Below are 115,343 nucleotides of genomic sequence, written 5' to 3' on the forward strand. Positions count from 1 at the left end.
TTCCCCCACTTCGTGGCGACGACGACGTCCGCCCGCCGCTTCCCGAGCGCCTGCCCGAGCACCCGCTCACTGTGCCCCGTCCCGTACACGTCCGCCGTGTCGAAGAAAGTGACCCCGAGGTCAAGTGCCGTACGTACGGCCCTGATCGACTCGGCGTCGTCCACCTTCCCCCACCCCAGCGGCAGCCCGTCCGGCCGCGTCCACTCCCCGCCGATGGCCCAGCACCCGAACCCGAGTGCGCTGACCTGGATCCCGGACCGTCCCAACACCCTTGTCGTCTCCATGAGTCGGGACGCTAGGTGTTGAAGTGCACTCCAAGGCAAGGGAGTTCATGCCTGCCTGATTCATGCCGACCCAGTTCATGCCTGCCCGGTACGGAGGCCAGGGCCCCCGCCCTCGCACCGCCCTCGTACCCCCACCACCCGAACGGCGTACCCCGCAGGTATCCCCCTCACCCCGATGCGACCGTAGAGCTACCCGCCGTCACCCAGGGAGCCACCGTGACCTGCTGCACCACACGCCGTCGAGACGTCGGCCTCCTTCTGCTCCGGCTCGGTACGGGCGGGGTGCTGGCCGCGCACGGGGCGCAGAAGCTGTTCGGCTGGTTCGGGGGGCACGGGATCGAGGCGACCGGGCAGTACATGGAGTCCGTGGGGTACACCCCCGGCAAGGCGAGCGCCACAGCCGCAGGGCTCGCGGAGACGGGCGGCGGCGCGCTTCTCGCCCTGGGCCTCGCCACCCCCGCCGCAGGTGCCGCAGCCGCTGGCGCGATGGTGGGCGCGGCTGCCGTCCATGCCCCGAACGGCTTCTTCGCCCAGTCCGGCGGCTACGAGTACGCCGCGTTCCTCGCCCTCGCCGCCACCGGCCTGGCCGTCACGGGCCCCGGCCGGCTCTCCCTGGACCACGCCCTAGGCCATGTGACGAACCGCGCGTGGATGGTCCCGGCGGCCCTGGGTATGACAGCGGCGGCTACCTCCGTGGTCGTAGGTCTCAGGTATTGCCGCGTACGCGATCTCGGTGCGAGGGACGACGTACAGGAGGCGCTGTTCGAGGAGTAGGGGGCGTGCGGGTACCCCCTGCGTAGGGGGCGTACGGGTCACCCGTTCGGCCGATACACTCCTTGAGTGTTCAACCGGCCCCCGACCTCCATGAGCGGCCCCACCAGGGCTGTCTCTGTGGTGTTGGGGCTGCTGCTGGCGCTGGCCACGGTGCTGGGCTGTGTGATGCATCCCGGCGAGGCGGAGGCGGCGGCGGTCCGGCAGCTCGCCGCCGTCGCGTACAGCCCGCAGATCCCGGCGAAGGAACACGTGTGCCCGGTGCCGGGGCACGACCGGTGTCACGGCGCGGGCGGGGTGATCGCGCGGACGACGGCCCCCACCCCGCACCCGGCGCCGCAGGCGCTCCCGACGCGGGTGGACGCGCGCCCGGCGGTGGCCCCCCGCACCGTACGGGCCGACCCGGCCGCGCCGCGCCCTCCCGACCTGCACGTCCTGCAAGTGCTGCGGACCTAGAACGGACGTCTCCTTTCCGTCCGTTCACCGGCGTACCCGCCGACTCCCGCAGCACGAAAGGCACTTCGTCATGTCCACCGGCAACTCCAAGAAGACGCCGACCGGTTCGAAGCCCAAGGCGAGCACGAACGCTCCCGCCACGCCCAAGAAGCGCCCCGGCAACAAGCCGTCGGCCGGCGAGAAGGCGGCCACCCGCCGCGCACGCATAGAGGAGCAGCGCAAGGCGGAACGCGCGCGGGAGCGCCGTAGCCGCATTCTGACGATCTCCGCGTCGGCGGCGATCGTGCTCGCGCTCGTCGCGGGCGGCGCCTGGCTGGTCAACGACGCGAACGAGAAGGAGGCCGCGCAGGCGGCCCCGGTCTCCGGCGAGAAGACGTGGAAGGACCTCAAGCAGAACCACGTCGAGGGCACCGTCAAGTACCCGATGATCCCGCCGGTCGGCGGCGACCACAACGGCGTCTGGCAGAACTGCGACGCGCAGGTCTACACGCAGCAGCTCCAGAACGAGAACGCCGTGCACTCCCTGGAGCACGGCGCGGTGTGGGTGACGTACAGCACCAAGGCCCCCGAGGCGGACGTCAAGTCGCTGACGGAGAAGGTGAAGAAGACGTCGTACACGATGATGAGCCCGTACGACGCGCAGTCCTCGCCGATCACGCTCTCCGCGTGGGGGCACCAGCTGAACGTCACCGAGGCGTCCGACCCCCGGGTGAACGAGTTCTTCGACAAGTACGTGCAGGGTGCGCAGACTCCGGAGCCGGGTGCGGCGTGCTCGGGCGGGAAGGCGACGGCGTGAGTGCGAGCGAATTGACGGCGAGGTCTTCAACTCGCCTGTCCCGGGCGCTCATCGGCGGCGCCCTCATCACGCTGCTCGCGGCGGTGGCTCTCACTGTCACCCTGTTGCGTCCGGCGCAGGCCAACTCCCCTGCGGGGCCGGTCGATTCGGGGTTCGCCCGCGACATGGCCGTCCATCATCAGCAGGCCGTGGAGATGTCGTTCATCGTCCGCGACCGCACCACCGACGAGGACGTACGCCGTCTCGCCTACGACATCATCAACACCCAGGCCAACCAACGCGGCATGCTCCTGGGCTGGTTGGACACCTGGAACGAGCCCAAGTCCTCCCAGGCGGCCCCCATGTCCTGGATGGACCACTCGATGCCGTACAAGCCCCACGACGGCTCCCTGATGCCCGGCATGGCCACCAACACCGAGCTGAACAAGCTGCGTTCACTCTCCGGCAAGCAGGCGGAGGTCTACTACCTCGACCTCATGACCGCCCACCACAAGGGCGGCATCGAGATGGCGGAGGGGGCGGCGCAGGAGGGCGAGACCGAGCAGGTGCGGCGGTTGGCCCAGGGGATGGCGAACGGCCAGCGGGCCGAAATCTCCTTGATGGCCGACATGCTGAAGAAGCGGTCCTGAACGTCGGGTGGCCTGCCCGGTCCAACGGTTCAACGGGCAGGCCACCGACGGCGGTTCAGAGCAGGTGCTGCACGAATGCCGCCAGGCTCCGCGTCGCCGTGTTCTTCGATGTCTCCGCGAACAGCGGGTCCAGGTGGTTCATGCCCGTGTCCGTCTGGGACGTCATGGAGGGGATGCGGGACTGGGCTGCCAGTTTCTGGGCCGCTGTGACCGCCGTGCCCTTGTAGGCGCTCGTCTGGAAGGCGAAGAGGGGGACGTCTATGGCGGTGGTGTGGTGGAGGCGGAGGTCGAGGGAGCGGGTTACGTCCGTGTCGGCGTAGAGGTCCACTGCCGTGAGGTCGGTGGTGAGGCGGGCGGGCCAGTACCACTGCCAGACCGTCGGGGCGGGGCCCGCGTAGGCCGTGGCTACGCGGGCGATGGGGGTGATGCCCGTGTCCGTCCAGTCGCCGGACGCCGAGAAGGTGCCCGAGTGGACGCTGATGTCGTTGGGCCAACCGAAGCTCTGGTCGACCAGGAGGCCCAACAGGGCCGCGTTCGTTATGGGGTTGGACGGGCGCAGCGCGTCCGGGAGGCGGGGCTGGAGGACCGACTTGGCGTGGGGGTCCAAGTGGGCGTACCAGCCTGCCAGTTGGTACCAGATCTGGGTGCTCTCGGAGCGGGTGCCGACGCCTACGGCGGCCAGCGACATGTCCAGGACCGCGCCGCCCGCGATCGCCGCGAGGCGCTCCCTGACCTTCTCCGGGGAGTTGTCGAACGCCTCGCCTCCGCCGTCGAACGCGCCGAGGACGCCGCCGTCGATGAACGCCAGGCCCGCGAGGTCGCGGTAGCCCGGGTGACCGTCGAAGTCCCAGGCGGCGTACGCGGCTGCGGTGGTCGCACCCCAGGAGTGGCCGCCGAGGATCACCTTGCGTCGGCCGCCGCACGAGGCCGCCTCGATCACCGTGCGGAGGTCCGACATGCCTTGCGGAAGGCCCCAGTTGGCGAAGTAGCCGGAGGACGCGGGGTCCTGGGTGCGGTAGTGGCCGTCCAGGTAGTACGCGACGGGGTCGGCCGTCGCGAATCCGGCGCGGTCCGCGAGGCTCTCCTCGCGGCGGTCGAACGCCCAGACCTGTACGCCGGGTACGGCCGCGACGAGGTCGCGGGCGAGGAGGCGGAAGTCGTTCGCCGCGCCGAACTGGCCGGGGACCAGAACGAGTACGGTTCCCGCTGCGGGGTCACCGATCTGGAGCGCGTGCACCCGGTCCGACCCTGCCGGGCCGCCGCCCGGTGCCACCGGGAACGCGACGTACGGCTCCGCCGCCGCCCCAACTCCCTTGGCTGCCCAGGCGTTTCCCCCGAGTACGGTGCCTGCCGCCACCCCCGCCGCCATCCCGCCCAGCAGGGTCCTGCGTGTCACGAACCTCGTCATGTCCGGTCGCCTCCTTGAAAGTTGGAGAACATGACTACGGGGGTAGCTTGCTGCATGGGGATCGCGCGGTGATCACCGGCCCCCACACTCACGGGTAACCCGCTCCCCCGGTGACAGAATTTAGGCATGTTGTGAACACCCTTGTGAAATCCGGAGTTTCGAATTCGATCGATAAAGATGATTGACTGGATTCACCGGATGGTGGTGTGATGAGGGTCCTTTTGGTGCGGTCATGAATGAGGCCTCGTGAACGTATTCGAGACGACCAAGAAAAGGCGGGCCGGGAGATTACTCCGGGGGGAACTCCGGACGGCCGAGGCGTTGTTGAGGGAGGCTGCGGAGCGGGAAGAGGCTCGGGACGAGGAGGTTCGGGAGCTGCGGCGGCGGTTGCAGCAGGCCGAGGAGCGGGAGTTCGAACAGCTCGTCGAGAATGAGCAGTTGTACGAGGCTCTTCAGGGTGCCAACAGCAAAGTCCGCTTTCTCCAGCGACAGTTGGACAATTCCGCCCACCCCACGGCCCTCGCACCCCCGAGGCCCCGCCCCGCCACTTTCGCCGAACTCCTCGATCGCCTTCCCGAGTTCCCCCACCTCCGCTTCACCGGAAACCCCAAGCGGACGAAAGAACTGGACGCGCACACCATCACCAACTGGGTCTCCGTCGCGTGGGACGCGCTCGAAGCACTCGACGAGTACGCCGCGCACGGCACCGGCGTCGACTTCCGCCAGTGGTGCGACAGCCTCCCCGAGACCTGCCAACACCCCTTCCCCGCAGGCAAAGTGACGATGCGTGAGTCGGAGACCGTGGCCCATCACCACGAATGGCGCCGCCAACGCACCTTCCCTGTACCGGGTGGACGCCTCTTCATGCAGTCCCACCTGCGCATCGGCAGCGGCAACACGGTCTCGCCCCGCCTGTACTTCCACGACGACACGGCCAACTCAGGTCTGGTGTACGTGGGTTACCTCGGCGCACACCTGGACAACACGCACACCTGACCCGTCCCGACCGGCAGGCGTCACGGCGACGACGCGAGCGCGTACTCCGCCCACACCGTCTTCCCCGGCCCGTCCGTCCGCAGGTGCCAGTCCCAGCGCGACGCGAGGCCCGCGACCAGGACGAGGCCCCGGCCGTCCAGCGAGACGTACGGGTCCCTGCCGACGACGACACCGGCCGGCCTCGGCGGCAGCCGCTCGCCCCGCGTGTCCGTGACGTCCACCCGTGCCGTCTCCAGACGCGGCGACACCTGGAGCCTCAAGTGGAAGTCCCGGCCCGGGACATGGCCGTGCCGCACCGCGTTGGACGTCAGCTCCGCGACGATCACCACGATCGCGTCGTGCGCGTCCGTGCCGTACGGGATGCCCCACTCGTGCAGGCGCACGGCGGCGAAGTGGCGGGCGAGGCGGGCGCCGCGCCGGGTCGACGTGAACCTCATCTCGAAGTACTGCTCGGCGGGCGGCGTGAGGGTGCCGCCGGGGCTCAAGTGGTCCGTGGGAGCGGTGTGTTGCGTGGGGCCGGTGGGGATACCGGGTTCGTTCGTCATGCCCCCTACGGTCCCCTTCGTGGCGTACCGTCACCAGTGGTGACGCACCGACGCTGAACGGCTTGTACGCGCGGTGTAGGACCGTGTACGAGACGCGCGGCGTGACCAGCGTTCCCCCTGGGAAGTTGGTCCGGAGAGGCGGTGATCCCATGACGGAGCGTACGAGGACGAAGGTCGGGGTGGAAGAGCCCCGGAACAACGAAGACGACACCGGTTCCCTGTTCTTCGGGGACGACGACGAGGCCGGGCTCCAGCCCGACGCGACGAGCAAGGCCCTCGTCATCACGTTCGGCCAGAACGTGAAAACCCTGCGCGAGCGGGAGGGGTTGGACCGGGAGACCTTCGGCGCGCGCATCGGTTACTCGGCCGCAACGGTCGCATCGTTCGAGCAGGGTCGGCGCATCATGAACGGCAAGACGATCGACAAGGCGGACGAAGTCCTGCGCGCGAACGGGTTGTTGAGCGCGTGGAAGGAGCAGATGGAGCGGGCGCAGTATCCGGCGACGTTCCAGGGGATGGCGGCTCTGGAGAAGCTGGCCATGGAGCTGCTCAAGTACGACACGCTTGTGATCCCCGGCCTGCTGCAAACCCCGGACTACATGCGGGCGTTGATGACGATGCGCCGCCCGCTCCTGGACGACGACACCATCGAGCAGCGCGTGGCCGCCCGGCTGGTCCGGCAGGAGATCTTCGACCGCTGGCCTGCGCCCTACTTGAGTTTCATCATCAACGAGGCGGTTCTGCTGCAACCTTACGGCGGCAAGGACGTGCTGCGGGGGCAGTTGGAGCACGTGCTGCTGGTCGGCCAGAAGCGCCACGTCGAGATTCAGATCATGCCGCTCGACTGCGAGGAGAACGCGGGCTTCAGCGGCCCGTTCACGGTGCTGACGCGGCGCAAGGACGGCAAGCTGTTCCTGTACAGCGAGGTAGCGGGGGTCACTTCCCTCCAAACCGAGCCCGAACAGACGACTCAGGCGCACGCCCGTTATGGGATCATGCGATCGCAGGCTCTCCCGTCCCGGGAGTCGATGAAGAAGATCGAAGGGATTCTGGAATCGCTATGAACAACGCCGAGCCCTCAACCACCGCTTCCGGCCTCGCCTGGTTCAAGAGCAGCTACAGCGACGCCGAAGGCAACGACTGCGTGGAAGTCGCCTGGCGCAAGAGCAGCTACAGCGACACCGAGGGCAACGACTGCGTTGAGTTCGCGGCCTGCACCACCGCCGTCCACATCCGCGACTCCAAGAACACCGACGGCCCCCAACTCGCCCTCGCGCCGACCGCCTGGGCCGAGTTCACAGCGACCCTGTAAGTCACCCGGCCAGTCAAGGTCCCCGGTCGCCCCGAGGAGAACGCGGCGGCGATCCGGGGACGAGTGGTGTCGGGCTACTCGGGCGTCAGAGGCAGCAACCGTACGGGGCGGCCCTTCCACTCCTCAGGTGTCACCGTCGCAACCACCGCCCCTCGGGGGCGCTCGACCGACGGGCGGGCGATGTGCTGGGTGTGCGGCAGGCCCCAACCGGAGTCACCGGTCAGGGCGAGGGCCGCGGACAGGTCCAGGGGAACGATGTCCACAGCGGGCAGTTGCGCTACGTGCTCGGCGAGTCCCGGGTACGACCGGTCCGCCTCCACCAACGCGCACGCCGACGCGTACAGATACGTCCCCACGCCGTTCGTGGCCTGGTAGACGAGGCGGGAGACGAGCGGGTTGCCGCGCAGGGCGGTCAGCGCGCCGGCGTCCAGCACGATGTGCAGGTCGTTCACGCGGCGTCGGCCTCCGCGATCCGGCGAGCCAGCAGCGCATCGGCCTCGGGATCGGAGACCGCCGGGTCGTAACCACTCCACTCCAGCAGAATCCGCCGGGTCCTCTCCGCCTCCTGCGCCCGCTCTTCGGGCGTCCTGACGGTCTCCGCCAGTCGGTCGAGCCATGCCCTCAGACTCAGCCCTTCGGCATCCGCGACAGCGGCGAGTCTGTCCCTGGTCTCGGCTTGGGCACGGATGGTGACGTCTGCCATGCGATCAGCTCCGTTCTGTCGACGTGGGACGGCCGGCAGGCCGCGTCCTGTTTCCACCGTACCCCAAAACGCATACGTATACGTACACGTATACGCCGCCGAGTTCACGGCGACTCCGCGACCGCTATCCCCCAACCGTGCGGCGGGAGTTCGCCCCCATCACCGGTGAACTCCGCGCCGCCTGCTGCCAGTTGCCACGCGGCGACAGGCAGTGTGAAGCGGGCGGCGCGGTCGGAGAGGTTCAGGGCCACCGCCAGCCCGCATGAACCCGACCTCGCCGTGTAGGCGATCGTCTCATTCGTCAGGGTCGTGATCGTCGTGCGGGCCCGCGTCAGCCAGGGGTTGCGGCGGCGCAGGCCGATCAGGAGTTGGTGCAGGTGGAAGAACTCGGTTCCGTACGGGGCCAGTTGAGTCGGCGTCGTGGGGAACTCGGGGCGGATTTCGTCGTCGCCCCCTTCCCTGTCCTCCTTCACTCCCCTGAACGCCTGTTCGTCGCCCGCGTAGATCGACGGGATGCCTCCGGTCGTGAGGAGGATGACCAACGCGTGTTCCAGGTGGCGTTCGTCCGTGAGGCGGCTCGCCAGGCGGGTCACGTCGTGGTTGCCCAGGAAGGTTTGCGGGGTGAAGGTGTCGAGGAGGGTGTTGTGGCGGGTCAACGTCCATGCCAGTTCATGGAAGTTGTGGTCGTTGAGGGAGCTCCAGACCGCCTTCCACAGTTCGTACTGTGTCGCCGAGTCCAGGCCGGAGCGCGTGACGTACGACGCGTAGTCGCCGTGGATCAGTTCGGCCGTGAACCACGCGTCGGGGTGGCGTTCGCGGACACGTGAGGTGACCGTGCGCCAGAACGCGGGCGGTACAGCGTACGCCGCGTCCAGGCGCCAGCCGGAGATGCCCCGGTCGAGCCAGTGGAGCATGACGTCGGTGACGTGGTCGGCGACCCTGGGGTTCGTGTGGTCGAGGGTGACGAGGTGGTCGTGGCCCTCGAAGACGCGGTAGGTGCCGTCGGGCTCGCGGGCGGCGAGGTCGGGGAGCCCGGGGAAGGTGCGGGCGACGTGGTTGAAGACGCCGTCCAGGAGGACCCGTACACCGCGCGACCTGGCCTCCTTCACCAGGGCGCGGAGGTCCGCCTCCGTGCCGAGGCGGGGGTCGACCGTGAAATGGTCGGTCGTGTCGTAGCCGTGGGTTTCCGAGGCGAAGACGGGGCCGAGGGCCAGGCCGTTGCAGCCGAGGTCGACCAGGTAGTCCAGCCAGGGGTTCAGGCGGGCGAGGCGGGGTACGGGCGCGGTCCCGGGAGGCGGCGCCGTACGGTCGGCTCCGGTGAAGCCGAGGGGGTAGACGTGCCACCAGATGGCGTGGGTCGACCAGTGCATCATGACCTCATCACTAAGGTGTCACTTAACATCTGACAAGCGGTCCATCAAGCGCGCGGCCAGCAGCAGGACCTCGCGTTCCGTGTCCGTGCACTCCCCCATCGCCCGCGCGAGCCACTCGTCCCGCTCGGCCACCTCGCCGCGCAGCGCTTCCCGGCCCGCGTCCGTCAGGGACAGGAGGGACTGGCGGCCGTCGCCCTCCGCGCGGGTCCTGGCGATCAGCCCCTCCGCCTCCAGTTCCGCGAAGACCCTGGTCAGAGACTGGGGGCGCTGGTGTTCCGCCGCCGCCAGGTCGCCGGGCGTCTGCGGGCCGCCCCGGTAGAGCCGGCCCAGGACGCCGAGTTTGTTGTTACTGAGGGCTCCCGGGGTGCGGACCGCGCGCAGGCGCCGGGCCAGGCGAGTCACGCCCTGTCTGATTTCCGCTGCTTCCTCGACATTCACGTTCGTACGCTATCACTTACTATCGAGGGCATGGTGAAGACCGTATGGGGTTCGCTGACCGTCATGGCCGCCGTCCTCGCGAGCTATGGGTCCGCCCTGTGGCTGGAGGGCGCGGCGCATCTGCACGTCGACATCGTCATCCAGGCCGTCGCGCTGACCTGGACCCTCGCGTGGACCCAGCGGGAGGCGGATCTCGTCGAGCGGGGGATCGGGTTCGTCGTGCTACCCGCCGTCGCGATGTGCGCGGCGTGGACGGACCGGGTGATGACCGAGTCCGCCGTCCGGGGGGATCTCCTGTTCGCTCTCTTCGTCGCCTTCGCCATCTGGGTGCGGCGGTTCGGGGCGCGGGCGACCCGGGCGGGCACGCTCGCCGCGCTGCCGTTCGTCGCGACGCTCGTCGTCCAGGGGCCGATCGCGCTGCCGCCCCGGGCGCGGGACGGGCACGTACTGTGGATGGGGCTCGTCGCGCTGATCTGCGCCGGGTACGTGCTCGTCGTCCAAGTCGGCGCCGGGTGGCTGGGGTTGACGCCACGGGTGCGGGTACGCCGGTCCACCGGACCCCTCGTCCCGCCCCGGCCCGCCGCGTCCCGGCCGCTGCCGAGTACGCGGATGGCGTTGCAGATGGGGGTCTCGCTCGGGGGCGCGTTCCTCGCCGGGCACTGGCTGTTCCCCGATCACTGGACGTGGGTCGTGCTGACCGCGTTCATCGTGTGCAGCGGGGCCCGGGGGCGGGCCGACGTGCTGTACAAGGGGGTGACGCGGGCGCTGGGCGCCGCGTTCGGGACGGCCGTCGCCACGGCGATCGTCGGCGCGTTCGGGCCGGGTGACCCCTGGGCCGTCGTCCTCCTCTTCGTCGTCCTCGCGCTCGCGACGTGGCTGCGCCCGCTGAACTATGCCTACTGGGCCGCGTGCGTCACCGCCGCGTTCTCTCTGCTGTACGGGTACTTCGGCGAGACCACGGTCCACGTCCTCACGCAGCGACTCCAGGCGATCCTCGTCGGGGCGGCCTTGGGTATCGCCGTTTCGTGGCTCCTCGCGCCGGTTCGGACCGTGGACGTGGTGCGGCGGCGGGTCGCCGATGCGCTGGCGGTACTGGCGGATGCGCTGCGCGCGCACGACGCCGCCGAACTCCGCGCGCATCAGGGGCGGTTCGAGGAGGCGGTCGAGCTGTTGGAGCAAGTGGCTCCGCCGTTGCGGGCGTTGCGGGGGGTGGAGGGGTGGGTGCGAAGGCGGCGGGGGGTGAGGGGAGAGCGGGTGCATCTCGCGGACGCGATCGACGCGGTACGCGCTTGCGCCGAGCCGGTACGGGAGTTGGCCGGGGCCTCCTCCCGTGCCGACGGCACCCCCGACGCCGCTCCCACCCTCGCCCCCGACCCCGTTCCCGACCGCGCCCCCGACCTCGCCCCCAGCCCCGCTCCCGTCCCCGCCCCCGACCTCGCTTCCGTCCTCGCCAACATCGCCGCCGTACGCCTCGCCATCGGGCGGGTGCCGGGGCCCTCGTACCAGGGCCAGGCAGCGGGAGTTGGGAGTCTCGGGGCGATCGACAAGGCGGTGGGTGAGGTCGCTCGCGTCTTCCCGGCGACAGCGCCCGTCACAGCTTCAGGAAGAACTCCCGCACATCAGCCTCCGCCCCGCTGAACGCCTCGTGGCGGTTGGGGTAGTCGTAGTACTCGCGCCACGTCACCGGGTGGCCCCAGGACTTCAGGAGGTCGCGGACCGATTCGCCTATGAAGAGGGGGACGATCCAGTCGTAGCGGCCCTGGCCGATCCAGACCGGGAGCGTGGGGTGCGCGGTGGTGAGGGGGACGGCTGCGGGGAGGTAGGGGTCGTAGAGGACCAGGCCGCCCAGGCGGTGGGGGTGGCGGAGGGCCGTGATCAGGGCCATGCAGGCGCCCTGGGAGAAGCCCGCGAGGATCACGCGGTCGGGGCCGACCGCCTCGGATTCGGCGGCGATCAGGGCGTGCAGGGTGCGTTCGGTGGCGAGCAGCATCGGGACGTCCGCGTGGTCGAGGGCGAAGATCCGCTGGTGGAACCAGGCGCGCGCAGGGGTGTCCCCCGTCAGCCCGGGGGACTGACGGGGGGCGTCGGGAAAGACGTGGCGGATGCCGAGGGACGCGTCGGTGAGGCCCGCGCGCCGGACGAACGGCCGCAGGGCGGCGCCGTCCTGGCCCAGCCCGTGGAGCCAGATCACGGTGAGGCCGGTCATAGGCGGGGGGCGGCGGGGCGGTGGAAGACCATCGAGGCGTACTGGCCGCCGAAGCCGAAGGAATTCTTCAGAACGGTGCGAACCGGCCGTTCGACCGGTGTCAGGGACGTCTTCACGCCGCACTTGGGGTCCGGTTCCGTACAGGTGACGACGGGCGGGATCACTCCCCGGCACAGGGTGAGCGCGGCGACCACCGACTCGACCACGCCGGAGGCGGCGGAGCCGTGCCCGGTAAGGGACTTGACCGCGCTGACGTCGATCTCCGCCATACGCTCACCGAACACCCGGTGCAGGGCGCGCGCCTCGGTGATGTCGTTGAGGCGGGTGGACGTGCCGTGCGCGTTGATGGTGTCGATGCCGTCGGGGGTCAGCTCCGAGTGTTTCAGGGCGTCCCTGACGACCCGTTCGACCGCGTCGATCCGGGGTGCGGTGACGTGGGTGATGTCGACGGCCGTCCCCCAGCCGCCGACGACGGCGTGCACCGCCTCGACGCCCCGCGCCCGCGCGTGCTCGGCGGTCTCCAGGACGAGCGCCCCGGCGGACTCGTTGATGACCATCCCGGTGCGGCGCCGGTCGAACGGCATGGACGCCTGCTCGGCGGGCCCCTTCCAGCGGGAGAGCGCCATGAGCTGGCCGTACTGGGAGAGGACGTACTGCGTGTTGCGGGACACGCACGCGGCGACGATGACCAGGCCGACCCGCCCCGTGCGCAGCAGCCTCGCCGCTTCGGCGACGGCACGCAGGCCGCCCGCGCAGGTCGCCTCCAGGCCCATCGGGATCAGGGGGGTGTCGAGGCGGCGGGAGAGTTCGGTGGGGAAGGCGGAGAGGTCGGAGATCCGCACCATGGACTCCTCGCCGCGCATCCGGTCGAGGGCCGCGCGGCGGTCGTTGCCGACGGCCTTGTAGCGGGCGGCGATGTTCCTCATGTACGCGAGGTAGTCGTCCGGGAAGGAGCCGCTGGGGCCCGGCCAGATCCGGGACCACATCAGCCCGGCCGGCCGGTCCAACGGGCCCTCGACACCGGCATCCTGGAGCGCCTCGTCCACCGTGGCGTGCAGGAGCGTGTCCACCCAGGTGCGGCCGGGTGCGCCCGCCCTCTCCTCCACCGACTTCTTGATGTCGTCGGGGATGATCCCGGCGACCCAGCCGCAGGGCAGGGCCGACAGATCCATCCGTTTCTCGTACGACAGCCCGGAGCGTCCGGTGAGGTTGGCCTCCCAGAACGACTCCACCGAACCGGCGTTGGGGGTGACGACCCCCATGCCGGTGATCACGACCTCGTGGTCCGTCATCGCGGTGTCCCCTTGACGATCATGGCGGCGCCCGCTGTCGTGGCGTGCGGGCCGGGGCTGAAACTGGTCACCAACGCCCTCGTGGCGCCGGGGAGTTGACGGGGCGTGCCCTGTACGACGGCCAACTCGGCCAGTTCCGGGTCGAGTTCGCTCAGCAGGCCGACCGGGGGAACGACTCCCCGGTCCAGGGCCTCGGCGGCCAGCGTCAGGTCGATCAGCGCGGCGCACTCGAACGCGTTGCCGACGGTCCCCTTGCTCGCGGTGACGGGGCAGCCTGGGACCAGCGGGGAGACGGCGCGGCACTCGTCGTCGTCCCCCGCCCTGGTCGCGCCGCCGTGCGCCCACCACACGTCCGGCGGCTCGGTCAGGACCGAAGTCGCGGCTGTGCGCAGGGCGGTCGTCCGCTCCTGGGCGCACACCGTCTCGCAGGCCGCGACCCCCGCGACGACGTGCGCGCCGCGTCGGCGTGCGGTGTCGGGGCGCTCCAGCATGACCGCCGCCGCGCCCTCGCCGATCAGGGTGCCGTCGCGGCGCCGGTCGAAGGGGCCAGCTCCGGTGCCGAAGGGCTCGCTCCGGTCGAGGGCGGCCAACACGGTCGTGGACATGGGGGGTTGGACGCCGACGACGAGGACGCGGTCCAGCTCGCCGCTCTCCAGCAGCCGCAGGGCGACGGAGAGCGCGCCGAGGCCGCCGGCGCCGGACTCGCCGTACACCGCCACGTTCGAGCCGAGGAAACCAGCGGCCATGCACACGAACTGGCCCACCTGGGACGGGATTCCGCGCAGGTAGGAGTAGTCGGGGACCTCGTCGTAGAGGAGTTTGGCGAGCGGGCGCGGGTCCGTCTCGGCGAGCACCGCCAACTTCGGGATGACCTCGTTGAGTTCGTCGCCGCCGCTGATGCCGGCCGCGAGGACGGTGCCGCAGCGCAGGCCCTCGTCCGGGCCGACGGGGCCGCCGGAGTCGTCCACGGCCAGCCGGGCGGCGGCAACGGCCGCGTGCGCTACGGCACTCGCGTACTTCTGGTTGTTGACCCAGGGCTCGCCGGCCGGCCAGGGGATCTCCGGCAGGCGCATGTCCGCGACCGGCCAGGGCAGCCAACTCGGCTGGGTTAAAAGGGACTTGCCGTCGAGCATCGCGTCGAGAATTGGTGCCGGGCCGTGTCCGGCGGCGGTGATGACGCCGGTACCGGTGACGACCGCGCCGGTCATGAGGGCACCTTTCCCGTGTGCCGCATGCCGGTGTTGCCCCACAGGCGGTAGCCGCCGTCCACGGTGATCGTCTGCCCGGCGATCCAGCTCGCCTCGTCCAGGCAGAGCATCGCGACGACGTCCGCGCTGTTCTCCGGCGTCGTCATCTGCCCCTCCGGCCACGGCGTGACGGCCATCTCGTGCCGGACGCCGCCCGCGAAGTCCGGCCGGACATTGAAGACGTCCGTCTGCACCAGGCCGGGGCGTACGCAGTTGGCGACGATGCCGTACGGGGCCAGCTCGTAGCTCAGGTAGTCGGTCAGGGTCTCCAGCGCCGCCTTCGCCGCGCCGAACAGGCCCGCGCGCGGGACGATGCGCTGGGTCGTCGAGTTGGTGATCGTGATGAACCGCGCGCCGGGGCGCTCCCGCATCAGGGGGACGGCGTGCTTGGCGAGCAGCCAGGTGGCGCGGGCGTTGGTGTCCTGGACGAACTGCCACTGCTCCGGCGTCGCGTCCTCCAGGGCGACGAACTTCGTCGCGGCGGCGTTCTGGACGAGGATGTGCAGGTCGCCGTGGGTCTCGCCGACCTGCTCCAACAGCTTCGCGGGGCCGTCCGGTTCGGAGAGGTCGGCGCGGTGCAGGGAGACCTTGGTGCCCTTCTCCTCCAGTTCGGCGGCGATGCGGCGGGCGGGGCCGACGCGGTCGACGTAGTTGACGGCGAGGGTGCAGCCCCAGGCGGCGAGCTTGCGGGTGATGCCGGCGCCGATGCCCCGGGAACCGCCGGTGACGAGGGCCACGCGGCCGTCGAGGGGACGGTAGGCGTCCATGGTGCTCATGACTCCCCCTGCTTCTTCTGGCCCTGCTTCTTCTGGCCCTGCTTCTCCTGGCCCTGCTTCTTCTGGTACGAGCCCGGCCGGTACGAGCGGCGGAGCATGACGACGTTCATGCGGCCGATGGCGTACGCGCGGCCGTCGGCGTCGTGGACGCGGCGGACCGTCTTCAGCAGGCCGCTGCGGTCGTCGATGGGTTCGGTGTGGTCCGTCTCGGTGGTGAACCAGAACGGGGTGTCCGGGTAGAGCGGGCGGACGAAGTCCCAGTGCATCGCGCGCATGCCGATGATCGCGCCGGGGCGGCCGTGCTGGACGACCCAGCCGGAGGTGATGGCGTGGATGAAGCCGCCGGGGACGATCCGGCGGCGCCGGTCGACCTGTGCGGCGAAGGCCCCGCTGTCGTGGATGGGGTGTTTCTCGCCGAGCAGGTCCAGCAGCGTGTCGAGCAGCTCGCCGGTGAAGACGACCGGGCCGTAGTGGCGCGGGGCCGCGTCGACGAGGTCCTCCCAGTACATGAGGGGGCGGCGCGTCGTCTCCGTCATGATTTCGGTGTCCTCTCCTATTCCGGTCACGTGCCGCTCCGGGAACCGCGCGGGCGCATGACCAGCCGGCCGCCGTCGACCGTGAACGTCTGCCCCTGGATGTAGGAGGATTCCTCTCCGGCGAGAAATGCGACCAGCCCGGAAATGTCCTCGGGGAGTCCCCATCCGGTGCCTTCGGGGGTGACTCCGAGGCGGCCGGCGAGATCCGCCGTCATATCGGTCCTGATCGCTCCTGGGGCCACGGTGTTGACCCTTATCCCTTTGTGTCCGACTTCCGCCGCCAGACCCCGGGTGAGCGCTTCGAGGCCCCCTTTCGAGGCGGCGTACGAGGTCTGTCCGGGACCGGGCTGGCGCACGGAATTGGAGGAGATGTTGACGATGCGTCCCCAGGACTGTTCGAGCATCACCGGGACGACGGCACGGCACATCAGGAACGGCCCGGTGAGATTGGTGCGCAGCACCCTCTCCCACTGAGCGGTGCGGGTCAGGGCGAGGAGCCGGTCGTCGATCACGCCGGCGTTGTTGACGAGGACGTGCACGCCGCAGTCGTCCGCCACGACCGTGTCGACGAGGCGTCGGACCTGCCCCTCGTCCGAGACGTCCGCCTTGTGCCGCACAGCCCTGCCGCCGGCCGCCGTGATCTCCTTGACGACGCGTTCGGCCGCGTCGTCCGCGTCCTTGTAGGCGAGGTGGACGGTGAGGCCGTCGGCGGCCAGGCGGCGGCAGATCGCGGCGCCGATGCCCCGCGAGCCGCCGGTGACCAGGGCGACGCGGGGGCTCACACGCCGGCCGTCTCGTCGAGGTGGAGCAGGATGGAGCCGACCGACCTGTGGTGGGTGTCGGCCGCCTCCTCCCACTCCTCCAGGTCGAAGGTTCCGCCGAGGTCGCGGTTCACCTTCCTGGCGAGCTGGAGTATGTCGAGCGAGTCGAGTCCGAGATCCTCCACGAGGGATTGTCCGGGGGTGATCTCGGAATCGCTCAGACTGGGCTTCACATCACGGATCAAGGCCACCAGTACGTCGAATTTCGCTGAGCTGGATTCGGTCATCGCGGGCCTCCGCTCGGGCGGTTCGATCTGACGTGGGACATGTCACCAGAGCGCGCGAGCCAGCCGCAAGGTCCGAACTTTTCGAAGTGCCGGACAGAATTTTCCCAAGAATTAACGGACCCACCTCTGGCGCTCTCCTGTGCTGCATCGCCGGATACGGGTGATGCGGGAGAAGTTTCACTTACGGTGATTGTTTCCGCCGGATTCCGGACAGTCGTGAATCAACCGCGAATCGGCCATCGGCCTTCTGTAATCTCAGGGCCCGAGCTGCCCATTTCATGGAGGGGAATGCCATGGGGCGACGGAAGGTGCCTCTGACCGATTCGGCTCCGTACTACGAACTCGCGTACTGGCTGCGCTCGCTGCGGCGCGGCGCCGGACTGACCTACCGCGAGATGGCCCGCCGGGTGGAGCGGCCGGGCTGCTCGGCGGTGACGCTCTCGCGGGCCGACAGCGGGAGGGTGCTGCCCCGGCGGTGCGTGGTGGAGGCGTACGCCACGGTGTGCGGGGCGTCGGAGCAGCAGACTCGGGCCATGTGGGAGTGGTCGCTGACGGTGGCCGGGGAGCGGGCGCATCCGGTGCCCGGGGCGGGGCCGGCTCCCCGGCGCGGGCGGCGCCTCGACCTCGTCTACGAACCGGCCCACCTCCTGGAGGTCATGCACCGCCTGCGCCAGGACGCCGGGCGCCCCTCCCTGCGCCAGCTGGAGGACCGCGCCCGCGTCCACGGCTACGGTCCGCTGCCGCGCAGCACCCTCGCGGATGTCCTGTCGGGGCTGCGGCTGCCTTCCGAGGCGCTGCTCGTGTCGTACGCGCTGGCCTGTGGGCGGCCTCAGGACCAGGTGCATGCGTGGCGGGCGGCTTGGGGGCGGGCTACGCAGGGGGCGCAGGCCGCCGCGTGATCACCGCGTGCCCTTCGCGGGGAGCGGGTGGGCCCGGCGAAGGGTGTGCGCCATCTGCTCCGCGCCGCCGAAACGGCCCTTGCCGCACACGTAGCCGTCCGGGCGCACCAGTACGAAGTGTCCCGCGCGGGCACCGAGGTCCGTGGCCGGCAGGTTGCCCGGGTCGGGGAGGGGGTGGAGGGCGTCGGGCGGGGGCGCGGAGCGGCCGTACACCGTCCGGACCGACACGGCGGTGCCGTAGCTGTCGTCCAGCCGTTCCAGGTCCTCGCGCAGGCCAGCCGTACGGGCGGGACGTGCCGCAGGCCGGTTGTCTGGTGATCGTGGCCGCGAGGGGGCCGGGCCGACGACCTCGCCGGGCGGCTCGCCCGCTATCTCGACGCCGGGGTCCGGCAGCTGGTGCTGGCTCCCTTCGGTGGCGGCTGGCGCACGCAGTACGAGCTGCTCGCCGAGGCCCGCAGGGCGCTCGTCGGCCGAGTTCAGCCGAGTTCGGCCCATTTCAGCCGAGTTCGGCCGACGAGCGTTCGGTGCGGGGGTGCCCCACCGGGGCCGGGGAGGAGTCCTCCTCGGTCTTCCGGTACCGCTGCTCGCGGATGACCAGGGCCACCAGACCGGCCAGCAGGGAGACGGCGCCGGAGACCACGAACACCACGTTGGTGGCGTCGATGAAGACGCCGACGGCCGAGTGGTACTGCTCCGCCGGGAGTTTCGCCAGCGCGCTGACGTCCAGGTCGCCGTTGACGTCGGCCGCTCCGGCGGCGCTGCTGAGGTGGGAGTCGAGGTAGCGCGCCACGATGGTGCTGTAGAGCGCGAACCCGGCGGTGGCACCGAGTTGCTGGCAGAACCGCAGGGAGCTGGTGGCGACGCCGAGGTCCTCCTTGGACACCGAGCTCTGCATGTACTGGAGTCCGAGGCCGAGGGACTGCCCCATGCCGATGCCGAGGACGAAGCAGCCCGCGCCGACCAGCCAGTAGCTGGTGTCGGGGCCGAGCCGGCCGAAGAGGACCAGGACCACGGCCTGGAACACGCCCGCGGCGACGAGCAGGTACTTGAACTTGCCGAACAGCGTGACGATGAGCTTGGCCACCGGGATCGACGCGAGGATGCCGACGGCCATGCAGACGATCAGGAGTCCGGACCGTGCCGTGCTCAGGCCGCGCCCCACCTGGAGGTAGCCGCTGACGTAGAGCAGACCGCCGGCCACGCCGACGCCGGCGATGAGCGACATCGGCATCATGGCCCGGAACACCGAGTTGCGCATCAGGGCCAGCGACACCAGCGGTTCGGGCGCGGTGAGCTGGCGCCGGACGAAGGCCGCGAGCAGGACGCCCGCGCCGACGGCGAGCGCGACGATCGTGGCGGAACCCCAGGCGTACCGGGTGCCGCCCCACTCCGCCACGAGCAGCGCGCAGGCGCCGAAGCCGCCGAGCAGGGCGGCGCCGAGGAAGTCCACCTTGCGCCGTACCGGGTTGGTGGGCATCTTCAGCACGAAGACGATGACGAGGAAGGCCGCGACCAGGATCGGCAGGTTCAGGAGGAAGACCCAGCGCCAGTTCAGGCTGTCGGAGACGAGGCCGCCGAGGGTCGGGCCCAGCGCCAGGCCGAGGCCGAACATCACCGAGGCGCCGATGCCGACCGCGTTGGACGGTTTGATGGGCCCCTCCGCGTCCTCCTCCTGGTCGTTGAAGAGGATGCCGGTGACCACGAGCGTGATGGCGGTGAGTCCGCCCGCGCCGAGCCCCTGGACGGTGCGGAACACGATCAGCTCGGTCATGTTCTGCGCGAGTCCGCAGAGCAACGAGCCGAGGGTGAAGACGCCGAGGCCGAAGACCATGAGCGGCTTGGTGCCGTACTCGTCGGCGAGCTTTCCGTACAGCGGTACGACGATGCAGTCCGCCAGGGCGTAGCACGAGGTCAGCCAGGGGAGCCGGCTGATCCCGTGCACCGGGTCGAGATCGTCCACCATCTTCCACGCCACGGCGGACACGATGTTGATGTCGAGGATGGCCAGCAGCAGGACGACGATGCACGAGGCGGCGACCAGCTTGACCTTGGTCGTGGACATGAGCAGATCCGGGCCGTCGTACACGGGTGCGTACATGCCCTGGGCGGTATCAGTCATGGAAATTACACTAGGAGTACTTTTACGTCCGGACAAGTTTTACAGGTGTCGTAATTATGCTCCCGGAGGAAGGCGCTTGTTAGGATCTGGTCATGACGGATCAGCTGGGACTCCGGGAGCGCAAGAAGCTGCGGACGGCGGAGCACATCGCGAGCACGGCACTCGCCCTCTTCCTGGAGCGGGGCTTCGCCGACGTCTCGGTCGCCGACGTCGCGGACGCCGCCGAGGTGTCGAAGAAGACCGTCTTCAACTACTTTCCGGCCAAGGAGGACCTCGTCCTCTTCCCGATCCGGGACCACAAGAGCGAGCCGGCCCGGGTGGTGCGGACCCGGCGGCCGGGCGAGTCGCCCGTGGCGGCCCTGCGCCGGCACTTCCTGACCGGGCTGGCGGAACGCGACCCCATCACCGGGCTCGCCGACTACGACGAGTTCCTCGCCTTCCAGGGCATGGTCATGTCGACGCCCAGCCTGAAACTGCGTCTCCTGGAGCAGTGGACCGACAGCGAGGCCGTCCTCGCGGAGGCCCTGGCCGAGGCCCTCGGCGAACCGGCGGACGCCATCGTGCCGAGCGCGCTGGCCAGCCTGGTCATCTCGGTGCAGCGCACGCTGATCGTCCGCAACGTCGAACGCATGCTGGTCGGCGCCGACCCCGCGGCCGTCCACGCCCAGTGCGCGGCCGAGGCGGAACGCGCCTTCGACCTGGTGGAGAAGAGCCTCGCGTGAGGTGACGCGGCGCGGGCTCCATCGGCGCTCTCGCCGGCCTTGAGCCGGTGCCGGTATGCCCGCCCGCGCGAAGCCGCCGTACGCCTTCTGGTGGCCACCGAGGCGGACGGCATCACCGCCGACACGGAGTTCACCGAACTCGACCGGCGCGATGTACCGGTGGTCCGGTTCGGCTCCGCCGACATCGGCGAGGACCTCGCAGCCTCGGCTGGTGGCAGCATGGAGATTCCCGAGGTCGTGACCGTCAACGACGCGCGCGCCGGACTGTCGCGGATCCTGGCTGACCTGTCGGAGTCCGGCGCGGGTGCCGCCCCAGTCCTGATCGGCGCCCATCGCAAGCCCCAGGGCGTCCTCCTGTCCGTCGAGGCATCCGACCGCGACACCGAGGCGTACATCACCCGGGCGCGCCTCGCCATACTCGCCGCGCCGTACGGCGACATGAACGTCCTCCACCCGTTCCGCGAGGGCAACGGCCGTACCCAGCGGGCGTTCCTGGCCCAGCTCGGCGCGGACGCGGGATACGACCTGAACCGGTCGGGCATCGACCCCCAGCGCAACAGACGAACCGCGTCGGAGCCGTCACGTGGGAGAGAGGCGGTGTGTGAGTCGGTCAGGTCGTCGTTCTCGGCTCCTACTTCATCAGCCGCACGGGAGAACCCGCCTGGAACGCGGCGATGTCCTCGACGGAGTCCTGATAGAAAATCTCGTACAAGTCGCGGTTCACGAATCCGACGTGCCCCGTGAGCAGCGCGTTCGGCAGCGCCCGCAACGGGTGGTCCGCGGGGAGCGGCTCGGTGTCGTACACGTCGAGGGCGGCTGCTCGGATCGCGCCCTCACGCAGGACGTCGATCAGGGCGACCTCGTCGACGACCGGTCCGCGTGAGGTGTTGACCAGGAGGGCCGAGGGCTTCATCGACCGGAGTTCCGCCGCGCCGACCAGCCCGCGTGTTCGCTTGCTGAGCGGTACGTGGATCGAGAGCACATCGCTTTCGGTGAAGAGTCGCTCCTTCGTCACCGCCCGCACGCCGTGCCCGGCGGCGGTTTCGGGGGTCAGGTTCCGGCTCCACGCGATGGTGTCCATTCCGAATGCCTGTCCGATCCGTGCCACTCCGGAGCCGACGCGACCGAGGCCCAGAATGCCGAGAGTCCTGCCGTGCAGCCCCTCGCCGACCGATACCTGCCAGCCGCCGGCGCGCATCGACTCCGCCTCGGCGACCAGGTTTCTCGTGGCACCGAGGATCAGCGCCCAGGTGTGCTCGATGGTGGGGTGGGACTCATAGCGGGTCCCGCACACCGTGATGCCGAGTCCGTGGGCGGCCGTAAGGTCGATGGCGGCATTGGCCGGGCCGGTGCTGACCAGGAGCCGAAGGTCGGGCAGCCGCTCCAGGACCTCGGCCGGGAATCGTGTGCGCTCTCGCATGGCCACGAGCACGTCGAACCCGGCGAGGCTACGGACCACCTCGTCGGCATCGGCGAACGGCTCGGTGAAAACGACGACCTCGGCAACGAGCGACCCCCAGTCGGCCAGGCTCGTCGCGACGTTCTGGTAGTCGTCGAGGATCGCGATCCTCATGCGGGTGGCCATGTCGGCAGCCTCCGTGTTCCGTCGAGGTGATGCGCCTGCCTTCGCGGGGTGGCGGCGCGGCGTGGCTCAGGCGAGCAGGCCCAGGGCGCTGTACCAAAGGGGTCCCGGGTTGAGCCGGTCACCGTGGAGCTTCGACATCTCCTCGAAGAACTCCAGCGGCTCCGGCTTGCCGGCCAGCAGCCGGATCGCGTCGCGCAGGTACTGCCGGGTCTCGTCCAGGATCTTCGGGTCGTCGGGCAGGTCCGCCTTCTTGTGGCCGGCGACCACGTGGCGCGGATCGAGTGCGGCGAGCCGGTCGATGCCGTCCAGCCACGCCTGAAGGCCGCCGTCACCGCCTTCGAGCATCATCAGGTGCACGCCGTTGTAGACCACGTCCCCGGCGACGACGAGACCGATCGACGGCACGTGCAGGACGCTGGAGTCGTCGGTGTCGGTGTGACCGGTCTCGACGGCCCGCAGGACTCGGCCCTCCAGCCGGAATCCCTCGGTCGGCACGGGCACGGCGAGGACCGGGGTGTTCTCCGGGACCCCGGGGAAGGTCTTCGCGAACCCCTTGTCCTTGCTCTCCAGTTGGCTGCGCATCTGCCGGATGGTGCCCTCGGTGGCGTACACCACACTGTCGGCGTCGCCGAACCGTTCCAGCAGCGTCGCGGTGCCGAACCAGTGGTCGGGGTGGCCGTGGGTGACGTAGACGTACGCCAGACGCTTCCCTGAGCGCGCCAAGCCCTCGGCGACCTGCGCGATCTGGGTGTGCGTCAGCGGCGGGTCCACCAGGACCGCGTCGCGTTCTCCGGTGATCAGGGTGGATGAGATCGGCGAGGACACGATCCCGTCGCCGTTCGGCAGCTGAAGATCGATCTTCCGGGGAACGCCGTCAGAGACGAGGACTTCGTAGGACAGTTCGGGCATCTCGATACTTCTCTCGTGGCAGGGGCTGCCCCTCACCGAACGCGCGAATGATCGGCGGTCCGCCTGGCGAGGGTGAGCACTATTGATCGGTGGATCTACATCCCACCCGCCGGAAACCCGTGGCTCGTGTTGCCGGCTGAATGGCCCTGATGCCGCTTCGAACGCCCTGCTACGACTCGGCTCGCATCCGCGCGGGACCCGCGACGGTGCGAGTTCCTCCGGAGACCGTCATGACCGGGCCACCTTGAGCAGGGTCTTTCCGCCGCGGACGACCTGCTCGATCGCCGTATGGATGTCGTCGAGGTCGAACACCTCACCCAGCGGAACGAACAGGGCTCCGCTCGCGACCAGGGGCGCGGCCTCGTGGATGACGGGGAGCACCTTTGTCGCGTAGTCGAAATGGCCGGCGAAGAATCCGTGTACCGTCGCGCGCTTGCCGATCAGGGTCAGTGCGTCGACGGACATCGGCTGTCCGGTCGCCGAGGCGTAGCTGACGAGCGCACCGCCCTCGGACAGCAGGTCGAGCAGGCGGGCGGGAGCGTCGCCGCCCACCGAGTCGACGGCGAGCCCGACCCGGGCATCGCCGATCGCCGCGCGAACCTCTTCGACCGCCGTCGCGCCGTCGAGGCGGACGATGTCCGCGCCGGCCGCGGTCAGTTCGGCGAACACGGACTCGTCCCGGACGAAGTTGACCGTCCGGAATCCGCGGGCCTTCGCCAGGGCGATCAGGGAACGTCCGACGCCGGAGTTCGCGGCGTTCTGCACGATCCAGTCCCCGGGCCTCAGATCGGCGTACTCGCTGAGGATCAGACCGGCCGTGGGCGGATTGATGCCCAGCATCGAGAACTGCTCGACGCTGCCTTCCGGCAGTCGGAGCAGCCCGTCGGCGGGCAGCAGCAGCCGCTCGCGCCAGGCACCGGCGAGCAGCGGCAGAACCACCAGATCGCCCGCCGCGAGCGTGTCGACGCCGGGGCCCGCCTCGACAACCCGGCCGACACCCTCGCTGCCGAGGACCAGCGGGAGCGGTGGCCGCCCGAGCTCGCCCCTGACGACCTTGAGGTCGTGCAGGTTCAGCGGTGACAGCTCGACCGCGACCTTGACCTCGCCGGCGCCGGGAGCGTTCGGCTCCTGGAGATCGACGACGCGTACGACGTCCTCCGGCTTTCCGAACTGGGTGATCTGGATGGCACGCATGAGGACTCCCGGTGAGAGGCGGCGAGCTCTTCGCCACAGTTGAACCGCACGTTTCGCCTATGTCCGCCGCGGCATGTCCGTCGTCGGACGAGAAGGGGGAATGTCAGCGCCGCACGTCCGGTGCGTCCGCCCTGGGGATCAGCTCCAGCGCCGATCGGGCCGTCCGCCGGAGCGTCGTACCGTCGACGCCCGCCTTGGCCATGTTGTCGATGCCCCTGATCACACTCAGCAGCAGATATCCCAGGGCCGTGGCGTCGGCATGCTCGGCCACTTCCCCCTCGTCCTGGGCGTCGCGTAGCGCGGACGCCAGGGCGCCGGCGAGATCCTCGAACGCGCGACGGGCCACGCCCGCCACCATGTCGTCCTCTCCGGCGCGGTCCGCCGTGGCCTTGCTGAGGAAGCATCCCCGGCGGGGCGACTCGGCCGCGAAGGCGTCGGCGAGTGAGACGACGTAGCGCTCCAGGCGGGCCATCGGCGAGGTGAGCACCGCGTTCGGGCCCTCCCGCAGCTCCTCGCGGGCCTGGGCGACGAGGCCCTGGCAGTAGTCGGAGAAGACGCGCACATAAAGGTCGTTCTTGTTGCCGAACGCCTTGTAGATGCTGCCCTTGCCCAGGCCGGTCGCATCCATGAGGTCGTAGGTGGACGTGCCGTCGAATCCGGTGGTCCAGAACCGGTCGCGGACGACATCGAGCACGGTGGTCTCGTCGAAGCCTCGTTTTCGCCCCATGACCTCACGATACCTCATTGTGGTCCAGGTGGACCACAATCGTCGGCAGCCCGGCCCTCCACGCCGGCGCGGAGAGATCGCCTGGCACTCCTCGCTTTGTTGACCAACTGGACCACTTCATGTTTCCGTTGTGGTCCAGTCGGTCAACAAAGCCGCGTCAGTCGGCAAACCCGTGGAGGACTGATGACTCAGAGCCGGACGAAGACGGAGACGGAGCGGAACAAGGCCGCCGTCCTCGAATTCCTGACGACCGCGTTCAACTCGAAGGACTTCACCGCGCTGGACCGGTACCTGCACCCCGACTACCTCCAGCACAACCCGTTCATCCCGCCGGCCAGGGCCGGGCTGCGCACGTTCATCGCGGACCTGCCCGACGCCAGCCGGTACGAGCCGGGAGCGGTCATCGCCGAGGGAGACCTGGTCATGATCCACGGCAGGTACTCCGGCAGCACCGAGACGCCCCTCGTGGTGGTCGACATCTTCCGCTTCGAGGAGGGCCTGGTGGTGGAGCACTGGGACGTCCTACAGGACGAAGTGCCCGCGAAGGACGCGGTGGCGGGCAACCACATGTTCACCAACCCGCAGGCCGGCCGGGCCTGAGACACCGGACCGGCACCTGACGCAAACGAAGAGACAAAGGACAAGGACGATGACAACCGACACGCAGACCCCGCGGACCGTGGCCGAGAAGTTCGTGCAGCGCCTCGCGAAGCATGACCCCGACGGCATCCAGGAACTGTTCGCCGAGGAGATCGACTGGCACGTCCCCGGCAGCGACACGCTGCCCTGGACCGGGCGCCGTACCCGCCGGGAGGAGGTCGCGCCGTACTTCACCACGATGTGGGCGCACCTCGCGCACGACAGGAGCAAGGCCGTACTGGAGCGCATCATCGTCGACGGCGGTGACGTGGCGCTGCTGGCGGTCTTCACACACACCGTCGCGGCCAATGGCAAGGAGTTCACCACACCGACGGCCATGCACCTGACGGTCGAGGACGGCCGGATCGTTCGCCTGCACCAGTACGAGGACACCCTGGCCGTCGCCGAGGCGTTCGACGCCGGCTGAGCGAAGAGCACTCAAGGGCCCCGCGGCCCGGATCCCGCGCGGCCGGACATGCACATCCGAAGGAGCAAGTAACGTGACCACCCCTGTCGTCTCCATCGCCTACCACTCCGGCTTCGGCCACACCACCGTCCTCGCCGAGGCCGTCCGCGATGGGGTGACCACCGCCGGCGCCACCGCCCACCTGATCGACGTCGAGGAGATCTCCGAGGAGCAGTGGAACCTGCTCGACGCCTCGGACGCGATCATCTTCGGCTCGCCCACCTACATGGGCACCGCCTCCGCCGTCTTCCACGCCTTCGCCGAGGCCGGCTCCAAGCGCTGGTACAACCAGGTGTGGAAGGACAAGATCGCCGCAGGTTTCACCATCTCCGCGGGCAAGAGCGGCGACAAGCTCAGCACCCTGCAGTACTTCACCGTGCTCGCCGGCCAGCACCACATGCAGTGGGTCGGCCTCGGCCTGATGCCCGGCTGGAACACCTCCACGGCGTCCGAGAACGACCTCAACCGCCTCGGCTTCTTTCTCGGCGCCGCCGCCCAGAGCAACCAGGACCAGGGAGCCGAGGGCGTGCACAAGGCCGACATCGCCACCGCGGCCGAGCTCGGCAAGCGCGTCGTCGAGGTCGCCCGCGTCTACGTCGCAGGCCGCACCGCCCTCGCCGTCTGAGCGACCGACGCCGGGGCGGATGCGCGGCCCTGACGACGAGGTGGTGCCCGACGAAGCGCACCGGGCAGCACCACAGACTCGCGATCAGCGACGTCATCATGAGGCGGTCACCGGCCCTGATCAACGGAACCGCGGTTGGCGCCGAGATCGATCTTGAGCGCCGGCGCGCTTCGGTACACCCCCCGGCTCCGGCTGCGGGCTCGATGGGGCGGGCACGGTGTCGCCGGTCGGACGCCTGTCCATGGGTGAGTGGGGCTGCCGCATGGACAGGCGTGACCGTGGGCCTCAAGCCGTTCCGAGGAAGGAGTAGTCGGTGTAGCCCTCGGCGTCCGGCCCGTAGAACAGTTCCGGCCGCGGCTCGTTCTCCGGGTGGCCGCCCTGCCAGCGCTCGACCAGGTCGGGGTTGGCGATGAGGGCCCGGCCCACGGCCACGGCGTCGGCGTGGCCGGCCTCGATCTGCTGGAACGCCCGCTCGCGGGTGGTCTGCCCCCCGCCGATGGGGCCGTTGTTGACGATCAGCTTGCCGTCGAAGCGCCGCCGCAACTCCTGTACCAGGTCGCCGCCCGGCTCGACGTGCAGTACGGAGAGGTAGGCCAGGCCCAGCGGGCGCAGTTGGTCGAGCAGGGTGCCGTAGGTGGCCAGGACGTCGTCCCGGTCGGTCTCGAAGACGTCCCCGAAGCCGACCTCCGGCGAGATCCGCAGCCCGACCCGCTCGGCGCCCACAGCGTTCGCGACGGCCGTGACGACCTCGACGACGAAGCGGGCGCGGCTCTGCGGCGAGCCGCCGTATCCATCGGTGCGCTGGTTGGCCGCCGGGGAGAGGAACTGGTGGAGCAGGTAGCCGTTGGCGCCGTGGATCTCCACGCCGTCCGCTCCCGCCTCGATGGCCCGGCGGGCCGCGGTGACGAAGTCCTCAAGCGCTGCCCGGACCTCTGCGGTGGTCATCGCTTCCGGTACGGGGTAGGGCTGCTCGCCCTTCTCGGTGAACGTCTCGCCGGTCCTGGCGATCGCGCTGGGGGCGAGGATGCGGCGGCCACCGTTGATGTCGGGGTGGGTTTGGCGGCCGGCGTGCATGATCTGGAGGACGATGTGGCCGCCGTCGGCGTGCACCGCCTCGAACACCCGCTGCCAGCCGGCCGCCTGCTCGTCGGTGGCGATGCCCGGCTCACCGACGTACCCCTGCGACGCGTGGTCGGGGTAGGTGCCCTCGGCGATGATCAGCCCGACGCTCGCCCGCTGCCGGTAGTACTCGGCCATCAAGTCCCCGGGGATACCGGAGGAACCGGCCCGGACCCGGGTCATCGGTGCCATGACGATGCGGTTGGCGAGCTCGATCTTCCCGAGAGAGACGGGGGAGAAAAGCGACGGGGCGGGCGAAACTTCTGAAGTATTGACAGACATGGCTTTCTTTCTGGAACGGAGAGGGAAAAGGGGTGAATGCCTGGGGTGCGAGGGGGGCCGCGCTTCGCCGCCGAGGCGCGAACGCGGTGAGAGCCGCATGCCGTCGGCGTCGGCGCGGTCAAGCGCCAACCACCCGCCGGAGCAGAGGCGTTCACTCCTTGCACCCGTACAGCGGCCGGCCAGGTGACGAAGTCGTGGGTACCGCCGCCCGAATCGGTACGGATCGGTGTCTACAGGCCGCGCCGCGACCGATACACGGCCTCACCTGGAACGTGCTTCCGGCGGTGACGGGCAACAGCGATCTCAGCGCTCCTCACGCTCACCGACCTGAGGCACTTCGGCCGGCCGGTCGCCCATCGGACAGCCTGCTCCACGCAGGCGCGGGCCTAGCTGAGCGGCACGTCCGCGACGGCCTTGAGGTGGCTGAACGTCTCAAGGGTGTACCGGCCGTGGTAGCGGCCCATGCCGCTCTCACCGACGCCACCGAAGGGCAGGCCGGGCATGAGCAGTTGCATCGGCGGCTGGCCCCAGGCGACACCGCCGGAGGACGTCTCGTTCAACAGGCGCGACTTGACGGCCTCGGACTCGGTGAAGGCGTAGAGCGCGAGGGGCTTGTCGCGTTCGTTGATGAAGGCGATGGCGGCATCGAGGTCTTCGACTTCGACGACGGCGAGGATGGGACCGAAGATCTCCTCCTGCATGATGGGCGAGGCGGGGTCGACATCGGCGAGCACGGTCGGCGCGATGAACAGGTCGTCACGGTCGTGCTGGCCTCCCACCGCCGCCCGGCCGGAGTCCAGCAGACGCGTGAGCCGGTCGAAGTGCCGCTCGTTGATGATCCGGCCGAAGTCGGGTGAAGTCTGCGGGGCGGTGCCGAACTGGGCTTCGACCGCCGTGCGCAGGGCGGGGACCAGCGCGGCGGCGGTGGCGGGATCGGCCAGGACGTAGTCGGGGGCGATGCACATCTGCCCCGCGTTGCCGAACTTGCCGCCGACCAGCCGCTTCGCGGTCTCCTCCACGTCGGCGTCAGGAGCCACGAAGACCGGCGACTTGCCTCCGAGTTCGAGCGTGACCGGGGTGAGGTGCTTGGCGGCTGCGGCCATGACGATCCGGCCGACGGTGCTGTTGCCGGTGTAGAAGATGTGGTCGAAGCGTTGTGCCAGCAGGGCCGTGGTCTCCTCGACGCCTCCCTCGACCACGGTGAGCACGTCGGCGTCGAAGTACTGCCGCAGCAGGCGTGAAGCGACCGCCGAGGTGTGCACCGAGATCTCGCTCGGCTTGGCCACCACGGTGTTCCCGGCGGCCAGAGCGCCGATGACGGGGTCGATGAGCAGGTGCAGCGGGGCATTCCACGGAACGATCACCAGGACGACCCCGAGCGGGTCGTACGTGGTGTAGGCCGTTGTCGTGGGACCGAAGTGGGCGGGAACCTCCACCGGGCGGGGCTGAAGCCAGTTCTCGAGGTTCGCCAGCGCCTCGTCGATGTCGCCGATGGTGGAGTCGATCTCGTGCGCCTTGGCCTCGGCGGCGTTCTTCCGCAGGTCCTTCCAGAGCGCTTCGATCAGTTCCTGCTCGTTCTCGACCAGCAGAGCCCGCAGCCGCCGCAGCTGGTCGACGCGCCAGTCCAGTGGGCGGGTGACGCCGGTGTTGAAGGTCGCGCGAAGGCGGCCGACCACCTCCGCGGCCGTTTCGCTCCGGTGCGTCCTCGGCTCGGTCGCCTGTGTTGCGGTCATGGGGTGTGCTCCGTTCTTGAGGCACGCCGCGCCGTCAAAGACGTTGGGGGCATGCCGTGGCACCGGTGATGGGCAAACCGGTGAATGACGGACGAAGGGTCAGTCCGTGCCTTCACTGTAACCCATGTACGCGCCAACGCGAACATGCAGCGGGGGGTTACCCTTTCCCCATGGCCAGTCGCACCTCGTCACCCCTCGTCCACCCCGACACGGACGACCTCGACCTCTTCAAGATCATGAGCGCGCTGACCGACGAGACCCGGCTCACCATCGTCGTCACCCTCTCCGTCTCCCCCGGCCTGGCCTGCAGCGGCTTCACCCAGGACGTCACCGCGTCCGTGCTCACCCGCCACTTCCGCGTCCTGCGCGAGGCCGGTCTCATCCGGCAGCACGACGTCGGCACCCGTCGCTTCAACACGCTGCGCAAGGAAGATCTGGACCAGCGCTTCCCCGGACTGCTCGACCTCGTCCTCAAGGAGAGCGTCGGCCGCGTCGAGCCCTACGTGAACGCCGAGAGCGCCTGACGCTCCCGAGCCCCTCTGTGGCCGCGGCGAACCGGACCCACCGCGGCCAGGCATCCGGCTTCGATCACGTCGGACAACACCTCATGCGCCGAGCGGCAGTAACCGGTGCCCCCGCAAGGCGATACGCCACCGGCCCCGACGTACCCGCTTGCACGGAGGCGGCTTACTGCGCCGAACCCGGTTCCCCGTCGGCGCACGCACTACGACTGCCGGCGCTTCCGGGGGCGGTGCCGGATTCACGACGGCGCGGGCGTACTTGCGGTAGGCGGTGGAAGAACGGTGCCGCCGCTGCGCAGGGCATCGTTCTCGAGGGTCAGCCGGCGGATGGCCTCCTCGTACAGGTTCCGGCAGCCCGACTTCTCCCCGCACGTCCGCCGCGTCGACATCAAGTACCGCTCCAGGTGACGCACCCGCAGTTCCTCCACCCATTGCGGCGGTTCCGTAGGCCCGTCGACCGTGGACACCTCCCGGTCCCAGCTCGTGGGCGGATTCCAGCGATCATCGCAACGCGGTGATCATTCCAGTGTTGCGAGGGGCTTAGCGAACAGGTCTGCGGGGTCTGCCGGCCGAGAGTCCTGCGGGGGCGGCTGTTGAGTTCGGCGGCGACGAAGGCGAGGTCCTCTGCGCTGAAGATGGACCGTCGCCGACGACAACAACCCGTCCACCGGCAACAGCCACAAGTTCGCACTCACCCCATCCGCCCCACCCTGCAACGCGAACTCCCGCTGATGAACGTACGAGGCGTACGCGGCCACACCCGGCGTAGTCGCCGGCTTCGGTTCCACAACCCTCGTTCGCGGCCCGACGCCGCTCCGGCCCAGTGCACAACGCGTGCACGCTTCTCCGGGAACTCCCGGGAACTCGCAGGTGGAAGCGGGATGCCCTCGGAGGTGGAAACGGGCCCCGACCGAGGCATAAGCCCAGGTCAGAGCCGTAAAAGCAGACGAGCCGGGCCGTACGCCGGGTATTCCTGAGCACCCTTGTGACCTGCGCTTTTGCGAGCCGTATCGGTTGTGACCTGCTAGGACGGGTTGCAGAGGCGATCGGAGGCAGTCAGAGGAAACCGCTCTGATTCGACCCGGGTTCGACCCGAGCTGCTCGGAGCCAGCCAGAGGCAATCGCCATCTGCTTGGCCCCGAATCAGCCGAGGTCAGGACGGTGTCGAACCGGTGAGGACTCCTCTGGCGGCCCTCCGAGTCGTTCTCGGTCGAGCCGCGATGGGGACGCCTGCCTCTGATGCGGGGCCAGGCATACGAAGGCCTCCAGGACGGCAATCCTGGAGGCTTCGCTTGGCACCGATTGGAGGTCGGTTCCGGACACCACCCGTGGTTTTAGCGGGCCTGAGTGGCGTCCACGTCCTTGCGAGACGACCCCACAGTGCCACACCACACCCACCACGCAGACCCATCACGACGGACATTTCACCCGAGCGAGCGACTGGGTCTTCACGGGCTGCTTCCGGCCGCCGCTGACCTTGTCCTGCTCGGAGACCTCACCGGCCGTTACGCGACGGGCAGCTACAGCAGGCTCGGCTCCGACGCCCGAACCGTGGTCCTGCGCGAAGACCGTCAGGGCGCGGCCGAGCACGGGCACCGGATCACGGCGGCCATCGCCTGCCACGTCGCCCGCGCTGGCGGAACCGTCGATGAGCTGAGCCAGCTGCTGCTCCACCCTGACCATGAGGGTGGTCGGCATGCCCGGCACATCGCGGTGCGCTCCGGGCAGGCACGTGCTCTGGACTACATCCGCAGGGTGTGGGCCAGTGCCTCGGCTGTGGTGAGCAGCACGCGGGTCCTGGAGTCGCGCCAGCAGGCGCACGAGGTCCTCGCCGCTGTGCGGGACCGGATCGAGACGACGCCCTGGCGCGGGGAGCGGGGGCGGACCGCGCTGCGGGTGCTGCGTGCGCATCTGACCTTCGCGGAGATCGCGGACGGGCCCCTGCACCACGCCAGTGAGCGGCAGACCGCCGAGGAGGCAGGCGTCTCCCGGACGACGCTGCGGGTCGTCTACGAGACGGTCCTCAAGCCGCACGGTTGGCTGCGCCGCCTGCGCGTCGGCCACGGCCAGGAGGGCTCCACCTGGTACCTCGCCGACGGCAACGCCCACGCTTCGCTGTCTCGTTTCCAGACCACTCAGTACCCCCCCGACCTGGCACTTGAGGAGTGGCCCACCCCTGAGACACGGGCGGCGGCCGACATCGATTCCACCGTCATCGGCCGACTGATGGGCCACGACGCCTTCGCCCATCACGGCCTCGGCAGCTCTGCCCTCATGATCATCGGCGCGCTGCACGCCCGGCCCGCCCAGACCGTCAGCGAGCTCGTCGGCTCAGCATCGGTGTCCCGGGCCACCGCCTACCGGACCTTGCAACGCCTGGCCGACCACGGCCTCGCGCACCACAGCGCAGAGACCTGGAGCCTCGTGCCTCGCGCGCTGGAAGGCTTCGGTACCAGCCTGCCGGATGAGGTTCCCGGCCCGACCGCGCACCCAGCACAGGGCTGGGACGCGGTCGCCCACCAGTACGGCACCGCAGGCGTCGCGACCCGGCGCAAGGCGCTGCACGCTGCCGAGCGCGCGGCGTACCGGGAGGCGCTGGAGCGGCTGTCGGAGCACCGCAGCAAGGCCATGGTGATCGTCCGCGACGGCCGCTGGGTCCTGATCCCGGCACCTCGTCCCGACAAGATCCCCTCTGCCTGGCACGCCCCGGGCGGGCGCGTCCTCGACCCGGTCACGGGCCGCCCTGACACCGAATGGCGCGTGGCCACCGACGGTCGGCTGATCCTCATCACCCCATCGGACCAGCGCAGTTACAACGAGCTGGCCGCTGCCCATGCCGAAGCCCTCAGCGAATGGGAGTCCGTCGCATGAACCCAGAGCCCCCAGTCCCGTCCGATGCGAGCGGGGCGGTGGCGCCTGAGGCCCTGCGCAAGCAGTACGAGTCCGGTGCCACCGTCGACGAACTCGTCGCCGCCAGTGGGCTGTCGTACGGCACGGTCCTCAACCAACTGCACGACGCCGGGACCCTGATGCGCACGTCGTGGCAGACCCGTCGGATGCGCCAGGATCCACATGCGCGCCAGCGTCTCGCGGCCCACCTGCGCACCCTGTATGAGCAGCACGGCGCGACCCTCACCGAGCTCGCTGCGGCCGCAGGAGAGACAAGGCGTGCTGCCCGACGCCTGCTGATCGAGGCCGGCGGCAGCGTGCGCACCACGCAGCAGACGCTGCGAATGCGCACGGCAGCGCGGGCCGCCGAGCGGCGCAAGCTCGCGCTGTCCCTGCGGGCAGGGTACGAGGCCGGAGCCACGGTCCCGGACCTCGCCAGGGAGCACAGCTACTCCATCGCCACCGTCTACCGGCTCCTGCACCAAGCCGACACCCGGATGCGGCCCCAGCACCGCCACGGACCGGCCCGCGACGCGAGGAAGCGCCCATGAGCATCGCCGTCCTCGCTGCTGTTCCCCACCGTGCCTGGCAGATCAAGAAGGCGGCCGTGCGCCATTCCAGCCGCCACAGGGCAGCACGGGCACCCCCTGTCGCCGCCCCGCGCACAAAACAACACCCCTTCCCATTTCAGGAGATCAAGCACACGTGAACGAGAACACCCGTCACAAGACCCTGGCGGCGGCAACAGCCCGCGCCTGGGACGCGTTCGTCATCGTCGTCGGCATGCTCAAGGGCGGTACCGGCAAGACCACCTCCGCCTGGTTCATCGCCCTCTACCACGCCGTCATCCTCGGTCTGCCCACGTTGCTGCTGGACGCCGACGCCACCAGTCAGTCCGCCTACGACTGGTTCAAGGTCGCCCAGGCCGCCGGCTTCGAGATTCCCGAGAACCTGGTTGTCGAGCGGTACCCGTTCGACGACATCGCCGAGTACATCCGTGCCAAGCGCGCCGAGTTCGGCGCGATCGTGGTCGACGCCGGCGGCGGCAGCGCCCGCATCTTCCACGAGGCTGTCACCGAGGCGAACCTGCTGCTCGTGCCGGTCGCCCCCACCAAGATCGAGCGCCGCAAGCTCGTGGCCACCTTCGACGAGGCCGAGCGCGCCGCCGCACGCAACGAGCACGGCGTCACCGCCCACGTCGTCATGGTCAAGGCCGACGACCGCACCAGCCTGCCCAGTCGGGCAAAGGACCAGCTCCTCGACCCCGCCCAGGGCGAGGGCATCGGCCCGGACCGCGACGAGGCGTTCCCGCTCGCCGAGACCACCATCCATTCCTGGGTGCACTACATGGAGGCCTTCGGCGAGATCCCGACCGAGCTGAGCGAGTACGCCGAGCTGATGAAGGAGCTGACCGCAGCATGACCGAACGTATGAAGCCCCCGGCCCGCCGCACGGGCGGCCGTACCTTGGGCGGAACCAAGAAGTCCACCCCTCCGCCTCCTCCCCCGACCGCCGAGCTCACCCCCGAGCAGTACGCCGCTGAACAGGCCACCCCCAAGGACCCAGGCCGTCCCACCACCGAACCGCCGAAGGGTGAGCCTGCTCCTTCCACCGTCCTCGACGAGGCCTCGAAGCAGGGCCGGATCGCAGCAGCGCCCGAAGAGACACAGACCTCCACCCAGCCGACCATCGAGGTGGTATCGAGCGGCCCGGTGCGGGAGCCGGTCACCAGTCAGCCGGTGCGCACCGCCTTCGTCGCCCCCGAGGTGGGGAAGGAAACCGCTGAGGATCGGGTGGAGCGACAAGTGCAGCATGAGCCTCCGGCTGCCGAACCTACAGCTCCAGCGGTGCGGCCCGCGCAACCGACCGAACCCGCTGCGCGACACGGCCACTCGCCCATCACGTCCGCGGCTCCTGACAGGCCCACGGCCGCAGAGGTGGCAGTCCGCCCGGCGGCTTCTCCGGTCGCGGGCGGTACCGCGTTCCCGGTGCGGAGCGATGGTCCGGGATCTCACCAGGAGCAGTACGTGCGACCGGAGGAAGCACCGAGCGAGGGAACGCCGTGGGCTCACGGCCCCGGCCGCCCGAAGGACATCCCCGCGACGGCCGTGATCCTCAACCAGCGCATCATCACGCGCGAGAGCCTCGACTCGTCCGTCCCCGCGGCGCTGAGGCTGAAGAAGCGGCTCAAACGCTTCGCGCTGGACAACGAACTCGACCACCTGCCCATCGGCGACATCGTCTCCGTCGCGCTGGACGAGTGGCTCACCACCCGCGGATTTTGACGCAGCGTGCATCGCCTGGGGTGGCCGCCCTCGTAGGGAGTGCGCGGCCACCCGCACGCCCGACTATTCGACTAATCCAATAGGCGGCTAGCTATCCGTCTATCCGGACCAACCGGAGCAGCTCGTGCCCGACCTCGCCTATCAAGCCCGACGACTGCGTGAGCTGGCCGACGCCTTGGAAGCGCAGTCCCAGCCCGCCGACGACCTCTTCACGCCCCACCCGAACACGCTAGAGATCATCAGCAATCGCCGCACCCATCGCGGACAGCTCAACTACGCCGTTCCCGATGTACTTCAGCTCCAAAAACGCATCCGCCGCTACAACGCCGACCACGACGTGCCCCACGGCGACATCGTCGCCCTCGCCCTCGACACCTGGCTCCGTGCCAAGGGCTACCCACCCGACCTGACGTCGCCCAACGCCGAGGCCCGGTGATCCCTTGGGTGACCCAACTGCCGCGTCACGGGGCTCATTGCCCGTTGTCGTCAGGGATCAGACAACACGGGCGCAACTCAACCTCGTTCGCCTACGGGATGGTCCCGGTCACCCCGGCGGCAGTTCGAACCGCAGACGCATGGCCGTGCCGACGAGGCGGTAGCCGGCGAGACCGGGGGCGCTGAACGGGTTGGGGAGAGGGGTGATGCGTCGGTGGGTGCCGTCGAGGACGTGGGAGACGTAGACGATGGTGTACGTCTCATCCGGGCGAAGGCGACTTGCTCGTTCTACTTCGGACTCGCCGAGTTCGAACTCGCCCCTGTCCCCGGTCGAGGCCTTCACCTCGTACAGGAGGGTGCGATCCCCGTCGTAGATGAGGAAGTCGTAGCCGAGGCTGTCGTCGCCCGAGCCGTCGGCGAAGACGTATTGGCGTAGCCCGGACTTCCAGGATTCCTCGCGGGGGACGCCGTACTGCCGCTCCAACCAAGCGGCCACTGCCACCTCTCCTGCGAGTCCGACGGCCCTGTCCTTCTGCGGGTCCCGGGGGACGGCCCGGTATCCCCCGCCGCGACCGGCGACCGCGGAGGTGGTTCGTTGTCTCGGGAGTGCAGGTGCCGACGGTGTGCCGGGATGCGGGGAGGCGGCGAGTTGGTCGGGGGTGAGGTCGGCGGCGATCTGCCGTGCGAGATCACGCAGGTTGTCCGGGCCGATCGGGAGCGCGCGGCCGTTGAGGAGGAGCGATGGACCCGGGGTGGGTCGGAGAGGGGTGCTGCCGCTGGGTTGGACCGGTCTGAGGGGTGGGGGGTCGTTGAGGCCCAGGTCGGCCGCCCGGTCCGTGGCGGGCATGCCCTCGGGCCAGTGACCATGGGTCTGGAGCCAAGCGATCAGCGTACGGACGCCGATCGGCTCGAAGTCAAGCCGGCCCTCGGCGTCCATCGCCGACGCGACCTCAGTGGCCGACGGCAGCGAGGGACCTTCGTGGCCCTGACGGTTGAGCCATGCCTCCATCCTTGCGCGCAGGCGGGGAAGGAGCGTGTGGACGGTGTCGACGCACCCCTCGTGGACCTCGGCCACCGGACGCGGCGAGTGCTGCCGGGCTGGCGTCGGAGGCAGGTGGGTGGCGGCCCATGCCTCGGCCTGGGCGTCGAGCAGGTCGGTGGTGAGATCCCAGTGGGCGAGTCCCCACTGGGGGTCCGGCTCCAGTCCGGGGAACGAGCGGAGCCGTACGTACTCTGTGAGGGGGCTGCCCGCCTTGTGGGTCGTCACGTACGCGTCACGAACTCTGTCGGCCAGTCGGGCCCGGTTCTGCTGCAACCAGGCCTGGAACTGCCGTTGGTGGGTCTCCGAGTTGTCAACCGTCGGCAGGCCCAGTGCCTGCCAGGCCCTGTTGGCCTCGACCAGGGGCACACCCAGGGCGGACAGCTTCCGCTGCCAGTCATTCTCGTCCACGAGCGCTAGAAGGTGGTCGGCGCGGTCGAGATCGAGTCGCGCCACGAGCCAGTCGTGGAGTTCTTCGCGGTCGTGCAGGTCCTCCTGTCCGCGCCGCAGTTCGTCGGCGAGGTCGGGGGCGACGCAGGCGAGCAGGGGGACGAGACGGGCGCTGCCGGAGCGGATAGAGGCACGGTCGGCGAGGACGGCCTCCAGCCGCTGCGGTGAGATGCCGACCACGGCGGCGATGTCCGAGTCGATGACGTCCGTGACGGAACGGTCACGGCGCTCCAGTTCGATGAGTGCCAGCCGTACCGACGTGGCCAGATACGGGGCGCCGATCAGGGTACTCAGGGCGGTGGAGGCGGTCTGGAGCACGTGCCAGTCGGAGGACGGCTGCGCGCACACGACAACGAGGCAGGGTTCCTCCGGATCGTCGTGCAGGAGGGAGCGGTCGGCGCCGGGGCCTTCGAGGGTGTGTCCGGCTATGTGTGTGACGGTGGTGCGGGCGGACACGGCACCGCAGGTCTCCAGCCGTCGTCGTACATGGGGTGCGGTGGGTGCGTCGGGGCGGGAAGACCGGTCGTCGTCGAATTCCACCAGCGCGGCCAGGAGGGTGTGCAGCCACGGTCCGGCTATGGTGAGCAGCGGAGTGCGAGGTGCGTCGGCGATCGGCAGCAGATCCACGCGGATGTCGATCTCCGCCTCGCTCGTCCCGCGGACCGGGTGGCGTCCCTGTGCCACCAGGTGGGCGTGAATACGTCGGCCCAGAGCCCGGTCGTCGACGGGGAGGACAGGCACAGGCACCTGGTCGAGCAGTCTGCGGTTCTGAGTTCCCGCCACATCGGGCACGTAGACCGGTTCGGCTTCACATTCGGCCGGGAGGACGTCCAGCATCCCGGCCCTGCTCACGAGGAGTTCGGGCAGGTGTTCGGCGTGCCAGCCTGGGCCGGTCTGGTGCGGGGGCAGCCAATCGGCCCAGGCCTGTTCGTAGGCCCTGCCCAGAAGGTGTCCGAGGCGACCCTGCCTAAGCCGGGGCATGCGGCGCAGCAGGGTGGGCAGGTGGCGCAGCCGGTCACCGGCGGTCTCCGGGCCGTCCCAGCGGCGTACTCCGAGGAGGCGCAGGCGCCTGAGGACGCGGTCCGACTGTCGTCTGCGCAGCGCAGCGGAGGCAACGGTGAGGAAGGCGGGCGGTGCCTCCGCCGCGGCCCACCACCACGCCAGGCCGGCCGTGGTGAAATCGGGGGCGTCCTCGTCGTCGCCCGTCTGGGGAATCCATGGCACTCGGCTCAGGAAGGCTGCCAGCGGGGTGGGCCACGGTGTGCCCTGCCGGTCCGAGCCGCCCGCGAAGCGCAGCTCAAGGGCGTCGGCGGGCCAGGTGTCCAGACCGTGGACGATCAGCTCGGCGTAGAGTCGGCGGCTCTCCTCGTCGAATGCGGTGTACTCCCGCTGGCCGGGGAGCATGGCCACTCTCTTGCGGGTCGGGCGGTACTCGACAGTCAGGTAGAGGTCGTCGCGGCGCTTGGGCCAGCGCTCGGCGGTCGACCGCCATTGGGCCCGCTCGTCCTGGCTCAGGCTCAGTGCCCACAGTCCGGGAAAGACGGAGGGGTGGTTGAGATACTGACCCTTCACCGCCTGTGACGTTGCCACGTAGGTCGGTAGCAGGCCGTGGCGGACACCCTGCTGTTCGAGGAAGCGCCGCAGGGTCTGTGCGTCGGTCCGGGTGCCGGCGCAGACGCCCTCAGCAGGACGGACAACCCGGTCGGTGGCGGCGGCCAGAGCACGGGAAACTCCCTCGGTACGGTCGAGAAAGCGGGTCAGCGTCCGGTCGATCCCGCTGTGTCCCCCTGTCCAGCCGTCGCCGAACATGGCCTCCGCCGCGGGCACCCAGCCCTTGCGGCCCGGCACCAGCAACCCTTTGATCACAGGCCCCTTGCCGTGCCCATCCAGGGAGGACGCCCACAGAGCGCAGGCGAACAGAAGGTGCTCGCGCAGGGCCTCGTCGTCCTCACGGTCCTTGCGCATGGCTTCGCCCAGCACGTCCAGGAGGGCTTGCGGACTGTAGTCGCGTACCAGCCCCTGTTCCTCCAGCCAGGTGCGGCCGCGGGAGCGCCGGCTCGTCCTCCGTCCCGTCCAGGCGATCTCCGCGTGGACGAAGGAGATGCTGTTCGCGAGTCCAGGCGGAAGATCGGGCAGCACTGCGGACGGACCGTCCGAGCGGCGGAAGAACAGCCCGGGATCGCCAGCCGGAGCCAGCTTCCCATCGGTCGTGAGGACGATCTTCCTGCCCTTCAGCTCCTCGCCGGTGCGGGCGAAGCAGACCGAGAGGTCGTAGTAATAGTCCGCCCACTTCCCCGCATCGAACTCCCTCTGGGCGAGGGCCGATGCGACGCTCTCCGCCCAGCGGGCGAGCACGGAGGCAGGCGGGAGGAGCCCCAGTCCACGCGCCGTACCCAGCGCAACCAGCCGCTCGGCGTGCAGGGGGTGGAGCTGAGGGTCGATCACCTGCCAAACCCCGGCGGCGGCCACGGCCTGCGGTGTGAACACGCGGGCCTGGTCGGGGCCGTGCCACAGGTAGCCATGGCGGTACGAGGTGCGGGCCCCCGTGGGGTGCAATACCGGCATGAACGGGAGGTCGTCGAACTCACGGTCCTGTGCCTTGAAGGCCAGCTCCAGGCGCCGAGCCTGGTCGTGCTCCCAGCACATCAGGTCGACCAGAGCACCTGCGGGCAGGGCGACGTGTCCCTCGTCGACCAGCACGGCCGCCTGTGCGCAGGCCTCGGCCACGGTGTCGAGCAGCAGGTCGTTCCACTGCGTGGACTCCGCCATGGTGCGTCGGCTCACGTCCGTGTGGAAAGGAGCGTTGAGGAACCCGCGCACCGGGCAGGTCGGCTGTGCCCCCATGGGCAGGAAGGTATAGAGCCTGCCGCGCTCCAGCGGCTCGCCCGCGGGCACTGCCACGCTGACCACAGCCGAGTCACCCAGCGCCTGCCAGCCGTCCGTCAGCGGTCCTGATTCGCGGCCTACGGCAATGGCCTCGTGCGCGCGTTCACGGTGCACGGCGGCCGTCACCATGATCAGGCGCATGCGGCGGCGCAGGGTGATCTGCTGAATCTTCAGGCCGGGAGCGGTGAAGAGAGGGTCTACCTTGCGTGTGTAGACGCTGGGGCGCCCAAGGCCACCCACCCGGTGTGTCACGGTCACTTTGCCAAGACGGTCCAGGAAGAGTTCGAACGGCGCCCCGTCATCTGTCAGTTCACGCAGCTGGCGTGACGCTTCCTGCCTCGCGTCGGCGTTCCGGAGCGGGAGTCGGACCACGGTCACCAGTCCCCGTCTGCGGAAGGGCACCACCGCGGCCGGGACATCGTCCACCGGCACCGGGACCTTCAACGACGAGAGATTTGCGCGCAGTTGGCCAGCGGCCTCCGGGCGGCCGGGCGCGGCCTGGTCCGCCAGCCATTCGAAGTCGTCATCCCGGGCGAAGCGGAAACAGAACCCGTCGAAGGCCTTGGAGGTGGATCCCACGACGCTGTACAACTCGGGGGCGGAGCTGAGTTGCAGGACGCTCTTGAATCCGACGCCCTTGTGGCCGATGCCCTCGTCGGGGCGCTTACTCGACAGGCCAATGCTGCACAGCGCCTCGAAGTTCTTGTACCCGAGGGGCCTGCCGCCGTTCGCCACGTACAGAACGCCGTGCTCGCCCTCGTCCTCATCGAGCACGATCTCGACGCGACCCCCGCCGTCCCGGGCGGGGTGCGCGTCATGTGCGTTCTGGAGCAGTTCGACGAGCACGCGCCCCTTGTACTCGGGCGAGAGCATCCGCTCGGTGATCTCCTTGATTTCGAGAGCGGCGCGACGTCCGCGCTTCAGGTCGGCGAGACATCCCTCGGCCTCCATGACCGCCGTCGCTACAACCCGCTTACGCCTCGCCGAGCCGCCGGAGCCCGTGGACCGCCTCGCTCGCCTCTGTCCGTCGGTCACCGTTCCCCCTGGATCCCCCTGAAAGTACTGATGCCGACGATAGGGGTGACGACTGACATTCGGATGCACAACCCGAGGCACCGTGGTCGGCGAGGGCTCATCACCCCGTCGACCGGTACGGACCGCCCTCGAAGACATTCTCCTCCGCCCGATCGGCAAAGGCATCGTTCCATCCTCAAACACGTCCCGCCGAGCACTCGAATCGCCTCCCACTACGCCTACTACGCGTAGAGGTAAGAGCGCCTTCTATCGCCTTGCGGTCTTGGCTACGTCTCCGCAGTGCCCCGGTGAGGGCCCAGTCTCACTAAGGGCTGGAGGCAGGTCACCCGGCATATGGGGTGCGGTGGCCGACTCATGGGTGTATATCGGTTGAATCCCTGCTGGCGCGTTGTAAGGGGCGCGGTGGTTGGGTGAGGGCACTGGGGCGACTGGGCTGCCAGTCCGGACTGGTGAGGAACAGGAGCACGTGTGCACGTCGTGACCACCAAAGTGTGGGCCCAGCAGATCGTCTTCGGTCGCAATGTGGTGCGCCAACTACTGGTGCCCTCGGGCACTTTGGATGTGGTGGAGGCAGCCACCGGGCTGGAGGTAGCCAGCGTCCAGGGCAGGTGGCCTGCGATACAAGCCGGAGGCGGGGAGCCTGTGCAGCTGACGGCTGTCATACCCACCGTCAGAACGGGCGGGCGGGTGGGGTGGATTGGCGACACGGTACTTCGCTCGCCGCAGACGGTACTGGCCTCGTTTGTTGACGGCATCGGGTTCCGCGACCACGCCGAACCGCACGCCCTGCGACGTCCCCAGATCGGTGCCCTGCACTCGGTGATCGGCTACTGGGCCTCCGGGGTGACGGCTCCGGGAATCGTGGTGATGCCCACCGGAACGGGCAAAACGGAGACGATGCTCGCACTGCTTGTGGCCGCCCGTCCTGTGCGTCTGCTGGTGCTGGTGCCGACTGCGGCGCTGCGTGATCAAATTGCGGCGAAGTTCGAGTCACTCGGCATCCTGCACACGCACCAGATTGTCACTCCGAGCGTGATGCGCCCCGTGGTGGGAAAACTCCAGCACGGCTTCCACGACGCCTCCAACGCTGCAGCGTTCGCCTCTGCCTGCAACGTGGTGGTCGCAACCCCGCATGCACTTCAGGCCTGCGAGCCGGGGGCTCGCAACGCCCTGCTGGCCGCGTTCAGTCACCTGGTGGTCGATGAGGCCCACCACGCACCGGCGCCCAGCTGGTCACGCATTGTCGACGCCTTCGCCGATCGGCGTGTCCTGCTGTTCACCGCCACCCCGTTCAGAGAGGACGGGCGGCCCGTGCCCGGGCGGACGATCTTTCGGTTCCCGCTACGGGAGGCCCAACGGGACGGGTACTTCACCCCCATCAACTACCGGGCCGTGCTAAGTCTGGAGGACACTGACCGAGAGCTCTCGAAGCTGGCGGTAGGACAGCTGCGCGAGGACCGGGCTGCGGGGCTGGATCACATCGTGATGGTGAGGGCGAGGAGCATCGCGCGGGCCAAGGAACTCGGCGAGCTCTATCAGGCACTCGCGCCGGACCTGAATCCGACGGTTCTGCACGAGAGGGTGGCGGCCAGAGCGCGGCGTGCGGCGTTGGCCGCTCTGGCAGATCGGTCGTGCCGGATCGTGGTCTGCGTCGACATGCTCGGTGAGGGCTTCGACTTGCCGGCCCTGAAGATCGCCGCACTGCACGACGTGAAGAAGAGCCTGAGCCCGATGATCCAGTTTATTGGGCGGTTCACCCGGTCCACTTCCGCGGGCTCGACGATCGGAACGGCCTCGGTGTTCGTAGCCCGTGATCCGTCGGTGGCGCTGTCGCCGCTGCGTGAACTGCTGCGCGAGGATGCTGACTGGGACACGATCCTGCATGACATCACCGAACGGGCCACGGCGAGCATGGAGGAGATCAGCGGCTTCGAGGCGTCCTTCACCGATGCCCCGGAAGAGGTGTCGGTCGCGGTGCTGGAACCCAAGATGAGCGCCATCGCTCACAGAGCTCCTGGCCATGCTTGGACTCCCGAACGGGCGTTGGAGGTCTACGGCGACGATCGGGTCCTGGACAGCACCATCGCGGTCAACACGGCTTCCACCGTTGCCTGGTTCGTGGTGGAGAACCGCAGCGAAGTGCGCTGGGGAGCCCCTCAGGCCCTGGAGCAGGTCACCTACGAGCTGATCGTCATGTACTTCAGCCGTGACCGAGGCCTGCTCTACATCCATGGCTCGAACAACACCGGCGACTACCGGGAACTCGCCCAAGCCGTCCTGGGCATGGACTCCCGACCGGTCACCGGTATGCCGACCTTCAGGGTGCTGGGTCACATGGAGCGCCTGATCCCCACCAACGTGGGCCTGCTGGATTCACGGGACCACTTCAACCGGTTCTCCATGCATGTGGGTAGCGACGTCTACGAGGCGCTGACCACCGCCGACCGGCAGGGCAAGAGCCAGACCCACATTGCCGCCTCCGGATTCCGCAACGGGGAGAAGACCACCATCAGCGCCGCCTTGTCGGGACGGTTCTGGTCGATGCAGACCGCCCCCAACCTCAAAGCCTGGACCGACTGGTGTGACGAGCAGGGGGCCAAGCTCACCGACTCCAGCATCGACCTGGCCACCGTCATGGACGGGTTCATCTTCCCCGAGGACCTCACCGAACGCCCCGAGGGTGTACTCATCGCGGCCGAATGGCCCTGGCCGCTGTTCACCGGCAACGGACCCGGCCCGCAGATCTCCCACGCCGGCACCGCCTACTCCGCCATCGACGTCGCTCTGGAAGTGGCAGACCACTCCCCTACCGGCCCCTTCCGGATCCGTCTGACCACTCCTGCCTGGCAGATCGCCTACGGTGCCGACTTCACCGACACCGGTCTGACCTACGCCCCCGGCGAGTTGGACGGGCGTGTCCGCTCCGGAATCCACGAGTATTCGCTTGAGGAATGGATCAATCGGAACAAGCCCACTCTGTTCCTGGCGGGCGACAAGATGATCACCGCCGAGGACCGGCTGCTCGCCCCTCGCAAAGATCTCGATCCCTTCGACCGCAGACGATTGACCGTCCTGAGCTGGGCCGGGGTGGACATCCAGAAGGAGTCTCAGACTGCCACGCGCGAACCTGACTCCATCCAGGCCTACATATCCGCCCACCTGCAGCAGTCGCAGGAGTTCGACGTCCTTATCGACGACGACCGCGCTCGCGAGGCAGCCGACCTGGTCGGAATGAAGATCGACGGTGACGAACTCGTCGTCGCCCTGGTCCACTGCAAGTACTCCTCAGAACCAACCCCTGGCGGCCGGGTGGCCGACCTGTATGAACTGTGCGGCCAGGCCGTCCGTGGCGCGAAGTGGCGGCAGAACCACCTGGGCCCGCTCCTGAACCATCTGGACCGACGCGCCAGAAGCTTCCGGGCCCGCACCGGCGTCTCGCCCTTCGAGGTCGGCAGTATCGAGGAGCTCTACCGGATCCGTGAACTCGCCCCGCAGTTGCGTCCTCGCGTCCACACCGTGCTCGCCCAGCCCGGGCTGTCCGCATCTGCGTGCACCGAGGAACACCTGCGGCTACTGGCCGGCGCCGAGACGTACGTCCACGCCCTCACCCGGGGCACGTTCACCGTGTACTGCAGCACCTGAACGCATTCGACGAGCCGACACCCGTGCCGCATCCGCACCAGCGTGACCGGGACCGGCCCGTACGCCTGCACATCAACAACGTCGGCGGCGACACCGCCTACCGCATAGAGCCCGGCGGCCACACGATCCTCGGATTGTCACCTCGTACCATCAGTGGCAGATTTACCGGATTCTTCCTGGGCGATGTGATTGACGAGTGTCGGCGGCGGTTGAATCCTGACCCGGTGTGGGCGGTCGAGTTCTGACCCACCGGGTCTGGTTGCCGGTGTTCAGTCGGTGTCGTGTGGGGCGGTGGGGACGCGTCCGAGTTGGCGTCCGCGCATGCGGTAGGAGTCGCCTTTGAGGGAGTGGACCTCGGCGTGGTGGACGAGGCGGTCGATCATGGCGGCGGCCACGGTCTCGTCGCCGAAGACCTCGCCCCAGCGTCCGAAGGGTTTGTTGCTCGTGACGATCACACTCGCTCTCTCGTATCGGTTCGAGACCAGCTGGAAGAACAGGTTCGCGGCCTCGGACTCGAAGGGGATGTAGCCGACCTCGTCGACCACGATCAGCGGATAGCGGGACAGTTTGGTGAGCTCGGCCTGGAGGTGTCCGGCGTGGTGGGCGGCGGCCAGGCGGTCGACCCATTCGGCGGCGGTGGCGAACGCGACCCGGTGGCCGGCCTGGCAGGCGCGGACCGCGAGTCCGATCGCCAGGTGTGTCTTCCCGGTCCCCGGCGGTCCCAGAAAAACGGCGTTCTCCTTGCCGGTGATGAAGTCCAACGTGCCCAGATGCGCGAGCTGTTGGCGCGTTATGCCGCGCAGATGGGTGACGTCGAGTTCCTCGATCGTCTTGATCGCGGGGAAGCGGGCGGTGCGGATGCGGGCCTCGCCGCCGTGGGACTCGCGGGCGGAGACCTCCCGCTGGAGGCAGGCGACGAGGAACTCGGTGTGTGTCCAGGTCTCCTTCAAGGCACGTTCGGCCAGGCGTTCGGCGGCGTCCAGCAAGGCCGGGGCCTTCATCGCCCGGGCCAGGAAGGACAGGTCGGCGGCAGTCTGACGGCCGGTCCTGGGCCCCGCCGCGGCGGTGGTCTTGGTGGTGACGGGCATCAGGAGACCTCCGGATCATCGGCCTGACCGCCGCCCTCGATGAGGGTGAACATGCGGTCATAGGAGTCGAGTTGGCGTTGTTCGACCTCGACGAGATCACTTGCGGTGGCGGCGCTGTGCCGACGGGCGGCCTGGGCCTGGGAGGCTTGATGGTGGCGGTAGTCGCCGCGCAGAACGGCGGCGGCGCGTGCATGGACCGGGTCGGTGATGGTCTGTTGCTTGGCCCAGCAGCGTGGATGGCGGGCGACTTCCGCCCCGCCGGGGGCGAGGGTCACGACGACCTCGTCGGTGTCGGTGCGGACCTGGACTTTCTTGCCGATGGCGAGGGGGTGCACGGAGTAGTCGCAGGTGTCGACGCGGATGTAGTGGTCGCGGCCGATGCGGGTGGCGAATCGCCACCAGCGCGGCGGATCGACCGGCGGCAGGGCGAGCATCTGGGCCCGGTCGGCTTCCCACCGGTCGACGGGGCGGGCGCCCAGGGTGCGGTGCTGGCGCCGGTTGGCGATGGCCAGCCAGGCGGTCAGCTGGGTGTTGAAGTCGTCGGGTCCGGTGAAGGTGCGGCCCGGCAGGAAGCTGGTTTCCAGGTAGCCGTTGGCCCGCTCCACCAGCCCTTTCGCTTCCGGGTCGCGGGGTCTGCAGAGGTAGATCCGGGTGGCGAGCAGGCCAGCGAACGCGGCGAAGTCGCCAGTCACCTTGCCGCGGCCGATGCCGGCCTCGTTGTCCCAGACCAGCATCCGCGGGACCGCCCTCCAGCCGGTCAGCAGCTTCCAGTGCCCGTCGATCAGGTCGCCGGTGGTGCGGGTGGGCAGCATCCGTGCGGCGATGATCCGCGAGTAGCCGGACACCATCACGAGCACGGGCGGACGGCCGGACTGTCCGTATCCGAGCGGGATGTCGACGGGCGGGAACCACAGGTCGCACTGGGCCAGCTCGCCGGGCTGATAGGTGGTGCGTGAGACCGGATCGACGGGCAGATAGGCGGGCCGCAGCTCGCGTACGCGTTCTTTGAGGACAGCCATGCCACGGTCCCAGCCGATCCGTTCGGCGATCACGGTCGCGGGCATCGTCGGGGTCTGTTTCAACAGCTCCCGGATCTGCGGCTCGACCGTGTCGACCGCCGAGCCCTTGGCCGGCCGGGAGTAGACCGGCGGCCGGTTGGTGGCCAGCGCCCGTTTCACGGTGTTCTTCGAGATGCCCAGCTGCCGGGCGATCGCCCGGATCGGCATCTGCTCGGCCCGGTGCAGTCTGCGGATCTCTGCCCAGTCCTCCACGGAAATCACCCTCTTCTCCTGACCTTCGATCAAGATCAGGTTGGTCAGAAGACCACGAAGTGGGTCAGTTTTGATCCGCCGTCAGAGGGTCACGATTCAACCGTCGCCGACAACGAGTTGCCCCGGTTCTACATCGAGCCCTGCAGCGATGCCCAAGAGCGCCAGAACGCTGGGACTACGCTGTCCGTGCTCGATATAGATGAGGCCGCGGAAGCTCAGCCCGCTGCGTTCTGCGAGATCTTCCAGGCTGTATTCCCGCTCCTCTCTGAGGTGACGGATTTGCATACCCAGAGACAGGAGTCGTGGGTCCGGTGACGGTTCACGTGCTGGCACACAGCGACTCGACCGTCACACCTTTGCATGCACCATGAACAGCTGTGCATAACTACTGGTTGTAGCGGACAGCATCGCCCTGGCGGGCGGAGACAAGCCGACGCGCACGTCGCCAAGCCAGTGAGAAGGGGGCGGCGACAGGTCCAGCACGCAACTCCGTTTTTCAGGGCAGGCACATGAGCCAACCAATCGAGCCGTTCGATCGCTGGCACAAGAAATATCCAAAACCAGAGCGCGGTGACGTACCGTGCCGATGTGGCGCACCACGGCAGCCTCTGTACCCGTCTGCGGATCACGGCCGAGGGCATCGCTGGCAGGCCCGGTACACCGACTGCTCAGGAAAAGAGAAACGACCAGCCTTTGCCACCTGGCAGGAAGCCCGCGACTGCCTGGACAAGGTGCTCACGGAAGCCGAAAGGAAGACGTCGCGCGTCAGCAATCCAGGCAGCCTGCAAGTTGCATACTTCGCAACCGAGATCATGAACAGGAGGCGCAAGCGGAAGAAGAATGCCAACACCTGCGACACCTACGAAAGCCATCTCCGCAACCACATCCTGCCTTTCGCCGGCCACCGCACCGCAGACAGCCTGCGCCGCCCCGATTCCATGGCCTTCGTCGACTACCTCCTCGACAAGCAAGGCATCGACTCGGCCTGTACCGTCGTCCAGATCTTCAAGACCTGGCGCATCCTCGTGCATTACATGCTGGACGAGGACGTCCCGCTCCCTCCCAACATCGTGGCGCGGATCGAACTCCCGGACGTTATCCCCCGCATCAAGGTCGCACTGTCTCCTGGGCAGGTCGCCGCGGTCGCAGGGGCGATGCGGAAGGTCGCGCCGCGCTATGAGGTCTTGATCTGGCTCGGGGCCTGCGCCGGGCTGCGCCAGGGCGAGGCCTTTGGGCTGAAGCGAAGTCAGGTGGCCTGGCAACACGACCTGCTTCACATTGAAGAGCAACGGCAGCGAGGCAGGGCCGTCCGCCTCAAGACCAAGGCCAGTTACGCGACCTTGCCGGTGGATCGCTTCCTGATCGAGCGGCTGATGCATCACATGTCACGGTTCTCCGAGCCGGAGCCCGTCTCGCCAGGCGCCGAACGCCGCCGCCGGGCACGCGGCTACGTCGAGCCGCCGGACGAGGGCCTGATCGTCACGAACCGTTATGGCCGGCCCGTACTGATCAGCGACTTCCATCAGAAATGGCGAAAGGCAGTGAAGCAAGCCGGGCTTCCGGACAGGACCCGCTTCCACGACCTCAAGCACTTCTACACCAGCACGCTCGGCGGCTCCGGCAGGCACGATCCGAAGACCGTGCAGGCACTCTCCCGGCACGCCAAGTTCTCCGAGACCTGGGACACTTACGCCCACCCGCCCCTCGCCGTCGAGGAGGTCACGGTCACCGTATTCGGAACCGTGTTCTCACACATCGACACACCGGCAGGCGCACTACGGAATGGGGCAACACTTGCAGCTCGGGCCTCGGACACGTCTTTCCCAAAACCTTTCCGGCGTGGGCAACTCCGAGCTTGACAGCATGCCGAAAGGGAGCGGTATGGAGATGTGGCTCAGACAACTCCGGTGATCTTGAATGCAGCCCAGAACAGCGGGTTTTCGGCGACCTGTTGGTCAAGGTGGCTTCGCCAATCCGGAAGCATCGCGTCGATTGCTGATTCGGCGGCGCACACCGGACCTGCCTCCGAGGACACTCGCCACCGGTGTTCACGTAGGTAGCGGATGGTGTCGCCGTAAGCGGTGTGGGAGTCCGCGCCGACGCCGAGGTGTGCGTGAAGCACAGCGGAGAACACGACGCCTTGCAGGTCAGTGATGTCCCACAGAGTGGAGATCACCGCTCTTGCGCCGCGGGCAAGAAACGCGGACTCGATGCTGCGCAGAGTCTGCACAGTACGACCGGTGCCTTCGTGCGTGCCCGTTCTGCAAGCGTTCAGGATGACCAGGTCGACACTGGAGAAGGCCCCGTCTGCGAGGACCCCGCTGGAAGTGAGCATGGCCGTCCCCAGTGAACCGCCGTGCAGAGCGAGTCCTGCAGCCCAGCGATTCGGATGTGTGAGGCCGTGTGCCGCGACGTGGACGATCCGGGCCATGGGCATCATGTACAGAGCGCGGTCCGGGGTCGCCTCCTCCTGCATGAGAACTTCCACGCTGTCGTGGAGACCGGCGATCACGTCGGCTTCGCACAGTGGCCCGCTGATCAGCTCGATTCCGGGGAGGTGACCACCGCCGTGTGCCACCACCAACACCTCGATCACGGCCCCATGCCGCTGGGAACTCTCGATGGCGGACACGAGTCGAGCCGTAGGGGCGTAGACCACCTGCTCGAAAGCATCGGTCAAGCTTGAGGTGCGAGCGCTGTCAAGCGGAGCTGCGTGGAGAGGCAGTAGCTCCAGCGGAGCCGTGGGGCTGAGCACCAACCGACGGACTTCATGGGGCGAAACGGTCTCGACGACGGCTTGTGCCAGCCCACCGCACTCGGCGACCAACTGCTCCAGGTAGTCGTGCCACGCACGTCGAGGGTGATCCGGTGCTTGTCGTGTCCATTCATCAACCGCGCCGGCCAGGGGTCCGAAGGGGAATTCCTCGCACGTGACCAGATCGAAGTGCGAGTGGCCCGCACGGCTCCGGCACACCGCAAGCTGAAGTGTTCCGTACCGGTTGATGAGGTGGACGAACGCCGTTTGTTCATCCATCAAGGGCTTGCCGGAACGGCCGCTCGACCTCGCCTTGCCGTTCCCTCGCCCCGTGGCCGCCCGAAGGAGTTCCAGAGTGCGCTGCCTGCCCTCGACAGCGGCCTTCAACTCCGCGCCCACCTCCAATGAGCTTTCCCCGTCGAGCAGGTCGGCGGCATGCCGAGCACGTACCCAGGCGAGGTGGCGTGCGGCTGTCATGAAAGATTCGTACTCAGCGCCGTCGGACTCCAGGGCGAGCTCGTCATGAATGTCCTCGCCCTTCGCCGTTTCGCACGTCTGGAAGGCGACCTCTGCGGCCTGATCGTGGCCCTCAAGGGCGATCCTCTGCCTTATCGTCTGCGTCTCGTCCCCGACCAGCCGGCGGAGCGCCGCGATCGCGGCTTCCTTGGCCCGGGCGCGCACCTCTTCCGGCAGACCGAGCCGGATGCTGCCCACGGCCCTGAGCTCACCGTCGCCGACAAGCCGGACGATGCTGAGGCGGGCGTAACCAACGGTCGCAAGATGCAGCAGTTCCCAAGCGTGCTCCACCCAGGAGAGGGAGTAGGTGTACGGAGCCCGGAACGGAGGGTCGGGGTCGGCCGGAAGCGTGGGGAACTCGAACCACAGCCTCAGACCGTCACCGTAGTCCTCGACTCCGATGCCATACCGTGTTGGCGGCTCCATCAACTCCCGCACGGCCGCCATATGCGTGTCTGTCTCCAATGTGGCCAGCCAGACGGGGTGAGGGCCTGCCTGTCTGTGGAGGAAGCGGGTTCCGCACGTAATGATTTCCTCGGAAATCCAGTCGGGCACCGAGGAGTTCCGGGCGACGGCATCCGGTTGCCACAACAAAGCGTCATCTGGACTCAGTTCGGCTCGATGCATGCCCCGGCCTGCCCGAAGGCACTCCTCTCCGTACCGTTCATCCTCCGTCGTGGGCACGATCAGCTTGAGCTCATGTGCTGTGAGGAGAGATAACAGCTGACCCATCTGGGCATCCCACGCGTCGAGGTCTTTGCGTAAACCCGTCAAGAGTTCTGGTGAGAGGTCCCTGACGCGATGCAGGGTGTCTTCCAGATCGACACGGTGGTGCCAGCGCTTCAGGACCTCCGTGAGGTCCGGCCTGTCAGCCAGCCCCGGCCTTGTGCTCAGAAAACCATCAGGGAGGGTGATCTTCATCAAGCCTCTGGTGACGAGGGACTGCGCGCACGCCTTTGCCATTCCGGTGGCAGATTCGTGCAGGGGATCCGTGACGCAGGGGCCGTTGCGTGATCACGTTTCGTCCGGAGTGTCGTGCTGGCCCGCCCTTGGAGGGGACATCCCGGTTCGGGCGGGGGCGGACGCAGTGCAGGCACGGTCTCAGTGATCATGTGAGTGTCGAAGTCCCATGAACACCTGGCGAGTCCGTGCCTGCTCCTGCATCTTCTCCCATACCCACCGCGCTGGCCCAACTGGGCCGGACTGCCGCGCCCATCCCGCTGGCGGACGCGGTCGCACTGTCCGGTTTCCTGGATCTGGTGCCCGACCCGCGAGACGTCCGTGGCCGCCGGTACCGGCTGTCCGCCCTGGTCGCCGCGGCCGCGGCGAGTGTCCTGGCCGGTGCCCGCTCGCTCACCGCGATCACGGAATGGATCGGCGACGTCCCCGCGTGGGCCTGCCGGGTTCTCGGCTTCCCCACCGACCCGCTCTCCGGCACCGTGTCCGTCCCGCACCCCCACACCCTGCGCCGTCTGCTCGTCCAGCTCGACGGCGACGCCCTGGACCGGGCGATCGGCGCCTTCCTCACCGCCCGCGCCACCCCGGCCGGCCCCGGACTGCGGGCGATCGCTGTCGACGGCAAGGCCCTGCGCGGCTCGCGCACCCACGCCACCGGGCACGTCACCCTGCTCGCCGCGATGGACCACACCGGTCACGTCCTGGCCCAGCGCCAGGTCGCCGGCAAGAGCAACGAGATCCCCGCCTTCCGGCCCCTGCTGGACAGCGTCGACCTGACCGGCACGGTCATCACCGCCGACGCGCTGCACACCCAGCACGCCCACGGCACCTACCTCCGCGAGCGCGGTGCCCACTACATCGCCCAGGTCAAGGCCAACCATCCCGGCCTCTTCCACCGCGTCCGCCGCCTGCCCTGGCGCGAGATCACGCTCGACCACCACGACCGCACCCGGGCCCACCACCGCCTGGAGATCCGGCGGCTGAAGACCGCCGGCTTCACCCACCTCGACTACCCCGACGCACGCCAGGCCCTGCAAGTCGTGCGCTGGAGGAAGGACTTCACCACCGGCAAGCTCACCATCGAGCGCGTCCACCTGATCACCAGCCTGCCGCCCGGCGCGGCTACCGGCGCCCAGCTCGCCGACTGGATCAGAGGGCACTGGAAGATCGAAAATCTTCTGCACCACGTCCGCGACCGCACGTTCCGCGAGGACGACTCCAAAATCCATGCCGGCCATCTCCCGCGCATCATGGCCGGCCTGCGCAACCTCGCCATCGGCGTCCACCGCCAGGACGGCCACACCAACATCGCCGCCGCCCTACGCCACACCGCTCGCGACTGGCGAAGGCCCCTGACCGCCCTCGGCATCACCGGATGAATCCGGACAGACCTCGATCATGCAAGGGACCCTGGATCCGGGGGCAGGAAGGCGAAGGGATCTTCAGCGTTGTCCAGGAGGGTGTCGACAAGCCGGTCGTCCTCAAGGCACCAGACCGCCGTGAGTGCGTCGCGGACCTTCTCCGGCGAGTGTGTCGACAGCTGGCGTCCCGCCCACAACTCGATCAGCACTGCATGGAGTCCGCCCACGTCCCACCACCGTTCCCACGGCACGCCATCACTGCGAACCGTGTGCAGGACAGGCATGACGAGGTCACAGGCCACCACCGATCCGGGTACCTCTGGGAGGACGAGGCCAGCCGATCGGAGCCGATCACCGATGGTCTGCGGAGATCTGCATCCGATGTCATCCGCGGCAATGCGGGTCAGCACGGCGGCAAGAGCCAGTTGGTCATCCGCGACCCACGAGGGGAACATGCCGGAACGGGCTGTCTCGGGTCTGAGTTTGTGGCAGACCCTCGCTGCGAGGCCGTCGGCCCATGTGGTGCGCATGCGAAGCAGATGGTCCCGCATCAGTCGTCCCGGTCTCCCCGACAGTGAGCAATCGCCACGCCAGTATGTCTGGGGTACCCGCAAGTCATCGCGGGTTCAGGGGACATCAGGCCATCAGGTCGCGAGGATCCTGCACCCGCAGTTCGGAAGGGCATAAGACGATGCCGCACGCGCCCACCACGGTCACCCAGGTCGTGATCGTTCTTCTTCTGGTACTCCCCGGTGTGACCTACCAGTTCGTCCGCGAACGCGCCCGTGGTCCGGTCCCGGGCCACAGAGACCTCGGAGAGCGCATACTCCGAGCCGTGACCGCAGGTATCGCTCTCGACACCCTTTACGTCCTGCTGGCCGGCCCGTGGTTGGTGCACCTCGTCTACGACCGTCGCCGGGGTTGGCTGACCGGCGCGGCCGACAACCCTCGCATCGCCGCGCTGACAGCGACAACCCTGTTGATCGTGGTGCCGGCCGCTGCCGCCGGGCTCACCTCGTGGCTGGGCTCGCGAGGAAGCCGGTCCACCTACGACCCGATCCCCACAGCATGGGACAAGGTCTTCCAGCGTCGGAGCCATTGTCTGGTACGTGCTCGTCTGAAGAGCGGTCACTGGGTGGGTGGGTATTACGGGGAGAAATCCTATACCTCCGGCTACCCGGAAGCCGCAGACCTGTATCTGCAGACCACATGGGCCGTGTCCGGCGCCGGATCGTTCGAACGCCCGCTGCCGCATTCCGGCGGGATCTATATTCGGATGAATGATGTGGAGTTCCTCGACTTCGTCGAGGTACCTCCTGGGGCCGAAGAGGGAGACACGGCAGGTGACCGAGACACGACCGCAGTTGGACCCCAACGGGAAGAGGGGGTACCGGCCCGTCGGCAGCCGACCCGAGCCGACGCAGGCTCCGCCGACGCCGCCTCCGGTCGCTGAGCCGGACACCGGCGCCGGCGCCGGCACCGCCGACGAAGAGTGACGCGAGGCGTCCCCCCTGCGGAACGGTCACACCTGCATCCCGGCCCGGATCAGGGTTCGCCGGCGTCACCCGAGCTGAGCGGCATGCCCTTCCCCCAGGGCGTGGGCTAGCTTGGCAGGGGCTGCCCGCCCCGGTTCGACCGTGCTGAAAGTGAGGCCTCAGGTGCACATCGCCCCCCTCGGTCCCGACGATCCCGCCGAGCTGGGCGGATACGAGCTGCTCGGCCGGATCGGGCAGGGCGGCATGGGCCAGGTGTACCTGGGCGAGTCACCCGGCGGGGAACCGGCCGCCGTCAAGGTGATCAAGCCGTCCCTGGTCGACTCCGAGACGCGGACCAGGTTCGCGCAGGAAGTGGAGATCCTCAAGACGATCTGGGGTGCCAGGATCGCCGCCCTCCTGGACGCCGACCCGGAGGCGGAGCGGCCGTGGCTGGCGACCGAGTACGTCGAGGGTCTCGATCTGAGCCGTCACGTGGCCGCCCACGGTCCGCTGCCCGCGCTGCTGACGGCGGCGCTGGGTGCGACGCTGGCCGAGGCGCTGGCCACGGTGCACCGACAGGGTCTGCTCCACCGCGATCTGAAGCCGGCAAACGTGCTCCTCGGGCCGAATGGACCGAAGGTGATCGACTTCGGGCTCGCCGTGTTCGCGGAGTCCAGTGTGTCGCTGACCGCGCCGCACACGGTCGTCGGCACGCCCTCGTGCATGCCGCCCGAGCAGGCGAACGGTGAGAAGCCCCTGACCCCCGCGGTCGACGTGTACGCGCTGGGCGCGGTCCTGCTGTTCGCCGCCTCGGGCCATCCGCCCTACCGGGCCGACAACATCAACCTGCTGTTCCACCACGTCGTCGACCCCGCGTTCGCACCGGATCTGTCCGGAGCCCCGGACGAACTCGTGCCGCTGCTCACCGCCATGCTGGCCCACCGCCCGCAGGACCGGCCGGATCTCGCCGAGGTCGTAAGGCGCTGCCGCGCGCTGATCGAGGCACAGGGGCTGAAGGTCGCCCAGGCACGCCGCAGGCTCACGACGTACACGGCCACTCCGACCCACGTCCTGGACGACCTCCTCGCTGTCGGCCGTGCGTCCGGGCCAGGGGTGCGCACGGCGCCCGGGACGGCCGGGACTCCCACGGCCGAGCCGGACGAGCGGGAGCGGGAGGCGGCGGGCCCCCGGTCGACCCGCCGAGGGCAGGACGGCGTCCCGGCCGGCCCCGAGGTGCCATCGGGCCCCGTCCAGGCGGGCACCGGGCTGCCGCCGGTCCCCGCCCCCGCCGACTCCGACGCACCACCGCTGCCCGCTCCAGCGGCGCCGCCCGCCGATCCCCGTCTTCTGTTCCGCCGTGTCGACGCGCCTCCAGAGCCGTCCTCCGATGAGCACGCCGCCTCCACGTCGGCCCCCCGGGGGGCGTCCCGAGCCGGGACGGACACCACCGGTCCGAGCCAGGACCCGGCCGCCGCGGAATCCGCCGCTCCGCTGTCCCCGCGCCGCGCGTCCGAGCGCGTCCGAGCGGACCGCCCTTCCCTGCGGAGTTCGGCGCAGGCCCGGATCACCGCTCGGCGGCTGCGCGAGGCGTATGCGGCCAGTACACCCTTCTGACCCGTACGCCCCGCATACCCGCGATAATGGGCGGGCCCTCACGAGGGCCCCGCCCACACACGCACGATCGAATCGCCTCAGGAGGCCACGGGTGACCGCCGTCCAGACCAGCGCGGACCAGACCGGCGCCACGAGCGGCCGGGACCAGTACCCGGCGGGTGCCCTGGTGGTCGTGCGGGACGAGGAGTGGCTGGTCAAAAGCTCGATGCCGACGTCGGACGACGGTACGCGCATCGAGGTCACCGGGGTCTCGGAGTTCGTGCGTGACCAGGAGGCCGTGTTCTTCTCCGGCCTGGACCGGATCGAGCTGCTCGACCCGGGCGCGACCATGCTCGTCAGGGACGACTCCCCGAACTACCGCCGCTCCCGGCTGTTCCTGGAGGCGGTGCTGCGCCGCACCGCGCTGCCCCAGTCGGAACAGCGCCTGGCGCTCGCCGACTCGTTCCTGATGGACCCGCTGCCGTACCAGCGGCGCCCCGCCCAGCTGGCCCTGTCCGGCGCCAATCTGCGCCCGCGGCTGCTGATCGCGGACGTGGTGGGCCTCGGCAAGACCCTGGAGATCGGCCTGACCCTGGCCGAGCTGATCCGCCGCGGCCGAGGCGAGCGGATCCTGGTGGTCACCCCGCAGCATGTGCTGGAGCAGTTCCAGCACGAGCTGTGGACGCGGTTCGCGATCCCGCTGGTGCGGCTGGACTCGGTGGGCATCGAGCGGATCCAGCGAGAGATCCCGGCCGGCCGCAACCCGTTCACCTCGTTCAAGCGGGTCATCGTCTCCATCGACACGCTCAAGAACACCGACCAGTACCAGCACCATCTGGAGCAGATCCGCTGGGACGCGGTCGTCATCGACGAGTCGCACAACCTGATCAACCGCGGTTCGCTGCGCAACCAGCTCGCGCGCACGCTCGCCCCTCGCACGGACGCCCTGATCCTCGCCTCCGCGACCCCGCACAACGGCGACGCGAAGTCCTTCGCCGAACTGATCCGGCTGCTGGACCCGGTGGCGATCCGCGACCCGGAGAACTACCGCGCTGCCGACATCGAGCACCTGTTCATCCGGCGGACGAAGATCAGCCCCGAGGTCCGCGAGCAGATGAAGGGCCAGTGGGCGGACCGGGGTCCCTCCCGCTCGGTGCACTGTCCGGCCACCCCCGCCGAGGAGAAGATCTTCGAGGAGCTGGCCGCGGTCTGGCTGCCCGGTGACGGCGGCACGTCGGTCAGCGCCGTCCCCCTCTTCCCCTACACGCTGCTGAAGTCGTTCCTGTCCTCCCACGCCGCGCTGCGGGCCACGGTCTCCGCGCGGATCAGGACGCTGGAGAAGAAGGAGGACCGGCGCGGTACCGAGGCCGAACTCGCCGCGCTGTACCGGCTGTCGGAACTGGCCGCCGGTCTCGGTGAGACGGACTCCGCGAAGTTCGCCGCCCTGGTGCGTCAATTGCGCGAGGAGATCGGGGTGGGACCCGGTTCCGAGGCGCGGGTCGTGGTGTTCTCCGAGCGGGTCCAGACCCTGGAGTGGCTGGCCCGGGTGCTGCCCGCCGCTCTCGGATTCCGGGGCCGTGCGGCCGTCGACTGCGTGCGCGTCATGCACGGCGGGCTCTCGGACGAGCAGCAGATGGCCCGCGTCGAGGAGTTCGGCCTGGCCGACACGCCCGTCCGGGTCCTGCTCACCGGTGACGTGGCCTCCGAGGGCGTCAACCTGCACCGGCAGTGCCACCAGCTCGTGCACTACGACGTGCCGTGGTCGCTGATCAGGATCGAGCAGCGCAACGGCCGTATCGACCGGTACGGGCAGGCCCACCCGCCGGAGTTCCGGGCGCTGATCCTGACCAGCGAGGTGGCGGGCGCCAAGGACGACACGGTGGTCGCCGAGCGGCTGCTGGAACGCGAGGACCAGGCGCACCGCTCGCTGGGCACGGCGGAGGCGGTGACCGGCCTGTACCGGGCGGAGGCGGAGGAGCGGTCCCTCATCCAGGACCTGCTGAGCGGCAGGACCGTAGACGAGTCCCTGGACACACACCGCTCCGCCGCCGACGGCCAGGACGCCGGTCTTGAGGACTTCCTCGCGGACTTCTTCGGCTCGGTGGACGCGACCACGGGAACGTCCGGGGCTCTGGGCGCCGACGAGCACGCCGCGCCGACTCCGGCCGGAGCGCTGCCGTCGGCCGGCGCCGACGACGCGAGTCCGGTGCTCCCCCGGCTCTTCGACTCCACCGCCCACTTCGTGGACGAGGCGCTGCGTGAGGTCTACCCGGACGCCCGCGACCGGCTGGACCTGGACCGCGACCAGCAGTCCGGGCTGCTGTCCTTCCGCCCGCCGGCGGAACTCGTCCACCGCCTCAAGGCGCTGCCCTCGGACTATCTGCGCGAGCAGCGGCTGCGGGAGCGGCTGCTGGTGACCTTCAACCGCCGTCTCGCCGAGCACTCCCTGCAACGCGCCCGGCAGTCGTCCACGTCGAGCTGGCCCGAGATCTCCCTGCTCACGGACCTGCACCCGGTCGTCGACTGGCTCACCGACAAGGTCCTCGTCGGACTCGGCCGCCAGGAGGCGCCGATGATCACGTCGAACGTGGCGGAGCCGGTCTACCTGGTCCAGGGCGTGTACTCCAACAAGCTGGGCCGACCCACCGTCGTGAAGTGGATGGGCGTGACCTGGCGGCAGTTCGTCGTTGTGGCGGAGGACGGGAAGAAGAACTACTTCTGGGAGGGCTTGGCCGTCGACGACATGGTCTCCCTGCTGCGCCGCGCCGGCGTCGGCCCGGCCATGGCGAACAAGCGGGGCTACCGCGATCCCGAGCCGCTGCGCGCCGCCCTCCCCCGGGTGCTGGAGACGGCCGAGGCGTTCCTCAACGCCGGCCGCGACGCCTGGGACGAGCCGCTGCGTCGCCCCGTCGAGGAGTACAAGCTGCGGCTCGGCGCCTGGGAGCAGCCCACGCTGGACGGGGAACGCACCCGCGAACGCCTCGCCGATCTCGCCGACTCCCTGCTGACGACGGGCAGGCCCCTGCTGCGGGTCCTCGCGGTGCTGGTACCGGACACCGAACCCGCCGACGACCGCGGGAAAGGCAACGAAGCCCCGCCCGTCTCGCTCGCGACGTCGCCGTCCGTCTTCCGCTACGTGCCCTCGAACGCCACCCTGTGACCCTGGTCTGTGACCCCCTGAGAGAAGCCCTGTCATGACGTACGACTCCCTGGTCAACCGTGGCGACTACTTCTCGGCTCACTACCTGGCCGAGGTGCTGCCGAAGGATCTCAAGTCGGGCCTGCTCCAGAGGTGGAAGGAGCGCGAGGAGGCGGCGAAGCCGCCCGCCGACGACGGCGGAACCGAGGAGGAGACGTCCGCCGCGCCGACGCCCGGCCGCACCGAACTCCCGGTGACCCCGCGAGCCGGACTGCGTGCGCTGCGCCGGGGCTACTTCCGCGCGCGGTCCTCCTTCGCCCTGCCCGAGGACGAGGACGGCATCATCTCCGTCCGCGACACCGACGACGACTTCCTGACCTACCGGGCGCCGAAATGGCGGGAGCAGGTACGGGCGCTCAACGCCGAGGTGTTGCGCGCGCTCGGCTATGACGCGAAGCCGCGCGTCCTCTCCGTCGAACGCGCGGGCCAGCGGTACGAGGTCCCGGTCGCCCACTCCGAGAAGGGCCTGGTCGCGCTGGACTGCGGCTGGGCCGCCGAACCCGACGCGGCGCTCGACCCGAAGGGCCGTGGACGCCTCCTGGAACCGGTGCCGCTGGACGGCCCGAACCCGGTGGAGACCGGCTCCAAGCTCGCCTCCTTCCTGTTCGCCTGTGAGGAACCGCCCCGGTACGTGCTGCTCCTCGGCGGCGGGGTGATCGTCCTCGCCGACCGCGCGGTGTGGGGCGAGGGACGCTATCTCGGCGTCTCCCTGGACACCGCGCTCCAGCGCAACGACACCCGGTCGGGTGGAGAACTCGACACCGTGGCCGCGCTGTTCGGCGCGGACTCGCTGCGCACGCCGGAGGAGGGCGGCGAGAACCCGCTCGACAAGCTGATCAGCGAATCGACGAAGCATGCGGTCGGCGTTTCCAAAGACCTACGCGAGGGCCTGCGCAAGAGCGTCGAACTGATCGCGAACGAGGTGCTCCAGCGGCTGCACGGGCAGGGGGTGCGCCCCGAGGACATCGGCGAACTCCCTGACCTCGGGCGCCGGTTGACCCGCGAGTCGCTGCGCTACCTCTACCGGATCCTGTTCCTGCTGTACGCGGAGGCCCGCCCCGAGCTGGGCATCCTGCCCGCCGACTATCCCGAGTACCAGCAGGGCTACGGGCTCGGCCGACTCGGTGAACTCGTCGCCGAGCGCGAGCCGGTGGGCGACACCGCCCGCAACGGCTTCTACCTCTACGAGTCCCTGGACCTGCTGTTCCGCAAGGTGCAGGACGGCTACCGCCCCCGCCGCACGCACGGCGTGGAAGCGGCCGGCGACGACACGGCGGACGAGAAGACCAGCGAGGACGTCGGCCTGCGCTTCGAGCCACTGCACAGCAAGCTGTTCGAACGCGACGCGATCCGCCTGATCGGCGCGGACAGCCTCCCCGACCCGCGCCACGACTCGGACGAGGCCCTTGCACGCGGCGAGTCGGTCCGCTACCTGGACACCCGGCTGCGCAACGCCACCCTCCACCAGGTGCTGCACAGCCTGATGATCACCCAGGGGAAGCGCGGCGAACGCGGCGGCTTCATCTCGTACGCGCAGCTCGGCATCAACCAACTCGGCGCGGTCTACGAGGGCCTGATGTCGTACAGCGGCTTCATCGCGGGCGAGGAGCTGTACGAGGTCGCCAAGCACGGTGACCCGAAGGACGGTTCCTGGCTGGTCCCCAAGTCGAAGATCGCCGACTACGACGACTCCGTGTTCGTACGACGCCGGGACCGGGTCACCGGTGAGGAACTCCGCGTGCGGTACGCGCCGGGCTCGTTCGCGTACCGCCTGTCCGGCCGCGACCGGCAGACCTCCGCGTCGTACTACACGCCGGAGTCGCTGACGCGGGTCACCGTGCAACTTGCCCTCCAGCAGCTCCTCACCGAGACCACGGAGGCGAAGGACCTCCTGGACTGGCGGATCTGCGAACCCGCCCTCGGCTCGGGCGCGTTCCTCAACGAGGCGATCAACCAGGTCGCGGCGGAGTATCTGCGGCGCAGGCAGACCGAGTTGGGCCGCTCCATCGACACCGACCAGTACTCCGTCGAACTCCAGAAGGCCAAGGCGTACATCGCCCTGCACAACTCCTACGGCGTCGACCTCAACGAGACGGCCGTGGAGCTGGCCGAGGTGTCGTTGTGGCTCAACACCATGCACCCCGGCATGGAGGCACCCTGGTTCGGCCTGCACCTGCGGCGCGGCAACTCGCTGATCGGCGGGCGACGGGAGGTGTACGCGGCCGAGCGGCTGAAGAAGGGCGGCTGGCTCGGGACCACTCCGGAGCGCTTCCCGTTGGCGGAGGCGGTGGAGGGTGCGCCGCTTCCGGAAGGCTCGGTGCACCACTTCCTCCTCCCGGCGAAGGAGTGGGGTGCCGTCGCCGCCGAGAAGGAGGCGAAGGCACTGGCCCCGGCGGAGGCGAAGGCACTGGCCGCGTGGCGGAAAGCGGTCACGAAGTCCCCGACGGCGAAGCAGACGGCCCGGCTCCAGGGGCTGGCGCGCCGTGCCGAGTACCTGTGGGGGCTGGTCGTACGACGGCTGGAGCTGTCGGAGCGGGACATCTCCCGTCGCATCCGAGTATGGGGAGCCGAGGACGACTGGCTGCGCCGGCCGGAGGTCGCCGTGCAACGGGACGCGGTGCTGGCCGAGCTCCAGGCGGAGGACACCCCCTACTGGCGCCTGAAGACGCTCATGGACGCGTGGTGCGCGCTGTGGTTCTGGCCGGTGCAGAGCGCGGCGCTGCTGGACGGGACGGACGAGCGGTACGCGCGGGCGGAGGCGTTGGCCGCGCGGGCGGCGGAGTTGGAGGTGGTGAGCGCCGAGGGCGGTGCGGAGAGCGGCGCCGACGATGTCCTGCTGGCCTGGGAAGCGGATGCGCTGCCCGGTTTCAGCGCCGAGCCTCAGCAGATGACGCTGACGCGGGATTCGGTGTCCCGCCGCCGCACCGGCCGCCGCGCTGAGCAGATCAGGGGCGAGCGCCGCGACGTCATCGCGCTCGCCGACCTGGACGACTGGATCGACTTCGCCGAGGCGCTGCTGGGCACGCAGGATGTGCCGGAGGAGTCGCTGGTGCCGACGTTCCAGACGCTGAAGCGCTTGTCCGAATACGAGGACGAGCTGCCCGAGTGGATGGGCATGGACCGGTTCCAGTCGCTGGAGGAGCGGTTCTTGTGGGCGGGCGCGGCGAGGGATGTGGCGAAGGCGCAGGGGTTCTTCCATTGGGAGTTGGAGTTCGCGCAGGTGTTTGCGCGGGGTGGGTTTGAGTTGCAGGTGGGGAATCCGCCTTGGGTGAGGCCGAGGTGGCAGGAGGATTTGATTCTGGCGGAGTTGGAGCCTTGGTTCGTGCTGGCGGAGAAGCCGAGCACAGCGGAGTGGCGGCTTCGGAAGGAAGAGCTGTTGGCTACGCGGGCGGACTGCCAAACGTTCGTCCTCAACGAGATTGCCCCCCTTGCTGGCGTTGTGACAACGCTGAGCAGTCCAGCTACATACCCTCTTCTTGCTGGTACCCAGGGTGATCTTTACCGGGCCTTCATGGCTAGGGTATGGCAGCAGATCGCGCCACACGGAAGCGCAGGCCTGATCCACCCAGACACGCATTTCGGCGGCGTACGTGAGGGCGCCATCCGAGGTGCCGCATATCAGCACCTCAGGATTCACGGCCACTTTGTGAACTCGGCCAACTGGGCGTTCGAAGAGATCGATCGCGGCTGGGAGTTCGGGCTGCATATCTACAGCACCCCACGGGATCCCGACTTCCTGCATGTCAGCGAACTTCGCGGGGCTAATGTGCTCCCCGAATCATTGATTCATGATGGGCAAGGGCCGACGCCCGCTATCAAGCACAATGGTTCATGGGACATCCGACCACACAGCGAGCGCGTGGTACACGTAAATTCTGACCTACTTGCCAGCTGGCAAGCACTGACGGGCTCGACTGGCGGCGCAGCGAAGGCGCCACTCTTGTACCCAGTACTGGTCGCCGAACAAGGCGCAATTGAGGCGTTGGCCGTCTATGACAGCAGCCTGACGGATTACCGACCGATGATCTCAAGCGGATACCACGAAACTGGCGCCAAAAAGGAGGGGCTGATCCGTTGGGGCAACCAGGCCGTCCCCGAACTCACGGAGGCCATCTTCCAAGGGCCGCACTTTGCATCGGCGCTTCCATTCTCCAAGCAGCCTAGGATCCCCTGTCGAAATAACAGGGACTGGGACTTGCTCGCACCAACGGAGTTGCCCGAGAGGTTCACCCCCGTGACCAACCTTGTGCGCGCTACCGATCAAGCCACATACCTTGAACGTCAGGACAGCTGGCTCGGAAATCCATACACGACCTACTTCCGCTTGGCCTGGCGGAGAATGATCCCGTTCAACACCAGCCGCAGCCTGCAAGCTGCCCTCATCCCGCCAGGCCCCGCGCACATCGATGCCGTGCACTCCATGGCATTGACGGACGAGCGGATGACCGTCCTCAACGCGGGCTTCTGGGCATCGCTACCGCTCGACTATCTACTCCGCATCACCGGCCGCTCGGACCTCCGTGTCGCTGAGGCTTACAAGATGCCAGCCCCTGACCCTAAGCACCCCCTCGCCCCGGCCGCGCTCCTCCGCACCCTCCGTCTGAACGCCCTCACCATTCACTACGCCCCCCTCTGGGCCGATTTGTTCGACCCTCGCTGGGTGGGGTACGAGGATTGGGTCAACCCCAATTGGCCCCGCCTAAGGCCCCTCGCCGCTGACCTCACGCCAACCTGGCAGCATGACACACCTCTCCGCACCGAACACGAACGCCGTGCCGCCCTCGTAGAACTCGACGCTCTCGTCTCCGTCTGGCTCGGCATCACCGCCGACCAACTCACCGCCATCTTCAAGTCGCGCTACCCCCAGCTCCACGACTACGAGTCAGCGACCTGGTTCGACGCCAACGGCCGCAAGATCGCAGCGGACTTCAACACCTTCGGCCACGGTCAGACCAAGCAGGACTACCTCGATCTCATGGCCCACCTGGAAGATCCGGAGCGCACCCCGCCCCCCGAGGGCTACCAGGCCCCCTTCTACAAGGCCGATCGCGAAGCCGAGATGCGAGCTGCCCACGCGCGCTTCCAGGCGCGGTTGGATGCGGAGATCGCCGCCGGGCGCTGGACTCCGTCTGCCCGTGAGACGGCCAAGGCGTAGTCGGCCGCCCCCATTACATAGGTCTGCCCCCGGCGTACAACCGGGGGCAGACCAGGCACTTACTGCGCCACAAAGCCGACGAATGTCTCCCAGATATCAGCGGTGACCGGGATGGCGGGTCGATCGACGTCCTTGGAGTCCCGCACGCGGACAACGTCCGGGAGCACAGCCACCTCGACGCACTGGCCGCCCTCACCACTGCTGTAGCTGCTCGTGCGCCAAGTAGCCACTTCATCGACGTCGGTGTTCATGTCTCTCCCAACAGTTCCTCAATGAGGGTCAACGACTCGCGGGGCGTGAGAGCTTGCGCTCGTAGCAGACCGTACTGCTCTTCAAGCTCACGGACGGTGCCCCGATCCGTATAGAGACGACTGTGCTTGTATGCCTCCACATAGGCGATCCTCCGCGCATCCTGCGTCTCGATCAAGGTGAAGGGGCCAGCCAGACCGGCGTGCTCGTCCCGCGCGTTCGGCATGACCTGGATCTCAACGTTTCGCCGCTGTCCGCACAGCAGAAGCTGCTCCAACTGACCGCGCATCACGTAGCTGCCGCCCAGGGGCCGTGTCAGCACAGACTGCTCGATGACGAAGCTAAGGGTCGGCATCGGCAGACGGCTGAAGATCTTCTGCCTCGCGAGACGTGCGGCGACCCGCTCCTCGATCGTCTCGTCGCTCAGCAGCGGCCGCCGCATCGTGAACACGGCTCGCGCGTACTCCTCCGTCTGCAAGAGCCCGTTGATGAGGTGCGTGTCGTAGACGTGTAGCTCAACCGCCTCCCCCTCCAACCTGGCCGCATCCCGAAAGAACGCCGGATACTGGGCCCGAGCCACCTCCTCCTTCATCTCCTGGAGGACCCCGCCCGCATCCAACACCTCGTCCGCCCGGTCGATGAACCTCGGCGGAGCCACCCGGCGCCCCTGCTCGTACGCGGCGATGGTGGACACCGAATACCCCGTCAGCGAGCCGAACTCGGGCCGCTCCAGGCCCGCCCGCACCCGGAACCGCTTCAACTGGCGCCCGAAGACCCGCAGAACACCTGAGCCGGCGTCGGGTTCCGGCTGCCGTCCCTCTCCGTCGCCGTCACCGCTGTCCGACGCCTCGTCCACAAGTCCCGTCGGTTCACTCACCCCGTACCACCTCCCCCGGCCAACGCGCCCCCGCGCCCGCCGTCACGCTCCGTCCCGCCTACACGCGCGTACCGCACACCTACAGCGACTCTCCGTGTGCGCGCCGTATCTGGTCACGCTAGGACCGCACCGGCAACGTGGGCCACATGAACAGCCGAACTTCCCCCACACGGCGAACTCCCGAAGCCGAAGCCGAAGCCGAGACCGAAGTCGAAGCCGAAGCCGAAGCCGCAGGCGAATCCGCGCCCCGGACCGAGACCTGCTCCCGCCCCCGCCACGAGTTCGCGATGGCCTTCACCTCCTGCCCGCGCGGCGCGCGCCTCGCCCGCAGGCTGGTCTCCCACCGGCTCGACACGTGGGGGCATCCGTACGACGGCCGGGTCAACGACACGCTCACCCTGATCACCGCCGAGTTGACCGCCAACGCCGGTGCGCCATGAGGCGCTCTGTTGTATCCCCGGTTCAACCGGGAGGAACTGAAGGGAGGTTCCTGGGTCTGATGGCTTACCTGGATCCGAAAGGTGAAGGGGACAGCAGCATGCCAGGAAATCAACGATCACGTTCAGGTATGGAAGTGATGCGTAGAGGGACCCGCGCGATACGGCGAAAGCTGTACTGCCTGAACCCCAATCTCCAAGGGATGAAAGGGCTGGCATCCATCGGAAACCTACCTGACACCGATGCCGCGTCCTGTGGTGGAGTAATTGCGTATCCACCACACCCTTCGGGGCGCGGACTGATTCCCAGTGAGGGAATTCAAGGAGATGAGTGGGGCGCCTAAGTCGCGCTAGATACGTACAACAGAGACGAACATGGGATCACCTAAAGGGCGCGAGCCCCAAGGTGACGGAGGCCCCGTAGTAGTCGCAGGAATAACGACCTGCCAAGGAGGACGGGAAAACCGTCCGCAGGGCGAAGGGGGCCAGGTGATCGGACATCACGATGCTGGGAGGTATGCGTAATGCAGAACGCCGAAACGGTGCTTGATGTCCTGCGTGAACGCGGCAGGCAGAACCTGCCGTGTGATGAACTGTATCGACAACTGTTCAACCCGAACCTGTATCTACTGGCATACGGGCGCATCTACGCCAACCACGGCGCGATGACACCCGGAGCCTGCGGGGAAACCGCGGACGGCATGTCCGGAGCCAAGATCGGGCACATCATCGAAGCCATGCGCCACGAGCGTTACCGCTTCCGCCCGGTAAGGCGCGTCCACATTCCGAAATCAAACGGAAAAACGCGCCCGCTCGGTCTGCCGTCCTGGTCGGACAAACTCGTCGGCGAAGTGATCCGCCTTCTGTTAGAGGCGTATTACGAGCCGCGCTTCTCCGGCCGATCCCACGGTTTCCGCCCCGGCCGGGGCTGTCACACGGCACTGTCCGAGGTGACATACAACTGGACCGGGACAACCTGGTTCATTGAAGGAGACATCTCCGACTGCTTCGGCTCGCTGGACCATGAAGTCCTGCTGGCCATCCTGTCGGAGAAGATCCACGACAACCGGTTCCTCCGCCTCATCCGACAGATGCTGAAGGCGGGATACCTGGAAGACTGGAGATGGCACGCCACGCTGTCGGGATCCCCGCAAGGCGGTGTGCTTTCCCCGCTTCTGTCCAACATCTACATGGACCGGCTGGACACATTCGTCGAGACAGTTCTCATCCCGGAATACGCCCGAGGGAAAACCCGCCGCAAGAACCCGGCCTACAAGGAGCTGGAGAACGCGATCGGGGCTGCCCGGAAGCGGCTCGCCTACAGGAAGGAGAACACCGAGTCCGCCCAAGTCCGCCAATGGCGAAAGGAGTTACGCCGTCATCCGGCCGGAGATCCACACGACCCGGGCTACCGGCGGCTGCGCTACATCCGCTACGCGGACGATCACCTCCTCGGGTTCATCGGACCCAAGGCCGAAGCCGAGACGATCAAACAGCGCCTGGCCACATTCCTGCGCGACGACCTCAAGCTGGAACTCAACCAGGACAAGACGCTGATCACCCACGGCCGCACCCAGGCGGCCCGCTTCCTCGGCTACGAGATCACCGTCCAGCACGCAGACGAAAAGGTCTCCCGGGGTGGTCGCATCAATCGCGGCCTCCGCTCCATCAACGGGAAGATACAACTCCGTGTGCCCAAAGACGTGATCAAGGCCAAATGCGCCCCGTTCCTCCGCCGTGGCAAACCCACGCACCTGCTCCCGCTGACGAGTTGCACACCCTTCGACATCATCGGCATCTACGGAGCGCAGTACCGGGGCATCGTTCAGTACTACCTGCTGGCCGGCGACGTCTGGAGACTCGACCGGCTCAAGGGGGTCATGCTGACCTCCATGCTCAAGACCCTGGCCGCCCGGCACCGGTCAAGGGTGACCACGATGGCCAACCGCTACAAAACAACCATCAGGACACCCCAAGGACCACGCAGGTGCTTCGAGGCCAGGATCGAACGCGAGGGCAGGAAACCACTGACCGCACGGTTCGGTGGCATTCCCCTCACCCGGAAACGGACGGCCGTCCTCGACGACCTCCCGTCCACCTTGTTCACCCCACGCAGCCGCCCGCGCGGCAGCCAACTCATCGACCGGCTACAACGCGGACAGTGTGAACTCTGCGAGAGCCGAACTGAAGTGCAAGTACACCAAGTTCGCTCCCTCGCAGAGCTAAGAAGCGCAGGAGAACAGCCCGCATGGGCGCAACTGATGCTCAAGAAACGACGCAGAACCCTCGTGGTCTGCCCGCCTTGTCACGGAAGCATCCATACGTAACCCGGGTGAACAGCACGCAGTAGTCACTGGAGAGCCCGCTGCACCGAAAGGGTGCACGGCGGGTTCGGGCCGGGGGCCACTGGAAAAGGGACTGCACAGCGGAAACCTCGCCAGTGGCCTACCGGTACTCCAGCACGGGCACGTCAGCGGACGCGACTTCCACGTGCGGCTCACCGAGAACACCGACTCCCTGCGCGTCGAGGTCACCGACACGCGAACCGAACGCGTGCCGCTGCTCTCCGACCTGGAGCCGCCCGGCGACGCGGAGTCCGGCAGGGGCCTGCTGATCGTGGCAGGGCTGGCGACCCGTTGGGCGGTCACCCCGCGTGTGGGCGCGCCGGGGAAGACCGTGTGGGCGGAGTTGGGCCTGACGCGGGACACGCACGACCCGGCCATCGTCGACCGGTTTCACGCCAACGGCCGCGACGGCGGCCCCACTTGGCCGCCCGGTGTCAGTGGCGGCCACTAGTCTCGTTCGCCCGGCAAGGAGCCGGTGAATCCAGGGGGAGTACGAGACCGCCATGCCCGACAACCACACCGGATACCTGATCTCCGTCGTCGACGAGGATCCGCTGCGCGCCCGCAAGGACGCTCGGGAACTGCTCGCCGCGCTCGGCGAGGTGGACCCCACGGCCAGGCTGGACCTTCCCGAGCCCGGCAGTCTGGCGGGGGCCGGCGACAAGGGCGGGCCGTCCGCCGAGACCGTCGGGCTGCTGCTGAGCGCCGGTTCGTTCGTCGTCGCGCTGGTGCAGACGTGGCTGGCGCGGGTCCCGCAGCGCACCATCGTGGTCAAGCGGCCCGACGGGGCGGTCCTGCACATCACCGGCAAGGAGGCCCGCGAGGACGACACGCTCATCGAGCGGTTCCTCGCGGACGACAGGGTCGACGACGGCACGACGGCGACGACGGCGGGCTGAGCGGCGATGACCGACAACGACCGGCACGCGTTACTCGTCGGCGTCTCCACGTACGACAGCGAGACGTACGCCGAACTCCCGGCCGTACGGGCCGATCTGCACTACATGCGGGCGGTGCTGGAGAACACCGAGATCGGCATGTACAACGAGTGCGCGCTGGCCGCCGAGCCGACGCGCGCGGAGATGCTGCACGCGGTCGAGACGTTCCTGGAGGCACGGCAGCCGAGTGAGACGGCGCTGCTCTACTTCAGCGGGCACGGCGAGTACTGCGAGCAGGACGGCCAGCTGTACTTCCTGACCCGGGACACCGACCCGGCCGACCTGCCGGGCACGGCCGTACCGGCGGAGTTCCTGGAGCGGATGCTGCAGTCCTGCCGGGCCGCCTCCAAACTGGTGCTGCTGGACTGCTGCTCCAGCGGGTCCGTCGTGCAGGGCTGGACCGCGAAGGGCCCGTCGGGGGAACCGGACCGGCCCGCGCCGAGCACCCTGCTGCGGCCGACCGGCGTGTACTTCATCACCGCGTCGGACGCCCTCCAGGCTGCGTCCGCGATGGCGCCGCTCGGCTCGAACCTCGGCACTTCCCGGTTCACCGGGGAGATCGTCGAGGGGCTGCGCAACGGCCGGATCAAGGACGGCGGCTGGATCACCCCGGACGACCTCTTCGACTACCTGACCGCCCAGATGACCCGCGACGGCGTTCCGGAGGAGCAGCGGCCCACCAAGTCCACGATCAGGGCGACCCGGAGTCTTCCCTTCGCCCGATCGGTGGCACGGCCGGTACGGCTCGCTGCGCCGCCCCAGGACGCCGTCGGAACCGCCCGGCGCTCCCCCGCGCTGCTGAAGGCCCGGGAGCTGGCGGAGGCGGACGAGCGGGACGGCGTCGACCGGCAGCGGCTGCTGCGGTACTACGCGGACTGCCTCACCGCGCAGGCGGCGGCCGGAATGCGGCCGGACCGGGACAGCGGCCGGAACAAGAAGTACTTCCTGCTGATCCAGGGCGAGGAGACCATCCAGTCGGGGCGCGGACCGAACATCGTCGCGCCCGGAGCGCTGCTCGGGTTGCAGGAGGGGCGAAGCGGCCCGGACACCGAGGCGGGGACACGGCAGGAGTACTGGTACGGCTATCCGGCGATCACGCTGCCCGCGCGGGACGCCGGCCGGGGGCGGCGCGCGACGGTGGAGCTGGCGCCGCTGCTCATCCAGCAGATGGAGCTGGCGCCGGACGAGGAGGGCCGGGACGTGCTCCGGCCCAGCGGGGTGCCGTCCCTGCACAGCGGGGTCGTGTCGGAACTCCTGGACGCGGGTGACGCGGCCGACCTGGTCGCGCGCTGGCAGCCGGCCTGGCAGGAGGGCAATGACGCGCAGATGCTGCGCGCGATAAGGGAGTTGTTGGACGAGCTGGGGCTGCCGGAACTCGAACCGCTGGACCCGTCCGCGCTGAGCGACCGCACGGTGATGCAGGCTCTGCGGCCCGGCGCGCACAACGCGGCCGTGCTGCTGGTGCCTTCGGGCGCGGAGGCCATGGCCACCCAGGCACTGGTGGAGAACCTACTCCAGATCTCCGCGCGGACCACGCAGATCGCGGGCACCGCCCTGGACGCGCTGCTGAACGGCGGGGCCCGGCAGGTGCCTGCGCCGACCGCCGTCGCGGCGAGCCCGGTGACGCCGGTCGCTCCGGGACCGTGCAACGAGAGCCAGGAACTGGTGATTTCGTCGGCGATGACCCAGCCGCTGACGGTGGCGACCGGGCCGCCCGGCACGGGCAAGAGCGAGGTCGTCACGGCGGTCGTCACCACCTGTGTCGCCGCGGGACAGTCGGTGCTGGTCGCCTCCACGAACAACGAGGCCGTGAACGTCGTCGCCCAGCGCTGCGACGACATCGCGCCCGGCCTGCTCATGCGGACCGGCAACGCGGAGGCGCTGGAGCGGGAGGCGGCCAAACTGGAACGGCTGCTCGCCGAACCGGCCGGGGCATCGCGGCGCGGGTCGGCCACCGTGGGCGGCGAGCTGCGCAACACCCGGCGAAACGCCGACCGGCTGCGGGCGCAGGCGGCACACCACGTCGGCGAGGAAGGACAGCTGTTGGAACTGCTCCGCGACAGGGAGGAGCGGGCAGCGGCCCTGGAGCTGCCCCTGTCCCTGCTGGAAGGGGCCTGGGCGGCGGACGTCGACGGCGTGGCGGCGTTGGGCCGGTGGGCGGAGCGGGCGCGGAAGACGGCCGGGGCCCGCTGGTGGCAGCTGGGGGCATGGCGGCGCGGGCGCGCGCTCGCCGCGCTGGTCTCGGCGGGGACCGAGCGCCCGGACGGTGCCGGACCGGCATGGCCGGAGTGGGCGACCCGGCGACCCGTGCCGCCCGAACTGCTGGAGTCCCTGGCCGGGATCGTGTCCGTGGAGCGGGAGGTACGGGAACTCGTCCACCGGCACGGGGAATGGGACGAGGAAGGGCTCAGGCAAGCCCGTTTCGCGACGGCGGAGGCGCTGTCCGGGCTGTCGGCGGAACTGTCCCGCGCGCTGTCCGCCGAGGCCCTGGACCGGGCGACCGGGCTCATGAACCAGCGGCTCCAGGCGCTCCGCCGCCGCTCCGGCTACCAGCGCAGCCAGAAGAACCTGATGACGCACATCAAGGGGTGGGCCGTCAGCACCCACTCGCTGCGGCAACTGGAGCTCGCCCCGAAGCTGTTCGACCTCGTGGTCATCGACGAGGCCAGCCAGTGTTCCATCCCGTCGGTGCTGCCGCTGCTGTTCCGGGCCCGCCGGGCACTGGTCATCGGTGACCCCATGCAGCTCGGGCACATCCCCGGGGTGTCCCCGCAGCAGGAGCGTCAGGCGCGGGTACGGGCCGGGCTGAGCGCCGCGCAACTGGAGCACCACCGCCTCACCTACCACGTGTACTCCTCGTATCACGCGGCCGAACAGCACGGCGACAGCGCGCTGCTCCTCGACGAGCACTACCGCTGCCACCCTCGGATCGCGGACGTCGTCAACGGGCACTGCTACGGCGGCCGGTTGCGGGTGCTGACCGACGTGCGCCGGCAGGTGCCGTCGTACGACCCGGTGGGAGCGGCTGACCCGGCACCGGTGCTCGGCTGGGTCGACGTACCGTCCGGGGAGTCGGCGCGCGGCGGCGACGGGCAGTCCTGGCGGAACGCGGAGGAGGAGGCGGCCGTCCGGCGCGTGGTCGACGCACTGCTGGCGGGGCTTCCGCCGGACGCGACGATGGGAGTGGTCACGCCGTTCCGGGCGCAGAAGGAGACACTGGCACGGATCTGGCGGGACGACGACCGCGTCCGGGTCGGCACCGTCCACACCTTCCAGGGCGGACAGCGGGACGTGATGGTGCTCAGCCCAGTGGCGGCGCACAACACACCGCCCCGGACGACGCACTGGGTCGCGAGCCAGGTCAACCTGTGGAACGTGGCGGTCACCCGGGCCAAGTCGCAGCTGATCACGGTGGGCGGCCGTGCCTTTTGGCAGGACCAGAGCGGCCTGCCCGCCCTCCTCGCCGCGCGTTCGGCACCGCTGGGAGCGGGCGACGACGGCACGACGGCCGAGGCCGGCACACCGGGCCCGGTAACCGAGGCCCGCTCGGACCTCGCCGACCGCCTGCAGCGGTACCTGGCCGGACGGGGCATCACCGATCTGGAGCGGGCCGTGCTGGTGGGCGGCCACCCGGTGGACCTGCTGTTCACCGACTCCGGCGAGAACACGGCGGTGCTGATCGACCCCGGCCCGGGGCCCGGCGCGGACCCCGCCCGGCATCTCCGGCTGACCCACGCGCGAGGCGACCTGCTCACCGGGCTGCCCTCCGGTGGCCACGGGGCCAAGCCCTGCCCGGTGAGCCGGACGGTGCGGGTGCCCGCCTGGCGGATCATCGCGGGCGACCCCGCGCTGGCACCGCTGTTCGACTGAGCGCCGGGCTCGCTGCTGGACCGGGGCGGCCAAGCCCGGCGGCCGCTCAGCCGCCGGGCAGGCTCCGCACGAGGTGCGTCATGTGCTGGACATTGCCCTCCCGCAACCACTCTGTGGGCCCGCCCACGCCCTCGCTGGTCGAGAGCGGGCCGTGTGCGCAGTCGCTCAGCCATTCCTCGCCCTGTCCGGCCCCCGCCCCCCTGAACTCAGGCAGTTCGACGATCCGGCGGGCCGCGCTACGGTTGACGGCGATCCGGTCGGGCCCCCGGGTCAGCGTCTTGAACATGAGGTACGAGCTGTCGGTGGTGTAGCGGAGCACGCCCCAGGGCGGGCCCCCCTTCCTCCCGGGTGCCGGGGCCTGCGCGAGGGCACTCGGGGGCTGCACCCCGTAGTCGCCGTAACCGAGCAGCGGAGCATAGGCACTGCCCGTGGCGCGCACCTCGTGCCACATGCGCCACTCCGCCCGCGACCCCTCACACCATCCTTCCTCCAGCATGTCGGCGGTAACCCGGGGAAAGCCCCCTCCGAGCAGAGCGGCGCTCCGCCAGACCGCCAAGGGCATCAGCGCGTCGAGGGCGCGCAGCGCCTCCTTGCCCGCGTCGGGCCGGTCGTCGAGGACCGCGCCCATGTCGAGTAGCAGATCCACGGGCACCTCAGGACCGGTTCGGGCCAGCAGGTCCCGGACGCCCTCCCCGAGTCCGTCGTCCCACTCCCCCGGGACCCGCACCCGAACGCCCAGTCCGCGCAGACAGCGGCGGGCCGTCTCCACGGCTCCCGTCCGCTGCGCCTCGGTCCGCTCCGGACCGGTCACCGGACGGAGCCGTCCCAACTCGCAGTAGACGGACAGTGCTTCGGCGAGGGCAGCGGTCTGCGAGTCCTCGCCGAAGGGAGCGTCGATCCATCCGCCGTGACGGCTAACCGCGCTCACCGGGTCGACGTACTTGCCGACCAGCGTGGCCAGTGTCTCCGGGGTTGCTCCGGGCAGCGGCGGCAGGTTCCACAGCGGCCTGATCGCGGCCCGGACGTCCGGCCACAGCAGCCGGAGCGCCGCGGCGGCGTGCGGCCGCGTCGGCAGAACGGGAACATAGAGCGGTCCGGACATCGCGGCTCCCCCTCGGCACCGTCCGTGCGCATCCCTTCCCACCAGAGTCCGTTCGCTCCGAAGCACTTGAAAAGAGAGCGTTTTCGGCCCGCACGGCCGATGTGTTCAAGTACCTGGTGACGGTGTGACGTAAGTTGTACGCTTCGTGATGCTCGGTGGTCGGACGCGCCAAGTGGACGATGCACATGGGGAACTGAGCGGCACTCAGCGGCATGCCTCGGGACCGTCCGCCGTGCGCCGACCAGTTAGCTGACCGGGCGTCGCCGCCCGGCTGTTCCAGGATGGGCGCGAGGCGTGAACCACCGGATACTCGGTCTGACCGTGCGGAACTTCCGCACCCTGACCGACACGAAACTGCCGCTCGGGCCGCTGACCGTCATGGTCGGCCCGAACGCGGCAGGCAAGTCGAACGTCTTCCACGCTCTGGAGTTCCTGCGCAGCGTGTCCGAAGACGGGATCGAAAAGGCGCTGGAAGAGCGAGGCGGCTTCGAGACCGTGGCCTTCCGAGGCGGTTCCAGACCGGTGTCCCGGATCACGATCGGAATCGAGGGCATCTGGTCGGACTACGCGTCGAAGGAGCAGCCGGACAGTTATGAGCTGAGCGTCAACCGGCGGAGCGTGTCATCGCGCAGCCAAGTCCTCTACCGGCAGGAGCGGTTCACCCAGCACCCTCGTCAGGACACGGAAACCTCCCTCAACCTCAAGAGCGCGACCGCGGAGATCAGCAGCTCCCTCGCGTCCGACGGCCTGAAGGACGCCGTCGGACTGGACCGGATGGCGTCCGCTCTCCACCAGCGACTGCCCTGGGTCGCGGACAGCCCGACGGCCCACGCGGTGGAGAAGATCAAAGGACACCTCGCCGGCATCCGCGTCTTCGATCCGGATGTGCGGGAGGCGCGGAAACCCTCCCCTATCAGCAGCTCGGGGCGTCACCTGAAGGACGACGCCTCCAACCTCGCGGACTTCCTCAAGACACTCCGGGCCATCAGAGGCGAAAAGGGCCGCAGGTCCATCTGGGAGGCGCTGCTGGACGACGTCAGAGCGGTGATCCCTCAAATCCGAGACATCCACATCGTGGACACCCCGGGGACGTACGACCACCTCTCGATCGAGCTGGAGGAAGAAGGCCTGCGGGGACGCACCCGCCTGGAAGACGCCTCCTTCGGAACGGTGCGCGTCCTGTGTCTGCTGTCGATCTTCCACGACCCCGAGCCGCCGGCTCTCACCTGCATCGAGGAGATCGACCACGGCATCCATCCGCACGCGCTGGAACTCCTCGCGGTGCGACTACGGGAGGCGAGCCACCGGGCGCAGTTCCTGGTCACCACACACTCCCCCGTGTTCGTCAGCGAACTGACCCCGGACGAGTTCGTGGTCTGCGAGCGGGACGCGGACGGATCGTCACGCATCCCGGCACTCACACCGGACGAGGTGCGCGAGGTCATCGAAGCGTCCGAAGGCATGCCCATCGGGGAACTGTGGTTCGCGAACACGTTGGGGGGCGGGCTGTGAAAGGCAAGGGAAAGGCCGGCCCGAAGAAGGACTCCGTCATAGTCGTCGCGGGCGAGGGTGACTTCGACCGGAAGGTCCTCTGGCACCTCGTCCGGGCCTTCCGCCCGGATGCGAAGATCGTCAACCTCCGGGACAAAACCTGCCTCGGACCGGCCGACAAGGAACTGACCCCGCGCATCGACAAACTCCGCAGACTGGTGCAGGCCGCTTCCTTGCGGTCGGAGCTGGCGGGCCTCGTGGTGCACGTGGACCTCGACCTGGTCAACGAGGAGAAGTACGTCGAGGTCCGCAAACGCATCAGCGACGAACTCCAGAACGCCTTCTCGTGCCCGTCGGCGGTCGCTCTGGCGGCCTTCGAGACGGAGGCCTGGCTCATGCAGTTCCCCTCCGCGTTCACCAAGGTCAATTCCGGCTGGGTTCTCAAGGCCAGGTACAAAAGCTGCGACCTCGCCAAGGTCCACGACCCCAAAAAGGTCCTCAGAGAGCACCCGTGGAAACCCCCGTATCAGGTGTCGGACGCCCCCCGCATCATGGAGAAGGCGCTCGGCGTGGACGGGAAGGTCATCCGGCCCGAAGGGAAGAACCGGTCGTACGACGAGTTCGTCGCCGAGCTGGCCGCCTGGTAGCCAGCCCACCTGACCTGCGGCTCCGGTCGGTGATAAGCCGTCGGGACCGACCGCGCCGCGGATATACGGTGGTACCGATCACCAGGGCACCGGCATCGCAAGGGGGACCGTCGTGAAGCCCACCATGGCCGCCGCGCAGCTCCGCGGCAGTCTGACGCAGTACCTCACGACGACGTACGCCCTCTCCGACGAGACCACGCGCGGCGCCCTCGAACGCTTCCTCGGGCACCCCGAGACCGGCATCTTCCGCGGGCCCTACCTGCGGATCCGGACACCGTTCCATGTCGCCGACGACGGCTGGCGGCGCGACCTGGAGTGGTCGGCGGGATTCCCCGGGTTCGCTCCATGGCGGCACCAGGCGAAGGCGTGGGCCCGGCTGTCCACGCTGCACGGGCCCGCCCGGCCGACCCTGGTGACCACCGGCACCGGCTCCGGCAAGACCGAGTCCTTCCTGGTTCCCGTACTGGACCACTGCCGGCGCCAGAAGGCCGAGGGCGTGCGCGGGATCAAGGCGGTACTGCTCTACCCCATGAACGCGCTCGCCACCGACCAGGCGGGACGCATCGCCGAATACCTGGCCCGTCCGGAGCTGGCCCAGGTCACGGCGGGTCTGTACATCGGCGACCGGCCCGACACCGACTTCCGCCGGGTGATGACACGGCGCGAGGAGATGCGCCTCTCGCCCCCCGATGTGTTGATCACCAACTACAAGATGCTCGACCTGCTGCTCCAGCGCGGCGAGGACCGGGCTCTGTGGGAGGGCGCCGAGCCCGCGTACGTCGTACTGGACGAGTTCCACACGTACGACGGCGCACAGGGCACCGACGTGGCAATGCTGCTGCGCAGGCTCGCCGCCGCCACCGGCGCGGCCCGGCCGGGCCGGCCCCTGGGGTCAATCTGCCCGGTGGCGACCTCCGCGACCCTCGGCGAGGGAGCGCCCGGAAAGGAGGCCGGGGGCATCCTCGACGTGGCGGCCAGGGTGTTCGGGATGCCGTTCGCGGCGGACGCGGTCATCGACGAGGAGCGGATGACCGCCGAGGAGTTCACCGGCGCCGTCGACTACGAGCTGCCCGAGCCGCCGACCCCGCAGGAGGTCGTCGCGGTGTCCGGCGGACCGGACGTCGAGGCCCGGCCCGACCTGCTGGACCTGAACACGCTCGCCACCCTGCTGCTGGGCCGGTCCGGCCTCGACGCCTTCCGCGTCGGACGGATGCTGAAGCGGCACGACTTCACCCTCGGCGTCCTGTCGCTGCTCGACGGCGAACCGCTGGACGAGTGGACGCTGCGGGACCGGCTGGGCCGGTTCGGCTACTCCTGGGGCCGCACCGCCCGCGAGAACCCCCGGCTGGCGCTCCAGGCGCTGTCCCGGTTCGTGGCGCTGCTGTCCTCCGCCCGCGACCCTGACTCCGACGAGCGCAGGCCCCGGCCGCTGCTGCACATCGAGGCACACCTGTGGGTGCGGCCCGTGACACGCGTGCTGCGCGGAGTGGGACCAACCCCCGAGTTCCGCTGGTACGAGGACGACCGGACCGCGGCGCGCCGGGCCGCGCTCAACGCCGCGCCGCCCGGCGAGGAGGACTCCGACGCATCCTCCGGGAGCATGGCGTCGTATTCGTCCAGCCGCCGCCCGGAGCCCCTGCCCGGCTCAGATACCGCGCCGCGCCCCGCCCAGGTGCACCTTCCGGCCGTGTACTGCCGCAACTGCGGGCGCTCCGGGTGGGCCGCCCTGTCCCCCGAGGCCGACCCGCAGCAGCTCGTGACCGCACAGGACCGCATCTGGCGGGCCGGCGTCGGCCGGGACAAGCGGCGGCTGCGCTACTTCATCGCCGCCACCCCCGGCGAGCGACGGCGGACACTCGACGCGCTGACCGGCGCCCGGCCCTCGGACGGCGGCGTGGACCCGCTGTCCGTCGTCGTCCTGGACGGCGGACGGGGCACCTACCGGCTGCCCACCACCGCGGACGACGGGGAGCTGGTCGACGCCTGGTTCGCGCTGGCCGTGCTTGACCGCAAGAGCGCCGACAAGGCCGCGAAGGACGACCGGTGCCCGGCCTGCCAGACCGACAACAGCATCCGCTTCCTCGGTACCGCCCAGTCGGCCCTCGCCTCGGCGGCGGTCACCCAGCTGTTCACCGGCGGCGACATCGCACTCGTCCCCGAGGAGCGCAAAACGCTGCTGTTCAACGACTCCACCCAGGACGCCGCACACCGGGCGGGATACGTCGCGAACGCCTCGTACAAGTTCTCACTGCGCTCGCTGCTCGCGCACAACCTGGACGAATCAGGGGCACCGACCGCGCTCAACGACCTGATCGGCTTCGTCCTGGAGTCGGTGGACGACCCCGAGGCGCTGGCCGCCGTGGTGCCTCCCGACCTCCACGACGAGCCGGGGGTCGACCGGCTGCTGTCGGGCCGGGGCACGGGCGACGCGCGGACCTGGCGGCTGATCGGCGAGCGTCTGGCCTTCGCGACGGTCATGGAGTTCGGGCTGCGCAGCCGTATGGGCCGCACCTTGGAACTGACCCGGACCGCGGCGGCCGAGGTGATGCTGGCCGACCCCGACGGCGTCACCGACCTGGCACGGGACGTGCACCTGGCGCTGCCTGGCCAATTGCTGGCCGTGGGCGGACTACCCACCCCCGAACGCTACCTCGCCTATGTCCGGGGCCTGCTGGAACGGCTGCGGCTGCGCGGCGCGGTGCGGCATCACTGGCTCGACACCTGGATCCGGGAAACCGGCACCAACCGCTATCTCATCTCCGGTCGCAGGCCCGACGGCATGCCCGCCTTCCCCGAGGGCGTCGCTCCGCCGCGATTCCTGCTCGACGGGCAGAAGGACGGATCCGAGTTCGACGCGGTCACCGGCCGGCTGGGCTGGTACCAGGACTGGACCCGCAGATGCCTGGACCTGGACGCCGCCGGGGCGACCGAGTACCTGCGCAGACTGCTGCCCCACCTCGCCGACGCGGGTGTCCTGTCGACGCGGACCACCCGCGACCGGCAGACCCGGGTGTACGGGATCCAGCCGGGTCACATCCAGGTCTGCCTGCTCGACGACGCCGTCGTCAACAAGGCCTTCGTCGCCTGCGAGGACTGCGGCTGGCAGCAGGTCGTCGTCCCCGAGCGGCGCACCCGCTGGTACGGCCATCCCTGCCCCCGCTACCGGTGCAGGGGACGGCTCACCGCGCCGCAGCACGACATGTCCTACGCCGGGGCCGAAGGCATCCGCCCCGACAGGCCCGTGCGGGAGCGGGACTACCGGCGGGACTACTACCGTCGCCTCTACCTGACGGGCGGCACGTTCCGCGTGGTGACGGCCGAGCACACCGGCATGCTCACCCGCCCCGAACGCGAGCGCGTGGAGCGCGCCTTCAAGGCGGGCACGCACTACACCGACCCCAACGTCCTGTCGTGCACCCCGACCCTGGAACTCGGCATCGACATCGGCGATCTGTCGGCCGTCCTGCTCGGCTCGCTGCCCGCCGGACCGGCCAACTACGTGCAGCGGGCCGGGCGCGCCGGACGACGCACGGGCAACGCGCTGGTGGTCGCGTTCGGCGGACGCAGGGCGCGCGACCTGTACTACCTGGACGAGCCGCGGGAAATGATCGCCGGGACCATCCTGCCGCCGGGCTGCTATCTGTCGGCCGTGGAGATCCTGCGCCGCCAGTACACCGCCCGGCTGTTGGACCTGGCGGCCTGCGGGGAACTGCGGACCTCGGACGGCGAGACTCTCGCGCCCGTGCCCCGGCTGTCGTCCGCCCTGTTCGGTACCAGCGGATGGTGCCAGGATCTCGCGGACGCCGCGCAGACCCACGGAGCGCGCCTTGTGGAGGAGTTCCTCGCGTTGTTCCCCGCCGACGGCGGCCAGGACAACGACACGGAAGGCGTCTCCGAGCACGCGGCGGACGAACTGCGCGCCTACGCGACCGGGGGAATCGTCCGGGTGCTCCAGGAGGCCGAGGAGGACTGGACCGGCCGGCGCGAGGAGGTGCGCCGCAGAATCGCGGCGATCGACGAGGCGGCCGGGCAACTGGCCCGCTCCGACGACTCACAGGACCGGGAGCGGCGCGAGCTGCTGGCCGAGCGCCGTGCCGCCGGGGACCTGCTGCGGGAACTGAGCCAGTCCGCCGCACACGCCACGCTGGTGGACCTCGGGCTGCTGCCGAACTACAGCCTGACGGACACCACCACCATGCTGGAAGCAACGCTGTACTGGTCGGAGACCCCCGACGAGGAGGACACGCCGCAGGAGGAGGGAGCCCGGCCGCCCGGCGCCAAGGTGTACCGCAGTGAGACCCGGGACTACGAGCGGTCCAGCGCGCTCGCCCTGACCGAACTCGCCCCCGGCAACAGCTTCTACGTCAACGGCTACCGGCACGTGGTGCGCGCCCTCGACATCGGCGGTCCCGACCGGCGCGCCTGGTCGGTGTGGCGGCTCTGTCCCGCCTGCGGTTACGTGCGGACCGAGAACGCCGAGCGTGACACGACGCCGTGCCCACGCTGCCGTGGCCGGGAGATCGCCGACGCGGGCTGCGTCCAGTACGTCCTGCGCCCCCGGCGAGTGCTGTCCCGCGACAGGCGCGAAGACGCCAGGGTGCGCGACGACCGGGACGAGCGCGACCGCAGGCACTACGCGACCCTCACCACCGTCGACATCGACCCCGGCCGCCTCGTTCCCGGATCCTGGCGGCACGACGAGGCGGTATTCGGTGTGGACTTCACCCGCCACGCCGTGATCCGGACCCTGAACCTCGGTCTCGACCGCGAGGACGGCAGCAGCACGGTGCCGCTCGCCGGGGAGGACGTCCGCCTCAACCCGTTCTACGTCTGCACCTCGTGCGGCGGTGCGACCGCGGACGGCAGACCGGTGGTGGACGTTCCCCAGCACGCGCTCACCGAGTCGGGGGCCACGAGCGCCCCGGCTTCCGCGCACCATCTGCTGTGGTGTCCGCGCCGACGGGCCCGCGGCGCCGCAGCGGGCACGGCCGGAGCGCAGGGCGCGGGCCGGGACGTGCCCCTGCTGCTGGCCCATGAACTGACCACCGAGGCCGTCCGCATCCTGCTGCCCGCCTCGGTGGCCCGCGTCAAGGAGCGCCTCGCGTCGTTCACCGCCGCCTTGTTCGCGGGAATCGCCGCCCGCTACGGCGGCGATCCCGACCACATCGACATCGCCGAGGCGACCATGCCGGACGACGCGGGCGACCCGGATGCCGACTGGCCCCGGCGCTTCCTGGTCGTGTACGACCGGCTGCCCGGCGGCACCGGTTACCTGCACCGGCTGGCCTCCTCGGACGGCTTCCGGGAAGTCCTGCTCAGGGCTCGCGACGTCATCGAGCACTGCCCGTGCCGGGAGAAGGGCCTGGACGGCTGCCACCAGTGCCTGCTGCGCCGGGTGCCGGCCTCCGACTACGACAAGGTCAGCCGCAACGAGGTCCGGCAGATGCTGGACGAGCTGCTCGGAGCCGACGGAGAACGCTGGCGCACCTCACGGGTGACAACCACCCAGGACATCCCGCTCCAGAGGCAGGCCGAGAGCGACCTTGAGGTCCTGTTCGTCGAGACGTTGCGGGACTGGGCAAAGCTGCCGGAGTCGAAGGCCACGGCGGACGCCTACACCACCTCGGCCGGCACCTATGCCCTGGACCTCAGGCTCACAGCACCCGACGGGTCCACCGTGAGCTGGCGTGTCTCCCAGCAACGCGCGCTGGAGGACACCCGGCCCGACATACTCCTGGAGCGGCTGGACTCTCCCGGCCCCCGCGTCGCCTTGTACCTCGACGGCTACGCGTACCACGCCACCCGCGAACACGACCGGCTCGCCGACGACGCCAAGAAGCGCACCAGGCTCCGCGCCGAGGGACTGCGGGTGTTCCAACTGACCTACCACGACGTGACCGCATGGCGCCGCCGGATCAACGACCCCGGATACACCGGGACCGACACGGACACCTCCGTCTGGACGCCCTACGGCACCGCTGGACAGCAACGCGCCCGCGACTACTACGACCGGGTGGGCCGCGGGCTGCCCGGCGAACTGGCCGAGACGATGTGGGTCAACCCTGCGCGGACGCTCCTGGCCTACCTGCGCTCGCCCGATCCCGAACGCTGGCGGCGGCGGGCTGAGGCGGTGGCCGCGGGCATGAGCGGGGCGGACGGGACCCTCGGCGCCGCCCTCACCGGCGCCGAGGCCGCGACCGGCATCAAGGAGGCGCTGCGCGGGGGCGCGCCCGCCGGGACCACAGGGCCGGTGCGGATGCTGTACGGCTCCGACGCGTCGGGCTGCCGTCTGGTGCTGGCCGCCGACGGCAGACGGATCCCACCCGTGTGGACGGGCCTGACCGTGCTCGACGACGGCGTCGCGGCCCTGGAGGAGGGGCTGGCTCACAAGCGGCGCTGGCGCGCCTGGCTCTGGTGGGGCAATGTGCTGCAGTTCCTCGAACACGGCGGCGGTGACAGCGCGCAGCTGACGTCGAGCATGATCGACGGCTTCCGTCCCGAGGTCCTCACCGTGACCGGCGGAGAGGGCTGGCTGACGTCCATGCGTGTCCCGGTCGACCGGGCCGAGCAGGAGCCCTCCGCCGTGGGAGTGTCGGCCGTCCCCGCTGTACCGGCCGTCCCCGCCGTCATCGGGGACGAGACGACCGCACGGGAGCCGGAGGTGGCCGAGCAGCCCGGCGGCACGGGGCCCGGACGGGATCCCCGCTGGGACCAGGTCATCGAGTTGCTGGACCCTGAGGAGCCGGAACTCACCGCCCTCGCACACGCGTTGGCATCGGCGGCGGTGCCGGTCCCCCGGGACGGCTACGAACTGGACGGTCAGGGCTGGCAGGCCGAACTCGCCTGGCCGGACGTCCGGATCGGCGTGGTCAGGGCTCCCCGCGCGACCGGCGACGAGCCGGACTACGAGGCCGAGGACCAGAAGCACGCCTTCGCGGCGGCCGGCTGGACGGTCCGTACGGCGGACGAGTGGGACAGCACGGAACTGATCGCCCGGCTCGACGGCCGGGACCGGAACGAGAACAGCACCAACGACGGGGAGCCGAAGCGATGACCACCTCCGGCGTCACACTGCGCCTGCTCGACAGGGCCGACAAGGAGATCCTCAAGCTGCCCCGCACGGTCAAGGGCGCCTTCTTCGACTTCCAGCACAAGTTCAGGACCAACCCGCACACCACCGGTCTCAAGCTCCAGCAGCTCAAGGGCGACCACCGGCTCTGGTCGGCACGCGTCAACGACGAGTACCGTGCCCTGCTGCTGCGGCTCGCCGACGACGACTGGCTGATCGTCTCCGTCAAGCACCGCAAGGACGTCTACAACCGGCTCTCGTACGGCGTCAACCAGGTCACCGGCGGCATCGAGTACGTCGATCTGGAGGTCCTGGAGGACAGCGTCCTGGGCAGGCTGCCCGGCGCGACCGCTCAGCCGCGGCCCACTCCCGAACCACGGCTGTCGGCACCCCTCCCGGAACCGCTGTTCACCGCCTGGTCCGACCGTCAGTTGACCGAACTCGGTGTCGCGGAACCCCTGTTGCCTGTCATCCGTACGCTCACGACGGAGGACCAGCTGCTCGGGCTCGTCGAGTACGCGCCGCAGCTGACCGGCGAGGTGCTGATCGCGCTGTTCGACGGCGCGTCGTACGAGGACGTACTCGACCAGGTGACCAGGCCGGTGGCCGCCACCGAGCCGGTCGACCCGGACGACCTCGCGGCAGCCGCCGAGCGGCCGGCGACGGTCGTCACCACCACGGACGAGGACCTCCGGGGAGCGCTGGAGAGCGGTGACTTCGGCCGGTGGAAGAGCTTCCTGCACCCCACACAGGCCAAGCTCGTCGAGCGCCGCTACAGCGGTCCTGCCCGAGTCGGAGGCGGGCCCGGGACGGGCAAGACGGTCGTCGCGCTGCACCGGGTGCGCCATCTCGTCCGGCAGCTCTCCCCCGGGCACGACAAGCCCGTCCTCCTCACCACCTTCAACAAGAACCTCGCCGCGGACCTGCGCTCCCGGCTGCTGGAGCTGGGCGGTGACGAACTGCTCAGCCGGGTCGAGGTGAGTCACGTCGACCAGCTGGCGCTCCGCGTCGTCCGCGAGGCCGAACCCGGCAACGGCAAGCAGGCCATCGACGACGGACAGGCCGTACGCGAGTGGCGCGCGCTGCTCGACGAACTGGGCGAGGACACCTGGGACCCGGAGTTTCTGCACGAGGAGTGGACCCAGGTCATCCTCGGCCAGGCCGTCGGCAGCCGCACCGACTACTTCCGGGCCCGGCGGGCCGGGCGTGGCAAGAGCATCGGCCGCGCCGAACGGGCCGAGATCTGGCAGCTCGCCGAACGCTTCACCCAGCGGCTCGACCGGCTCGGACGGCAGACCTGGGACCAGATCGCGGAGCGCGCGGCCCGCCTGGAGATGGGCCGCGAACAACGCATCTGGAACATCGCACGGCAGCGGGATGAAGCGGGTGGCCTCGACAACATCCACCTCCAGGACGGCTCCGGTGGCTGGCTGCGCCACCGCTACCGCCACATCGTGGTGGACGAGGCCCAGGACCTGCGCCCCGCCCACTGGAAGATGCTGCGCGCCATGGCCCCCCGTACGTCGGACGACCTGTTCCTGGTGGGCGACACCCACCAGCGCATCTACAAGAACCAGGTGACGCTCGGCAGTCTAGGCATCAACATCCGCGGCCGGTCCGCGAAGCTGACCCTCAGCTACCGGACCACGCGGCAGATCCTGCGCTCGGCCCTCGGAGTCCTGGGCGAGACGACGTACGACGATCTCGACGGCGGCGCGGAAACCCTCGCCGGCTACCGGTCCGTGCTCAACGGCGGGCTCCCCGCCGGGCATGCCTTCCCGGACTGGGACGCCGAGCGGGAAGGCGTGGCCGCTCTGATCTCAGGGTGGGACGCGGACACGGACACGGCTGTCCCGCACGAGCAGATCGCGGTGTGCGTCCCGACCAACCAGATGGCGACTGAGATGGGGTACACGCTGAAGCTGCACGGCATCGACGCGGTGGAGATCCGCTCCGACGGACCGAACGGCTCCACCGGCGTGCACATCGGCACGATGTTCCGGTTCAAGGGGCTGGAATACCAGCGGATGATCATCGCGGGCGTGACCGACGGGCTCGTCCCGCGTGCGGACGTGAGCCGACTGCGTGACGTCGAACCTACGCGCTATCGACACGAGATCCAGCGGGCCAGATCCCTGCTCTTCGTGGCTGCTACCCGGGCCCGCGACAGCGTGGACGTCTTCTGGCACGGCAGGCCCAGCCCGTTCCTGGATAGCTCGTGGGCGGAGACGGAGCACGGGGGCAGGTGACACCCGGCTCAGGGCAAGTTCCCGCCTTGGGCCACCTGCGCTCCCGTGGCCGAGGGACTGGTGTGGTGGCGTCGCTGTTGGGACTGGGAGAACTCGGCCGGCTCGCGTGTCGCTTCCCCCATCCTCAACACCTGTACGTCAAGCAGAACCTCGCGCAGTGACTCCAGGCCACCATGGCCTGGTTCCGAGGCTCGCGCGCCCTTGCCTTTCAGCGGTAAGGCGTTCCCTTCCAACCACTGCTGAGCGTCGTCGCCACGGCACTCCCATCCGCCTCGTTCCAGGCACAATGCACTTACGCGCTATCCGATCAAGCCCGAACAGGCCAAGCTGATTTCGGTCGAGAGTCTCGCCAGGTCCTCACCGGGCTGGCGGGTGGGAAGACCCGCCGGCCAAGGACGCAACACGAACATGCCGAGTACGCGGGTGACGATGCTCGACACCGAAGGTGCGCCCGAGGGAGACCCGCTCGCTCCCTCGGAACGTCGCTCGACCTCGGCATCAGCGCGGTGTTCGACTTGGGTCGGTAGCCAGCCACCGAGCGCCATGACGCTCCGCCAGGAGCAGCGTCAAACGAGCGTCACGGCCGACGGCCTGCGGCTGCAACTTGAGGTCCGCTCCCGTAGCGCGGGCCATCGTGTGTCCAAGCTGGTCGAAGAGGCCGGGAAGGCGGACCGGACTGGCCATAAGGAGGCTCATCCCCAGTGTTCCTCCTGGTAGCGCAGGAGGTCATCGCCGTGGAGTTGCTTGGTGGCGTTGCCAACCCGGACCCAGAAGTCGGTGGCGCCGTTGCCCCCCTTGGCGGGCTTGGCGAACACTGGCCTACCTGCCGCGGCAACGCTGATCTGGCAGACGACGTTGCCGGAGATTTCGGGGAAGCGTACGCGGACGGTAGTCGCTGTCGGAGTCGACAGGCTGCTGTCAAGGAGTTGGCGTACGAAGAGCTCGTACGCGTCGACGCTGGCCTGCGACTCCAGAGTGGCCAGGTCGTTCTCGATGCCGAGGACAGTCCCGTCGTCGGCGACGCCGATATACAGGTTTCCGCCCTCGCCGTTCAGGAAGCCGCAGACGGCCTTGACGATGTTGTGCCGCAGGGACTTGTCGGCCTGCCGGGTGTGCACGTTCCAGCGAGCGCTTGCCTTGAACTCGGTGCCCTGCGACTCGCCGGCGGCGATCATGTCGGCCGGAGCGGTGGGGACGTACGCAGGGCGTTGTCCCGTGAGGGTTTCGAACGCTTCCCGTACGACCTTGGCGATCAGCTGGCGCCGCCGTTCCAGGAAGGTGAAATAGTCGAGCTGCTCCCAGCCGACCGGGAGCGCGTGCCACCGTACCTGCCGTTCGAGCGCCTCCGGGTCCATCGCCTCCGTGATTCTCGGCCAGTAGTCATGTGGCGCGTCGGTGTTGGACTGCTCGTCCGCCGGCCACGTCACGTAGGCCATGTTGGCGATGGCATTGACTTGGCGCCGGTCGGTGATACCCAGTCCGGCGAGTGTCTTGGGGTGGAACAGGTTGTCCCGGCCGACAGCCTTGGCGGGCTTGAGCGAGGGATCCAGCAGATCACGGATTCGTTGGTCGCCGAGGAGCATTTCGGCGTCAAGGATGTTGAGCGCCGCCTGATAGGCGAACAGCACCGGTGAACGCGACGAGGATGTGTCCAACCGGTTCGGCAGGGAAATGTCCCAGTAGTCGCCGGTGAAGTTCGCCGCGATGATCCGGTCGAGTTCCGCGGTGAAGGCTCGGCCGTCACCCGGCGGCAGACTGCCAATGCGCCCCAGGTCGAACTCCATCTGTGACTCCGGTGAGTTGGAGTACCGGCCAGTGGTGTGCGCCATGAAGAACCACCGGCCGATCACGGGACGGAGTTCCTCGGCCGTCAGCCCGAAATCGTGGCGTCCGATCAGCCAGATCGTGTAGCTGTACAGCAGGGCGTTGTCCGAGGTGATCATCTTGCGGCTGCGGAAACCAGCCGCCGTGACGCACTGGAAGAACTCGTGCCAGCTGGTCAGGTCCAGGACCTTCGTGTGCGCTTGGGCGAGCCGGTCGAACTGCTCCTGCCGTCGGGCAGCGGTGACCTTGCCGGTTTCGAGGTCCTTTCCTCGTAGGACGCTGTAGACGTGCTGCAGCCGGGCGCGCCGGAAGGCGACAGCGACGGCCACGCGCAGCAGTTGGTCCGGGCTGGGGTCCAGAAAGGCGTTCCGAGGGCTCGGACCGGGGGGTCCTGCGATCACTGCGCCGCGGCTGAAGTCTTCGAGCTGGCGGCGCCCCTTCTCCCAATGCACCGACATCAGGGTGAGGATGAAGTCGGACTGGTTGAGCTTCACGCCTTCGGAGTTGATGCGCACGAAGATGTCGGCGACCTGCTCCTCGTCGGCCGACGCACCCAGCTCCACAACCTGGAAGCGAAACTCATGCAGGTCCCGGACTCTGTCAATGCGTTCTTCGAGCTCATCCTTGGCAGCGTCCGACAAAGGCTGTTCGCTGGTCTGTTCGAGCCGTTGGAAGAATTGCCGGAGGGTGGGCTTGTAACCGCCTCGGGCCCACAGCGCGGTGATGTCCGGAATGAAGTGAGCGTTACGCTCGATCGCCGCGTCCGTGACCTCGAACGTCTGGTCCTCCGGGTGGAACGCGATGCGAATGTTGATCTCGTCGAAAGACTTAGTGACGATCTTGCGCCCGGTGAGGACAGCGAACAGGGCAGTGAGCCGCTGCTGCCCGTCAACGACCAACAGCTGGGGTGTTCGATCGCCGGCTTCCGTTCCGATCTGCCGCGTCCCCACCTCAGCGCCGGTCTCCCAGAACATCAGGGTGCCGATCGGGTAACCCCGATACATCGAGTCGAAGAGATCGCGGGTCTTCGCCGCGGACCAGACGAACGGGCGTTGGATGTCAGGGAGTCCGATACGGCCGCCTTCGATGTTCTCGATCAGATGCCGGAGCGTGTAACCAGTGTCTCGATACAAAGTAGGTGGCACAGCCGAGGGCTCCTAACGTTCGAGGGCAACTGGTCGGCGGAAGCAGTCAGAGCGTGGGAACAGCATCAGGTTTCTACCACGCGGACACGCTGCAACGCAGGGCCAATGGCGCTCGCCACAAGGAGGAATGCACGGCGGCAGGACCCAACTAGGGCGATTTTCGGGTGCCATGGGGATGAGTCTCGCCGGAGGGCATCGTCGTGCGTAGCGTGGTTTCGTCGAGAAACCCCCACACGGCACGTTTCGCGCGGACCGCGGTACCGAAACCACGAACTCAGCAACAGGCGCCTCATGTCGACATCGGTTAAACGATCATGCGCGATGAGGGCTGGAGCGCACCTAGATACAACTTCCCTTCTGCTGCGGGATGTCGGCAATGTCCACGAGCTACAGACGGTTCGGTCCGGCCGCAGTGGAGTCACGCTGGACGACGGTCATCGCGCACCGGCGGGTCGGCCTTCTTGTTCCGGCCCCGTCTCTCGCGAACACGCTCCACCAGCGGTTGTCCTGGCAGATCCACCACACGGTCCGGTCCGCCATGCCGACCCCTGCGGCGTAGACTTCGTCGGCCAGGAACCCGTAGCCGCACTCCGGGTCGTCACGGTCGGCCTCGAACAAGGCGTTCTCGCGGCACACCTCTTCGAATGCGGCACGGGACACCGGCTGATCGAGCCAGCAATAGGAGGGCTGGCGGGCGAGCTTGAGGACCCGGCACGAGACACGGACACCGTCCCAGCCTCGAAAGCACGTCAAGCAGGTTCATCGGAAACAAGTCCGTTGAGCAGCACCGGAGCCAACTCGACCCTGCCCCCGTGACATCAGCCCTCTACACGCGGGACACGCCGGACAATACTGCTGAGTGCGCTCGACGCTTCCCATCCCGCCGTCCGCTACCTTCCGGGCCCCCTTACACCCCCAAGGTGTTCGAAATGACCCGTCTACCCCTCGACGTGTTGGACGCGCCGGACAATACGCGAGGGCAAATTCGACCCGGATTCGACCCGAAGGGTTTGTTTAATCACTAAACATGGCCTCTGACCTGCGGAAACGCAGAGCGGCAGACGAGCCGGGCCGTACGCCGGGTTCTGTTTCCCCGGGGGCCTCGCGGGCCCCGGGGCGACGGCCATCCATCTAGGGCCGACGTTGCCGTCGGCCTCGTGCGGTCTACCCGCGGACTCGGGCGGGCAGCCCTCGAACGTCCGCGCAGAAACACCGGGGTGTTTCCTTTTGACCTTGCTCCGGGTGGGGTTTACCTAGCTGCCCAGGTCACCCTGGGCACTGGTGGTCTCTTACACCACCGTTTCACCCTTACCCGGCGCCGAAGCGCCGGGCGGTCTGTTTTCTGTGGCACTGTCCCGCGGGTCACCCCGGGTGGCCGTTAGCCATCACCCTGCCCTGTGGAGCCCGGACGTTCCTCGGGGCCCCCAAGAGGGACCACGCGGCCGTCCGCCCGGCTCGTCTGCCGTGCCGACCATGTTACCGGCCGTGCGCCGCGCTTCGGTCCGGCGGCCGTGGCCAGCACGGAGCCCGCGAGGATGAGCGCGAAGGCCGCGCCGATGCCGAGGGTCAGCTTCTCGTCCAGGAAGAGCGCCCCGGCGGCGACGGCGACCGCCGGATTGACGTACGTGATGACCGTCGAGCGCGTCGGGCCGATCTCCTTGATCAGCTCCAGGAAGGCGACGAAGGCGATCGCGGTGCAGATCACGCCGAGGCCCGCGAGGGAGGCGAGGACGGTCGCCGAGGGCATCTCGGAGGGCCAGGTCGCCGCCGCGAAGGGCGCGTAGACGAGGGCGGCGAAGGCGAGGCAGGCGGCGGTGAGGTGGAGGGAGGGGACGTCCTTCAGGTGCCGGGCGGCTATCAGGGGCGCGGTCGCGTAGCCGACGACCGTCACCAGCACCTCCGCGAGCGAGCGAGCGTCCCCACCGGTCAGGTGCGGGACGGTCAGCACACCCACGCCCACGAGCCCCAGCGCCAGGCCCGCGATCCGCCGCGCGCCGAGCCGTTCCGTGTCCCCGAAGAAGCGGGCGAGGACGACGCCGACGATCGGGACGCCCGCGATCAGCAGGCCCGCCGTCGAGCTGGAGAGGTGGCGCTCGGCGTCGGTGAGGGTGATCCAGGGGCCGACGATCTCGATGACCGCGAACGCCAGCATCGGCAGCCAGTGGGCGCGCACCGTGCGCGGGAGGCCGCCCTGGCGGAGCGCGAAGGGGAGCAGCAGGGCCGCGCCGAGGGCGCAGCGCGTGAACACCACCATGGTCGGGGAGAGGTCCTCCACCGCCACCTTGATCATCAGATAGGGAATGCCCCAGACCACTCCCATCAGGGAGAACAGGAACCAGCCGCGTGCAGTCATGACCCGAGTCTCACCCCCTCCCCCGCCGGTCGTCTTGAACGCTGTTGCGGTACGCCGCCGGGGTGACGCCGAGGACGCGCCGGAACCAGCGTGTGAGGTGCGCCTGGTCCGCGAAGCCGACGAGGGCGGCGGCCTCTGCGGGGCGCAGTCCGGCGTCCAGCAGCCCCCGCGCGCGGTGCACCCGGTGCTGGGCGAGCCAGGCGTAGGGCGGCAGTCCCATCGTCGTACGGAAGGCCCGCAGCAACTGGTACCGGGACAGCCCCAGGTCGGCGGCGAGTGTGGACAGGGCCGGTGGTTCGAGGAGTTCGTCGGCGAGCCGGTCGCGTACCGCGCGGGCGAGCGCCGTGGCTCCGGGGAGGCGGTCGTCCGTCGGGCGGGCGGTGGAGTGGCGGCGGGCCAGGGCCGTGAGCAGCCAGGGGACGGTGGACTCCGCCTCCAGCGGGTCCGGGTGCGCGCTGAGCGCGACGTGCGTACGGCGCAGGGTCTCGGCCAGCTCCGGGTCGTGGATCAGCGGCTCGCGGAAGTGCGGTACGCCGCCGAGCGTGCCCTCCCCGAGGAGGCCCGGTTCGGCGTAGACGGACCGGTAGGCGTAACCGTCGGTGGCGTTTCCCGGTCCCCCGGTGTGCGTCTCCCCGGGGGCCAGTACGACGATCGTCCCGGGCCCGGTACGGACGTGCCCGCCCCGGTAGGCGATCACCTCCGAGCCGCCGACGCACACCCCGACGTTGAACTCGGCGTGCGCGTGCGGCGCGTAGACGTGTTTCTCGAACCGCGCGGTCAGCAGATCGACCGACGCCCCGCCGTTCCCGAGCCGCGCTCTCGTCCACCACGCTTGCTCACCCATCCGTCGCTCCCCCGTTCACTGTGTTCCGCTCCGGCGAAAGGCGAACTCCTCCGCCGCGTTCCCGTATTCCAGCAGGTACGTCAGCCCTTGACCTTGCCGCGACGTCAACGTCTGTACTGGTGGGCATGAGGATCGGAGAACTCGCGGACACCGTCGGCGTCACCACCCGGGCCGTACGCCACTACCACCACCTGGGCCTGCTCCCGGAGCCGGACCGCCTCTCCAACGGCTACCGGAACTACACCCTGCGCCACGCGGTCGCCCTCGCGAGGATCCGTCGGCTGACCGAGCTGGGCGTGGGTCTGGCGGAGGTGCGGGACGTCCTCGCGGACGACGCCGGGAAGGACCTCGCCGAGGTGCTCGAAGAGCTGGACGAGGACCTGGCCCGGCAGGAGGCGGCGATCCGGGAGAGACGGGCCCGGCTGCGGGTGCTCCTGGAGGCGGGGGAGCTGTCGCCCGAGGGCCCCGTCTCCCCGGAGCTGGCGGAGCTGTTCGCGCGGACGTCCGGGCTGACCGACTCGCCGATGGCCGCGAAGGACCGCGAGCTGCTGGCACTGATCGAGACGACGGCACCGCCCGAGACACGGGAACGGCTGCTGGCGGCGATGGGGACGGTCACGGAGTCCCCGGAGGCGCTCGCGCGGGCGAACGAGGCGTACGCGCTGCTGGACGACCTGGCCGACGCCGAGGCGGACGACCCGCGCGTGGAGGCCGCCGCGCACCGGCTCGCCGCGTGCGTACCGCCGGACCTGCTGCCCGAGGCACAGCCCGAGCCCGACGGCATGTTCCTGCGCGCCTTCTACGCCGACTTCCCGCCCGCGCAGGCGGCGGCGATCCGGCGGGCGCTGGCGATCCTGGGGGTGCGGACATGAGGGTCGTCCGGGCGCTGGCCCGGCATCAGGGGCGGATGTGGGCCGACCTCGCGCGATGGGCGGGGCGGCGGCGCACCGGGGCGGGGCGGCGGCTGGCGTACATGCGCGGGCAGGGGTCGATGACGGCGGCGATCGCGTTCGTGTGCGTGGTCGAGACGGCCGGGATGGCCGTCCTGCTGCGGGAGTACCCCGTCGCGCACCGGGTGGTGTTCGCGCTCGACGTCTACACGCTCGCGCTGGTCCTCGGGTCGTACGCGTCCTGCGTGGTCCGGCCGCACGTCCTGGAGGGCGACGCGCTGCGGGTCCGGTACGGGCAGGTGGACGTCCGGCTCCCCTACGACCGGATATCCGGCGTCCGGCGCGAGACGCGCTTCTCGCACCCCGGGGCCGAGGGCGAGCTGAGCCTGCCGGTCGGCGGGCAGACCTCCGTCACGCTGGAGCTGACGGAACCGGTCGTCCACGCGGGGCCGCTGGGGCGGGTGCGGGAGGTGACGGTCGTGCGGCTGCACGCGGACGACGCCGACAGCGTCGTACGGGAGATCAGGCGGGTGCGAAGCGGACGGTGCGTGTCGCCGGGTCCGCTCGGGTGAGGCGGACGCGGAGGTGTTCGCCGAGGGGGAGGTGATCGCCGTCGATACGGCCGACGACGGCCGGGGACTCCAGGTGGACGGTGCCGTGGTGGTTCTCCAGGTCGATGACGCAGGCGTCGAAGGTCTCGCCGACGCGGCCCGCGAGGACGGCGGCCTCGACGATGTCGACGCAGGCCCGCTCCACGGCGTTCGCCCGGTGACCGCCCTCCGCCATCCGCTCCGGGAGCGCGTCCAGCGCGGCGAGCACCCAGTCCGGGGGCGGGTCGCCGGCCGTCGCCGCGAGGCACAGCTCGGTGGCGTAGCGGTCGGCGAGGCGGCGCAGGGGGGCCGTGCAGTGGGCGTACGGGGCGGCGACGGCCGCGTGCGTGGTGAGGGCGGGGCGGGTGCCGTCGCGGAAGACGGTGTACCCGGCGCCGCGCAGGAGGCTCGTGCACTCCTGGAGGAACGCGGCGTGGCGGGGGTCGTGCGGGTCGAGGGAGCGGATCAGGAGGGAGTACGGGACGTGGTGGGGCCAGTCGATGCGCAGCGCCTGCGCGACCCTGCGCAGGCGGCCGACGGCGCCGTCCGGGGCGGCGGGGAGGGTGCGGAGCACGCCCGTGCCGTACGACAGCATCAGGTCGGCGGCTGCCATGCCGGTCAGCAGGGAGAGCTGGGCGTTCCAGCCGTCCGCCGGGAGGGGGGCGCGGTAGGTCAGCTCGTACGTGTCGTCCCGCTCCACGATCTCCTGCTCCGGGACGTTCAGGGAGATGCCGCCGCGCTCGGCCTCCTGGCGTTCCCGCAGCTCACCGATGGTCTTCAGGAGCGCGAGGGGTTCCTCCGCCGTGCCCTCGTCGATCTGCTTCTGCACGCCCGCGTAGTCGAGTTTCGCCCTGCTGCGCACGAGCGCGCGGCGTACGTCCACCGCGAGTGTCCGGCCGTCCGCGTCCAGGTCGATCGTCCACAGGGCCGCCGGGCGGGTCCGGTCCGGCAGCAGGCTGGCGGCGCCCTCGCTGAGGACCGCCGGGTGCAGGGGGACCCTGCCGTCGGGGAAGTACAGGGTCGTCACCCTGCGGGCCGCCTCCGCGTCCAGCGCGCTCCCCGGTACGACGAACGCCGCGACGTCCGCGATCGCGTACCGGACGCGGTAGCCGGTGCCCTGCCGCGACAGGTGCAGCGCCTGGTCCAGGTCGGTCGACGCGGGCGGGTCGATGGTGAGGAACGGGATGTCTGTCGCGTCGTACGCCGGGAGTCTGGGCGCCGACGCGCTGCGCTCAGCCTCCGCGAGCACCTCCGGCGGGAAGGTGCCGGGCACTCCCAGCTCGGTCCGGAGCTCTGCGAGGGCGGCACGGAGCGGGGCTTCGGGGGCGCCGGTCACGTGGATGGGGCGACGGGGCATGGGACGAGCGTAGGGCGGGGGCGGGGGCGGGGCATGTGCAAGGTGGGGCGTTCCGCGCCGTACGCTGGGCTGAGTTGTCGTGAAGGAGATCGTTCGTGCTTGTGCTGCTTCCGCCGTCCGAAGGCAAGGCTGCTTCCGGGCGGGGTGCACCGGTGAAGGTGGAGGGGCTGTCGCTGCCGGGGCTGGGGGGTGCCCGGGAGGCGGTGCTCGGGGAGTTGGTGGAGCTGTGCCGGGGGGACGAGGAGAAGGCCCGGGAGGTGCTGGGGCTCAGCGAGGGGCTGCGGGGGGAGGTCGGCAAGAACGCCGAGCTGCTGACCGCCGGGGCCCGGCCCGCCGGGGAGATCTACACCGGGGTGCTGTACGACGCCCTGGGGCTCGCCACCCTTGAGGCCGACGCCGCCCGGCGGGCCGGCAGGTCGCTGCTGATCTTCTCCGGGCTGTGGGGGGCCGTCCGGGTCACCGACCGGATTCCGTCGTACCGGTGCTCGATGGGCGTGAAACTGCCGGGGGTGGGGGCGCTCGGGGCGCACTGGCGGGGCGCGATGGCCGAGGTGCTGCCGGAGGCGGCCGGGCAGGGGCTCGTGCTCGACCTGCGGTCGTCCGCGTACGCCGCCGCGTGGAAGCCGAAGGGCGAGGTCGCGGGGCGCACGGCGACCGTACGCGTGCTGCACGCGCCGACGCGGAAGGTCGTCAGCCACTTCAACAAGGCGACGAAGGGGCGGATCGTACGGAGCCTGCTGACGTCGGGCGCGGAGCCGGCGGGGCCCGCCGAACTCGCCGATGTGCTGCGGGAGTCGGGGTACGTCGTGGAGGTCGCGGGGCCGGGGAAACTGGACGTCCTGGTGGACGAGGTGCACTGAGCGCTCAGCGCAGGTGCGACGTGTCGTTCAGGAGCCGGACGCTCGCGTTTCCGTCCGCGTAGTACGCCACCGCCGAGAGGGACGCGGCGGAGAGGTCCATGCGGAAGAGGGCCTCGGGGGGCGCGCCGAGCGCCAGGCGGACCAGCGTCTTGATGGGCGTGACGTGGCTGACGACGAGCACCGTGCGCCCGGCGTACGCGCTGGTCAGCCGGTCCCTGGTGACGGCGATCCGCTCCGCGACCTGAGCGAAGCTCTCCCCGCCGCCCGTCGGACGCACCTGCGGGTCGCCCAGCCACTCGGCCATGTCCTCGGGGTGGCGCTCACGGACCTCCCGGAACGTGAGGCCCTCCCACGCGCCGAAGTCCGTCTCCCGCAGGCCGTCGTCCACAGCGACGTCCAGACCGAGGCGGGTGGCGACGGCCTCCGCCGTCTCGCGGGTGCGCGCGAGGGGCGAGGCGACGATCGCCTCGATGCTCCCCCGCCGCGCGAGCGCCTCGGCGACGCGGGCGGCCTGCTCCCGGCCCACCGGGGAAAGGCTCGGGTCGGAACCTCCGCTTCCTGAGAACCGCTTCTCGGGAGTGAGGGGGGTTTCGCCGTGGCGGAGGAGAACGAGGGTCGCGGGGGTGCCCATGTCGGGGGCGGGGCGGGGGGTGGTGTGACGGGGGTGGGATTCGGATACGGCTTCGCGGTGAGGGCCCTGGCCGATACGTACGCCGGTCCCGACGGCACTCTCGGCACCGGGCGCGACCTCAGCCCCGTACCCGTTCCGCTCGGCACCGACCGCGGCCTCGGCCTCGTACGCGGGCCCCTCGACCACGCCACCCGGCGGCACCTCGCCCCGCTGCCCCGCGTCCATCGCCTTGTTCGCCAGGCGGTCCGCCCGCTTGTTCTGTGCGCGGGGGATCCACTCGTAGCTCACCCGGTCCCCCGGCAGAGCCCTCGCGGCCTCGGTGGCGAGGGGGCGGAGTGCGGGGTGTTTGATCTGCCAGCGGCCGGACATCTGCTCGACGACGAGCTTGGAGTCCATGCGGACGTGGACGGCGGCGGAGGGGTTCAGCGCGTGGGCCGCGCGCAGGCCTGCGAGCAGCCCGTTGTACTCGGCGACGTTGTTGGTGGCGACGCCGAGGAAGCCGGACCGCTCGGCGAGCAGCTCCCCGGTGTCCGCGTCGGCGACGACGGCGCCGTACCCGGCGGGCCCGGGGTTGCCCCGGGAGCCGCCGTCGGCCTCGATGACCAGGCGGCGCGGGAGGGGGGACGCCGAGGCCCCGGCGTCGTCCGGGGAACCCCCGGGTTCCTCTTCCCCGTCGGCCACCCTTCCTACAGTCCCGACTCGACCGTGCGGACCAGGATCCGCCGGCAGTTCTCGCACCGCACCACCGCGTCCTTGGGCGCCTTACGGATCTCCGCCAGCTCAGCGGCGGCCAGCTCCTGGCGGCAGCCCTGGCAGGTGCGGGCGTACAGCTTGGCCGCGCCGATGCCCCCCTGCTGCTCGCGCAGCTTGTCGTACAGCTTGAGGAGGTCGGCGGGGACGACACCCGCGACGACGCCGCGCTCCTTGGTGACGGTCCCGGCCTCGCCGTCGAGCTCCGCGTACGCGGCCTCGCGCCGGGCGGTCGCGTCGTCGATCTTGCCTTGGACCGCGCCGACGCGCTCGGTCAGCTCGGCGACCCGCTCCTGCGCGGACTCGCGGCGCTCCATGACTTCGAGGACGACGTCTTCGAGGTCGCTCTGCCGCTTCGCGAGGGAGACGATCTCGCTCTGGAGGCTCTCCAGGTCCTTCGGCGAGGTCACGGCGCCGGAGTCGAGCCGCCGCTGGTCGCGCTCGGCGCGCTGACGGACCTGGTCGACGTCCTGCTCGGCCTTCTTCTGCTCGCGCGTGCAGTCGCTCTCCTCGGTCGTCGCGGCGACGAGGAGGTCACGCAGCTGCGTGAGGTCCTTGCCGAGCGACTCGATCTCGGCGTGCTCGGGCAGCGAGCGGCGCTTGTGGGCGAGCTGCTGGAGTCGGACGTCGAGGGCCTGGACGTCGAGAAGGCGGTTCTGGTCGGCGGGCGCGGCGTTCAGTTGGGGGCTCCAAAGGGGGATGCGGAATGGCTGGTCCAGGGGTCGGTGACCGTGGCGGAGACGTGGGTGCGCAGGCCCCAGCCCTCCCGCTCGGAGACCGCGTCGAGCTGGGCCGCCGCCTGCTCGCACCAGGGCCACTCGGTGGCCCAGTGCGCGGCGTCGACCAGCGCGAGGGGATGCTCGGCGCGGGCCTCGGACGCCGGGTGGTGGCGCAGGTCCGCGGTCAGGAACGCGTCGACGCCCGCGGCGCGGACGTACGCGAAGAGGCTGTCGCCGGAGCCGCCGCTGACGGCGACCGTGCGGACGACGGCCTCGGGGTCGCCGGCCACCCTGATGCCCTGCGCGGTGGCGGGCAGCCGCTCGGCGGCGCGGGCGGCGAACTCCCGTACGGTCAGCGGGTGGTCGAGCTCGCAGACCCGGCCGAGGCCACGCCGTCCGACGGGGTCGGCGGTGTCGGGCACGAGGGGGCGTACGACGCGCAGGCCGAGCGCGCCCGCGAGGGCGTCGGAGACGCCGGGGTCGGCGGTGTCGGCGTTCGTGTGCGCGACGTGCAGCGCGATGTCGTTCTTGATGAGCGTGTGCACGACACGGCCCTTGAACGTCGACGCGGCGACGGTGGTGGTGCCCCGCAGGTACAGCGGGTGGTGCGTGACCAGCAGGTCCGCGCCCAGCTTCACCGCCTCCTCGACGATCTCCTGGACGGGGTCGACGGCGAACAGCACCCGCCCGACCTCCTGCTCCGGATCGCCCACGACGGTGCCGACCGCGTCCCAGGACTCGGCCCGCTCGGCGGGCCACAGACTCTCCAGCGCGGCGATGACTTCAGACAGACGGGGCACGCACCCAAGGCTACCTGCCGGTTCCTGTGGAACATACCGGTCGTGGGGATACCTGTGGATAACTCCGGCGACGGGGCCGGGGCGGGCCCGTCGGCGCCGGACTCGCACCCCGCCCTCCCCACGAAGCACATACCCCCTCCCCGCCTCGGAGGAATCGCTTCTGCGCCACTCGTACGAGCGAAGTACCGGCCCGCTCGTCCCACGGCCGCGCGTGCGAAAACTACCTTCTGCGGCGGAGGTGATCGGACGATGACGGCTTGTGTGATCGAACCGACCGCGGGGGACGCGGAGGGGGCGACGGGAGCGGGTTGCGTGATCACTGCGGACGGGGGGTACGGGGCGCGGCTAGCCCGGGACGGGGACGCGTGGTTCCCGGAGAGATGGTCGCTGGGCGGGCCGGAGGCGTATGTCGTCCCGCTGCCCGGCGCGCAGCCCGAGGAGGCCGGGACAGAGGTCCAACCCCTCGCGGACGGCCGGGTGTTGATCCACCGGCGAGCCGAAGGGCGGCATCTTTTCTCGCTGTTGTACCCGACGGGGCCCGGTACCGGGGAGGTGCAGCTCGGGGCGGTGGAGTGCACGGACCTGTCGTTGCTGCCGCCGTCGCCGTGCGGGAAACGGGTGTTCGCGCTGGCCGTGGGCGAGACGTCGACGGCCGTGTGGCAGGTGGCCGGCGGCGCGTTCGGGCCCGAGCGGCTGGCGGAGGTGCCGGGGCGGTGCGGCGGCGGGGTGTGGCTGGATCCGGACGGGCGGCTGCTGGCCGTCGATCGTGAACTGGGCGGGCGTACCAAGGCGGTGGTGGTCGACCTCGGGCGGGACGGCGCTGTGTCGCCGCTCCTCCAGATCACCGAGGAGAGTGACGACCGGCTGCTGCTCGCCGACCGGGACAGCGGGCTGCTGCTGATCCGGTCGGACGCGCCGGGTGAACCCCGGCTCGGGTGGGGGGTGTTGGGGAGTACGTTGCCGGTCCGCTTCCCCGAGTCGCTGCGGCCGGCGGGGTGTTCGGTGACGCCGTTCGCCGTGCAGCCGGGGCAGGTGCTGCTGCCGGAGAGCTGTGCGGTGGCGCTGCGGGTCGACGGGGCGTACGGGTGCTGGGTGGGGATGTGGCGGGCGGCGGACCGGCGGATGCGTCAAGTCGCCGCGCCCGACGGGTGGTTGACGGGGAGCGGGTGGTGGTCGGCGGAGGGGGTGCTGGGGTTGCCGTACACGACGGGGGGCGAGCCGTGCGGGGTGGCCCGGGTGCGGGCGTGGGAGGGGGCCGAGGTGAGGCGGACGGCTGCCGCGCCGCGTCCGGTGCCGTTGCAGCAGGCGCCACTCGACAAACGTGTAACAAGGTAGGCGCCGACGCCTTGCCCACCCCGTCAGCCTCAGGGGTCTCGATAGACTCGCCGGGCTGTACGAAGGATCAGGTTTACGGGGTGGAGCACTTCCGATGAACGACGCAAACACCACGCAGCGGCCGTACGCCGAGACGCACGGCTCCGAGTCCGGCGGCGCCGGTCGCCATCGCGGCCCGCAGTCGGCGCATGACGCGGAGGCGGCTCCGCACGGGCGGCATCGCAGGCCGGCGGAGCAGGCGGAGTCGGCTGCGGCGTAGGCGGTTCGGGTACGTGGGTCCCGCTGGTCACCGAGGGTGATCGGCGGGGCTTTTTTCTTGAGTGAGCGGGGCTGGGGGCTCGGGGGAGCTTCTTTCTTAAGGGAGTTGGCATGTCGGCGTGCGTCTTCTGCGACATCGTCGCGGGTACCGGGTCCGCCCGGATCGTGTACGAGGACGAGTGGACCGTCGCGTTCCTGCCCCTGCACCCCGCCGCCGTCGGCCACACCCTGCTCGTTCCCCGCGCGCATGTCCGCGACCTCTGGGACCTTGCGGCGGCGGACGCGCACCGTCTCACGACGGCGCTGTTGCATCTCGCTCCGGCGCTGCGGCGCGCGTTGTCCCCCGACGGCCTGAACGTCGTCAACTCGGCGGGGGCGGCGGCCACTCAGACCGTGTTCCACCTCCATGTGCACCTGGTTCCGCGCTGGCACGGGGACACGTTCGGTCCACTGTGGCCGGCCCGCTCGCAGCGGCCCGCTCAACAGGACGAGCGGGTGGCGGAGTCGATCAGGGCGGAGGTGGCGGGAACGGCGTACGAGGCAGAGCGTCCCGCCGGTCCGGTCAACTCCCTTGAGGAATACGAAGGCTGACCGGACCGGCGGGGCGTTGGCTCTCTACTCCCGCCGCAGCCCCAGTACTTCGGCCGCCCCGAACGTCTCTCCGCTGGGCCGCTCGGCATAGTGCGGTGTCAGTACCGCGTCCAGCTCGTCGTAGGTGAACGCGTCCTGCTTGCTGTCGAACTTGGCGCGGATGCGCGGGCGTTCGACGACGGCGACCATGCCGCCGTGGACGACGAGGAGCTGGCCGTTGATGCGGGCGGCGGCCGGGGAGGCCAAGTAGCCGACGAGGGGGGCGACATGGGCCGGGGAGAGGGGGTCGATGCCCTGGTCGGGTTCCTCGACGGCGGCGAAGACGTCCTCGGTCATGCGGGTGCGGGCACGGGGGCAGATGACGTTGGCGGTGACGCCGTACTTGGTGAGGGCGAGGGCCGTCGAGACGGTCAGGCCGACGATTCCGCCTTTGGCGGCGGCGTAGTTGGGCTGCCCCGGGGAGCCCGCGAGGAACGCCTCGGAGGAGGTGTTGACGATCCGGCCGTACACCGGTCCCCCCTCCCGCTTCGCGCGCTCACGCCAGTGCGCCGCCGCGAACCGGGTCGTGTTGAAGTGCCCTTTGAGGTGGACCCGGACGACCGCGTCCCACTCCCCCTCGGTCATGGAGAAGACCATCCGGTCGCGCAGGATGCCCGCGTTGTTGACGAGGACGGCCAGCTCGCCGTACGTCTCGATCGCCAACTCGACGAGTTCGCGGGCCTGCTGGAAGTCGGAGACGTCCCCGGTGTGGGCGGTCGCCTCGCCCCCGGCGGCGCGGATCTCGGCGGCCACCTCCTGCGCGGGTGTCGCGGACGCCTCGCCGGAGCCGTCACGGCCGGCCTGCCCGTAGTCGTTGACGACAACAGCCGCACCGAGCCTGGCCAGTTCGAGCGCCTCGGCGCGTCCGAGTCCGCGCCCGGCGCCGGTGACGATCGCCGAAAGTCCTTCCAGGGGACGGGGCATGACGGTTCCTCAGATCTCTATACAGGTGCGCAGGGCGGTCCCGGTGCGCATCTGGTCGAGGGCCTCGTTGATGTCGGCGAGCGGGACCCGGTGCGTGATGAGACCCTCAAGGTCGATGCGTCCGGCACGCCAGAGGGCGATGGTGCGCTCGTAGGAACGCAGGACGTCACCGCCGCCGTACATGGACGGCAGGATCCGCTTCTCGTCGAAGAACAGCTCGAACATGTTGAGTTGGAGGAAGTCGTCCATCGCGCCGGCGCCGACGACGACGAGGGTGCCGCCGCGCCGGGTGTTCTCGTAGGCGGTGCGCGCGGTGGCGGACCGGCCGACGACCTCGAAGACGTAGTCGAACCCCTCGCCCCCGGTGACCAGTTGCTTCGCGCCCGGCAGCTCGTCGGGCGAAACGGCCTTCGTGGCACCGAACTTGAGTGCCGCCTCGCGCCGGGAGGCGACCGGGTCGACAGCGACGATCTCGGCGGCCCCCTTGAGCCGCGCGCCCTGGATCGCGGAGATCCCGACACCCCCGCAGCCGATCACGGCGACGGACGAACCGGCTTGCACGTCAGCGGTGTTGAGGGCGGCGCCGAGCCCCGTCGTCACCCCGCAGCCGATGAGCGCGGCGATGTCGAAGGGCACGTCCTCGGGGATCAGCACCGCGCACCCGGCGTCGACGACGACCTCCTCGGCGAACGTGCCGGTCCCCGCGAACCCGAACACATCCCCGGCGGGGCGGCGGAAGTTGGGGGTTCCCGCGTTCATGAACCCGGCGAGACACAGCTCGGTCTGGCCGCGCTTGCAGGCGGGACAGGCACCGCAGGCGGGCAGCCAGCACACGACGACCCGGTCACCGGCCTTCAAGTGGCTTACGCCCTCCCCGACTTCGAGGATCTCCCCCGCGCCCTCGTGCCCCGGCACGAACGGCCCCGGCTGCGGCAGCACCCCGCTCATCGCGGACAGGTCCGAGTGGCACAGGCCCGTCGCCCGCACCCGGACCCTCACCCTGCCGGGCCCGAACCCCACGGCCTCGACGTCGTCGAGGACCTCCAGCTTGTCCTGACCGATCTCGTGCAGTACGGCTGCGCGCATGGGCGCGACTCCCCTCAGATCAAGGCGTGTTGGACGATCGTGTCGGCGAGCACGGGCGCGTCGCCGCGCTCGGCGGCGCTCACCGCGACGCGTACGGCCCCCTCGCCGCGCCACATGCGGACGCGCAGCGTCTCGCCCGGGTACACGACCCCGGCGAACCTCGTGTCGTACGACCGGACTTGGCTCACGTCCCCGTCCAACACCGTGTCCACGACGGCCTTCAGCGTCATGCCGTACGTGCACAGGCCGTGCAGGATGGGCCGTTCGAACCCGGCGCGCTTCGCGAAGTCGGGGTCCGCGTGCAGGGGGTTGTAGTCGCCGGAGAGGCGGTACAGGAGGGCCTGGTCCTCGCGGATCTCGCGCTCGACGGTCAAGTCCGGTTCCCCAGTGGGGGGTTCGAGGCGACCGGAGGGCCCGCGCTCGCCACCCCAGCCGCCTTCGCCGCGTACGAAGATGTGCGCGTCGCCGGTCCACAACGGGCCGTCGGTGTCGGTGACTTCGGTGCGCATGACGAGGACGGCGGCCTTGCCCTTGTCGTACACGGCCGCGATACGGCCCGTCGCGGTGGCGGTCCCCTCGGCCGGGATCGGGCGGTGGAGCGTCAACGACTGGCCGCCGTGCAGGACTTGGGACAGGTCGACGTCGACTCCCGGCATCGACAGGCCGCTGATCACTCCGGGCGAGCCGTTTCCGGCGACGGTCGCGAAGCTCGGGAGGACGTGCAGGCGGGATTCCAGGGTGTAGCGCAGTTCGTCCGGGTCGGTGGCGGGGGTGCCGGCGCCGATGCCCAGGTGGTAGAGCTGCACGTCCTTGCGGGTCCAGGTGATCTCGCCGGTGCGGGGGGTGGCGGCGAGGGCTGCGGCTGCGTCGATGGGCAAGGGGGCTCCCTGGGGGGCATGTCGGTGCGGAGCGCTGGTGCGGTGGGTCCAAGACCTCGGTACGGCTGTCCGCACCGTCGGCCGCACCGAGGTCGTCGCGGTCGGACTGGAACCTGTTCCAGTCCGGCGCCCTAGGTATAGCCGAGGGCAGTTTGATTGTGAAGGCTCCTGACGAGTCATCAGATTCGGGTGCTCGATGCTTTCCGGTGAAGCGCTCGCAGGGTGTGACATTTGTACTGCTGGAGTCGGTACGGACGGTTCTGTCGGACGGCGGTGGGAGGCGCGTAGCGTCGTGACTCACAGCAATCGGCGGCACAGCACACGGCCGGACGGGGGACTCGCGGGATGTACAGGAAATACAGGACGGACAGAGCCAGGGAGTCCAAGGACTTCGCGCTCAGCGGCTTCAGCATGCTGCCCTGGCTGCTGATCGGACTCGGCGCCTTCTCCAACCTCTTCCAGCCCGAGACCCCGAACCCGGTGATCGGCGGTCTGGGGCTGCTCGCCTTCAACTCGCTCTATATCTACGTCGTCTTCCGCGCCTTCCTCCGGGAGACCAGGGAGGCGACGTCGACGAGGGTGGCGCTCGCGCTGCTGACCCTGATCACCTGCGCGCTGGCTCTGGGATACGGCGGCACCTGGCTGCTGTTCTTCCCGCTGCTCGGCCTCGCGACGGGCGCGGCGATCAGGATGCCGCACCTGCGCTGGGCGAGCCTCGCCCTGACGGCCCTCGCCGGCACGGTCGGTGTGGTGCGCGAGGGCTGGGGCAGCCTCGACACGACGTACGCGACCTGGATCTCGACGCTGGTGACGGCGGCCGTCCTCTCCCTCACGGACACCGTCCGTGAACTGCGCTCCGCCCGCGAGGAACTCGCCCGGCGCGCGGTGGAGAAGGAGCGGCTCCGCTTCTCCCGCGACCTGCACGACCTGCTGGGCCACACCCTCTCGGTGATCGTCGTGAAGTCGGAGGCCGCCCGCCGCCTGGCCCCCAGGAATCTGGACGCGGCCCTCGTCCAGATCACGGACATCGAGTCGGTGGGCCGCCAGGCCCTCACGGAGATCCGCGAGGCGGTCACCGGCTACCGGGAGAGCAGCTTCACGACCGAGCTGGACCGTTCCCGCTCGACCCTAGCGACCGCCGGCATCACCCCGACGATCACAGAATCCGGCCCACCCCTCTCCCCTCACACAGCGACCCTCCTGGGCTGGGTGGTCCGCGAGGCGGTCACCAACATCGTCCGGCACAGCGGGGCGAGAAACTGCGCGATCGAGCTGACGGGGGGTTCGGGGCGGGTGCGGTTGACGGTGACGGATGACGGGTTGATGCCGAAGCAGGGCGGGATGGTTCGGGTGGGCGGGGGTTTGGGGGGTGGTGGCGTCTCGGGAGCCGGTGGTGTCGCGGGAGCCGGTGGTGCCTCGGGGGTCAGCGGTTTCTCAGGGGTCAGCGGCGCCTCAGGGACAGGCGGTGTCTCGGGGACCGGCAGCGTGACGAGGGCCAGCAGCGCCTCGGGAGTCAGTGGCGCCTTGGAGGCCGGCGGTGTCTCGGGGGGCGGTGGTCGGAGGCTCGACGGCCCGGGTATGAGCGCGCCGGTCACCGAGGCCCTGGACCAGGATCTCGACGCCCTCGACCCGGACGGCTCGACCAGCGCCGGAGCGCCCGGCACAGCCGCCTCGGCGACTGGGACGCCGAGCGCCGCTGACAACTCCAGTACGGGTTCCCTGACGACCAGCACCCCGGCCGACGCTGGCGCGGCTTCCGCAGCGGACGGCACTTCGGCCAGCGCCGACACGGGGTCTCCGGCGACCGGCGGCTCAGCCACCGCTGGCGCGGACTCCTCAACAACTGGCACCCCTACCGGCACCAGCACAGGTTCCCCAGCGACCGGCACCTCAGCCGCTGTCAGCATCAGTTCCCCGACCAGCGCTGGCACAGCTTCCGCAGCGGACGGCACCTTGGTCACCGCCGACACAGATTCCCCGACAACCGGCACCCCGGCCACCACCGAACCCCCCGCCCCAACCCCCTCGCCCCTCATCGACACCCCCGCCCAAGACACCTCACCCCCCGACACCCCCGCGCGCGGCACCGGTCTCATCGGGCTCCGTGAACGCCTCGCCGCAGTCGGCGGAACCCTGGAAGCCGGGCCGGGGGCGCGGGGTGGATTCACGGTGACCGCGGAGTTGCCGGCGGAAGCCGAGGATTACGACGGCACCCCCCGGAGGGACCCCGTGCACGGTGCCGGAAGCGTGGACGGCTGGCACCCCGAACCTTGTGCGCCGGGCGTGTACACCGTGCGCCCCGCCCCGGACCCCCGTCACACCGCGCCCTCCTCGGGCCCCGGCCCTAGGCTGTCCCCGTGACCAGCAGCCCCCTGAACTCGCCGTACTCCCCGATGGACCCGGCAGCGAGCGAGATGCCGAGCAGCCACCGTCCCGCGAGGTCCATCCGGGTCCTTCTCGCGGAGGACCAGGGGATGATGCGGGGCGCGCTGGCGCTGCTGCTGGGGATGGAGCCGGACATCGAGGTGGTGGCGCAGATCGGTGCCGGGGACGTGATCGTGGACACGGCGCTGATGTGCCGTCCCGATGTGGCCCTCCTGGACATCGAGCTGCCGGGCAAGAGCGGGCTGGACGCGGCGGCGGAGCTGCGGGACGAGGTGCCGGACTGCCGGGTGCTGATCCTGACGACGTTCGGCAGGCCGGGGTACCTGCGGCGGGCGATGGACGCGGGGGCGGCGGGGTTCCTGGTGAAGGACGGTCCGGTGGAGGAGCTGGCGCAGTCGATCAGGAGGGTGCTGACCGGGGAGACGGTGGTGGACCCGGCGCTGGCGGCGGCAGCCCTCGCGTCCGGCCCGAACCCGCTGACGACCCGTGAGCGCGGGGTGCTGGAGGCGTCGGCGGACGGGGCGACGGTGGCGGACATCGCCGAGAGGCTGCGGCTGTCGGAGTCGACGGTCCGCAACTACCTCTCGGCGGCGATCGGAAAGACGGGCACCCGCAACCGCACGGAGGCGCTGAGGGAGGCACGGCAGCAAGGGTGGCTGTAGTGGCGGGGGGCGGCTCCCCACGCTCCGAGTAACTCTCAGGCCACGCGGGCTACACGCTCCGAGGAACTCCTCGACCGGACGAGGACTCCCGCCCTCCGAGGAGTTCCTCGGTCTCAAGGACCCCGCCTCAGGAAGAGTTGCCCGCCCGCCGGAAACGGCCGGCCGAACCGCTCACTGAACCGCCTTGCGGAACAACGCCGTCAACAGAAAGTCCTTGCCGAAGTACGGGGACCCCTCCCCCTCCTCCCGCATCCTCCGGAGCGTGACCTCGGTCAACTCTCCGAAGATCCCGCGCAAGGAGTCGTCGGTGTAGGCGAGGCCGCCTTGGAGGGCGCCCTCCCGGTAGAAGTCGGCGTCGGAGAGTTCCGAGCCCATCGCGCCGGCGGCGAAGCAGGTGAGTCCGAAGTACCCGCCGGGTGCGAGTGCCCGGTCCAGGAGACGCAGGTAGCTGATACGGCGGTGAGGAGGCAGGTGATGCAAGCAGCCGGAGTCGTAGACGAGGTCGTAGGGGCCCGTCAGTTCGGTGCCGACGAGCTTGAAGGCGTCGCCGAGGTGGAACCGGACGTCCGCGCCGGCCTCGCGGGCCCGCTCCTCGGCCCAGGTGATCGCGGCCGGGGAGATGTCGACGGCGTCGACCTGATAGCCGTGGGCGGCGAGGTGGCGGGCGTTGCGGCCAGGGCCGCAGCCGAGTTCGAGGGCTCGGCCGCCGGTGAGGACACGCTGTTCGAGGAGGGCGGCGAGGTTTTCGTCGGGCTTGTCGACGAAGAAGGGGACGGGGCGGGAGCGGTCCGCGTAGAAGTCGTCCCACCAGTCGCCGGCCTGGCCGGTCCACCGGTCGGCCCCGGGGGCGAAGAGGGTGTCCAGCAGGTCGAGGACGTCGTCGACGGTACGTATGTTCCGGTCCATCCGGGCTCCTTCCCCACTAGATCATTTTACCGGGCCGAGCTGGAACAAAGGGGGCCAACTACCCTTGCGGGCAAGAGGAGTTCACCGTTTCCGCAAGACCCTCAGGGACCCCTGTACGCCGAGTTCCTCGAAGACTCGCGAGCGCAGGGCGCGGAGGTAGATCCGGTACGGGGCCTGGCCGGTGAACTCGTCCTCGGGGTCGGGGAAGACGTCGTGGATGACGAGGAGGCCGCCCTGGGCGACGTGGGGGGACCAGCCCTCGTAGTCGGCGGTGGCGTGCTCGTCGGTGTGGCCGCCGTCGATGAAGACGAGGCCGAGGGGGGAGTTCCACAGGTTCGCGATCTGCGGGGAGCGGCCGACGAGGGCGACGACGTGGTCCTCAAGGCCGGCCCGGTGGAGGGTGCGGCGGAAGGTGGGGAGGGTGTCCATGAGGCCGAGTTCGGGGTCGACGGTCTCGGGGTCGTGGTACTCCCACCCGGGCTGCTGCTCCTCGCTCCCCCGATGGTGATCGACGGTGAGCGCGACAACGCCGCTCCGCCGAGCGGCACCGGCAAGCAACACGGTGGACCGCCCGCAGTACGTCCCCACCTCAAGCAACGGCAACCCCAAGCCCCCCGCCTCCACGGCAACCGAGTACAAGGCCAGCCCCTCGTCCTCGGGCATGAACCCCTTGGCCCCCAGAAAGGCAGCCAGAATCTCCGGCTCGGGCCGAGTGGCGAGGGCGTCCATGGAGTCTTCCTTCCGAAGGCACGGCAATGCGGGCCCCCATGCTGTCGTACCCCCGCAGCCACACGAAAAGGGGGCCCGCTCCGAACCACCACGCCACCGCGAAGCGCCGGCCACGGTGGCGTCCCGCCAGGTGGTGCGGGGGATCAAGGCGCCGGAATCCACAGGTCGCATCGGCACGGTTCCGGGCCGCGCATGGCGCCGACGGCAGGTCAGCCACTGCGCGACTCGGGAGCCGTACGCCATCGGGCGGCCGACGCGCGGCTTGCCGGAACCCGTCGGGCAAGGCCCGCTCACACCACGAGGCGGGACCCGACCCCGGCCCACGAGATCACAGCCCCGCCGGAGAAGCACTCACCGGCGGCGGCCACAGGCCGGACGACGCCCTCGGGAGGGTCGTACAGCCGAGGACCGTACAGGTGCGGGGCTGTGTCCGTTCTGCGGCTCCGCCGCGTGGGCGCGACCAGTCACGCACAACCCGCAGCCCGTCACACAGCCCCCACCCACCTCCTACTGAACGGAGGAGACAACCCCTTCGCCCGCAGGCAACGCGAGGTCCAGATCCACCGTGTCCTCACCCGCGTGGTTGGCCGGCGAAGCCAACGGCCCATGGCCCACAGCCTTCGCGGCCAGCACATAGGCCCCCGAACCAGGCACGGCCACCGAGTACCGCCCGTCCTCACCGGACACGGCCGACCCGGCCTGCCGCCCCCGCCGGTCGATGAGCGTGACCTTGGCCCGGGCAACAGGCTCGCCGGAAGCGGAGACCACACGCCCCCGGAACCCCCGCGGAGCCTCCTCCGCAAGAGCGAGGTTCACCTCCTCCTCACTGCTGGCCCGCAGCTGACCCCCCTGCACACCAGCCTTCGCCCGCCCCGGCAGGAACAGTGCGAACACCAGCCCCACGGCGACAGCGGCGGCGGCGATGAGGAAGGAGACCCGGAACCCGTGCATCGTAGGAATCGCGACGCCCCCCACATGGTTCGCGGTGTTCGCGAGGACCATCCCGATGACGGCGCTGGACACGGACGTCCCGATGGACCGCATGAGCGTGTTGAGCCCGTTCGCGGCCCCGGTCTCGGACGCGGGAACGGCTCCGACGATCAGCGCGGGCAGCGAGGAGTAGGCGAGTCCGATCCCGGCCCCCAGCACCACGGCGATGACGGCGCTCTGCCAGGCCGCGCTCATGAGCCCGAGCCCGGCCCCGTACCCGATCGCGATGATCAGCAGCCCGAGGATGAGCGTGACCTTGGGCCCGTACTTGGCGGAGATCCGCGCGTACACGGGCGCGGTGAACATCATGGTCAGCCCGAGCGGAGCGACGAGCAGACCGGCGACGACCATGGACTGCCCGAGCCCGTACCCGGTGGCGGTGGGCAGCTGGAGAAGCTGGGGCAGGACGAGCGAGACGACGTAGAAGCTGACGCCGACCATGATGGACGCGAGGTTGGTGAGCAGGACCTCACGCCGGGCGGTGGTGCGCAGGTCGACCAGCGGAGCGGAGACGCGCAGCTCGTACAGCCCCCACAGCACGAGGACGGCGACGGCGGCGCCGAACAGCCCGAGGGTCGTACCGGAAGCCCACCCCCAGTCGCTCCCCTTGGTGATGGGCAGAAGCAGCAGCACGAGCCCGGCGGAAAGCCCCAGCGCACCGGGCAGGTCGAACGACCCCTCGGCCCGCATCGGCGACTCGGGCACGACGAGCAGCGTCAGGACGATCGAGAGCACACCGAGCCCGGCGGAGCCGTAGAAGAGGGCGTGCCAGTCGGCGTGCTGGGCGACGAGCGCGGCGGCAGGCAGCGCGAGCCCGCCCCCGACGCCGATGGAGGAGCTCATCAGCGCCATGGCGGAGCCGAGCTTCTCGCGGGGCAGCATGTCCCGCATGAGCCCGATGCCCAGCGGGATCGCGCCCATGGCGAACCCCTGGAGAGTCCGTCCGACGATCATCATCAGCAGATCGCTGGTGACGGCGCTGACCAGCGAGCCGACGACCATGACGGACAGGCTCGCGATGAGCATCCGCCGCTTGCCGATGAGGTCACCGAGGCGCCCCATGATCGGCGTGGCGACGGCGCCGGACAGGAGGGTGGAGGTGAGCACCCAGGTCGCGTTGGAGGGCGCGGTGCTCAGCAGTTGCGGCAGGTCCTTGATCACGGGGACGAGCAGGGTCTGCATGACCGCGACGACGATGCCCGCGAAGGCGAGGACCGGCACGACGGCACCGCTCGCTTCGCGGGTGGTCCGGTCGGTCGGCGATTGCGACATGGGCTGGGGCCTCCAAGGCCGTGTAGGGGCCAGGTAAGGAAAGGGGTACGTGCAGCCAGAACGACGTATGCACAGGCAACTATTCCGTCAACCGCGGCGCCCCGATGATCCTTGACCATTTCTTGGGAAACCGGAGGAAAGCCTCCGCTGCACCGCGTGGACCTCACCGAACCACGGCCCCGCGCCCCCGCACAAAGTCGTAGGCCCTCCGCCCGAGCCGCATTGCTCCCGAAACCCGATGTACGGACCAGAAACCGCTTGCGACCATGACCACCATGCCCTCCGCTCCCGAGCCCACCAAGGCCCCCGTCGCCGCCCCCGCCCCGACCCCGCCGAAGCGCCGCCCGCCCGCCTGGCTGATCGTCGCGCTCGCCTGCGCCGGACAGTTCCTGGTCGTGCTGGACATCTCGGTGGTGAACGTCGCCCTCCCGTCGATGCGCGCCGACCTGGGCCTGAGCGCGCCGGGCCTGCAATGGGTGGTGAACGCGTACGCGATCACGTTCGCCGGTTTCCTCCTGCTGGGCGGCCGGGCGGGCGACCTGTACGGCAGGAAGCGCACGTTCCTGGTCGGCCTCGCCCTGTTCACGCTGGCCTCGCTGACCGGTGGCCTCGCGCAGTCGGACTGGGAGCTGCTGCTGGCCCGCGCGGCGCAGGGCCTCGGCGCGGCGATCCTCGCGCCGTCGACGCTGACGCTGCTGACGGCGGCCGTCCCGGAGGGCCCCGCGCGGGCGCGGGCGATAGCGACGTGGACGGCGGTCGGCGCGGGCGGCGGCTCGGCGGGTGGCCTGGTCGGCGGGGTCCTGGTGGACACGCTGTCGTGGCGCTGGGTGCTGCTGATCAACGTCCCCGTCGGCGCGCTGGTCCTCGCGGGCGCGCTGCGCTGGCTGCCGGAGACGCGTGCGGAGACCAGGAAGCGGCTCGACGTCCCCGGCGCGCTGCTGGTGACGGCCGGGCTGGCGACGCTGGCGTTCGGGATCTCGCGCATCGAGTCGGAGGGGTGGACGTCGGCGGCGGCGCTGCTGCCGCTGGCCGTCGGCGCCGTACTGATCGCGGCGTTCCTGGCGGTCGAGGCGCGGGCGAGGTCCCCGCTGATGCCGCTCGGGCTGCTGCGGCGGCGGCAGGTCGCGTCGGCGAACGTGGCGATGTTCATCAACGGCTCGGCGACGTTCTGCATGTGGTTCTTCATGACGCTGTACGCACAGAACGTCCTCGGCTACACCCCGCTGGAGGCGGGCCTCGCGACGATGCCCAGCTCGATCGCGGTGATCGTCGGCTCGAAGCTGGCGCCGCGCCTGATGCGTACGACGTCCCCGCGCGCGACGGCGGTCCTCGGGGCGCTGATCGCGGCGACCGGGTTCGCCTGGCAGTCGACGATGAGCGCGGACGGCGAGCTGCTGACCGCGATCGTCCTGCCCGGCATCCTCATGATGCTCGGCGCGGGCCTGGCGACAACTCCCCTGGCCTCCCTGGCCACTTCGGGCGCGGCGCCCGGCGACTCGGGCATCGTCTCCGGCCTGATCAACACCTCCCGCACGATCGGCGGCTCCCTCGGCCTCGCGGTCATGGCCACGATCGCGGCGACCCGCACGGACGGCCACACCACCGCCACCGCCCTGACCGACGGCTACGCCCTGGTCTTCCGCACGAGCACGGCCGTCCTGCTCGCGGGCGCGATCCTGATGTGGGCATGGCTGCCGCGCGGAGGCGGGGACAGGGCCTAGGCTGGCCGGCGTGTCGTACACAGAGCGCTCCCCCTTCCGCCGTCCGCTGGTCGTGGTGCCGGCGGTGCTGGTGCCGGTGGTGGCGGCCGGGTGGTTCGCGTACAGCGGTACGGGCGGGGGCGGTACGGCGAAGGCGACGGCGGCGCCGATGTCCGCGAGCCCCTCGCAGACGAGCCGCGACGCAAAAGCCCCGGCTCCGGTCAAGCCGCTGAGCGGCAGGACGATCGTCATCGACCCCGGCCACAACCCCACCAACTACCGGCACACCTCCGAGATCAACCGCCCGGTGGACATCGGCACGAACAAGAAGGAGTGCGACACCACCGGCACCTCGACCAACTCGGGTTACGCGGAGGCCCAGTTCACCCTGGACGTGGCTCACCGGATGCGCACGCTCCTGGAGTCCGAGGGCGCGAAGGTGAAGCTCACCCAGGACGCCGACCGCCCCTTCGGCCCCTGCGTCGACGAGCGCGCGCGGATCGGCAACGCGGCGAAGGCGGACGCGGTCGTCTCGGTCCACGCGGACGGCTCGGGCACCGGCAACCGCGGCTTCCACGTGATCCTCCCCGGCGCGGTCCACGAGGGCGCGGCCGGCACCCGCCCGATCGTCGCCCCCTCGAAACGCCTCGGCGAACTCGTGGCGAACAGTTTCCGTCGTACGACGGGCAGCGCGCCGTCCAACTACGTGGGCTCCGGCACCGGGTTGGTCACCCGTACCGACCTCGGCGGCCTCAACCTGTCGACGGTCCCGAAGGTGTTCATCGAGTGCGGCAACATGCGGGACCCGAAGGACGCGGCCCTGCTCACGAGCGGCGCGTGGCGGCAGAAGGCCGCGCAAGGGATCTCTGAGGGAATCGTGAGTTTCCTGCGCGGGTAGCGTCACCGAACCTCTCCGGGCGGACAGGCCGATCGCACGGACGATAGTGTCGTCCCTACTTGACGACAGCTGACCGACGAAGGACCTGAAGTGAATATCCGCTCCCTCACTAGAGGCGACGGCGTGGTGATCGGAGCAGCGGTATTGCTGTTCATCGCGTCGTTCCTCGACGTCTACTCGGCCGATCAGGCCCCGGACGGCTTCGCATTCCCGAGCTCCTGGGCTAGCGGTCCGATCCTGATGGGCGTGGTACTGGCCGGTCTGATCGGTGCCGCGCTGGTCGTCGTCTCGCGCGTGCTGCCGCAGGTGCCGAAGGTCGCGGGTCTCGACCTGCGCCAGTTCGGTGTGGCGTTCACGGTGTTCGCGGCATGGAGCGCGCTGGGCAACGTGCTCGACCCGGTGAGCGCCATGAACAACTTCGAGGGCTCGCGGGACACCTTCGACGCGGGCACGGGCCTGATCCTGCTGCTCGTGGCGACGCTGGTGATGGCGGGCGGGGCGATCGCGACCCCGCTGGTGCCCGCGCTCCAGGCGGGCCTGATCCCGGCGCCGAAGCCCCCGGCCCCGCAGCCGTACGGCGCCCAGCCGCAGCCGCCCGCCGGTTACGGCTACCCGGGCGCCCAGCAGCAGCCCCCGGCGTTCGGTGGTCAGCCGCCGTTCGGCGCCGGCCAGCCCGCCCCGGCTCCGGCGGCGCAGCCCGCGCCGGAGTTCTCGCCGTTCTGGTTCGCGGTGCCGGTGCCCCGGCCGCTGTTCGCGGAGGACGGCGCGCCCAACCCGATCGCCGAACTCGCTCCGGGTACCTGGTACTTGGCGGTCGAGCAGAACACTCTGGGGCTCATCGCGCAGACTCAGGACGGCCGCCGCGGCGTCCTGCGCGACAGCTCGGGCATCCAGCGCGGCTGACCGAACACCCTTCAGGCACACGGCCCTTCACCCTTCCGGGTGGAGGGCCGTTGCCGTACAGTCGCACGGCTCCCGCTACTTGACGGATCGTCAGGAGACGCCATGCGGCTAGGTCTCGCGCTCGGCTACTGGGGTCGCGGCCCCGACCCCGGCCATCTCCCCCTGGTCCAGGAGGCGGAGCGGCTCGGCTACGACTCGGTGTGGACGGCGGAGTCGTGGGGCTCGGACGCGTTCACCCCGCTCGCCTGGCTCGCCGCCCACACGTCGACGATCCGGCTGGGTACGGCCGTCGCGCAGATGGCGGCCCGCTCCCCCACGACGACGGCGATGCACGCCCTCACCCTGGACCACCTCTCGGGTGGCCGCGCGATGCTGGGTCTCGGCCTCTCCGGCCCGCAGGTCGTCGAGGGCTGGTACGGCCGCCCGTTCCCGAAGTCACCGCTCACCGCGACCCGCGAGTACGTCGACGTCGTGCGCCAAGTCCTGCACCGCGAGGGACCGGTGGAACTCGACGGCGCCTACCACCCCCTCCCGTACCGAGGCCCGGACGCGACGGGGCTAGGCAAGCCGCTGAAGTCGATCACCCACCCGCTGCGGGCCCGACTCCCCGTACTTCTGGGGGCGGAAGGGCCCAAGAACGTCGCCCAGACCCTCGAAATCGCCGACGGCTGGCTCCCGTTGTACTGGTCGCCGGACCGGCCGGACGCGTACGGGGACGTCACCGTGCCCGAGGGGTTCACGGTCGCGCCGATGGCCCAGGTCCGGGTCTGCGCGGACGTCGCCGAGGGGCTCGCCCCCGTGAAGGCGATGCTCGGCTTCTACATCGGCGGCATGGGGGCGGCGACCCGGAACTTCCACGCCGATCTCATGGCGAGGATGGGGTACGAGGAACAGGCCCGCGAAATCCAGGGGTTGTTCCTGTCGGGGCGTCGCGAGGAGGCCATCGCGGCCGTGCCCGACGCCTTCGCGGACGAGATCTCGCTCGTCGGACCGCGTCAACGCATCGCCGAGCGGCTGGAGTCGTGGCGCAAGGGCCCGGTGACGGACCTGCTGGCCATGTCACCGGACCCGGAGAGCCTGCGAGTTCTGGCGGAGATCAACAACTCCCTTTAGCCGCCCGCGAGTTGACCGGCCGACGGCACCTTGTCCTGCACCTCGGCGCCGGCGCTCTTCCCGGCGTCCTTCACCTTGCCGATGATGTCGTCGAAGGAACCGGCCGCCGAGTCATCGCCCTTGCGGAGCTTGGACGGCAGGTCCTTCAGCGCGTCGATGCCCGACGTGAGCGGCGCCATCGCCTTCGACAGCAGCGGGTCGCCCTGCGCGTTGCGGCTGGCCGCCTTGAGCCGGTTGTACGCGAAGGTCC

General features: G+C 69.8%; 94 protein-coding genes, 1 other RNA gene and 4 pseudogenes (2 of these 99 only partly in view). 51 read left to right on the forward strand and 48 right to left on the reverse strand.

Annotation, left to right across the window (positions count from 1 at the left end):
• Window positions 1-284: the 5' portion of an aldo/keto reductase gene (locus tag ACQCO7_RS12145; protein WP_464071834.1), read on the reverse strand. It extends 697 nt beyond the left edge of the window; 284 of the gene's 981 nt are visible here — the first part of the coding sequence; the start codon lies at window positions 282-284; its stop codon lies off the left edge, out of view.
• Between the two features lie 216 nt (window positions 285-500).
• On the opposite strand from ACQCO7_RS12145, the gene ACQCO7_RS12150 reads away from it, so the two are divergent.
• From ACQCO7_RS12150 to ACQCO7_RS12165, 4 genes are all read left to right on the forward strand, one after another.
• Window positions 501-1,058, forward strand: a complete 558-nt coding sequence (locus ACQCO7_RS12150) for a DoxX family protein (RefSeq protein WP_464071835.1) — start codon at window positions 501-503, stop codon at window positions 1,056-1,058.
• A 66-nt stretch (window positions 1,059-1,124) separates the two neighbouring features.
• On the forward strand, window positions 1,125-1,511 hold the full coding sequence (locus ACQCO7_RS12155; RefSeq protein ID WP_464071836.1) for a hypothetical protein: 387 nt from the start codon (window positions 1,125-1,127) through the stop codon (window positions 1,509-1,511).
• A gap of 70 nt (window positions 1,512-1,581) precedes the next feature.
• Complete coding sequence (locus ACQCO7_RS12160) at window positions 1,582-2,307, forward strand: DUF3105 domain-containing protein (protein WP_464071837.1); 726 nt, start codon at window positions 1,582-1,584, stop codon at window positions 2,305-2,307.
• Entirely contained in the window at window positions 2,304-2,936 is a 633-nt protein-coding gene (locus tag ACQCO7_RS12165; RefSeq protein WP_464071838.1) for a DUF305 domain-containing protein, read from the forward strand. The genes ACQCO7_RS12160 and ACQCO7_RS12165 overlap by 4 nt, the downstream gene beginning before the upstream one ends.
• Before the next feature lie 55 nt (window positions 2,937-2,991).
• Here the strand turns inward: ACQCO7_RS12165 and ACQCO7_RS12170 are convergent, their stop codons facing one another.
• Window positions 2,992-4,344: an alpha/beta fold hydrolase gene (locus ACQCO7_RS12170; RefSeq protein WP_464071839.1), complete on the reverse strand. Its 1,353-nt coding sequence runs from the start codon at window positions 4,342-4,344 to the stop codon at window positions 2,992-2,994.
• Between the two features lie 246 nt (window positions 4,345-4,590).
• On the opposite strand from ACQCO7_RS12170, the gene ACQCO7_RS12175 reads away from it, so the two are divergent.
• Window positions 4,591-5,340, forward strand: a complete 750-nt coding sequence (locus tag ACQCO7_RS12175) for a hypothetical protein (RefSeq protein ID WP_464071840.1) — start codon at window positions 4,591-4,593, stop codon at window positions 5,338-5,340.
• A 20-nt stretch (window positions 5,341-5,360) separates the two neighbouring features.
• Here ACQCO7_RS12175 and ACQCO7_RS12180 read toward each other — a convergent pair whose 3' ends face one another.
• Window positions 5,361-5,885: an ATP-binding protein gene (locus ACQCO7_RS12180; protein WP_464071841.1), complete on the reverse strand. Its 525-nt coding sequence runs from the start codon at window positions 5,883-5,885 to the stop codon at window positions 5,361-5,363.
• 149 nt (window positions 5,886-6,034) lie between these two features.
• Between ACQCO7_RS12180 and ACQCO7_RS12185 the strand changes: the two genes are divergently transcribed.
• Both ACQCO7_RS12185 and ACQCO7_RS12190 read left to right on the forward strand, forming a co-directional pair.
• Window positions 6,035-6,949 carry a helix-turn-helix domain-containing protein gene (locus tag ACQCO7_RS12185; RefSeq protein ID WP_464071842.1) on the forward strand — a complete coding sequence of 305 codons (915 nt, stop codon included), beginning with the start codon at window positions 6,035-6,037 and terminating at the stop codon, window positions 6,947-6,949.
• On the forward strand, window positions 6,946-7,197 hold the full coding sequence (locus tag ACQCO7_RS12190; RefSeq protein WP_464071843.1) for a DUF397 domain-containing protein: 252 nt from the start codon (window positions 6,946-6,948) through the stop codon (window positions 7,195-7,197). Before ACQCO7_RS12185 ends, ACQCO7_RS12190 begins: the two co-directional genes overlap by 4 nt.
• A gap of 74 nt (window positions 7,198-7,271) precedes the next feature.
• Here ACQCO7_RS12190 and ACQCO7_RS12195 read toward each other — a convergent pair whose 3' ends face one another.
• The 4 genes from ACQCO7_RS12195 to ACQCO7_RS12210 all read right to left on the reverse strand — a co-directional run bounded on the left by ACQCO7_RS12195 (window position 7,272) and on the right by ACQCO7_RS12210 (window position 9,711).
• Window positions 7,272-7,649 carry a PIN domain-containing protein gene (locus ACQCO7_RS12195; protein WP_464071844.1) on the reverse strand — a complete coding sequence of 126 codons (378 nt, stop codon included), beginning with the start codon at window positions 7,647-7,649 and terminating at the stop codon, window positions 7,272-7,274.
• Window positions 7,646-7,900: a hypothetical protein gene (locus ACQCO7_RS12200; protein WP_464071845.1), complete on the reverse strand. Its 255-nt coding sequence runs from the start codon at window positions 7,898-7,900 to the stop codon at window positions 7,646-7,648. The genes ACQCO7_RS12195 and ACQCO7_RS12200 overlap by 4 nt, the downstream gene beginning before the upstream one ends.
• Before the next feature lie 104 nt (window positions 7,901-8,004).
• Window positions 8,005-9,270 carry an alpha-amylase family protein gene (locus ACQCO7_RS12205; RefSeq protein WP_464071846.1) on the reverse strand — a complete coding sequence of 422 codons (1,266 nt, stop codon included), beginning with the start codon at window positions 9,268-9,270 and terminating at the stop codon, window positions 8,005-8,007.
• Between the two features lie 21 nt (window positions 9,271-9,291).
• Window positions 9,292-9,711 carry a MarR family winged helix-turn-helix transcriptional regulator gene (locus ACQCO7_RS12210; protein ID WP_464071847.1) on the reverse strand — a complete coding sequence of 140 codons (420 nt, stop codon included), beginning with the start codon at window positions 9,709-9,711 and terminating at the stop codon, window positions 9,292-9,294.
• Between the two features lie 30 nt (window positions 9,712-9,741).
• On the opposite strand from ACQCO7_RS12210, the gene ACQCO7_RS12215 reads away from it, so the two are divergent.
• Window positions 9,742-11,349 (forward strand): FUSC family protein, encoded by a 1,608-nt coding sequence (locus tag ACQCO7_RS12215; RefSeq protein WP_464071848.1) that lies wholly within the window; start codon window positions 9,742-9,744, stop codon window positions 11,347-11,349.
• On the opposite strand, the gene ACQCO7_RS12220 is transcribed toward ACQCO7_RS12215, so the two are convergent.
• Genes ACQCO7_RS12220 through ACQCO7_RS12250 form a run of 7 tightly spaced genes read right to left on the reverse strand, consistent with a single transcriptional unit; the run spans window position 11,303 to window position 16,816 of the window.
• Complete coding sequence (locus ACQCO7_RS12220; protein WP_464071849.1) at window positions 11,303-11,917, reverse strand: alpha/beta hydrolase; 615 nt, start codon at window positions 11,915-11,917, stop codon at window positions 11,303-11,305. The genes ACQCO7_RS12215 and ACQCO7_RS12220 overlap by 47 nt on opposite strands.
• Window positions 11,914-13,209, reverse strand: a complete 1,296-nt coding sequence (locus ACQCO7_RS12225) for a beta-ketoacyl-[acyl-carrier-protein] synthase family protein (protein ID WP_464071850.1) — start codon at window positions 13,207-13,209, stop codon at window positions 11,914-11,916. Before ACQCO7_RS12225 ends, ACQCO7_RS12220 begins: the two co-directional genes overlap by 4 nt.
• Window positions 13,206-14,417, reverse strand: coding sequence for a beta-ketoacyl synthase N-terminal-like domain-containing protein (locus tag ACQCO7_RS12230; protein ID WP_464071851.1), 1,212 nt, complete (start codon window positions 14,415-14,417; stop codon window positions 13,206-13,208). The genes ACQCO7_RS12225 and ACQCO7_RS12230 overlap by 4 nt, the downstream gene beginning before the upstream one ends.
• Complete coding sequence (locus tag ACQCO7_RS12235; protein WP_464071852.1) at window positions 14,414-15,232, reverse strand: SDR family NAD(P)-dependent oxidoreductase; 819 nt, start codon at window positions 15,230-15,232, stop codon at window positions 14,414-14,416. The genes ACQCO7_RS12230 and ACQCO7_RS12235 overlap by 4 nt, the downstream gene beginning before the upstream one ends.
• A complete protein-coding gene (locus tag ACQCO7_RS12240) occupies window positions 15,229-15,768 on the reverse strand; it encodes a hypothetical protein (protein WP_464071853.1) in 540 nt (179 codons plus the stop codon). Before ACQCO7_RS12240 ends, ACQCO7_RS12235 begins: the two co-directional genes overlap by 4 nt.
• 26 nt (window positions 15,769-15,794) lie before the next feature.
• On the reverse strand, window positions 15,795-16,550 hold the full coding sequence (locus tag ACQCO7_RS12245) for an SDR family NAD(P)-dependent oxidoreductase (protein ID WP_464071854.1): 756 nt from the start codon (window positions 16,548-16,550) through the stop codon (window positions 15,795-15,797).
• Window positions 16,547-16,816, reverse strand: coding sequence for an acyl carrier protein (locus tag ACQCO7_RS12250; protein WP_464071855.1), 270 nt, complete (start codon window positions 16,814-16,816; stop codon window positions 16,547-16,549). The genes ACQCO7_RS12245 and ACQCO7_RS12250 overlap by 4 nt, the downstream gene beginning before the upstream one ends.
• 293 nt (window positions 16,817-17,109) lie before the next feature.
• Here ACQCO7_RS12250 and ACQCO7_RS12255 point away from each other — a divergent pair, with 293 nt between their 5' ends.
• Window positions 17,110-17,715, forward strand: a complete 606-nt coding sequence (locus tag ACQCO7_RS12255) for a helix-turn-helix domain-containing protein (protein ID WP_464071856.1) — start codon at window positions 17,110-17,112, stop codon at window positions 17,713-17,715.
• Here ACQCO7_RS12255 and ACQCO7_RS12260 read toward each other — a convergent pair whose 3' ends face one another.
• Both ACQCO7_RS12260 and ACQCO7_RS12265 read right to left on the reverse strand, forming a co-directional pair.
• Window positions 17,716-18,210, reverse strand: a complete 495-nt coding sequence (locus ACQCO7_RS12260) for a hypothetical protein (protein ID WP_464071857.1) — start codon at window positions 18,208-18,210, stop codon at window positions 17,716-17,718.
• A 1-nt stretch (window position 18,211) separates the two neighbouring features.
• Window positions 18,212-19,834, reverse strand: coding sequence for an MFS transporter (locus ACQCO7_RS12265; RefSeq protein WP_464071858.1), 1,623 nt, complete (start codon window positions 19,832-19,834; stop codon window positions 18,212-18,214).
• Between the two features lie 92 nt (window positions 19,835-19,926).
• Between ACQCO7_RS12265 and ACQCO7_RS12270 the strand changes: the two genes are divergently transcribed.
• Together ACQCO7_RS12270 and ACQCO7_RS12275 are read left to right on the forward strand one after the other, a co-directional pair.
• Window positions 19,927-20,556, forward strand: coding sequence for a TetR/AcrR family transcriptional regulator (locus tag ACQCO7_RS12270; RefSeq protein WP_464071859.1), 630 nt, complete (start codon window positions 19,927-19,929; stop codon window positions 20,554-20,556).
• 90 nt (window positions 20,557-20,646) lie between these two features.
• A complete protein-coding gene (locus ACQCO7_RS12275; protein WP_464071860.1) occupies window positions 20,647-21,300 on the forward strand; it encodes a Fic family protein in 654 nt (217 codons plus the stop codon).
• Here the strand turns inward: ACQCO7_RS12275 and ACQCO7_RS12280 are convergent.
• From ACQCO7_RS12280 to ACQCO7_RS12295, 4 genes are all read right to left on the reverse strand, one after another.
• Window positions 21,188-22,141 (reverse strand): D-2-hydroxyacid dehydrogenase family protein, encoded by a 954-nt coding sequence (locus ACQCO7_RS12280; RefSeq protein WP_464071861.1) that lies wholly within the window; start codon window positions 22,139-22,141, stop codon window positions 21,188-21,190. The two genes, ACQCO7_RS12275 and ACQCO7_RS12280, sit on opposite strands and share 113 nt — an antisense overlap.
• Window positions 22,142-22,207: 66 nt before the next feature.
• Window positions 22,208-23,050, reverse strand: a complete 843-nt coding sequence (locus ACQCO7_RS12285) for an MBL fold metallo-hydrolase (protein ID WP_075032050.1) — start codon at window positions 23,048-23,050, stop codon at window positions 22,208-22,210.
• Window positions 23,051-23,278: 228 nt separating this feature from the next.
• On the reverse strand, window positions 23,279-24,244 hold the full coding sequence (locus ACQCO7_RS12290) for a zinc-dependent alcohol dehydrogenase family protein (protein ID WP_464071862.1): 966 nt from the start codon (window positions 24,242-24,244) through the stop codon (window positions 23,279-23,281).
• A gap of 103 nt (window positions 24,245-24,347) precedes the next feature.
• On the reverse strand, window positions 24,348-24,971 hold the full coding sequence (locus ACQCO7_RS12295) for a TetR/AcrR family transcriptional regulator (RefSeq protein WP_464071863.1): 624 nt from the start codon (window positions 24,969-24,971) through the stop codon (window positions 24,348-24,350).
• A gap of 183 nt (window positions 24,972-25,154) precedes the next feature.
• Here ACQCO7_RS12295 and ACQCO7_RS12300 point away from each other — a divergent pair, with 183 nt between their 5' ends.
• The 3 genes from ACQCO7_RS12300 (at window position 25,155) to ACQCO7_RS12310 (ending at window position 26,701) form a co-directional block, all read left to right on the forward strand.
• Window positions 25,155-25,571 carry a nuclear transport factor 2 family protein gene (locus tag ACQCO7_RS12300; protein WP_464071864.1) on the forward strand — a complete coding sequence of 139 codons (417 nt, stop codon included), beginning with the start codon at window positions 25,155-25,157 and terminating at the stop codon, window positions 25,569-25,571.
• A 49-nt stretch (window positions 25,572-25,620) separates the two neighbouring features.
• Window positions 25,621-26,037 carry a nuclear transport factor 2 family protein gene (locus tag ACQCO7_RS12305; RefSeq protein ID WP_464071865.1) on the forward strand — a complete coding sequence of 139 codons (417 nt, stop codon included), beginning with the start codon at window positions 25,621-25,623 and terminating at the stop codon, window positions 26,035-26,037.
• 73 nt (window positions 26,038-26,110) lie between these two features.
• Window positions 26,111-26,701, forward strand: coding sequence for a flavodoxin family protein (locus ACQCO7_RS12310; protein ID WP_464071866.1), 591 nt, complete (start codon window positions 26,111-26,113; stop codon window positions 26,699-26,701).
• Between the two features lie 285 nt (window positions 26,702-26,986).
• Here the strand turns inward: ACQCO7_RS12310 and ACQCO7_RS12315 are convergent, their stop codons facing one another.
• Complete coding sequence (locus tag ACQCO7_RS12315; RefSeq protein ID WP_464071867.1) at window positions 26,987-28,102, reverse strand: alkene reductase; 1,116 nt, start codon at window positions 28,100-28,102, stop codon at window positions 26,987-26,989.
• Window positions 28,103-28,488: 386 nt separating this feature from the next.
• Entirely contained in the window at window positions 28,489-29,835 is a 1,347-nt protein-coding gene (locus ACQCO7_RS12320) for an aldehyde dehydrogenase family protein (RefSeq protein ID WP_464071868.1), read from the reverse strand.
• 170 nt (window positions 29,836-30,005) lie between these two features.
• Here ACQCO7_RS12320 and ACQCO7_RS12325 point away from each other — a divergent pair, with 170 nt between their 5' ends.
• Window positions 30,006-30,359, forward strand: a complete 354-nt coding sequence (locus ACQCO7_RS12325; protein WP_009342689.1) for an ArsR/SmtB family transcription factor — start codon at window positions 30,006-30,008, stop codon at window positions 30,357-30,359.
• A gap of 1,407 nt (window positions 30,360-31,766) precedes the next feature.
• On the opposite strand, the gene ACQCO7_RS12330 is transcribed toward ACQCO7_RS12325, so the two are convergent.
• Window positions 31,767-32,054 carry a hypothetical protein gene (locus tag ACQCO7_RS12330; protein ID WP_329524265.1) on the reverse strand — a complete coding sequence of 96 codons (288 nt, stop codon included), beginning with the start codon at window positions 32,052-32,054 and terminating at the stop codon, window positions 31,767-31,769.
• A gap of 81 nt (window positions 32,055-32,135) precedes the next feature.
• Here ACQCO7_RS12330 and ACQCO7_RS12335 point away from each other — a divergent pair, with 81 nt between their 5' ends.
• The 6 genes from ACQCO7_RS12335 to ACQCO7_RS12360 all read left to right on the forward strand — a co-directional run bounded on the left by ACQCO7_RS12335 (window position 32,136) and on the right by ACQCO7_RS12360 (window position 35,966).
• The gene (locus ACQCO7_RS12335) at window positions 32,136-33,227 is read left to right on the forward strand and encodes a helix-turn-helix domain-containing protein (RefSeq protein ID WP_464071869.1); all 1,092 of its coding nucleotides are present in this window, start codon (window positions 32,136-32,138) and stop codon (window positions 33,225-33,227) included.
• A complete protein-coding gene (locus tag ACQCO7_RS12340) occupies window positions 33,224-33,796 on the forward strand; it encodes a helix-turn-helix domain-containing protein (protein ID WP_329524263.1) in 573 nt (190 codons plus the stop codon). The genes ACQCO7_RS12335 and ACQCO7_RS12340 overlap by 4 nt, the downstream gene beginning before the upstream one ends.
• Window positions 33,793-33,954: a hypothetical protein gene (locus tag ACQCO7_RS12345; protein ID WP_329524262.1), complete on the forward strand. Its 162-nt coding sequence runs from the start codon at window positions 33,793-33,795 to the stop codon at window positions 33,952-33,954. Before ACQCO7_RS12340 ends, ACQCO7_RS12345 begins: the two co-directional genes overlap by 4 nt.
• Window positions 33,951-34,667, forward strand: a complete 717-nt coding sequence (locus ACQCO7_RS12350; RefSeq protein ID WP_329524261.1) for a ParA family protein — start codon at window positions 33,951-33,953, stop codon at window positions 34,665-34,667. Before ACQCO7_RS12345 ends, ACQCO7_RS12350 begins: the two co-directional genes overlap by 4 nt.
• 605 nt (window positions 34,668-35,272) lie before the next feature.
• Window positions 35,273-35,530 carry a hypothetical protein gene (locus ACQCO7_RS12355; protein WP_464071870.1) on the forward strand — a complete coding sequence of 86 codons (258 nt, stop codon included), beginning with the start codon at window positions 35,273-35,275 and terminating at the stop codon, window positions 35,528-35,530.
• A gap of 124 nt (window positions 35,531-35,654) precedes the next feature.
• Complete coding sequence (locus ACQCO7_RS12360) at window positions 35,655-35,966, forward strand: hypothetical protein (protein ID WP_329524259.1); 312 nt, start codon at window positions 35,655-35,657, stop codon at window positions 35,964-35,966.
• 108 nt (window positions 35,967-36,074) lie between these two features.
• Here ACQCO7_RS12360 and ACQCO7_RS12365 read toward each other — a convergent pair whose 3' ends face one another.
• Window positions 36,075-41,291, reverse strand: a complete 5,217-nt coding sequence (locus ACQCO7_RS12365; RefSeq protein ID WP_464071871.1) for a sacsin N-terminal ATP-binding-like domain-containing protein — start codon at window positions 41,289-41,291, stop codon at window positions 36,075-36,077.
• Window positions 41,292-41,843: 552 nt separating this feature from the next.
• On the opposite strand from ACQCO7_RS12365, the gene ACQCO7_RS12370 reads away from it, so the two are divergent.
• Both ACQCO7_RS12370 and ACQCO7_RS12375 read left to right on the forward strand, forming a co-directional pair.
• The gene (locus ACQCO7_RS12370) at window positions 41,844-45,017 is read left to right on the forward strand and encodes a DEAD/DEAH box helicase (protein WP_464071872.1); all 3,174 of its coding nucleotides are present in this window, start codon (window positions 41,844-41,846) and stop codon (window positions 45,015-45,017) included.
• Window positions 45,018-45,040: 23 nt separating this feature from the next.
• Window positions 45,041-45,262 carry a hypothetical protein gene (locus ACQCO7_RS12375; protein WP_464071873.1) on the forward strand — a complete coding sequence of 74 codons (222 nt, stop codon included), beginning with the start codon at window positions 45,041-45,043 and terminating at the stop codon, window positions 45,260-45,262.
• Window positions 45,263-45,286: 24 nt separating this feature from the next.
• Here the strand turns inward: ACQCO7_RS12375 and istB are convergent, their stop codons facing one another.
• The 3 genes from istB to ACQCO7_RS12390 form a co-directional block, all read right to left on the reverse strand.
• Window positions 45,287-46,105 (reverse strand): IS21-like element helper ATPase IstB, encoded by an 819-nt coding sequence (gene istB / locus ACQCO7_RS12380; protein ID WP_464071874.1) that lies wholly within the window; start codon window positions 46,103-46,105, stop codon window positions 45,287-45,289.
• Window positions 46,105-47,385: an IS21 family transposase gene (gene istA / locus ACQCO7_RS12385; protein WP_464071875.1), complete on the reverse strand. Its 1,281-nt coding sequence runs from the start codon at window positions 47,383-47,385 to the stop codon at window positions 46,105-46,107. The genes istB and istA overlap by 1 nt, the downstream gene beginning before the upstream one ends.
• 87 nt (window positions 47,386-47,472) lie before the next feature.
• Window positions 47,473-47,661, reverse strand: a complete 189-nt coding sequence (locus tag ACQCO7_RS12390) for a helix-turn-helix domain-containing protein (protein WP_464071876.1) — start codon at window positions 47,659-47,661, stop codon at window positions 47,473-47,475.
• Between the two features lie 224 nt (window positions 47,662-47,885).
• Here ACQCO7_RS12390 and ACQCO7_RS12395 point away from each other — a divergent pair, with 224 nt between their 5' ends.
• Entirely contained in the window at window positions 47,886-49,235 is a 1,350-nt protein-coding gene (locus ACQCO7_RS12395; protein WP_329524255.1) for a tyrosine-type recombinase/integrase, read from the forward strand.
• A gap of 35 nt (window positions 49,236-49,270) precedes the next feature.
• Here ACQCO7_RS12395 and ACQCO7_RS12400 read toward each other — a convergent pair whose 3' ends face one another.
• Window positions 49,271-51,568 carry a CHAT domain-containing protein gene (locus tag ACQCO7_RS12400; RefSeq protein WP_464071877.1) on the reverse strand — a complete coding sequence of 766 codons (2,298 nt, stop codon included), beginning with the start codon at window positions 51,566-51,568 and terminating at the stop codon, window positions 49,271-49,273.
• Window positions 51,569-51,795: 227 nt separating this feature from the next.
• On the opposite strand from ACQCO7_RS12400, the gene ACQCO7_RS12405 reads away from it, so the two are divergent.
• Window positions 51,796-52,983 (forward strand): ISAs1 family transposase, encoded by a 1,188-nt coding sequence (locus ACQCO7_RS12405; protein ID WP_464071878.1) that lies wholly within the window; start codon window positions 51,796-51,798, stop codon window positions 52,981-52,983.
• Window positions 52,984-53,000: 17 nt separating this feature from the next.
• On the opposite strand, the gene ACQCO7_RS12410 is transcribed toward ACQCO7_RS12405, so the two are convergent.
• A complete protein-coding gene (locus ACQCO7_RS12410) occupies window positions 53,001-53,495 on the reverse strand; it encodes a hypothetical protein (protein WP_464071879.1) in 495 nt (164 codons plus the stop codon).
• 161 nt (window positions 53,496-53,656) lie between these two features.
• On the opposite strand from ACQCO7_RS12410, the gene ACQCO7_RS12415 reads away from it, so the two are divergent.
• From ACQCO7_RS12415 to ACQCO7_RS12430, 4 genes are all read left to right on the forward strand, one after another.
• On the forward strand, window positions 53,657-54,418 hold the full coding sequence (locus ACQCO7_RS12415; RefSeq protein WP_385504874.1) for a DUF6338 family protein: 762 nt from the start codon (window positions 53,657-53,659) through the stop codon (window positions 54,416-54,418).
• A gap of 205 nt (window positions 54,419-54,623) precedes the next feature.
• Window positions 54,624-56,054, forward strand: coding sequence for a serine/threonine-protein kinase (locus ACQCO7_RS12420; RefSeq protein WP_464071880.1), 1,431 nt, complete (start codon window positions 54,624-54,626; stop codon window positions 56,052-56,054).
• Window positions 56,055-56,145: 91 nt separating this feature from the next.
• Window positions 56,146-59,193 carry an SNF2-related protein gene (locus ACQCO7_RS12425; protein ID WP_464071881.1) on the forward strand — a complete coding sequence of 1,016 codons (3,048 nt, stop codon included), beginning with the start codon at window positions 56,146-56,148 and terminating at the stop codon, window positions 59,191-59,193.
• Window positions 59,194-59,227: 34 nt separating this feature from the next.
• Window positions 59,228-64,387: a DNA methyltransferase family protein gene (locus tag ACQCO7_RS12430; RefSeq protein ID WP_464071882.1), complete on the forward strand. Its 5,160-nt coding sequence runs from the start codon at window positions 59,228-59,230 to the stop codon at window positions 64,385-64,387.
• Window positions 64,388-64,446: 59 nt separating this feature from the next.
• Here the strand turns inward: ACQCO7_RS12430 and ACQCO7_RS12435 are convergent, their stop codons facing one another.
• Both ACQCO7_RS12435 and ACQCO7_RS12440 read right to left on the reverse strand, forming a co-directional pair.
• Window positions 64,447-64,638: a DUF397 domain-containing protein gene (locus ACQCO7_RS12435; RefSeq protein WP_329524249.1), complete on the reverse strand. Its 192-nt coding sequence runs from the start codon at window positions 64,636-64,638 to the stop codon at window positions 64,447-64,449.
• The gene (locus ACQCO7_RS12440; protein WP_329524248.1) at window positions 64,635-65,513 is read right to left on the reverse strand and encodes a helix-turn-helix domain-containing protein; all 879 of its coding nucleotides are present in this window, start codon (window positions 65,511-65,513) and stop codon (window positions 64,635-64,637) included. The genes ACQCO7_RS12435 and ACQCO7_RS12440 overlap by 4 nt, the downstream gene beginning before the upstream one ends.
• A 287-nt stretch (window positions 65,514-65,800) precedes the next feature.
• On the opposite strand from ACQCO7_RS12440, the pseudogene ACQCO7_RS12445 reads away from it, so the two are divergent.
• The 5 genes and pseudogenes from ACQCO7_RS12445 to ACQCO7_RS12465 form a co-directional block, all read left to right on the forward strand.
• Window positions 65,801-65,941: pseudogene (locus tag ACQCO7_RS12445) on the forward strand (ATP-binding protein); the annotation flags it as partial.
• A 533-nt stretch (window positions 65,942-66,474) separates the two neighbouring features.
• A complete protein-coding gene (locus tag ACQCO7_RS12450) occupies window positions 66,475-68,277 on the forward strand; it encodes a reverse transcriptase domain-containing protein (RefSeq protein ID WP_464071883.1) in 1,803 nt (600 codons plus the stop codon).
• Between the two features lie 163 nt (window positions 68,278-68,440).
• Window positions 68,441-68,746, forward strand: coding sequence for an ATP-binding protein (locus tag ACQCO7_RS12455; protein ID WP_464071884.1), 306 nt, complete (start codon window positions 68,441-68,443; stop codon window positions 68,744-68,746).
• 52 nt (window positions 68,747-68,798) lie between these two features.
• Complete coding sequence (locus ACQCO7_RS12460) at window positions 68,799-69,194, forward strand: effector-associated constant component EACC1 (RefSeq protein WP_329524246.1); 396 nt, start codon at window positions 68,799-68,801, stop codon at window positions 69,192-69,194.
• Between the two features lie 6 nt (window positions 69,195-69,200).
• Window positions 69,201-73,103 carry a caspase, EACC1-associated type gene (locus ACQCO7_RS12465; RefSeq protein WP_464071885.1) on the forward strand — a complete coding sequence of 1,301 codons (3,903 nt, stop codon included), beginning with the start codon at window positions 69,201-69,203 and terminating at the stop codon, window positions 73,101-73,103.
• Between the two features lie 46 nt (window positions 73,104-73,149).
• Here the strand turns inward: ACQCO7_RS12465 and ACQCO7_RS12470 are convergent, their stop codons facing one another.
• Window positions 73,150-74,205, reverse strand: a complete 1,056-nt coding sequence (locus tag ACQCO7_RS12470) for a beta family protein (RefSeq protein WP_403347069.1) — start codon at window positions 74,203-74,205, stop codon at window positions 73,150-73,152.
• A gap of 294 nt (window positions 74,206-74,499) precedes the next feature.
• Between ACQCO7_RS12470 and ACQCO7_RS12475 the strand changes: the two genes are divergently transcribed.
• From ACQCO7_RS12475 to ACQCO7_RS12490, 4 genes are all read left to right on the forward strand, one after another.
• Complete coding sequence (locus tag ACQCO7_RS12475) at window positions 74,500-75,717, forward strand: AAA family ATPase (protein ID WP_329524243.1); 1,218 nt, start codon at window positions 74,500-74,502, stop codon at window positions 75,715-75,717.
• On the forward strand, window positions 75,714-76,343 hold the full coding sequence (locus ACQCO7_RS12480) for a hypothetical protein (protein ID WP_329524242.1): 630 nt from the start codon (window positions 75,714-75,716) through the stop codon (window positions 76,341-76,343). Before ACQCO7_RS12475 ends, ACQCO7_RS12480 begins: the two co-directional genes overlap by 4 nt.
• 112 nt (window positions 76,344-76,455) lie before the next feature.
• Window positions 76,456-83,397 carry a DEAD/DEAH box helicase gene (locus ACQCO7_RS12485; RefSeq protein ID WP_464071886.1) on the forward strand — a complete coding sequence of 2,314 codons (6,942 nt, stop codon included), beginning with the start codon at window positions 76,456-76,458 and terminating at the stop codon, window positions 83,395-83,397.
• Window positions 83,394-85,661 carry a UvrD-helicase domain-containing protein gene (locus tag ACQCO7_RS12490; protein ID WP_464071887.1) on the forward strand — a complete coding sequence of 756 codons (2,268 nt, stop codon included), beginning with the start codon at window positions 83,394-83,396 and terminating at the stop codon, window positions 85,659-85,661. The genes ACQCO7_RS12485 and ACQCO7_RS12490 overlap by 4 nt, the downstream gene beginning before the upstream one ends.
• A 692-nt stretch (window positions 85,662-86,353) precedes the next feature.
• Here ACQCO7_RS12490 and ACQCO7_RS12495 read toward each other — a convergent pair.
• The 5 genes and pseudogenes from ACQCO7_RS12495 to ACQCO7_RS12515 form a co-directional block, all read right to left on the reverse strand.
• Window positions 86,354-88,630, reverse strand: a complete 2,277-nt coding sequence (locus ACQCO7_RS12495; protein ID WP_464071888.1) for a GmrSD restriction endonuclease domain-containing protein — start codon at window positions 88,628-88,630, stop codon at window positions 86,354-86,356.
• Window positions 88,631-89,017: 387 nt separating this feature from the next.
• Window positions 89,018-89,290, reverse strand: coding sequence for a hypothetical protein (locus ACQCO7_RS12500; protein ID WP_464071889.1), 273 nt, complete (start codon window positions 89,288-89,290; stop codon window positions 89,018-89,020).
• Window positions 89,291-89,688: 398 nt separating this feature from the next.
• An RNA gene (gene rnpB, locus ACQCO7_RS12505) (RNase P RNA component class A) lies at window positions 89,689-90,088 on the reverse strand.
• A gap of 115 nt (window positions 90,089-90,203) precedes the next feature.
• A pseudogene (locus ACQCO7_RS12510) lies at window positions 90,204-90,983 on the reverse strand (DMT family transporter); the annotation flags it as partial.
• Between the two features lie 10 nt (window positions 90,984-90,993).
• Window positions 90,994-91,827, reverse strand: coding sequence for a helix-turn-helix domain-containing protein (locus tag ACQCO7_RS12515; RefSeq protein ID WP_464071890.1), 834 nt, complete (start codon window positions 91,825-91,827; stop codon window positions 90,994-90,996).
• A gap of 125 nt (window positions 91,828-91,952) precedes the next feature.
• Here ACQCO7_RS12515 and ACQCO7_RS12520 point away from each other — a divergent pair, with 125 nt between their 5' ends.
• Together ACQCO7_RS12520 and ACQCO7_RS12525 are read left to right on the forward strand one after the other, a co-directional pair.
• Window positions 91,953-92,699, forward strand: a complete 747-nt coding sequence (locus tag ACQCO7_RS12520) for a MerR family transcriptional regulator (protein ID WP_464071891.1) — start codon at window positions 91,953-91,955, stop codon at window positions 92,697-92,699.
• A complete protein-coding gene (locus ACQCO7_RS12525; RefSeq protein WP_464071892.1) occupies window positions 92,696-93,289 on the forward strand; it encodes a hypothetical protein in 594 nt (197 codons plus the stop codon). Before ACQCO7_RS12520 ends, ACQCO7_RS12525 begins: the two co-directional genes overlap by 4 nt.
• On the opposite strand, the gene ACQCO7_RS12530 is transcribed toward ACQCO7_RS12525, so the two are convergent.
• Window positions 93,240-94,664, reverse strand: coding sequence for an RNB domain-containing ribonuclease (locus tag ACQCO7_RS12530; protein ID WP_464071893.1), 1,425 nt, complete (start codon window positions 94,662-94,664; stop codon window positions 93,240-93,242). The two genes, ACQCO7_RS12525 and ACQCO7_RS12530, sit on opposite strands and share 50 nt — an antisense overlap.
• Window positions 94,665-94,759: 95 nt before the next feature.
• Between ACQCO7_RS12530 and yaaA the strand changes: the two genes are divergently transcribed.
• On the forward strand, window positions 94,760-95,524 hold the full coding sequence (gene yaaA / locus ACQCO7_RS12535; RefSeq protein WP_464071894.1) for a peroxide stress protein YaaA: 765 nt from the start codon (window positions 94,760-94,762) through the stop codon (window positions 95,522-95,524).
• A gap of 4 nt (window positions 95,525-95,528) precedes the next feature.
• Here the strand turns inward: yaaA and ACQCO7_RS12540 are convergent, their stop codons facing one another.
• From ACQCO7_RS12540 to ACQCO7_RS12550, 3 genes are all read right to left on the reverse strand, one after another.
• Window positions 95,529-96,761 carry a bifunctional RNase H/acid phosphatase gene (locus ACQCO7_RS12540; protein WP_464077200.1) on the reverse strand — a complete coding sequence of 411 codons (1,233 nt, stop codon included), beginning with the start codon at window positions 96,759-96,761 and terminating at the stop codon, window positions 95,529-95,531.
• 80 nt (window positions 96,762-96,841) lie between these two features.
• On the reverse strand, window positions 96,842-97,585 hold the full coding sequence (locus ACQCO7_RS12545; RefSeq protein ID WP_464077201.1) for a zinc ribbon domain-containing protein: 744 nt from the start codon (window positions 97,583-97,585) through the stop codon (window positions 96,842-96,844).
• Window positions 97,582-98,424, reverse strand: a complete 843-nt coding sequence (locus ACQCO7_RS12550; protein ID WP_464071895.1) for a Nif3-like dinuclear metal center hexameric protein — start codon at window positions 98,422-98,424, stop codon at window positions 97,582-97,584. Before ACQCO7_RS12550 ends, ACQCO7_RS12545 begins: the two co-directional genes overlap by 4 nt.
• A gap of 249 nt (window positions 98,425-98,673) precedes the next feature.
• Between ACQCO7_RS12550 and ACQCO7_RS12555 the strand changes: the two genes are divergently transcribed.
• From ACQCO7_RS12555 to ACQCO7_RS12565, 3 genes are all read left to right on the forward strand, one after another.
• Complete coding sequence (locus tag ACQCO7_RS12555) at window positions 98,674-99,759, forward strand: hypothetical protein (RefSeq protein WP_464071896.1); 1,086 nt, start codon at window positions 98,674-98,676, stop codon at window positions 99,757-99,759.
• A 94-nt stretch (window positions 99,760-99,853) separates the two neighbouring features.
• Entirely contained in the window at window positions 99,854-100,018 is a 165-nt protein-coding gene (locus ACQCO7_RS12560; protein WP_464071897.1) for a hypothetical protein, read from the forward strand.
• A gap of 110 nt (window positions 100,019-100,128) precedes the next feature.
• Window positions 100,129-100,608 carry an HIT family protein gene (locus tag ACQCO7_RS12565; protein ID WP_464071898.1) on the forward strand — a complete coding sequence of 160 codons (480 nt, stop codon included), beginning with the start codon at window positions 100,129-100,131 and terminating at the stop codon, window positions 100,606-100,608.
• A gap of 24 nt (window positions 100,609-100,632) precedes the next feature.
• Here the strand turns inward: ACQCO7_RS12565 and ACQCO7_RS12570 are convergent, their stop codons facing one another.
• The 3 genes from ACQCO7_RS12570 to ACQCO7_RS12580 are packed head-to-tail and all read right to left on the reverse strand — an operon-like array spanning window position 100,633 to window position 103,535.
• Entirely contained in the window at window positions 100,633-101,571 is a 939-nt protein-coding gene (locus ACQCO7_RS12570; RefSeq protein ID WP_464071899.1) for a 3-oxoacyl-ACP reductase, read from the reverse strand.
• 9 nt (window positions 101,572-101,580) lie between these two features.
• Window positions 101,581-102,657: a Zn-dependent alcohol dehydrogenase gene (locus tag ACQCO7_RS12575; protein ID WP_464071900.1), complete on the reverse strand. Its 1,077-nt coding sequence runs from the start codon at window positions 102,655-102,657 to the stop codon at window positions 101,581-101,583.
• A gap of 14 nt (window positions 102,658-102,671) precedes the next feature.
• On the reverse strand, window positions 102,672-103,535 hold the full coding sequence (locus ACQCO7_RS12580) for a MaoC/PaaZ C-terminal domain-containing protein (RefSeq protein WP_464071901.1): 864 nt from the start codon (window positions 103,533-103,535) through the stop codon (window positions 102,672-102,674).
• A 345-nt stretch (window positions 103,536-103,880) separates the two neighbouring features.
• Here ACQCO7_RS12580 and ACQCO7_RS12585 point away from each other — a divergent pair.
• The 3 genes and pseudogenes from ACQCO7_RS12585 to ACQCO7_RS12595 all read left to right on the forward strand — a co-directional run.
• Window positions 103,881-105,068: pseudogene (locus ACQCO7_RS12585) on the forward strand (sensor histidine kinase); the annotation flags it as partial.
• Between the two features lie 543 nt (window positions 105,069-105,611).
• Window positions 105,612-105,896 (forward strand): annotated as a pseudogene (locus tag ACQCO7_RS12590) (sensor histidine kinase); the annotation flags it as partial.
• 53 nt (window positions 105,897-105,949) lie between these two features.
• The gene (locus tag ACQCO7_RS12595) at window positions 105,950-106,582 is read left to right on the forward strand and encodes a response regulator transcription factor (RefSeq protein ID WP_029183607.1); all 633 of its coding nucleotides are present in this window, start codon (window positions 105,950-105,952) and stop codon (window positions 106,580-106,582) included.
• Window positions 106,583-106,753: 171 nt separating this feature from the next.
• On the opposite strand, the gene ACQCO7_RS12600 is transcribed toward ACQCO7_RS12595, so the two are convergent.
• From ACQCO7_RS12600 to ACQCO7_RS12610, 3 genes are all read right to left on the reverse strand, one after another.
• The gene (locus tag ACQCO7_RS12600) at window positions 106,754-107,488 is read right to left on the reverse strand and encodes a class I SAM-dependent methyltransferase (RefSeq protein WP_464071902.1); all 735 of its coding nucleotides are present in this window, start codon (window positions 107,486-107,488) and stop codon (window positions 106,754-106,756) included.
• 81 nt (window positions 107,489-107,569) lie between these two features.
• A complete protein-coding gene (locus ACQCO7_RS12605) occupies window positions 107,570-108,217 on the reverse strand; it encodes a class I SAM-dependent methyltransferase (RefSeq protein WP_464071903.1) in 648 nt (215 codons plus the stop codon).
• A 507-nt stretch (window positions 108,218-108,724) separates the two neighbouring features.
• Complete coding sequence (locus ACQCO7_RS12610) at window positions 108,725-110,479, reverse strand: MFS transporter (RefSeq protein WP_464071904.1); 1,755 nt, start codon at window positions 110,477-110,479, stop codon at window positions 108,725-108,727.
• A 266-nt stretch (window positions 110,480-110,745) separates the two neighbouring features.
• Here ACQCO7_RS12610 and ACQCO7_RS12615 point away from each other — a divergent pair, with 266 nt between their 5' ends.
• From ACQCO7_RS12615 to ACQCO7_RS12630, 4 genes are all read left to right on the forward strand, one after another.
• Window positions 110,746-112,200 (forward strand): MFS transporter, encoded by a 1,455-nt coding sequence (locus ACQCO7_RS12615; RefSeq protein ID WP_464071905.1) that lies wholly within the window; start codon window positions 110,746-110,748, stop codon window positions 112,198-112,200.
• Window positions 112,201-112,210: 10 nt separating this feature from the next.
• Window positions 112,211-113,077, forward strand: a complete 867-nt coding sequence (locus ACQCO7_RS12620; protein WP_464071906.1) for an N-acetylmuramoyl-L-alanine amidase — start codon at window positions 112,211-112,213, stop codon at window positions 113,075-113,077.
• A gap of 123 nt (window positions 113,078-113,200) precedes the next feature.
• Window positions 113,201-113,980 (forward strand): hypothetical protein, encoded by a 780-nt coding sequence (locus tag ACQCO7_RS12625; protein ID WP_464071907.1) that lies wholly within the window; start codon window positions 113,201-113,203, stop codon window positions 113,978-113,980.
• A 102-nt stretch (window positions 113,981-114,082) separates the two neighbouring features.
• Entirely contained in the window at window positions 114,083-115,093 is a 1,011-nt protein-coding gene (locus tag ACQCO7_RS12630; protein WP_464071908.1) for an LLM class F420-dependent oxidoreductase, read from the forward strand.
• Here ACQCO7_RS12630 and ACQCO7_RS12635 read toward each other — a convergent pair.
• A protein-coding gene (locus ACQCO7_RS12635) for a hypothetical protein (protein ID WP_464071909.1) crosses the window boundary here: on the reverse strand, window positions 115,090-115,343 show its end. The gene runs 310 nt beyond the window's last position; 254 of the gene's 564 nt are visible here — the last part of the coding sequence; the start codon falls outside the window, past its right edge; its stop codon occupies window positions 115,090-115,092. The genes ACQCO7_RS12630 and ACQCO7_RS12635 overlap by 4 nt on opposite strands.

It is taken from the genome of Streptomyces saintjeani (assembly GCF_055409605.1).

Coding starts and splice junctions, on each gene's coding strand:
- ACQCO7_RS12160 (WP_464071837.1), top strand. CDS start 1,582: ATGTCCACCGGCAACTCCAAGAAGACGCCGACCGGTTCGAAGCCCAAG.
- ACQCO7_RS12170 (WP_464071839.1), bottom strand. CDS start 4,344: ATGACGAGGTTCGTGACACGCAGGACCCTGCTGGGCGGGATGGCGGCG.
- ACQCO7_RS12180 (WP_464071841.1), bottom strand. CDS start 5,885: ATGACGAACGAACCCGGTATCCCCACCGGCCCCACGCAACACACCGCT.
- ACQCO7_RS12185 (WP_464071842.1), top strand. CDS start 6,035: ATGACGGAGCGTACGAGGACGAAGGTCGGGGTGGAAGAGCCCCGGAAC.
- ACQCO7_RS12190 (WP_464071843.1), top strand. CDS start 6,946: ATGAACAACGCCGAGCCCTCAACCACCGCTTCCGGCCTCGCCTGGTTC.
- ACQCO7_RS12200 (WP_464071845.1), bottom strand. CDS start 7,900: ATGGCAGACGTCACCATCCGTGCCCAAGCCGAGACCAGGGACAGACTC.
- ACQCO7_RS12205 (WP_464071846.1), bottom strand. CDS start 9,270: ATGCACTGGTCGACCCACGCCATCTGGTGGCACGTCTACCCCCTCGGC.
- ACQCO7_RS12215 (WP_464071848.1), top strand. CDS start 9,742: ATGGTGAAGACCGTATGGGGTTCGCTGACCGTCATGGCCGCCGTCCTC.
- ACQCO7_RS12220 (WP_464071849.1), bottom strand. CDS start 11,917: ATGACCGGCCTCACCGTGATCTGGCTCCACGGGCTGGGCCAGGACGGC.
- ACQCO7_RS12225 (WP_464071850.1), bottom strand. CDS start 13,209: ATGACGGACCACGAGGTCGTGATCACCGGCATGGGGGTCGTCACCCCC.
- ACQCO7_RS12230 (WP_464071851.1), bottom strand. CDS start 14,417: ATGACCGGCGCGGTCGTCACCGGTACCGGCGTCATCACCGCCGCCGGA.
- ACQCO7_RS12235 (WP_464071852.1), bottom strand. CDS start 15,232: ATGAGCACCATGGACGCCTACCGTCCCCTCGACGGCCGCGTGGCCCTC.
- ACQCO7_RS12240 (WP_464071853.1), bottom strand. CDS start 15,768: ATGACGGAGACGACGCGCCGCCCCCTCATGTACTGGGAGGACCTCGTC.
- ACQCO7_RS12250 (WP_464071855.1), bottom strand. CDS start 16,816: ATGACCGAATCCAGCTCAGCGAAATTCGACGTACTGGTGGCCTTGATC.
- ACQCO7_RS12255 (WP_464071856.1), top strand. CDS start 17,110: ATGGGGCGACGGAAGGTGCCTCTGACCGATTCGGCTCCGTACTACGAA.
- ACQCO7_RS12260 (WP_464071857.1), bottom strand. CDS start 18,210: ATGGGCCGAACTCGGCTGAACTCGGCCGACGAGCGCCCTGCGGGCCTC.
- ACQCO7_RS12265 (WP_464071858.1), bottom strand. CDS start 19,834: ATGACTGATACCGCCCAGGGCATGTACGCACCCGTGTACGACGGCCCG.
- ACQCO7_RS12270 (WP_464071859.1), top strand. CDS start 19,927: ATGACGGATCAGCTGGGACTCCGGGAGCGCAAGAAGCTGCGGACGGCG.
- ACQCO7_RS12280 (WP_464071861.1), bottom strand. CDS start 22,141: ATGGCCACCCGCATGAGGATCGCGATCCTCGACGACTACCAGAACGTC.
- ACQCO7_RS12285 (WP_075032050.1), bottom strand. CDS start 23,050: ATGCCCGAACTGTCCTACGAAGTCCTCGTCTCTGACGGCGTTCCCCGG.
- ACQCO7_RS12290 (WP_464071862.1), bottom strand. CDS start 24,244: ATGCGTGCCATCCAGATCACCCAGTTCGGAAAGCCGGAGGACGTCGTA.
- ACQCO7_RS12295 (WP_464071863.1), bottom strand. CDS start 24,971: ATGGGGCGAAAACGAGGCTTCGACGAGACCACCGTGCTCGATGTCGTC.
- ACQCO7_RS12300 (WP_464071864.1), top strand. CDS start 25,155: ATGACTCAGAGCCGGACGAAGACGGAGACGGAGCGGAACAAGGCCGCC.
- ACQCO7_RS12305 (WP_464071865.1), top strand. CDS start 25,621: ATGACAACCGACACGCAGACCCCGCGGACCGTGGCCGAGAAGTTCGTG.
- ACQCO7_RS12315 (WP_464071867.1), bottom strand. CDS start 28,102: ATGTCTGTCAATACTTCAGAAGTTTCGCCCGCCCCGTCGCTTTTCTCC.
- ACQCO7_RS12320 (WP_464071868.1), bottom strand. CDS start 29,835: ATGACCGCAACACAGGCGACCGAGCCGAGGACGCACCGGAGCGAAACG.
- ACQCO7_RS12325 (WP_009342689.1), top strand. CDS start 30,006: ATGGCCAGTCGCACCTCGTCACCCCTCGTCCACCCCGACACGGACGAC.
- ACQCO7_RS12330 (WP_329524265.1), bottom strand. CDS start 32,054: ATGCCGACCACCCTCATGGTCAGGGTGGAGCAGCAGCTGGCTCAGCTC.
- ACQCO7_RS12340 (WP_329524263.1), top strand. CDS start 33,224: ATGAACCCAGAGCCCCCAGTCCCGTCCGATGCGAGCGGGGCGGTGGCG.
- ACQCO7_RS12345 (WP_329524262.1), top strand. CDS start 33,793: ATGAGCATCGCCGTCCTCGCTGCTGTTCCCCACCGTGCCTGGCAGATC.
- ACQCO7_RS12365 (WP_464071871.1), bottom strand. CDS start 41,291: ATGGAGGCCGAGGGATGTCTCGCCGACCTGAAGCGCGGACGTCGCGCC.
- istB (WP_464071874.1), bottom strand. CDS start 46,105: ATGCCCGTCACCACCAAGACCACCGCCGCGGCGGGGCCCAGGACCGGC.
- ACQCO7_RS12390 (WP_464071876.1), bottom strand. CDS start 47,661: ATGCAAATCCGTCACCTCAGAGAGGAGCGGGAATACAGCCTGGAAGAT.
- ACQCO7_RS12395 (WP_329524255.1), top strand. CDS start 47,886: ATGAGCCAACCAATCGAGCCGTTCGATCGCTGGCACAAGAAATATCCA.
- ACQCO7_RS12400 (WP_464071877.1), bottom strand. CDS start 51,568: ATGAAGATCACCCTCCCTGATGGTTTTCTGAGCACAAGGCCGGGGCTG.
- ACQCO7_RS12410 (WP_464071879.1), bottom strand. CDS start 53,495: ATGCGCACCACATGGGCCGACGGCCTCGCAGCGAGGGTCTGCCACAAA.
- ACQCO7_RS12415 (WP_385504874.1), top strand. CDS start 53,657: ATGCCGCACGCGCCCACCACGGTCACCCAGGTCGTGATCGTTCTTCTT.
- ACQCO7_RS12430 (WP_464071882.1), top strand. CDS start 59,228: ATGACGTACGACTCCCTGGTCAACCGTGGCGACTACTTCTCGGCTCAC.
- ACQCO7_RS12435 (WP_329524249.1), bottom strand. CDS start 64,638: ATGAACACCGACGTCGATGAAGTGGCTACTTGGCGCACGAGCAGCTAC.
- ACQCO7_RS12450 (WP_464071883.1), top strand. CDS start 66,475: ATGCAGAACGCCGAAACGGTGCTTGATGTCCTGCGTGAACGCGGCAGG.
- ACQCO7_RS12460 (WP_329524246.1), top strand. CDS start 68,799: ATGCCCGACAACCACACCGGATACCTGATCTCCGTCGTCGACGAGGAT.
- ACQCO7_RS12465 (WP_464071885.1), top strand. CDS start 69,201: ATGACCGACAACGACCGGCACGCGTTACTCGTCGGCGTCTCCACGTAC.
- ACQCO7_RS12470 (WP_403347069.1), bottom strand. CDS start 74,205: ATGTCCGGACCGCTCTATGTTCCCGTTCTGCCGACGCGGCCGCACGCC.
- ACQCO7_RS12490 (WP_464071887.1), top strand. CDS start 83,394: ATGACCACCTCCGGCGTCACACTGCGCCTGCTCGACAGGGCCGACAAG.
- ACQCO7_RS12515 (WP_464071890.1), bottom strand. CDS start 91,827: ATGGGTGAGCAAGCGTGGTGGACGAGAGCGCGGCTCGGGAACGGCGGG.
- ACQCO7_RS12520 (WP_464071891.1), top strand. CDS start 91,953: ATGAGGATCGGAGAACTCGCGGACACCGTCGGCGTCACCACCCGGGCC.
- ACQCO7_RS12525 (WP_464071892.1), top strand. CDS start 92,696: ATGAGGGTCGTCCGGGCGCTGGCCCGGCATCAGGGGCGGATGTGGGCC.
- ACQCO7_RS12530 (WP_464071893.1), bottom strand. CDS start 94,664: ATGCCCCGTCGCCCCATCCACGTGACCGGCGCCCCCGAAGCCCCGCTC.
- ACQCO7_RS12555 (WP_464071896.1), top strand. CDS start 98,674: ATGACGGCTTGTGTGATCGAACCGACCGCGGGGGACGCGGAGGGGGCG.
- ACQCO7_RS12560 (WP_464071897.1), top strand. CDS start 99,854: ATGAACGACGCAAACACCACGCAGCGGCCGTACGCCGAGACGCACGGC.
- ACQCO7_RS12565 (WP_464071898.1), top strand. CDS start 100,129: ATGTCGGCGTGCGTCTTCTGCGACATCGTCGCGGGTACCGGGTCCGCC.
- ACQCO7_RS12570 (WP_464071899.1), bottom strand. CDS start 101,571: ATGCCCCGTCCCCTGGAAGGACTTTCGGCGATCGTCACCGGCGCCGGG.
- ACQCO7_RS12575 (WP_464071900.1), bottom strand. CDS start 102,657: ATGCGCGCAGCCGTACTGCACGAGATCGGTCAGGACAAGCTGGAGGTC.
- ACQCO7_RS12595 (WP_029183607.1), top strand. CDS start 105,950: ATGCCGAGCAGCCACCGTCCCGCGAGGTCCATCCGGGTCCTTCTCGCG.
- ACQCO7_RS12600 (WP_464071902.1), bottom strand. CDS start 107,488: ATGGACCGGAACATACGTACCGTCGACGACGTCCTCGACCTGCTGGAC.
- ACQCO7_RS12605 (WP_464071903.1), bottom strand. CDS start 108,217: ATGGACGCCCTCGCCACTCGGCCCGAGCCGGAGATTCTGGCTGCCTTT.
- ACQCO7_RS12610 (WP_464071904.1), bottom strand. CDS start 110,479: ATGTCGCAATCGCCGACCGACCGGACCACCCGCGAAGCGAGCGGTGCC.
- ACQCO7_RS12615 (WP_464071905.1), top strand. CDS start 110,746: ATGACCACCATGCCCTCCGCTCCCGAGCCCACCAAGGCCCCCGTCGCC.
- ACQCO7_RS12630 (WP_464071908.1), top strand. CDS start 114,083: ATGCGGCTAGGTCTCGCGCTCGGCTACTGGGGTCGCGGCCCCGACCCC.